At 60.0% G+C, this 115,343-nt stretch carries 97 protein-coding genes, 1 tRNA gene and 1 riboswitch (2 of these 99 cut by a window edge); of the genes, 56 read left to right on the forward strand and 42 right to left on the reverse strand.

Going from position 1 to position 115,343, the window contains the following annotated elements; genetic code table 11:
• Positions 1-57 carry the 3' end of a hypothetical protein gene (locus OKC27_RS00545; RefSeq protein ID WP_181221740.1) on the forward strand. 120 nt of this gene lie to the left of the window's left edge, so only the last 57 of its 177 coding nucleotides appear in the window; its start codon lies beyond the left edge, outside the window; its stop codon occupies positions 55-57.
• A gap of 75 nt (positions 58-132) precedes the next feature.
• On the opposite strand, the gene icd is transcribed toward OKC27_RS00545, so the two are convergent.
• Positions 133-1,386 (reverse strand): NADP-dependent isocitrate dehydrogenase, encoded by a 1,254-nt coding sequence (icd, locus tag OKC27_RS00550; protein WP_197930711.1) that lies wholly within the window; start codon positions 1,384-1,386, stop codon positions 133-135.
• A gap of 156 nt (positions 1,387-1,542) precedes the next feature.
• Positions 1,543-2,418, reverse strand: coding sequence for an AraC family transcriptional regulator (locus tag OKC27_RS00555; protein ID WP_058054070.1), 876 nt, complete (start codon positions 2,416-2,418; stop codon positions 1,543-1,545).
• 116 nt (positions 2,419-2,534) lie between these two features.
• On the opposite strand from OKC27_RS00555, the gene manA reads away from it, so the two are divergent.
• The 9 genes from manA to OKC27_RS00600 all read left to right on the forward strand — a co-directional run bounded on the left by manA (position 2,535) and on the right by OKC27_RS00600 (position 21,639).
• Positions 2,535-3,725, forward strand: coding sequence for a mannose-6-phosphate isomerase, class I (gene manA, locus OKC27_RS00560; RefSeq protein ID WP_270805789.1), 1,191 nt, complete (start codon positions 2,535-2,537; stop codon positions 3,723-3,725).
• Positions 3,726-4,363: 638 nt separating this feature from the next.
• Complete coding sequence (locus tag OKC27_RS00565; protein ID WP_270805791.1) at positions 4,364-7,060, forward strand: GH92 family glycosyl hydrolase; 2,697 nt, start codon at positions 4,364-4,366, stop codon at positions 7,058-7,060.
• Positions 7,061-7,115: 55 nt separating this feature from the next.
• Positions 7,116-9,518 (forward strand): GH92 family glycosyl hydrolase, encoded by a 2,403-nt coding sequence (locus tag OKC27_RS00570; RefSeq protein ID WP_270805792.1) that lies wholly within the window; start codon positions 7,116-7,118, stop codon positions 9,516-9,518.
• Positions 9,519-9,579: 61 nt separating this feature from the next.
• Complete coding sequence (locus OKC27_RS00575; protein ID WP_270805793.1) at positions 9,580-12,102, forward strand: GH92 family glycosyl hydrolase; 2,523 nt, start codon at positions 9,580-9,582, stop codon at positions 12,100-12,102.
• A 306-nt stretch (positions 12,103-12,408) separates the two neighbouring features.
• Positions 12,409-14,847 (forward strand): GH92 family glycosyl hydrolase, encoded by a 2,439-nt coding sequence (locus tag OKC27_RS00580; RefSeq protein WP_270805794.1) that lies wholly within the window; start codon positions 12,409-12,411, stop codon positions 14,845-14,847.
• 442 nt (positions 14,848-15,289) lie between these two features.
• Positions 15,290-17,182: a PTS fructose transporter subunit EIIC gene (locus tag OKC27_RS00585; protein ID WP_042657222.1), complete on the forward strand. Its 1,893-nt coding sequence runs from the start codon at positions 15,290-15,292 to the stop codon at positions 17,180-17,182.
• An 818-nt stretch (positions 17,183-18,000) separates the two neighbouring features.
• Positions 18,001-19,203 (forward strand): S1 family peptidase, encoded by a 1,203-nt coding sequence (locus OKC27_RS00590; RefSeq protein WP_270805851.1) that lies wholly within the window; start codon positions 18,001-18,003, stop codon positions 19,201-19,203.
• 245 nt (positions 19,204-19,448) lie between these two features.
• Entirely contained in the window at positions 19,449-20,201 is a 753-nt protein-coding gene (locus tag OKC27_RS00595; protein WP_270805795.1) for a DNA/RNA non-specific endonuclease, read from the forward strand.
• 334 nt (positions 20,202-20,535) lie between these two features.
• Entirely contained in the window at positions 20,536-21,639 is a 1,104-nt protein-coding gene (locus OKC27_RS00600) for an ElyC/SanA/YdcF family protein (protein ID WP_270805797.1), read from the forward strand.
• 82 nt (positions 21,640-21,721) lie between these two features.
• Here the strand turns inward: OKC27_RS00600 and OKC27_RS00605 are convergent, their stop codons facing one another.
• Positions 21,722-22,096 (reverse strand): DUF805 domain-containing protein, encoded by a 375-nt coding sequence (locus OKC27_RS00605; protein WP_075114395.1) that lies wholly within the window; start codon positions 22,094-22,096, stop codon positions 21,722-21,724.
• 368 nt (positions 22,097-22,464) lie between these two features.
• Here OKC27_RS00605 and OKC27_RS00610 point away from each other — a divergent pair, with 368 nt between their 5' ends.
• The gene (locus tag OKC27_RS00610; RefSeq protein WP_270805798.1) at positions 22,465-24,390 is read left to right on the forward strand and encodes an NAD(P)-binding protein; all 1,926 of its coding nucleotides are present in this window, start codon (positions 22,465-22,467) and stop codon (positions 24,388-24,390) included.
• Positions 24,387-25,592 carry a c-type cytochrome gene (locus OKC27_RS00615; RefSeq protein ID WP_270805799.1) on the forward strand — a complete coding sequence of 402 codons (1,206 nt, stop codon included), beginning with the start codon at positions 24,387-24,389 and terminating at the stop codon, positions 25,590-25,592. Before OKC27_RS00610 ends, OKC27_RS00615 begins: the two co-directional genes overlap by 4 nt.
• Before the next feature lie 97 nt (positions 25,593-25,689).
• Here OKC27_RS00615 and OKC27_RS00620 read toward each other — a convergent pair whose 3' ends face one another.
• From OKC27_RS00620 to OKC27_RS00630, 3 genes are all read right to left on the reverse strand, one after another.
• Positions 25,690-26,025 carry a DUF3634 family protein gene (locus OKC27_RS00620; RefSeq protein ID WP_042057852.1) on the reverse strand — a complete coding sequence of 112 codons (336 nt, stop codon included), beginning with the start codon at positions 26,023-26,025 and terminating at the stop codon, positions 25,690-25,692.
• Between the two features lie 106 nt (positions 26,026-26,131).
• Positions 26,132-27,100, reverse strand: a complete 969-nt coding sequence (locus tag OKC27_RS00625) for a nucleoside hydrolase (RefSeq protein WP_270805800.1) — start codon at positions 27,098-27,100, stop codon at positions 26,132-26,134.
• 223 nt (positions 27,101-27,323) lie between these two features.
• A complete protein-coding gene (locus OKC27_RS00630; protein WP_042656987.1) occupies positions 27,324-27,617 on the reverse strand; it encodes a hypothetical protein in 294 nt (97 codons plus the stop codon).
• 212 nt (positions 27,618-27,829) lie between these two features.
• On the opposite strand from OKC27_RS00630, the gene OKC27_RS00635 reads away from it, so the two are divergent.
• From OKC27_RS00635 to OKC27_RS00700, 14 genes are all read left to right on the forward strand, one after another.
• Positions 27,830-29,275 (forward strand): coniferyl aldehyde dehydrogenase, encoded by a 1,446-nt coding sequence (locus OKC27_RS00635; protein ID WP_270805801.1) that lies wholly within the window; start codon positions 27,830-27,832, stop codon positions 29,273-29,275.
• A gap of 11 nt (positions 29,276-29,286) precedes the next feature.
• Positions 29,287-29,907: a TetR/AcrR family transcriptional regulator gene (locus OKC27_RS00640; RefSeq protein ID WP_270805802.1), complete on the forward strand. Its 621-nt coding sequence runs from the start codon at positions 29,287-29,289 to the stop codon at positions 29,905-29,907.
• Positions 29,888-30,406 carry a hypothetical protein gene (locus OKC27_RS00645; RefSeq protein ID WP_042057858.1) on the forward strand — a complete coding sequence of 173 codons (519 nt, stop codon included), beginning with the start codon at positions 29,888-29,890 and terminating at the stop codon, positions 30,404-30,406. The genes OKC27_RS00640 and OKC27_RS00645 overlap by 20 nt, the downstream gene beginning before the upstream one ends.
• An 18-nt stretch (positions 30,407-30,424) precedes the next feature.
• Complete coding sequence (locus tag OKC27_RS00650) at positions 30,425-31,609, forward strand: iron-containing alcohol dehydrogenase (protein WP_270805803.1); 1,185 nt, start codon at positions 30,425-30,427, stop codon at positions 31,607-31,609.
• A gap of 216 nt (positions 31,610-31,825) precedes the next feature.
• Positions 31,826-32,086, forward strand: a complete 261-nt coding sequence (locus OKC27_RS00655; RefSeq protein WP_005337747.1) for a GNAT family N-acetyltransferase — start codon at positions 31,826-31,828, stop codon at positions 32,084-32,086.
• Positions 32,073-32,663 (forward strand): nucleotidyltransferase family protein, encoded by a 591-nt coding sequence (locus tag OKC27_RS00660; protein WP_270805804.1) that lies wholly within the window; start codon positions 32,073-32,075, stop codon positions 32,661-32,663. The genes OKC27_RS00655 and OKC27_RS00660 overlap by 14 nt, the downstream gene beginning before the upstream one ends.
• A gap of 71 nt (positions 32,664-32,734) precedes the next feature.
• Positions 32,735-34,558 (forward strand): SulP family inorganic anion transporter, encoded by a 1,824-nt coding sequence (locus OKC27_RS00665; protein WP_270805806.1) that lies wholly within the window; start codon positions 32,735-32,737, stop codon positions 34,556-34,558.
• 108 nt (positions 34,559-34,666) lie between these two features.
• Positions 34,667-36,028 carry an MATE family efflux transporter gene (locus OKC27_RS00670; RefSeq protein WP_005361670.1) on the forward strand — a complete coding sequence of 454 codons (1,362 nt, stop codon included), beginning with the start codon at positions 34,667-34,669 and terminating at the stop codon, positions 36,026-36,028.
• On the forward strand, positions 36,025-36,636 hold the full coding sequence (locus OKC27_RS00675; protein ID WP_270805807.1) for a hypothetical protein: 612 nt from the start codon (positions 36,025-36,027) through the stop codon (positions 36,634-36,636). Before OKC27_RS00670 ends, OKC27_RS00675 begins: the two co-directional genes overlap by 4 nt.
• 276 nt (positions 36,637-36,912) lie before the next feature.
• Positions 36,913-37,128 (forward strand): YdcH family protein, encoded by a 216-nt coding sequence (locus tag OKC27_RS00680; RefSeq protein ID WP_042057872.1) that lies wholly within the window; start codon positions 36,913-36,915, stop codon positions 37,126-37,128.
• 161 nt (positions 37,129-37,289) lie between these two features.
• Entirely contained in the window at positions 37,290-38,483 is a 1,194-nt protein-coding gene (locus OKC27_RS00685) for a sugar ABC transporter substrate-binding protein (RefSeq protein WP_270805808.1), read from the forward strand.
• The gene (locus tag OKC27_RS00690) at positions 38,480-40,618 is read left to right on the forward strand and encodes a GGDEF domain-containing protein (protein ID WP_270805809.1); all 2,139 of its coding nucleotides are present in this window, start codon (positions 38,480-38,482) and stop codon (positions 40,616-40,618) included. The genes OKC27_RS00685 and OKC27_RS00690 overlap by 4 nt, the downstream gene beginning before the upstream one ends.
• Before the next feature lie 138 nt (positions 40,619-40,756).
• Entirely contained in the window at positions 40,757-41,416 is a 660-nt protein-coding gene (locus OKC27_RS00695; RefSeq protein ID WP_042057879.1) for a YceH family protein, read from the forward strand.
• Positions 41,417-41,501: 85 nt separating this feature from the next.
• On the forward strand, positions 41,502-42,059 hold the full coding sequence (locus OKC27_RS00700; protein ID WP_075114407.1) for a HutD family protein: 558 nt from the start codon (positions 41,502-41,504) through the stop codon (positions 42,057-42,059).
• A gap of 115 nt (positions 42,060-42,174) precedes the next feature.
• Here OKC27_RS00700 and azu read toward each other — a convergent pair whose 3' ends face one another.
• Entirely contained in the window at positions 42,175-42,615 is a 441-nt protein-coding gene (azu, locus tag OKC27_RS00705) for an azurin (protein WP_042656977.1), read from the reverse strand.
• 337 nt (positions 42,616-42,952) lie between these two features.
• Here azu and OKC27_RS00710 point away from each other — a divergent pair, with 337 nt between their 5' ends.
• Positions 42,953-44,011, forward strand: a complete 1,059-nt coding sequence (locus tag OKC27_RS00710; protein WP_270805810.1) for an FAD:protein FMN transferase — start codon at positions 42,953-42,955, stop codon at positions 44,009-44,011.
• A gap of 51 nt (positions 44,012-44,062) precedes the next feature.
• Here OKC27_RS00710 and OKC27_RS00715 read toward each other — a convergent pair whose 3' ends face one another.
• A complete protein-coding gene (locus OKC27_RS00715; protein ID WP_270805811.1) occupies positions 44,063-44,488 on the reverse strand; it encodes an Hsp20/alpha crystallin family protein in 426 nt (141 codons plus the stop codon).
• A gap of 296 nt (positions 44,489-44,784) precedes the next feature.
• Here OKC27_RS00715 and OKC27_RS00720 point away from each other — a divergent pair, with 296 nt between their 5' ends.
• From OKC27_RS00720 to OKC27_RS00765, 10 genes are all read left to right on the forward strand, one after another.
• Positions 44,785-46,431, forward strand: coding sequence for a tetratricopeptide repeat-containing response regulator (locus tag OKC27_RS00720; RefSeq protein ID WP_270805812.1), 1,647 nt, complete (start codon positions 44,785-44,787; stop codon positions 46,429-46,431).
• A 66-nt stretch (positions 46,432-46,497) separates the two neighbouring features.
• Positions 46,498-47,460: an ion channel gene (locus OKC27_RS00725; protein WP_270805813.1), complete on the forward strand. Its 963-nt coding sequence runs from the start codon at positions 46,498-46,500 to the stop codon at positions 47,458-47,460.
• Between the two features lie 115 nt (positions 47,461-47,575).
• Positions 47,576-48,382, forward strand: coding sequence for an exodeoxyribonuclease III (xthA, locus tag OKC27_RS00730; protein ID WP_182937805.1), 807 nt, complete (start codon positions 47,576-47,578; stop codon positions 48,380-48,382).
• A gap of 144 nt (positions 48,383-48,526) precedes the next feature.
• Entirely contained in the window at positions 48,527-48,958 is a 432-nt protein-coding gene (locus OKC27_RS00735) for a PPC domain-containing DNA-binding protein (protein ID WP_270805814.1), read from the forward strand.
• 8 nt (positions 48,959-48,966) lie between these two features.
• Complete coding sequence (locus OKC27_RS00740; RefSeq protein ID WP_042018813.1) at positions 48,967-49,545, forward strand: ECF transporter S component; 579 nt, start codon at positions 48,967-48,969, stop codon at positions 49,543-49,545.
• Positions 49,545-50,246, forward strand: a complete 702-nt coding sequence (locus tag OKC27_RS00745) for an energy-coupling factor transporter transmembrane component T (protein WP_270805815.1) — start codon at positions 49,545-49,547, stop codon at positions 50,244-50,246. Before OKC27_RS00740 ends, OKC27_RS00745 begins: the two co-directional genes overlap by 1 nt.
• Positions 50,243-51,061 carry an energy-coupling factor ABC transporter ATP-binding protein gene (locus tag OKC27_RS00750; RefSeq protein WP_270805816.1) on the forward strand — a complete coding sequence of 273 codons (819 nt, stop codon included), beginning with the start codon at positions 50,243-50,245 and terminating at the stop codon, positions 51,059-51,061. Before OKC27_RS00745 ends, OKC27_RS00750 begins: the two co-directional genes overlap by 4 nt.
• Entirely contained in the window at positions 51,048-51,800 is a 753-nt protein-coding gene (locus OKC27_RS00755) for an energy-coupling factor ABC transporter ATP-binding protein (protein WP_197930772.1), read from the forward strand. The genes OKC27_RS00750 and OKC27_RS00755 overlap by 14 nt, the downstream gene beginning before the upstream one ends.
• 204 nt (positions 51,801-52,004) lie before the next feature.
• On the forward strand, positions 52,005-53,204 hold the full coding sequence (locus tag OKC27_RS00760) for an efflux RND transporter periplasmic adaptor subunit (RefSeq protein ID WP_111805791.1): 1,200 nt from the start codon (positions 52,005-52,007) through the stop codon (positions 53,202-53,204).
• Between the two features lie 9 nt (positions 53,205-53,213).
• Positions 53,214-56,318 carry an efflux RND transporter permease subunit gene (locus OKC27_RS00765; protein ID WP_270805817.1) on the forward strand — a complete coding sequence of 1,035 codons (3,105 nt, stop codon included), beginning with the start codon at positions 53,214-53,216 and terminating at the stop codon, positions 56,316-56,318.
• Positions 56,319-56,378: 60 nt separating this feature from the next.
• Here OKC27_RS00765 and OKC27_RS00770 read toward each other — a convergent pair whose 3' ends face one another.
• The 3 genes from OKC27_RS00770 to OKC27_RS00780 form a co-directional block, all read right to left on the reverse strand.
• Entirely contained in the window at positions 56,379-57,464 is a 1,086-nt protein-coding gene (locus OKC27_RS00770) for an HlyD family secretion protein (protein ID WP_042656971.1), read from the reverse strand.
• Positions 57,461-57,916 carry a hypothetical protein gene (locus OKC27_RS00775; protein ID WP_111805789.1) on the reverse strand — a complete coding sequence of 152 codons (456 nt, stop codon included), beginning with the start codon at positions 57,914-57,916 and terminating at the stop codon, positions 57,461-57,463. Before OKC27_RS00775 ends, OKC27_RS00770 begins: the two co-directional genes overlap by 4 nt.
• A gap of 148 nt (positions 57,917-58,064) precedes the next feature.
• Positions 58,065-59,252, reverse strand: coding sequence for an OmpP1/FadL family transporter (locus tag OKC27_RS00780; protein ID WP_182937810.1), 1,188 nt, complete (start codon positions 59,250-59,252; stop codon positions 58,065-58,067).
• A 522-nt stretch (positions 59,253-59,774) separates the two neighbouring features.
• On the opposite strand from OKC27_RS00780, the gene OKC27_RS00785 reads away from it, so the two are divergent.
• From OKC27_RS00785 to OKC27_RS00805, 5 genes are all read left to right on the forward strand, one after another.
• Positions 59,775-60,527 (forward strand): substrate-binding periplasmic protein, encoded by a 753-nt coding sequence (locus OKC27_RS00785; protein WP_213391646.1) that lies wholly within the window; start codon positions 59,775-59,777, stop codon positions 60,525-60,527.
• A gap of 48 nt (positions 60,528-60,575) precedes the next feature.
• Positions 60,576-61,079, forward strand: coding sequence for a hypothetical protein (locus OKC27_RS00790; RefSeq protein ID WP_270805852.1), 504 nt, complete (start codon positions 60,576-60,578; stop codon positions 61,077-61,079).
• Positions 61,080-61,364: 285 nt separating this feature from the next.
• Entirely contained in the window at positions 61,365-62,873 is a 1,509-nt protein-coding gene (locus OKC27_RS00795; protein ID WP_270805819.1) for an efflux RND transporter periplasmic adaptor subunit, read from the forward strand.
• Positions 62,874-62,949: 76 nt separating this feature from the next.
• On the forward strand, positions 62,950-66,090 hold the full coding sequence (locus OKC27_RS00800; RefSeq protein WP_270805820.1) for an efflux RND transporter permease subunit: 3,141 nt from the start codon (positions 62,950-62,952) through the stop codon (positions 66,088-66,090).
• 60 nt (positions 66,091-66,150) lie between these two features.
• A complete protein-coding gene (locus OKC27_RS00805; protein WP_058054108.1) occupies positions 66,151-66,513 on the forward strand; it encodes a copper-binding protein in 363 nt (120 codons plus the stop codon).
• Between the two features lie 104 nt (positions 66,514-66,617).
• Here OKC27_RS00805 and OKC27_RS00810 read toward each other — a convergent pair whose 3' ends face one another.
• From OKC27_RS00810 to OKC27_RS00835, 6 genes are all read right to left on the reverse strand, one after another.
• The gene (locus OKC27_RS00810; protein ID WP_270805855.1) at positions 66,618-67,535 is read right to left on the reverse strand and encodes an ABC transporter substrate-binding protein; all 918 of its coding nucleotides are present in this window, start codon (positions 67,533-67,535) and stop codon (positions 66,618-66,620) included.
• A gap of 84 nt (positions 67,536-67,619) precedes the next feature.
• Positions 67,620-68,423: an ABC transporter ATP-binding protein gene (locus OKC27_RS00815; protein WP_270805821.1), complete on the reverse strand. Its 804-nt coding sequence runs from the start codon at positions 68,421-68,423 to the stop codon at positions 67,620-67,622.
• Positions 68,423-69,460, reverse strand: a complete 1,038-nt coding sequence (locus OKC27_RS00820) for a FecCD family ABC transporter permease (RefSeq protein ID WP_270805822.1) — start codon at positions 69,458-69,460, stop codon at positions 68,423-68,425. Before OKC27_RS00820 ends, OKC27_RS00815 begins: the two co-directional genes overlap by 1 nt.
• A 7-nt stretch (positions 69,461-69,467) precedes the next feature.
• A complete protein-coding gene (locus OKC27_RS00825; RefSeq protein WP_270805823.1) occupies positions 69,468-70,484 on the reverse strand; it encodes a FecCD family ABC transporter permease in 1,017 nt (338 codons plus the stop codon).
• Between the two features lie 124 nt (positions 70,485-70,608).
• Positions 70,609-72,576, reverse strand: a complete 1,968-nt coding sequence (locus tag OKC27_RS00830; protein ID WP_333563334.1) for a TonB-dependent receptor domain-containing protein — start codon at positions 72,574-72,576, stop codon at positions 70,609-70,611.
• 280 nt (positions 72,577-72,856) lie between these two features.
• Positions 72,857-73,660: a siderophore-interacting protein gene (locus OKC27_RS00835; RefSeq protein WP_270805825.1), complete on the reverse strand. Its 804-nt coding sequence runs from the start codon at positions 73,658-73,660 to the stop codon at positions 72,857-72,859.
• 322 nt (positions 73,661-73,982) lie between these two features.
• On the opposite strand from OKC27_RS00835, the gene OKC27_RS00840 reads away from it, so the two are divergent.
• Positions 73,983-75,500, forward strand: a complete 1,518-nt coding sequence (locus tag OKC27_RS00840) for an HD domain-containing phosphohydrolase (protein WP_270805826.1) — start codon at positions 73,983-73,985, stop codon at positions 75,498-75,500.
• 93 nt (positions 75,501-75,593) lie between these two features.
• Here OKC27_RS00840 and OKC27_RS00845 read toward each other — a convergent pair whose 3' ends face one another.
• Complete coding sequence (locus OKC27_RS00845; protein WP_270805856.1) at positions 75,594-76,859, reverse strand: TIGR03503 family protein; 1,266 nt, start codon at positions 76,857-76,859, stop codon at positions 75,594-75,596.
• A complete protein-coding gene (gene dnaQ / locus OKC27_RS00850) occupies positions 76,856-77,590 on the reverse strand; it encodes a DNA polymerase III subunit epsilon (protein WP_042656957.1) in 735 nt (244 codons plus the stop codon). The genes OKC27_RS00845 and dnaQ overlap by 4 nt, the downstream gene beginning before the upstream one ends.
• A gap of 79 nt (positions 77,591-77,669) precedes the next feature.
• Between dnaQ and rnhA the strand changes: the two genes are divergently transcribed.
• Entirely contained in the window at positions 77,670-78,134 is a 465-nt protein-coding gene (rnhA, locus tag OKC27_RS00855; RefSeq protein ID WP_042656956.1) for a ribonuclease HI, read from the forward strand.
• Here rnhA and OKC27_RS00860 read toward each other — a convergent pair.
• Entirely contained in the window at positions 78,122-78,844 is a 723-nt protein-coding gene (locus tag OKC27_RS00860) for a methyltransferase domain-containing protein (protein WP_042656955.1), read from the reverse strand. The genes rnhA and OKC27_RS00860 overlap by 13 nt on opposite strands.
• Before the next feature lie 72 nt (positions 78,845-78,916).
• Between OKC27_RS00860 and gloB the strand changes: the two genes are divergently transcribed.
• Together gloB and OKC27_RS00870 are read left to right on the forward strand one after the other, a co-directional pair.
• Positions 78,917-79,681, forward strand: coding sequence for a hydroxyacylglutathione hydrolase (gene gloB, locus OKC27_RS00865; protein WP_182937843.1), 765 nt, complete (start codon positions 78,917-78,919; stop codon positions 79,679-79,681).
• 70 nt (positions 79,682-79,751) lie between these two features.
• Complete coding sequence (locus OKC27_RS00870; protein WP_058052090.1) at positions 79,752-81,302, forward strand: lytic transglycosylase; 1,551 nt, start codon at positions 79,752-79,754, stop codon at positions 81,300-81,302.
• A gap of 159 nt (positions 81,303-81,461) precedes the next feature.
• On the opposite strand, the gene astE is transcribed toward OKC27_RS00870, so the two are convergent.
• Both astE and OKC27_RS00880 read right to left on the reverse strand, forming a co-directional pair.
• Positions 81,462-82,487, reverse strand: coding sequence for a succinylglutamate desuccinylase (gene astE / locus OKC27_RS00875; protein WP_270805827.1), 1,026 nt, complete (start codon positions 82,485-82,487; stop codon positions 81,462-81,464).
• 295 nt (positions 82,488-82,782) lie between these two features.
• A complete protein-coding gene (locus OKC27_RS00880; RefSeq protein ID WP_234601725.1) occupies positions 82,783-82,992 on the reverse strand; it encodes a DUF1127 domain-containing protein in 210 nt (69 codons plus the stop codon).
• A 523-nt stretch (positions 82,993-83,515) separates the two neighbouring features.
• Here OKC27_RS00880 and OKC27_RS00885 point away from each other — a divergent pair.
• Positions 83,516-84,409: a DNA replication terminus site-binding protein gene (locus OKC27_RS00885; protein WP_270805828.1), complete on the forward strand. Its 894-nt coding sequence runs from the start codon at positions 83,516-83,518 to the stop codon at positions 84,407-84,409.
• Between the two features lie 154 nt (positions 84,410-84,563).
• On the opposite strand, the gene OKC27_RS00890 is transcribed toward OKC27_RS00885, so the two are convergent.
• From OKC27_RS00890 to OKC27_RS00900, 3 genes are all read right to left on the reverse strand, one after another.
• Positions 84,564-88,439: a DEAD/DEAH box helicase gene (locus OKC27_RS00890; protein WP_270805829.1), complete on the reverse strand. Its 3,876-nt coding sequence runs from the start codon at positions 88,437-88,439 to the stop codon at positions 84,564-84,566.
• Between the two features lie 518 nt (positions 88,440-88,957).
• Positions 88,958-89,047 (reverse strand) — tRNA-Ser (locus OKC27_RS00895).
• A gap of 287 nt (positions 89,048-89,334) precedes the next feature.
• On the reverse strand, positions 89,335-89,544 hold the full coding sequence (locus OKC27_RS00900) for a hypothetical protein (protein WP_270805830.1): 210 nt from the start codon (positions 89,542-89,544) through the stop codon (positions 89,335-89,337).
• A gap of 71 nt (positions 89,545-89,615) precedes the next feature.
• Between OKC27_RS00900 and OKC27_RS00905 the strand changes: the two genes are divergently transcribed.
• Both OKC27_RS00905 and OKC27_RS00910 read left to right on the forward strand, forming a co-directional pair.
• A complete protein-coding gene (locus OKC27_RS00905) occupies positions 89,616-90,539 on the forward strand; it encodes a L,D-transpeptidase family protein (protein WP_442866064.1) in 924 nt (307 codons plus the stop codon).
• A gap of 39 nt (positions 90,540-90,578) precedes the next feature.
• A complete protein-coding gene (locus OKC27_RS00910) occupies positions 90,579-91,565 on the forward strand; it encodes a DUF481 domain-containing protein (protein WP_270805832.1) in 987 nt (328 codons plus the stop codon).
• Positions 91,566-91,664: 99 nt separating this feature from the next.
• On the opposite strand, the gene OKC27_RS00915 is transcribed toward OKC27_RS00910, so the two are convergent.
• The 4 genes from OKC27_RS00915 to OKC27_RS00930 form a co-directional block, all read right to left on the reverse strand.
• Positions 91,665-93,080 carry an SLC13 family permease gene (locus OKC27_RS00915; RefSeq protein ID WP_234601710.1) on the reverse strand — a complete coding sequence of 472 codons (1,416 nt, stop codon included), beginning with the start codon at positions 93,078-93,080 and terminating at the stop codon, positions 91,665-91,667.
• A 245-nt stretch (positions 93,081-93,325) separates the two neighbouring features.
• Positions 93,326-94,051, reverse strand: coding sequence for a MaoC family dehydratase (locus tag OKC27_RS00920; protein ID WP_270805833.1), 726 nt, complete (start codon positions 94,049-94,051; stop codon positions 93,326-93,328).
• Between the two features lie 246 nt (positions 94,052-94,297).
• Positions 94,298-95,269, reverse strand: coding sequence for a 23S rRNA (adenine(1618)-N(6))-methyltransferase RlmF (gene rlmF, locus OKC27_RS00925; RefSeq protein ID WP_270805834.1), 972 nt, complete (start codon positions 95,267-95,269; stop codon positions 94,298-94,300).
• Positions 95,270-95,417: 148 nt separating this feature from the next.
• Complete coding sequence (locus OKC27_RS00930) at positions 95,418-95,906, reverse strand: C40 family peptidase (protein WP_042057977.1); 489 nt, start codon at positions 95,904-95,906, stop codon at positions 95,418-95,420.
• A 275-nt stretch (positions 95,907-96,181) separates the two neighbouring features.
• On the opposite strand from OKC27_RS00930, the gene OKC27_RS00935 reads away from it, so the two are divergent.
• Both OKC27_RS00935 and OKC27_RS00940 read left to right on the forward strand, forming a co-directional pair.
• A complete protein-coding gene (locus tag OKC27_RS00935) occupies positions 96,182-96,904 on the forward strand; it encodes a 4'-phosphopantetheinyl transferase family protein (protein WP_270805835.1) in 723 nt (240 codons plus the stop codon).
• Positions 96,901-97,749 carry a tetratricopeptide repeat protein gene (locus OKC27_RS00940; RefSeq protein WP_270805836.1) on the forward strand — a complete coding sequence of 283 codons (849 nt, stop codon included), beginning with the start codon at positions 96,901-96,903 and terminating at the stop codon, positions 97,747-97,749. Before OKC27_RS00935 ends, OKC27_RS00940 begins: the two co-directional genes overlap by 4 nt.
• Before the next feature lie 153 nt (positions 97,750-97,902).
• Here the strand turns inward: OKC27_RS00940 and OKC27_RS00945 are convergent, their stop codons facing one another.
• Entirely contained in the window at positions 97,903-98,145 is a 243-nt protein-coding gene (locus tag OKC27_RS00945) for an Lpp/OprI family alanine-zipper lipoprotein (protein WP_005334342.1), read from the reverse strand.
• Between the two features lie 225 nt (positions 98,146-98,370).
• Positions 98,371-99,024 (reverse strand): 3,4-dihydroxy-2-butanone-4-phosphate synthase, encoded by a 654-nt coding sequence (gene ribB, locus OKC27_RS00950; protein ID WP_270805837.1) that lies wholly within the window; start codon positions 99,022-99,024, stop codon positions 98,371-98,373.
• Between the two features lie 104 nt (positions 99,025-99,128).
• Positions 99,129-99,285: riboswitch (FMN riboswitch) on the reverse strand.
• Between the two features lie 257 nt (positions 99,286-99,542).
• On the opposite strand from ribB, the gene purU reads away from it, so the two are divergent.
• Entirely contained in the window at positions 99,543-100,379 is an 837-nt protein-coding gene (gene purU, locus OKC27_RS00955) for a formyltetrahydrofolate deformylase (protein ID WP_042655976.1), read from the forward strand.
• A 79-nt stretch (positions 100,380-100,458) separates the two neighbouring features.
• Here purU and OKC27_RS00960 read toward each other — a convergent pair whose 3' ends face one another.
• Positions 100,459-101,721, reverse strand: a complete 1,263-nt coding sequence (locus OKC27_RS00960) for a DUF945 family protein (protein ID WP_270805838.1) — start codon at positions 101,719-101,721, stop codon at positions 100,459-100,461.
• 106 nt (positions 101,722-101,827) lie between these two features.
• Positions 101,828-103,309, reverse strand: a complete 1,482-nt coding sequence (gene cls, locus OKC27_RS00965) for a cardiolipin synthase (RefSeq protein WP_270805839.1) — start codon at positions 103,307-103,309, stop codon at positions 101,828-101,830.
• 97 nt (positions 103,310-103,406) lie between these two features.
• Between cls and OKC27_RS00970 the strand changes: the two genes are divergently transcribed.
• Positions 103,407-103,949 carry a DUF1439 domain-containing protein gene (locus tag OKC27_RS00970; protein WP_058052102.1) on the forward strand — a complete coding sequence of 181 codons (543 nt, stop codon included), beginning with the start codon at positions 103,407-103,409 and terminating at the stop codon, positions 103,947-103,949.
• A gap of 5 nt (positions 103,950-103,954) precedes the next feature.
• Here the strand turns inward: OKC27_RS00970 and OKC27_RS00975 are convergent, their stop codons facing one another.
• Positions 103,955-104,395 carry a GNAT family N-acetyltransferase gene (locus OKC27_RS00975; protein ID WP_042656005.1) on the reverse strand — a complete coding sequence of 147 codons (441 nt, stop codon included), beginning with the start codon at positions 104,393-104,395 and terminating at the stop codon, positions 103,955-103,957.
• A gap of 328 nt (positions 104,396-104,723) precedes the next feature.
• Between OKC27_RS00975 and OKC27_RS00980 the strand changes: the two genes are divergently transcribed.
• On the forward strand, positions 104,724-105,473 hold the full coding sequence (locus OKC27_RS00980; protein ID WP_442866061.1) for a lytic transglycosylase domain-containing protein: 750 nt from the start codon (positions 104,724-104,726) through the stop codon (positions 105,471-105,473).
• A gap of 91 nt (positions 105,474-105,564) precedes the next feature.
• Here OKC27_RS00980 and aqpZ read toward each other — a convergent pair whose 3' ends face one another.
• Positions 105,565-106,254, reverse strand: coding sequence for an aquaporin Z (gene aqpZ, locus OKC27_RS00985; RefSeq protein ID WP_270805840.1), 690 nt, complete (start codon positions 106,252-106,254; stop codon positions 105,565-105,567).
• Positions 106,255-106,523: 269 nt separating this feature from the next.
• Positions 106,524-106,736 (reverse strand): DUF1653 domain-containing protein, encoded by a 213-nt coding sequence (locus OKC27_RS00990; protein WP_234601702.1) that lies wholly within the window; start codon positions 106,734-106,736, stop codon positions 106,524-106,526.
• 381 nt (positions 106,737-107,117) lie between these two features.
• On the opposite strand from OKC27_RS00990, the gene OKC27_RS00995 reads away from it, so the two are divergent.
• Entirely contained in the window at positions 107,118-108,332 is a 1,215-nt protein-coding gene (locus OKC27_RS00995) for a pyridoxal phosphate-dependent aminotransferase (RefSeq protein ID WP_042058000.1), read from the forward strand.
• A 65-nt stretch (positions 108,333-108,397) separates the two neighbouring features.
• Here the strand turns inward: OKC27_RS00995 and OKC27_RS01000 are convergent, their stop codons facing one another.
• From OKC27_RS01000 to OKC27_RS01025, 6 genes are all read right to left on the reverse strand, one after another.
• On the reverse strand, positions 108,398-109,873 hold the full coding sequence (locus tag OKC27_RS01000; protein WP_270805841.1) for a YfcC family protein: 1,476 nt from the start codon (positions 109,871-109,873) through the stop codon (positions 108,398-108,400).
• Positions 109,874-110,035: 162 nt separating this feature from the next.
• Positions 110,036-111,229, reverse strand: a complete 1,194-nt coding sequence (fabV, locus tag OKC27_RS01005) for an enoyl-ACP reductase FabV (RefSeq protein ID WP_270805842.1) — start codon at positions 111,227-111,229, stop codon at positions 110,036-110,038.
• 151 nt (positions 111,230-111,380) lie between these two features.
• Positions 111,381-111,968, reverse strand: coding sequence for a histidine phosphatase family protein (locus OKC27_RS01010; protein ID WP_270805843.1), 588 nt, complete (start codon positions 111,966-111,968; stop codon positions 111,381-111,383).
• A 153-nt stretch (positions 111,969-112,121) separates the two neighbouring features.
• The gene (locus tag OKC27_RS01015) at positions 112,122-112,775 is read right to left on the reverse strand and encodes a helix-turn-helix transcriptional regulator (RefSeq protein WP_040065159.1); all 654 of its coding nucleotides are present in this window, start codon (positions 112,773-112,775) and stop codon (positions 112,122-112,124) included.
• 65 nt (positions 112,776-112,840) lie between these two features.
• Positions 112,841-114,130: an L-cysteine desulfidase family protein gene (locus OKC27_RS01020; protein ID WP_270805844.1), complete on the reverse strand. Its 1,290-nt coding sequence runs from the start codon at positions 114,128-114,130 to the stop codon at positions 112,841-112,843.
• A gap of 22 nt (positions 114,131-114,152) precedes the next feature.
• Positions 114,153-114,536, reverse strand: a complete 384-nt coding sequence (locus OKC27_RS01025; RefSeq protein WP_075112586.1) for a Rid family detoxifying hydrolase — start codon at positions 114,534-114,536, stop codon at positions 114,153-114,155.
• 249 nt (positions 114,537-114,785) lie between these two features.
• Here OKC27_RS01025 and OKC27_RS01030 point away from each other — a divergent pair, with 249 nt between their 5' ends.
• Positions 114,786-115,343: the beginning of an amino acid permease gene (locus OKC27_RS01030; RefSeq protein WP_042655962.1), read on the forward strand. Its footprint extends 738 nt past the window's final position; the window shows 558 of its 1,296 coding nt (coding positions 1-558); its start codon is at positions 114,786-114,788; its stop codon lies beyond the right edge, outside the window.

The following is a 115,343-nucleotide window of genomic DNA, read 5'->3' on the forward strand; positions in this document are numbered from 1 at the left end:
GCAGAAACCAGCAAATGGCAGCAGCGCTATCAGCAACACGTAGAGCAGGCGCAATAAGTCCCTTCGCTCTTCACCGATAAAAAAACCGGCGCTCATGGCGCCGGTTTTGCGTTTCTGACCATCAACCGATCATTACATCTGGTCGATCATGTCCTGAGCAAACTGGGAGCAGGAGCGCAGGGTGGCACCTTCCATCAGACGCTCGAAGTCATAGGTGACGGTCTTGTTGGCGATGGCTGCTTCCATCCCCTTGATAATGAGATCGGCCGCTTCGACCCAGCCCATGTGGCGCAGCATCATCTCGGCAGAGAGGATCAGGGAGCCCGGGTTGACCTTGTCCTGACCGGCATATTTCGGTGCAGTACCGTGGGTAGCTTCGAACAGGGCCACACCGTCACCGATGTTGGCACCCGGCGCGATGCCGATGCCTCCCACCTGAGCGGCCAGCGCGTCGGAGATGTAGTCGCCATTGAGGTTCATACAGGCGATGACGTCATACTCGGCCGGACGCAGCAGGATCTGCTGCAGGAAGGCGTCGGCGATGACATCCTTGACCACGATAGTCTTGCCGGTTTTCGGGTTCTTGAAGGAGCACCAGGGGCCGCCGTCAATCAGCTGGGCACCGTACTCGCTTTGGGCCAGAGCATAACCCCAATCCTTGAAGGCACCTTCGGTGAACTTCATGATGTTGCCCTTGTGCACCAGGGTCACGGAGTCGCGATCGTTGTCGATGGCATACTCGATGGCGGCACGCACCAGACGCTCGGTACCGGCCTTGGACATCGGCTTGATGCCGATACCGCAGGACTCGGGGAAGCGAATCTTCTTCACGCCCATCTCGTTTTGCAGGAAGGCGATCACCTTGTTCGCTTCGGCGCTGTCGGCCTTCCACTCGATACCGGCGTAGATGTCTTCGGCGTTCTCGCGGAAGATCACCATGTCAGTCAGATCCGGACGCTTGACCGGGCTCGGGGTCCCTTCGTAGTAACGAACCGGGCGCAGGCAGATGTAGAGATCCAGCTCCTGACGCAGGGCCACGTTGAGGGAGCGAATACCGCCACCGACCGGCGTGGTCAGCGGGCCCTTGATGGCCACGCAATATTCACGAATGAAATCCAGGGTTTCGGCCGGCAGCCAGGCACCTTCGCCATAGATATGAGTCGATTTCTCGCCGGTATAGATCTCCATCCAGGCGATCTTGCGCTCGCCCTTGTAGGCTTTCTCGACCGCAGCATTCACCACATTCAACATGGCCGGGGTTACATCAACACCGATGCCATCCCCTTCGATAAACGGAATGATCGGATGGTTGGGAACCTGCAGCTTGCCGTTGGCATCGACTGTGATTTTCTGACCCTGGGTCGGGATTACTACTTTGCTTTCCATCGGCATCTCCTAACTTCCGTTTGTTATCAACTTGTTTGTTGCGCGCGGCCATCTTAGCCCATTCATTTTCATAATAAAACGACAAGAAAGCATGTCAGACCAAAGAGGTAGCCACCCGCCAGTGCGCCGTCACCATACCTCCCCGACCCCGCCCCGCTATCCCTCCAGCTCGCTGGCCGCCGCCTGTGGCTGACTCAGGGAGCGGTACTGGGAAGGGGTCAGGCCGGTCTTCTGTTTGAACACCCGGCAGAAGTAGTTCACGTCGGTAAACCCGCAGCGATTGGCGACCTCTTCGAGGCGGAAGCGATACTTCTTGAGCATGAACTTGGCCCGTTCCAACCGTACCCAGCTGATGTAGTCCGCCAGCCGCATGTGCCCCTGCTGGCGGAACAAACGGGAGAGGTGACTGGGGGAGAGATTGAAGCGGGCGGCGATGCATTCGCGACTGATGGGGCGGTGAAAGTTTTCCTGAATGTAGATGCAGATGCCGTGAAAGAGATCGGAGCCGCGAGGACGACCGCTCTCCGACTCCACCAGCAACTGCCGTGAGTAACTGAGCAGCGCTTGCAGCAGGTGATTGTCCATCGGCGCCCTTATCGGCTCCTGCGCCAGGGTATTAAGAGAAAGCAGGATATGATCGAGCGCCCGTCCGGCACCGGCCTGAATACTGTGCTTCTGCACATCGAAGAAGCCGGTGTCCCCCTTGTGCTTGCTCACCAGACTAAAGCCTATCTGACGTTTGCCGAACAACAGGCTGAGCACGGAGCAGTCGTTGTCCCAATCCGGCTTGTTCCAGCCGTTGGGGGGAATGTACATCGCCTCCCGCTGACCCATCTGGACCGACTGCACATCCCCTTCCGGGGACCAGATCTGGTTGAGATAGTGGCCGCTGAAGACCAGCTCGAGACGCGGGAAGTTGACCTGATAACTGAAGCAGGGTGGTACCCCTTTGTCAGAGGCAAACAACACCTTCTCAAAGCCTTCCCCCTCACTTAGAAAGCCATCCAACAGCTGGGTAAAGATGATACTCATGAATGATCCTGATCAAGATGCAGAGAGCAACCGATTGCGGTGCGCTGCCCCTGCCATGCTATAGTCCGCGCCAGACTGAAATTCCCAAAAAATCGTTCTGATACAAGGAGCCATCCATGAGCTACCCGCCGTTTTTTCTAATGTGCAACCCGATCCAGGATTATGTCTGGGGCAGTCGTGACTCCCTGACCACGCTGTTTGGCATCAAAAATCCCGAAGGCAAACCACAAGCTGAACTGTGGATGGGCGCTCACCCCAATGGCTGCTCCGAAGTGACGCTGGCGGGCGAGAGCGTGAAGCTTTCCAGCCTGATTGAAGCCAACCCCGTCGCCATGCTGGGCGAAGCCACCCAGGCGCGCTTCGGCTCACTCCCCTTCCTGTTCAAGGTGCTCTGCGCCGAGCAAGCGCTCTCCATTCAGGTACACCCGAGCAAGGCACAGGCAGAGGCCGGTTTTGCCAGAGAAGAGGCCGCAGGCATCGATATCAAGGCGAGCAACCGCAACTACAAGGATCCGAACCACAAGCCGGAGCTGGTCTTTGCCCTCACCCGCTATCAGGCGATGAACGGCTTTCGCGCCATCCCGGCCATCCTGGCCCTGTTCGCTCACATGGCGCTGCCCGCGCTGGCCGACCTGACCGCGGCGCTGCGTCAGTCACAAAATGAAGCGGGCCTGCAGCACTTCTTCCACCAACTGCTGATCCTCAGCGGTGAGCGCAAGGACGAGGCGCTGGCTGGCCTGCTGACCTATGCCGCCGCCCATCAGGATGAAGAGACCTTCGCCACCATCAGCAATCTGGCCAACCAGTACCCGGGGGATGTGGGACTCTTCTCACCGCTGCTGCTCAACGTGGTGACGCTTGAGCCGGGTCAGGCGATGTTCCTCGATGCCCAGACCCCCCACGCCTACATTCACGGCACTGGCCTCGAGATCATGGCCAACTCCGACAACGTGCTGCGTGCCGGTCTGACCCCCAAATACATGGATGTGCCGGAGCTGCTGGCCTGCACCCGCTGCGTCGCCAAACCGGACGACCAGATCCTGCTCAGCCCCCGCATGGAAGGCACAGTACAGCACTTCGACGTACCGGTACCGGACTTCACCTTCAGCGTGTATGGCGCAGGGGAACATGCCCTCACCACCGGCAATGCCGAGATCCTGTTCGCCATCGATGGGCCCATCACCCTGATTGGCCAGGATGGCGAGCGTCTGACACTGACCATCGGGCAATCTGCTTTTGTGCCCGCCAGCACCGGCGATTATCGCGTGACGGCTGAAGGGCGTTTTGCCCGCGCCAGCAACCGCTGATCCTGCTGAGCCATCGGCTCACTACCGTCTGTTCAAAGGGCCCTTCAGGGCCCTTTTTTCCAGCTCATCTGACCACGTGGGGGTGGGTGCGACTCACAAAATCGGTCATTTAACCCAATGCCGAAGAATAACACGTTGACTTATAATGATTAATATCATTTAGCCTCCGTGGTCACGCCACCCTGCGGTTATGCGAGCCAGCTCACACCCTTCCCTACACGTCATAAAAATCCAGTTAATGCCATTTTTTTCCTCTGTCCCCGGATATTAATCAAAGAAATAATAGAAACCGTTAATTTACAGGCAACAGGAAAAACATTTAAGAGCATTTATATATTCCAGATGTAACACAGCTCAGCCACTTATTTCATAAATGTAAGGGGCGATTTTTAAATCAGGCTATGGCTGCCTGTTATTTTCCTGCGCTTTTATTTTTCTGCCTGTATGGCCAGATCGTTTTCACTATCCATGTTATCTGGCTGATATTTCCCCCTGTCACTCTGACTATCCAGTGACAGCCGGGATAATACATGCAGATGGCCCTCTCATCCGGCAGATATTCATTGGCTGATCCGGCGACTGCATTATCGGTTTTTATACGTTCGATACCCTACTTTCATTAACCTGTGGCGACAAATATGAAACTGAAACGTTCCTTACTTGCGTGTGCCGTACTGGCTGGTCTGGTTGGTATATCCGGCTGTCAAAATGACTCGGATACCGCGGTCGATAACAATAAAGAGACCAGCGTCTCCCGTTACGTCAATCCGTTTATTGGCACAGGAAATCTGGGTAACACCTATCCCGGCGCCACCACCCCGCATGGCATGGTGCAGCTTTCGCCCAACAACGGTGCCAACGGCTGGGAATATATCTCCGGCTATTACTACCACGACAATCGCCTCGCCGGATTTTCTCATACCCACCTCTCGGGGGCCGGAGCCGGAGATCTCAACGATATTCTGGTGATGCCGATCAACTCCCGCTCCAATTTCATGCTGAACGAGGGGTCTGCCTCCCTGAATCTGGAGGCCTCCCGTTACAGCCACAAGGATGAAGAGGCAACCGCGGGCTACTACAAGGTCGATCTGAAGGATTACGGCATCAAGGCCGAGCTGACCGCCTCGGATCGGGTGGGTGTTCATCGCTACACCTTCCCGCAGGATAAAAAGTCGGAAATCGTGGTCAACCTCGGCTTCAAGGTCAACTGGGACTACACCTCCGACTCCTATCTGAAATGGGACAAAACCAACAACCGGATCGAAGGCCACCGCTTCTCCGACGGCTGGGCCCCCAGCCAGAAAGAGTTCTTCGTGATGGAGTTCGACCAGCCCATCAAAAACATCCGCTTCGCCTACTTCGACAAAGACCAAAACCGCTATCTGGATCTGCCGGAAGGCACCACCGAGATCGGCAACGAGACCCGAGGCAAATATCAGTACGCTCGCGCCTATGTGGAATTTGATACCGCAGATAAGGGCCTGGCCGTCGAGGCCAAGGTGGCCCTCTCCAACGTCGAGATCGGCCGGGATGGCAACGCTGGCGCCTCCCTCAACATGACCGAAGTGGCCAACATGTCGTTTGACGATGTGCGTCAGGCAGCCACCCAAAAATGGGAAGAGGAGCTGGGCAAGATCCGGGTCAGTGGGGATGAGGAGTACAAACAGACCTTCTATACCGCGCTCTACCACACCTATCTGGGCCAGACCATCCACTCCGATCTGGACGGACGTTACCGCCAGGTCCATCAGGGACGCAATGCCTACCCGGATGGCAACACGCCGTGGGGCGAGCAGATCGACACCCTCAAGGAGTCGGTACGCACCGCCGATGCCAACCGGGATGGCAAAGCGGACTTTACCCGTTACGACACCTTCTCCCTGTGGGACACCTACCGCGCAGTACAACCCCTCTCGTCACTGCTGGAGCCGGATCGCCTCGCCGATGTGGTGCTCTCCATGCTCTCCTACGCCGAGGAGGAGTGGATGGACGATCAAGGTAACCTGCGCAAGGGCAGATTGCCGGAGTGGACCTTCAAGGGTAACGAGACCGGCATGATGATGGGCATGCACTCCACCCCGGTGATCCACGATGTGCTCTCCAAAGGCTCGCTGGACCGACGGATGATCGCGCTGGGCTTCAGCGATACGGAACGTCAGGAGATCAAGGAGCGACTGGTGACGGCCATGATCACCGATGCCCGCGCATCCACCAGCCAGGGGGTCGCCTGGATCAAGGAGTACGAGCAGCAGGGCTATGTGCCTGCCCAGTTGCACGACACGCCGCCGACCAACGACTGGGAATCACACTCTCCCTTCAAGGATGCCTGGACCTCCTCCTACTCGCTGGAGTACTCCATGGATGACTGGGCGATCGCCCAATCGATTAAGGCGGTGTTTGGCGAAAGTGATCCCCGCTATCAGGAGTTTGCCGATCGCTCCAAGAACTGGCAGGCGCAGTTTGACTTTGGCGGCAAGCAGTACAAAGGGTGGTTCAAGGCCCGCGACTACGATGGCAACTTCATCGATGCCGGTTGGGTCGATCCGAAAACCGGCCGGGCGGTGGGCAAGGATTGGCGCCCGGACATGTTCAACTGGTCATTCGCCGAATCCAACGGCTGGCAATACGCCTTCAGCGTGCAGCATGACATCCACGGTCTGGTCGATCTGATGACCCGTTTCGATCAGACCCGGAATCCTCAGGCCAAACGTGGCGAACTGTTTGCCAAGCGACTGGACGAGTACTGGACCACCTACCCTGATCGCAACGCTGGCGACAACCAGTTCCCGGTATTCAACACCGGTAACGTGGGTCAGCACGTGCAGGGCAACGAGCCGGATATCCATGTGCCCTACCTCTACAACTACGTAGGGCAACCCTGGAAGGGACAGGCCGCCATCGCGGCAGCCACCAACGTCTGCTACAAAAACACCCCTGACGGCATCTGTGGCAACGATGACTTTGGCACTCTCTCTGCCTGGTTCGTGTTCCGGGCGCTGGGCTTCTTCCCGGTCAATGCATCCTCCGGCATCTACGAGATTGGCACCCCCATGTTCGACACCGCCTCGCTCGATGTGGGCGCTGGCAAGCAGTTCACCGTCACGGCTCAGAACGTCAGCCGCGACAACATCTACATCCAGTCTGCTCGCCTCAATGGCAGCGAGTTCAATCGCAGCTACCTCACCCATGAGGAAATCCTCAGTGGCGGCAAGCTTGAATTCGTGATGGGCGATAGCCCCAACCAGAACTGGGCCAGCCAGCCGGAAGATCTGCCGCCTTCGCAAGGTATCGGCACCTTCCTGCACGAAGGCGACCTGCCAGCCGGTTCCCGTTAATCACCTGTTCGGGGGAGGGTTCCCTCCCCCATCACCACTCAAAAATGGAATGACCATGTTCAAGTGCAATCTGCTTTCTCTTGCGGTGATTGCCGCGCTGACCGGTGGCATCGCCGGTTGCAACAGTGAGAGCGAGTCTACCGCTATCGAGAAACCGGTGACTCCGGTTGTCGATCTGTCGCTACTGAAATACGTTGACCCCATGATAGGCACCGCCGCCTCCGGCCACACCTTCCCAGGTGCCACCCGCCCTGCCGGCATGGTGCAGCTCTCGCCGGATACCTTTATTGGCTCCAGCACCGATCATGAGAGTGGGCTCAACCCCTGGCACTCCGCCTCCGGCTACTGGGACTCCTCCAATTACCTCACGGGCGAGATCATCGCGACCGATGTGCCGCTCTACGGTTTCTCCCATACCCATCTCTCCGGTACCGGTGCCACCGATCTGGGCGATATTCTGGTACTGCCCTACGCCGAGATAGCTGACGCCCAGCTCAACGCCTTTGACAAAACCAACGAGCACGCCAGCGCCGGTTATTACCAAACCAGGCTGAACAAGGGGGGGATTGAGGTTGAGCTGACCACCACCAAACGGGTCGGTTTGCACCGCTACACCTTTGCCAAGGGGGCGGATCGCAATGTGAAATTCGATCTGGGCCATACCCTGCTCAACAACAACGGCCAGTCGCTCAAAAACAAAATCGAAGTGGTGGATGAGTACACTATTCGCGGCCGTAAAACCTCCACGGGTTGGTTCCAGGGCCAAAACCATCAGGGCCAGAACATCTTCTTCTACGCCAAATTCAACCAACCTGTGGCCAGGGCCATGCTGGGCGAGCAGGACAAGATGCCGACCCGGGAGATGCGCCCCAACAGCGTCTATCAAGGGGATGACCTGACCGCCTACCTCAATTTTGGCCAGGGTGACCAACCGCTCGAGATCCGGGTCGGTATCTCGGCGGTGAGCTGGCAAGGAGCACAGAAGAATCTGGAAGCGGAAGCCCCCACCTTTGATTTTGCCAAGGTGAAATCAGACGCCGAATACGCGTGGGCCGAAAAGCTGGCAACACTCAAAACCGAAGGGGGGACGGAGACCGAGAAGACCAATTTCTACACCGCTCTCTACCACATGATGATCGCCCCTATCGAGCTCTACGATGTGGATGGCAAGTATCTTGATATGCAGGGCACCCTGCGCACCCTGCAACCTGGCGATACCCCCAACTACTCCATCTACTCGACCTGGGATACCTTCCGCGCCGTTCACCCGATGTGGACCATTATGGACCCGCCACAGGCGACTCTCTACGCCAAGGATCTGATCCGCAAATCCAACGTGGAGTTCGGCCTGCTGCCCAAATGGGAAGGTCACGGCTCGGAAACCGGCACCATGATTGGCTACCCCTCGGCGGCCATCCTTGCCGATGCGGTGACCAAGGGGCTGATCGATGCCGAGGAGGCGCTGCAAGCCTCGGTCAAATCGGCCCACTACCGGCCTGCCGATTACCCGCAGATCCATGACGACATTCTGAGCTCGCTGATGGCCGGTCAGCTCAGCTATCACGAAAAAGAGCAGTGCGTCCGTTATCCCAACTGGAACTCGGTCTCCTACTCGCTGGAGTTCTCTTTCTACGACTGGACCATCGCCGAGATGGCGAAAGCTGCGGGCGACATGACCACCTATCAGGAGTTCAAGACGCGCTCCTACAACTCGCTCAAGCATTGGGATCCCCAGGCTGGCAATGCCGATGGCAAGGGCTTCTTCGTGCCGACCGAGCTGAAAAATGGCGACCCGTGCGCCCTGAAATACGCGCCAGCCGATTTCGATCCCTACAAGTCAGATGCCTTCTACTACACCGAGGGCAACGCCTGGCAGTGGCAGTGGTCATTCATGCAGGATCTCGACAAGCTGACCGAGATCATGGGCGGCCAGCAGGGGCTGAACGACAAGCTCGACAACCTGTTCAACGCCGACCCCAACGGGGGCGAAGCACATCAGGACATGACGGGTTATATCGGGCAGTACATCCACGGCAACGAGCCCTCCCACCACGTCATCTATCTCTACAACCGCACCGCCCAGCCCTGGAAAGCGCAGGAGTACCTCGACCGGGTCTACAAGGAGTTCTACAAAAACAGCCCGGATGGCCTGATCGGCAATGAAGACGTCGGGCAGATGTCGGCCTGGTACATCATGAGCGCCATGGGCTTTTATCAAATCTCCCCGGGCGACCCGACCTACACCATAGGTCGTCCCATCTTTGACAAGGTCACCATCAATCTGCCCGACGGCCAGTTCAAGGTGGTGGCACAGAACAACAGCCCGGACAACCTCTATGTCAAAGAGGTCACCATCAATGGCAAGCCACTCAACCAGTACAACACCTTCGCCCACAGCGAGATCCGTCCCGGTGGTGAACTGCGCTTTGTGATGACCAACCAGCAAGCGACCCCGTAACTCTACAAGCGGCAAGCCACCCGGCTTGCCGCGTTTTCATATCCGGAATTGAGGAACAACGATGTTCAAACCCCACAAGCTGGCCATCATGGTGACCGCCCTGCTTGGCCTCTATGGCTGCAACACAAACGATGAGACCACCGACGATGGCCGCCCCGACAATGCCCTGCAGGTGCTGCAATATGTCGATCCGCTGATCGGCACCGATGGGCTGGGCAATGTCAATCCGGCCCCCGTCATGCCGGAGGGGATGATCCAGCCGGGCCCGGATAGCTGGAACCAAGCCAACTGGAATGGCAAGGGCACCCCTTCCGACTATCACCACCAGCTGGCCAAGCTTTCGGGCTTCAGCAGCACCCATATCTCGGGGGCGGGCAAGGGCGATTTCAATGATTTCGCCTTCCTGCCCTTCACCGGCAGCAATACCGACCCGGTCACCATCAACAAGCCGAGCGAGCTGTCGGAGGTGGGCTATTACAAGGCGGATCTGATAGAGACCGGCATCAAGGCCGAACTCACCGCCACCCAGCGGGTCGCCTTCCACCGTTACAGCTATCCGGCGGGTGAAGATCGCAAAGTCCAGCTCGATCTGCAGCACGAGCTGCTGGAGCAGTACGGCAACCACTCCCGCAACATTTACTTCAAGCGGGTCAGCGACAACGCCATTGCCGGAGCAAGAACCAGCAACGAGTGGGGGCAGTGGCAAACGGTCTTTTTCTACGCCGAATTTTCCGAACCCTTCGTGGAGCAGACCCTCTATGTCGATGGCAAATTGAGCAGCGACACCGAGGTGGGGCTGGCCGATTACATCGGGTATGGCGAAACCAGACCTCGGGTGCGAGATGTGGTGACCCGGCTCAACTTTGCCAAAGGGGAGCAGCCCATCACCATGAAGATGGCGATCTCGGGCACCGGCATAGAGGGGGCCATGGCCAACCTGCGCGCCGATGAACATGGCTACCGCTTCGATCAGGTGGTGCAGGAGAACAAACTGGCATGGGCGAAAGTGCTCAATAAGTTCACCCTGGAAGGTGGCAGCGATGCCGACAAGACGATGTTTTATACCTCGCTCTATCGCACCTACATTGCCCCCTTCGTCTATCAGGATGTGGATGGTCAATATCGCGGAATGGATGGCAAGGTGCATCAGGCCAAGCCGGGCTTTACCAACTATTCGGTCTACTCCATGTGGGACACCTTCCGCGCCGCCCACCCGCTGAAGACCATCATCGAAAAAGAGCGCGCCATCGACTATGTGCACGATCTGCTCAACAAATATAAAACCGGCGGCATCATGCCCAAATGGGAGCTGCACTCCGACTATACCGGCGAGATGGTCGGCTATCCGGCGGTCTCCATCATCGCCGATGTCATCGTCAAATACCCGGATGCATTCACGCCGGAAGAGATAAAGCTGGCATTGCAGGCGGCCAACGTTTCCGCCAACTTTGACCTCGAGCTGACCAAAAGCTGGGTGCCCTATCAGGATCCCTGGAACGGTGACAAGCGCTTCACCGTGATGACCCGTCACGGCCAGTATGCCGAGCAGCACGGCTATGTACCGGCCAACGTCAAATACAAGCCGGAAGAGGGGGGCATGGCGCAGGACAAGTACGATGAGCTGGTCAACGAGTCCGTCTCGTACGGCGTCGAGAATGCCTACTATGACTGGTGTATCGCCCAGCTGGCCCGCCTGGCGGGCGACAAGTCTGCCGAGAACCGCTATCTGACCCGGGCCACCACCTGGCGCGCCTATTTTGACTACAACCCAACGGAATATGGCAAATATGGCGCGACCGGCTTTATGCGCCCCAAAAATTACGATGGCAGCTGGGTCAACAACTACCCCTCCTGCGCTATCGATAAAAACGGCAACCCGGTCACGCCCCCACCAGGTTGCGACATCAACGACAGCAGCCGTTATGACACCTTCTGGCCCTATCGTGCCGAGCACCGGGGGCAGGACTTTACCGAAGGCAACACCTGGCAGTGGAGCTGGTTTGTTCCCCACGATATCGAGGGGCTCAAAGAGGTAATGGGTGGCGAGGAGAAATTCAGGAAGAATCTGGATGCCCTCTTCACCGCCAACTCCAACGCCGATACATCACAAGGGGATATGACCGGCTATATCGGGCAGTTCGTGATGGGGAACGAACCGGATCACCATGTTCCCTACCTCTATAACTGGACCAGGGAGCCGTGGAAAACCCAGGAGTATGTGGATCAGGCGGTGCGTAGCTTCTTCCATCCGACCACCACAGGGCTGATTGGCAATGAGGACGTGGGGCAAATGTCCGCCTGGTACATCATGAGTGCGCTTGGCTTCTATCAGGTCACGCCGGGAGTCCCGGTCTACACCATAGGTCGGCCGCTGTTTGACAAGGTGACGATGGATATCGATGGCGGAAAATTCACCGTGATCGCCGAAAACAATGGCCCCCAAAATATCTATGTGGAATCCGTCACCATCAACGGCAAACCGCTGGGGGAAAACCTGACCTTCAACCACAGCGATATTCGGGCAGGCGGTGAGTTGAAATTTATCATGACGGCGCAAAAACCGACCGGCTCAGATAATAAATAACCATCACTTATTGCCAATATATGTTCAGGCCCAAAGCTTCCTTTGGGCCTCTTTTTTGGTCGATTCACAAGAACACTCAAAAAATATGATGTGCTGCATCACATGATACGCGGATCACAAACAGACAGCCTTGTCACAAAAATCTAGTGAATGACACTTTTTTACTCTGTCGATGAAACAGGAGCCATGGGAATAATAACGCTCGCCGGGATTGACAGCGCCGCTCCTTGATATTGCGCAGGCACCACTCCGGCATCAAAAAATAAATTCTGACTGCTCACCCCCTACCCGATGGAGCCGTTCTATATGTTCAAGAAAAATATTCTGGCCATTACCCTGACCAGCACCCTGGCCATGTTATCCGGCTGCGATTCAGATAACAGCAACACCGATAACGACGATCAAAAGCCAACGCCAACCAATGTGTTGCAATACGTGAATCCATTTGTTGGCACTGGCTTTAACGGTCACACTTTTCCCGGCCCCGTGGTACCAGAAGGCATGGTGCAACTCTCGCCGGATACCGAACTGATAGGGTGGCACTCCTCCTCCGGCTATCACTTCGACAAAGACACCCTGTTCGGTTTTTCCCACACCCATCTCTCCGGCACCGGCATGGGGGGGCTCGGGGATATTCTGTTCCTGCCCTTTACCGAAGATAAGGCCAAATACATCGAGCCGAACAATGATTACCGCAAGGCCATCTCGGTCAAAATGGACAAAAAATCCGAGCAGGCCGAGCCTGGCTACTATGCGGTGCGTATCGCCGAAAATGGCATCAAGGCCGAGTTGACTGCCTCCGAGCGGGTGGGCTTTCACCGCTACACCTATCCGCAGGGCCAACCCCAACGGTTGAAGATCGACTTGAACTCGATCCTCAACAGCGACTGGGGCTCAAGTTCGCTGCGCAACAAACTCACCATCAGCGAAGATGGCTACACCATCACCGGCGAGCGGGATGCCACCCACTTCTCCGGCTGGGCGAAAAACCAGAAGATCTTCTTCCATGCGACCTTCGACAAGAAGATCAAAGGGGTCTACCTCCTCGCCGGGGGTGTACCGGTAGAGGGCTTGAGCGCCGAGCACAAGGCCAAGTCCAACGCCGATGTCACCGCCTACGTCGAGTTTGAAGAGGGCGGTTCTGCCCAGCTCAATGCCAAAGTTGCCCTCTCGGCGGTTGATGCCACCGGCGCACGGAAAAACTACCAGGCCGAAGGGGATGTATCGTTTGACGAGGCCCGCACCAATGCCCGCGACAAGTGGGCCAACGCCCTCAACTTCACCATTGAGGGGGGCAGCAAGAAGCAAAGCGAGATCTTCTACACCGCCCTCTATCACACCAAGATCGCCCCCATCGTCCATCAGGATGTGGATGGCAACTACCGCGGCATGGGCAAAGGGGCGCAGGCCAAGGGGGAAGGCAGCTACTCGATCTACTATGGTCAGGCGAGCGAAGAGCAGCCCAACTTCTCGGTCTACTCCCTGTGGGACACCCAGCGGGCGCTGCACCCGCTCAAGACCATCACCGAACCTACCCGCGCCGTGCAATATGCCAAGAACCTGATCCAGAAGTATCTGGAGAGCGGCCTGCTGCCCAAGTGGGAGCATCTGGGGGATGAGACAGGCACCATGGTGGGCTATCCGGCGGTGGTGGTGATTGCCGATGCCATCACCAAATACCCCGAGGCCTTCACCGCGCAGGAGAAAAATCTGGCGCTCAAGGCCGCCATCGACAGCTCCACCTATACCAACTACCCCATGCTGGCGACCGAGTGGGACAAGGCGGTGCTGGACAAGACCCTGACCAACCACATCGATTACATCGAGAAGAACGGCTTTGCGCCGGCGGTGCAGCGGATCGATGGTCAGCCCGTGTTCGCTGACTACACCCTCGAGTCAGTCTCCTACGGTCTGGAAAACGCCTTCTATGACTGGGCCATCGCCCGGATCGCCAAGGCGGCCGGCAACAAGGCCGCAGAGGCGCGCTATCTGGCCCGCTCGAACGGCTACCAGCGCTACTTCGACCACAATGCGGCCGAATACGCCCAGTACGGGGTGACCGGTTTCATGCGTCCGGTGATGATCGATGGCTCCTTCATGACGCCGTTTGATCCCTATGGCACCGAACATGAAACCGGCAACTATACCGAAGGTAACGCCTGGCAGTGGACCTGGTTTGTGCCCCATGACATCAAGGGGCTGAAAACCGCGATGGGCGGAGAAGAGGCCTTCAAGCAGAATCTGGATGCCACCTTCGCCGCCGAGAGTCAGGGGTCGGAGACCGCTGACATGACCGGGATGATGGGTCAGGTGGCCTTCGGCAATGAGCCTTCCCACCATATCCCCTACCTCTACAACTGGACCTCGGAGCCGTGGAAAACTCAGGAGACGGTCGACTACATCCTCGACACCATGTACTCGAACACCCCGGCAGGCATCATCGGCAACGAGGACGTGGGCTCCATGTCTGCCTGGTACGTCATGTCAGCACTCGGCTTCTATCAGGTGAATGCGGCAGACCCCGTCTACACCATCGGCCGCCCGCTGTTTGCCAAAGCGACCATCCCGGTCAAGGGGGGAACCTTCACCATCATCGCCGATAACAACAGCGCCAAGAACCGCTATGTCCAGTCGGTCACCATCAATGGCAAACCGCTCAAGGATGGCCTCTTCTTCGAGCACAAGGAGTTTGTACCCGGTGGCAACCTCCACTTCGTGATGGGCAATACCCCGCCACAGAAGTAACGAGCCATAGCATTGAAGTGACATTCAGCACGCACCCCATAAATGTCACTTTGTGATACCCGACGGCCCACGCCAGATGGATTGATAAAATCCAATCAGCGCCGGGCCGTTCTATTTTCAGTGGAGAGCGTCGGTGCAGCCATCAACCCATTTTTTCTCAAATCCGCCTTAAATCGGGCAATTAACCGCAAAAAATGGCCTTAAATACCGTTGCAAGGGTTTTTCCGTCATACCTTGACCGCTGTCACATCCCGCCATGAATTAAACAAAAACAACTATTGAGTCAAAGCTCAACACTTTGCGAGCTGGATCACACCGGCAAAACCATGCAACAAAAATCCAGTTATTGCTACATTCATCGCCTGTCCAACCCCACCATAGAGGGCAATAATGAGCCCAATTCGCAACGCATGACTTAGCCCTGACGGGAAAGGAGAGTGAGATGTTACCCACCATGACCAACGGCAGACTCATCTGCCTGGAGTTGAAGGCCACCAGCAAGGAGGCCCTGTTCGACGAGATGGCACAGATGCTGGCGCGCGATGGCGCCGTGTCTGATCAACAGCAATTCGTCAAAGATGTCTGGGCCCGCGAGCAGCTGGACTGCACCGGCTTCGAGCAAGGTGTCGCCCTGCCCCACGCCAAGAGCAAGGCGGTCAGCCGCCCGGCCATTGCCATCGGTGTCAGCCGTCAAGGTATCGAGTACGGCGCCGAAGATGGCAAGCCGACCCAGCTGATCTTCATGATCGCCTCCCCGGATGGCGGTGCCAACCACCACATCGAAGTGCTGGCCGAACTCTCTACCCGTCTGCTGGAGCCGGGCTTTATCGAGCAGATGAAGGCGGCCACCACTGTCGAGCAAGCACTGACCCTGCTCAAGCAAGGCCCGAAAGTGGCAAAGCCTGCCCCTGCCGCCAAACCGGCTGCCACTGCACCGGCTGAGCCCGAAGAGCGCACCTTCAAGGATCGCCTCAATACCATGAAGCAGCACCTGCTGTTTGGTACTTCCCACATGATCCCCTTCATCGTGGCGGGCGGTGTATTGCTGTCGCTGTCGGTGATGATGAGCGGCAAGGGCGCGGTGCCGGAAGCGGGCTTCCTCAAAGACATGGCCACCATGGGTATCGCCGGTCTGACACTGTTTACCGCCGTGCTGGGTGGCTACATCGCCTACTCGCTGGCTGACAAACCGGGCCTGGCCCCGGGTATGATCGGCTCCTGGATTGCCGTTCAGCACTATCAAACCGGTTTCCTCGGCGCCATTCTGGTGGGCTTTATCGCCGGTTTCGTGGTCAATCAGCTCAAACGGATCAAGCTGCCTGACTCCATGACCTCGCTTGGTTCCATCTTCATCTATCCGCTGATCGGTACCTTCCTGGTGTGTGGCATCGTGATGTGGGGGATCGGTGCCCCGATCGCCGCCATGATGGAAGGGATGAACCATTGGCTCTCCAGCATGGCAGGCTCCGGTAAAGTGATGCTGGGTGCCATTCTGGGTGGTATGACTGCCTTCGATATGGGCGGCCCGGTCAACAAGGTTGCTACCCTGTTTGCCCAGACTCAGGTCAACACCCAGCCCTGGCTGATGGGCGGCGTCGGTATCGCCATCTGTGTGCCGCCGCTGGGTATGGCACTGGCCACCTTCATGTCTCCGAAGCGTTACAAGAAAGAAGAGCGTGAATCCGGCAAAGCGGCCGCCATCATGGGCATGATCGGTATCAGTGAAGGTGCCATCCCGTTTGCCGCCGCTGACCCCATGCGTGTTATCCCGGCCATCGTCGCAGGCGGTATCGTCGGCAACATCACCGGTTTCATGATGCATAGTATCAACCACGCCCCCTGGGGTGGCTGGATTGTCCTGCCGGTTGTTGAAGGCAAGATGGGTTACATCCTGGGTACCATCCTCGGCGCCCTGACCACTGCCGTCATCGTCAACCTGCTGAAGAAGCCGGTAAGCGAAGAAGATGACGTGACCACCACCCAAACCAGCTTCGAAGTCATTGAAGCTGAAGGGGAAGCGGACGTACTGGCCATCACTGCCTGCCCGTCTGGCGTGGCCCACACCTTCCTGGCCGCCAAGAGCCTGCAGAAGGCCGCTGCCCAGCAGGGGATCAAGATCAAGGTCGAGACCCAGGGCGCCAACGGCATCATCAACCGCATCACCGCCAAGGATGTCGCCAACGCACGCTGCGTCATCTTCGCCCACGATGTGGCCATCAAATACCGTGAGCGCTTCACCAATATCGAAGTCATCGATGTGAAGACCAAAGAGGCGATTCACAATCCGGAAGGTCTGCTGGCCCGCACTCTGGGCAACAAGGCAAACGCCGCCTGATAGCAGTCAGACTCCACCTATCACAAGGGGCCCATCACGGGCCCCTCTCTATTGCCAACACCCCCATCCTGTTCCAAAGCAGAATACCATTTCAACTAACTCACAGAGAACATTCCAGACCAGCGTCGGCCCAATGGCACCACGTTCATGAACATATTGGCTAACTCGGGCAAATCAGTGCCCACACAATATGCGAGAAACCTCACGCTTGGCTGTGAGGTAGCACTATGGTGCACCATCCATCATGATGGCCTTCCGGCTGAATCCATCACACCCCATTCGAGGTCATTCCATCTTGTTGTCAATATTTGTTACAAATTTTGCCAGATAACAAAAACAGCACGCCTCAACCGCAGCATCTCTGAATTTTTCACCTATCCACCACGCTGGTTCAATCAGAATCATGGATATCTAAAAAACCATAATGCATTGTTTATTAAGAATATTAATTGTAACCTCCAAAACCAACCCTGCCTACTCGCCCACCCCCTAGGCGCCTGTGTTCGACAGTATTTCGCGATACCGCGGCTCACATGATGCCATTACGTTGATGTTCATTTATCAAACAGCCTCATTCTCCAGCATTTGCTGCGATGGTATATTGCCCGCCATTTCCATTTTGAGGTAGACCACGCCATTGTGGGCCCCTGCATTGAACACAAAAAAGAGGTTTCGGAATATGTTGAAGGTGCGTGGTATTTCGCTACTGCTGATGTTTTTACCCTTGTTCGCCTCCGCTTCTTATGGAGAAAATTTGTACGGCGAGGAGGGTATCCCCCGTATTTTAGGGGGGGGGCACTGTGGCTGCGCCCGGATGGATGGTTGCGCTCGGAAGTGCAGACGGTCGCTATGTGATCCGTCCATGGAATTTTTCTTGCGGGGGTGTGCTGATTGACAAGCAGTGGGTGCTGACGGCCGCTCACTGTGTTCAAGAGAAGCTACTAGATGATTTGGAGGTCGCAATCGGGCTCAACGACGTGGGCACGGGGATGAGATTTGCCAGAACCAAAATCGATCAGGTGATCATGCATGAGGCGTATCGGCGACAAGTTCTGGGCAACCTCGGTCGCAAGCTTGGGGGGACAGATTATGACTTGGCTCTGCTACACCTCGAATCACCGAGCAAAAACACGCCCATCACTATGGGGAGTGAAGAGGATGCAGTGGAGCGCAGACAACTGACCGCGTGGGGATACGGATATGATGGGCAAACTGTCCAGCCCGGACAAGATCTCCCCCACCGGGGGTTGAAGCAACTCGCTATGAAGTCTGCCGGCGTTGTTGACCTCTGGTATAAACGTTCAATACACACTACTAACCTCTTTGCCGGCGGTGTCATGGGCGAAGATGTCTGCCCGGGGGACAGCGGCAGCCCCTTGACCGATGCCAACGGACGTCTACAAGGGATCGCCAGTTTTAGCTCAGACCCCTGCGGACAAAAAGGAGTACCTGCGGCTTTCAGCTTTGTACTCCAGCCAGAACTGGCCGCCTGGATCCAGCAACGACCAACTGATATCAGCATCAGCAACCATCAGCTGGTTTCACTCGAGCAGAATGAGCCTCGCTGGGTTGGGGTAAACCTGTTCAACCCAACAACTGAGTCAATAGATATAGATCTGGCGAATATCGACGCAGACACGCGCGAGGCCCCCCAAAATGAGTGTCCCCCCACACTGGCCCCAGGGACAAGCTGCCAAGTGAAAGTGCTGGTGGGCAACGTCACACCGGAGCAGCCCTATACCCAGTCTCACCTCAAGGTAACCGTCATCAAAAAAAATGGGATCAGTCAACGACTAGAAGCCACTGTGGTTGGCAAGCTGAAGGGCACTACCCCGATGATCACGCCACCCCCTGCCTCAACACCGACCGCAGGCTCGGACTCCAGCGGTGGCGGTAGTACAGGCGCCGGAGCCTTGATGGCACTGTTATCACTGCTGTGTATCAGACGATTGAGCCCTTGGTCTGTCGCTCAAGAGAGTCCCCACAAGGCGCTCCGGCCCGCACCTGAGACGAGAACATAACGTAGCCTGATAGCAGTCAGACTCCACCTATCACAAGGGGCCCATCGCGGGCCCCTTTTCGTTGCATGCCGAGCAACCGCATATCATCCCACCGACCAAGCCACTGATTTAAAACATATTAACCAGTCACATCACGGATCTTGGCGAGCCGTCACAGAACGGTGACGTGTAAAAAAACAGCAATTGAAGCGCTGGTCAGATCTCATGTCAAATGGCTCCGCCTACTAAACTGGAGCATCACAAAAATGATAAAAATCAATAAATTGGTTCTGGCTGTTGCCCTCACCCTCACTGCCACCCCCTTGCTGGCGGCCCACTGGGAGTGCGGCGAGCACGTGCGCTTCGGCCTCCCCTCTGAATCGGATCAGAAGCTCTGCCGTGAAGGGTATGCCGTCGGCTACAACTACGACTACAAGGTGGCGGACTGGGTCTCCTACAGGATAACCGCCCAGAGCGCACAGGGCACAGTGCCGCGCAAGGATGCCTTCGCCGAGGACAGGGAGATCCCGGTTGCCTACCGCGCCACCCTCTCCGACGACAAGGGCTCGGGCTACGACCGTGGCCATCAGGCTCCGGCGGGAGACATGAAATCGAACAAGAACACCATGAAAGAGAGCTTCCTGCTGAGCAACATGACACCGCAGATCGGGGTGCTCAACCAGAAGGCGTGGCGCGTGCTGGAGGACAAGGTGAACAAGTGGGCTGTCTCCCGCAAGGATGTGCAGGTGATCACCGGCCCCATCTTTACCGGCTCTGAAGAGTCTATCGGTCAGGGTGTGGCGATCCCGAGTGCCTACTACAAGATCGTGATGGACCCGGCCAAACTGCAGGCCATCGCCTTTATCATGCCGCAGCAAGAGGTGCCCATCAGCCAGATCGCCGACTACCGGGTCTCGGTGCGCGAGGTGGAGGAGCAGACCCAGCTCAACTTCTTCAGCGATATGCCCGAAGAGCAGCAAGAGACGCTGGAAGCCCGCGTCTCCCCGATGTGGAACTGAGCGCGAACACTCACCAGAAGATAGATTGACACCCCATCTATCTTGCATCGCGATAGAGGAAGGGGCCAGCGCCCCTCGCAGCAGGGGGAGGTTCGTTCCCCCTGCCCTTTTCAGATGGCTGCTGACCCTTTGCGGCCACTTTTGCGGCCATTTTTGCGGCCACTAGTGTGGCATCACCCGACGACCCGCCCCGACTCACAGTTTGCCGCGCCGTTAGCTGCTATATTGTCCCCTCTTTGGCACTAACAGACTGAATTGACGCACATTTGCCTCGTCGCATCGGCCCGCAAACCGCTGCGCCACAACGCGATTCAGCCCGACAGAGGACCTTTTGATGAAACAGACCCTTCTTGCCCTCACCCTCGGCGGCCTGCTGGCGCTCTCGCCCCTCACCCTGCAGGCAGCCGAGAGTTCGATGCAGATGGAGCGCGACCTCAATACCCTGGTCAGCAAACGGCAGGCGGTGGACATGCTGCTCGGCGAAGCGCTGCAGATCTACAAGTCGCCAGCCAAGATCTCCCACGCCGGTTTTACCGCCAAGATGCCGAGCAATATGGAGCTGGTGACCGAGCGGCTGCTGGCCGCCTACCAGCTTGAACCCTACCGCACCGACCTGCTGATCTCGGCGGCCAACGCCCAGATCTACAACGGCAACCTGAGCCGCGCCATCACCTTGCTGGAGCAGGCGCTAGCCGTCGCCCCCGATGATCTCGACATCAACAGCTATCTCGCCATCTGGCAGCTGGTGAAGGGCAACAAGGAGGCCTCCCGCAGCTATCTGGCGAAAGTGGCGGATCGCAACGGTGGCCGCGCCGCCGATCTGGAGGAGATCATCGCCCGGGTACAGCGGATCACCGCCGCCCCGCTGCAGACCGAACTGACCGGGGATCAGCTCAAGGCTACCCAAGAGGGCAAGCGCGCCATCGTCACTCTGGGCTACGCCCTCAATCCCGACGGCAGCATGGACAAGATCCTGCTTGGCCGCCTGCAAACCACTCTGGAGCTGGCCAAGGCCGACCCGGAGGCGCTGATCATCCTGACCGGCGGCGTGCCGCAGAACCGCCAGACCGAAGGCAAGCTGATGGCCGACTGGCTGGCCAATCACGGCATCGACCGCAGCCGCCTGATTGAAGAGAACTACGCCACCAACACAGTGGATAACGCCCTCTACAGCGCCTATGCCCTCGCCCGCCACCAGATTGACTATGCGGTGCTGGTGAGCTCCGTCAGCCATGTGCGCCGCGGTCAGGCGGTGCTGGAAATCGCCTGCGACCAGATTGGCCCGGCCAACATCAAGGTGGCGAGCGTCAGCTACCCCGACAAGCCCATCGAGGAGCTGGCCACCCCGAGCGAAAGCGAGCTGCTCGGCATCTACCGCGACGCCCTGCGCACCTACGGCATGTGGAGCTACCGATCTGCACCGCTGATTGAGCGTTGATCGGCCATCCACACGAAAAAGAGAGGGAGGCATCATGCCTCCCTCTCTTTTTATTGGCCGATGATTGGCCGAGCCGCGCTCGTTAACTGACGATAAAGCCCTGCGAGGGGGCCGCTTTGGGATCGTCACCGAAGCGGTTCGGCCCCTGCTGGCCGTTGCAAACCATAAAGTAGATGAGCACCAGGGTGCCGATAATGGGGATAAGCCCGAGCAGCAGCCACCAAGCGCTACGGTCGGTGTCGTGCAGGCGACGGGCCGCCACCGCCAGCGATGGCAGCAGCACCGCCAGCGAATAGATGGAGCTTATCAGCTCCTTGTCGCCGCCAATCAGCTTGTCCACCATGCCGAGCAGCAGCATGACGATGATGTTGCACAGCACGAACATCCAGTATTCGGTGCGGCGGGCCCGCCCGCTGAATACCGCATATTGCTTGAGGACCGAGATATACCAGTTCATTGCGCCTCCAGAGTGGCGGTTACGCCAGTGAGTAAAAAGAGAGTCGATAAAACAAGTAGTTAAGAGCTTAACGCGATCATCCCTCCGAGTCGACAAGGATGCCCGAACGCCTCCCAAACTAATCAGCTACGGCAATGATTGACCGGCCCGAGCCGGGGAGAGCTGCGCCCCTGCAACAGGGCAAATCCCCCCCATCAGCGCATCACTCTCGTCACAAGCAGGAAAATGGTGCTTAATAATCCATTAGCAATCGTATGGACTCAGCGTGAGGATAGCGGTAGATTCGGCGCCCAATCCTGAACAGGATCTGTGTCTCCCTCCCATAATGAATCCACTTATTCATTACTTCTCCTAACACAGGGATAGCCATGAGTATTACACGCAGAGATTTTCTCAACGGCGTTGCCATCACCATTGCGGCAGGCATCGCCCCCATCAATCTGCTCAAGGCTGCCGAAGGCGGCAGCACGCTGGCGGATAAAACCCTGGCCTACCCGCCCGCCCTCACCGGCCTGCGCGGCAACCACCCGGGCTCTTTCGAACCGGCCCACAGCATCGCCCGTGACGGCAAGCAGTATGATTTTGCCAATATTCCCCTTGAGGGGGAGTACGATCTGGTGATCGTCGGCGCCGGGATCAGCGGTCTGGCCGCCGCCTGCTTCTATCAGCAACTGCTCGGCGCGGATAAAAAGATCCTGCTGCTCGACAACCACGACGACTTTGGCGGCCACGCCAAGCGCAACGAGTTCACCACTCCCGATGGCCTGCGTCTGGGTTACGGCGGCAGTGAATCCCTGCAATCACCGCGTTCGGTCTACAGCCCGGTGGCGCTCGGCCTGCTCAAGGCGCTGGAGGTCAACATTGACGAACTGGCCAAAGGGTTCCAGCAGACCTTCTATCCGGATCTGGGACTGAGCCGCGGCGTCTATTTCGACGAGAAGCACTTTGGCGTCAACAAGATAGTGAACGGGGATCCGGGCCACAACGTAGCGGACGACATCCCCCGCGATCGCCTGAACGGCCGGCCGCTGGCAGAGTTTATCGGTGACTTCCCCCTCGATGATGCCGACAAGGCCGCCCTGTTGGCGCTGCACGAATCGAAGATCGACTACCTGAGCGGCATGACCCGCGAGCAGCAGGACGAGTGGGTGACTCGCAACAGCTACACCACTTTCCTGCGCGATAAAGTGGGCCTCAGCGAGCGGGCGATCACTTACTTCCAGCAGCGCACCAACGACTTCCAGGCGGTCGGTATCGACGCCACCGCCTGCGCCGATGCGCGCCTGTGCGCCTTGCCGGGTTTCGACGGCCTCAATCTGACGCCGCTGGATGCCGAGGAGCAGGCGGAGCTGGACGACCCCTACATCTTCCACTTCCCCGATGGCAACGCCGGTCTCACCCGCCTGATGGTGCGCAAGCTCATCCCGCAAGTGGCACCGGGTCACACCATGCAGGATGTGGTGCTGGCCAAGTTTGACTACGGCAAGCTCGACCTGCCGGAACACAAGGTGCAACTGCGCCTTGGCAGCACGGCGTTGCAGGCCAAAAACGTGCGCCTCGCCGACGGCAAGCTGGCGGTAGATGTCACCTACATCAAGGAGGGGAAACTGCATCGGGTACGGGCCAAGCAGTCAGTCATGGCGGGCTACAACATGATGATCCCCTACATGGTGCCCGAGATGCCGGAGCCCCAGAAGGAGGCGCTGCGCCAGAATGCCAAGGCGCCACTGGTCTACACCAAGGTGGTTATCAAAAACTGGCAAGCCTTCGTCAAGCTCGGGGTACACGAGGTCTACTCCCCCGCGGCCCCCTACAGCCGGGTCAAGCTCGACTATCCGGTCAGCATGGGTGGCTACGAGCATCCCAAGAGCCCGGATCAGCCGATGTGCCTGCACATGGTCTATGTACCGACCCTGCCGGGCAGCGGCCTCTCGGCCCGCGAACAGTCCCGCAAGGGGCGCGCCATGATCCTCGGCATGCCGTTCGAGCAGCATGAACAGATGATCCGCGAGCAGTTGCAGGGAATGCTCGGCAGCGCCGGTTTCAACCATGAGCAGGATATCCTCGCCATCACGGTCAACCGCTGGTCTCACGGCTACTCCTATGTCACCAACACCCTGTTTGATGACGAAGCGCAGTGCGAAAAATGGATTGAACTGGGCCGCCAGCCCATCGGCAACATCACCATCGCCAACTCGGATGCGGGCTGGAGCCCTTACGCCCACGCCGCCATCGACGAAGCGTGGCGCGCCGTCAACGAGCTGGTTGCCATGAGCAAGGGAGGTGCCCAATGAGCCGCGCCCTGTCACTGACGGCCAGCGCCCTGCTGCTGGCCCTGCCCGCCCTTGCCGCCAACGCAGCCCCCGCGATGTCGGCGGGTGAATACGTGGCCAAGCTCGGCGATTGCGCCGCCTGTCACACCAGCGAGACCAGCAAGCCGCTGGCGGGCGGCAAGGGTTTCCCGACCCCCATCGGCACCGTATTTGCCACCAACATCACCCCCGACAAGAGCCACGGTATCGGCAACTACAGCCTGCCGGAGTTCATCAAGGTGATGCGCGAAGGGGTGGCCCGCGATGGCCATCGCCTCTACCCGGCCATGCCCTACACCGCCTACGCCAAGATGAGCGATAAGGATCTCGAAGATCTCTATCACCATCTGATGAAAGAAGTGCAGCCGCAGGCCATCCCCAACAAGGAGAGCGACATCCCCTGGCCGCTCAACATGCGCTGGCCGCTGATGGGCTGGAACTGGCTCTACCACGATGACAGCCGCTTCACCCCGGTAGCCAGCAAGAGCGAAGAGTGGAATCGCGGCGCCTATCTGGTGCAGGGTGCCGGTCACTGTGGCAGTTGCCACACCCCGCGCGGATTGGGGATGCAGGAGAAAGCGCTGACCGAGGCGGATCCCGTCTACCTGAGCGGTGCGGCGCTGGATGGCTGGTATGCTCCCGACATTCGCGGCAGCCGTTACAGCAAGCAGGCGCTGATCGATCTGCTGAAAACTGGCCGCAGCCAGCATGAAGCGGTCGCAGGCCCCATGGGGGAAGTGATCACTCACAGCAGCCAGTATTTCAGCGACGCCGATCTGGCCAGCATCGCCACCTATCTGACCGACCTGAAAGATGAGCCGGTCGCTGAGAAAGGTGCCCGAGCCTATGCCAGTGCCAGCGGCAAGGCGGACTACGCCATGTACTGCTCCACCTGTCACGGGGTCAACGGCCAGGGCAATGATCACGTCATCCCCTCGCTGGTGAACAACCGCACCGTGCTGGCGGGCGATCCGTCGAGCCTGATCAATGTGCTGCTGCACGGCGCCGAGACCCCGGTCACCCGCGGTCATCTCGGCTACCACATGCCGGGTTATGGCTGGACCCTGGATGACGAGCGACTCGCCGAGCTGGTCAACACCCTGCGCGCCTCCTGGGGCAATGAAGGCACCGCCGTCAAGGCGGCGGCGGTAAAAGCCCAGCGCGAGCTGCACGGCAAGGAGTAAAACTCCGGCGCCAGTGCAGCACCATCGCTCACGCTGCAGCATAAAAACGGGCCTCCAGTGGAGGCCCGTTTGCTATTGGTGAACCGCTGGCAGGGGATCACCCCTTGCGCGGTTTGGTGCCCGGCAGCGGTGCCGCTGGCTGGCGGTAATCGCCATAGGGGAAGATATTGCGAAAACGCTGAGCCACCGGCTCGGGGATGGAGCGGGAGAAGATCAGCTTCACACCATCGCCATCACGCTGCCCCACAATGCGACCGCGCACCGTGTCATGGCGCAGGATCTGCTTGGCATGCTCAATAAAAGCGGGCGACACCTTGCCCTGCTTGACCACCACCTTACCGGGAGCAAGACGGATCTCGAACAGGGCGCCACGCCCCAGCTTCATCAACCACCAGATCAGCGCAATCGCTACGATCAAGGAAATCCAGGCCATCTCCATCCCTCCCAAGGTCTTGATATCAGGCAGTATAAGCGGCTGTGCGCCCCGATTGTTTGGCGCCGATCACAGCCCCCGCGTCAGCGCAATAGCACCTCTTTGCTCAGCAATCCTTGCCCCAGCCCACCAGCGTCTCGCGATAGAGCGCCAGCAGCGCGTCATCGCGCACCGCCACCCCGACCTGCTGCGGGCGATACTCAGCCCAGTCATCGTGGGAGTGGCGCTTGCCATCGAACTTTTGCAGGGTGTGGCCGATGGCCGGGCCGCTGGTGATGACCCGCACCGGCCCTTCCCGCAGGGTAAAGAGGGTCGGGTCGATGACATAGGCAATGGCGGACGGATCGTGGACATGGCAACCGGAGAGCCCCAGCTTCTCGGAGTAGAAGCGCAGGTAGAAGCGGCTCACATCCCACAGGAAGCGGCCCGGCTCCCCCGCCTTATCCCTGAGATCATCAAGATAAGCACTGCTGAAGAAGCTCTGCTGGGTCACATCCAGCCCGATGATCACCACCGGCCAGTCGGCGGTAAAGACCCGATCGGCGGCATCGGGATCGTCATGGATATTGGCCTCGGCATAGGGGGTGACGTTGCCGCGATGGCCGTTGACGCCAAAGGCGCCGCCCATCACCACCACCTGTTTTACCAGCGAGACAATCTCGGGCGCCTGTTGCAGCGCCAGCGCCAGATTGGTCAGCGGGCCGATAGTGACGAGGGTGATCTCCCCCGGCGCGGCTTTGACCGCCTCGACAATATATTGCCAGGCGGGGCGGGGATCCGGAGCGATAGTCACCTCCCCCGCCTCCATGTCACCAAAGCCGCTCGGGCCGTGGACTATGGTGGTGGGGCCGACCGGTTCGCGCAGCAGCGGGGCAGCGGCCCCCTTGGCCACATCCGCCTTCATGCCGTACTTCTGCTTGAGCCAGAGGGCGTTGCGGGTGCCATTGGCGATGGTGGCGTTGCCATAAACGGTGGTGATGGCGAGCAGCTCGATGGCGGGGTGGGCCTCGGCAAACAGGATGGCCATGGCATCGTCGATACCCGGGTCGGTATCCAGAATGATTTTATGGGTCATGAGAAATTCCTACGGTAACAAACCCTGCGACAAAGAGGAGAGTCTACCCGGCTGGCCGCCTCGTATCCCGGCATGGGATCACAGACCGGGCCTTTGCTCCCGGCTGCGGGGGCGCTGCTGGCGACAATCTGCACAAAAAACGGCGCGACCCTGTTGCCAGCGCCGCGCCACTCATCGTTGTTCGTTATCTGCTATCTGGCACTGATCTGCCTGACTGCGCCCCTCAGTGCTTGCGATGCCAGCGCGGTGAGGTCGCCTTCTCCCCCCAGGGGGTGACGCAGGGGAGCAGCGCTCCTTCAATCACCACCTCGCTGCCCGCCAGCGCCTCGGCGATCTTCTGGTGCAGCACCCGCAGCACCTTGCCCTCGTGCTCGGCCAGAGAGTGGCCCGCGGCAAAAAACTCCGGCTGATATTGCAGCGCCAGCTTCTGGGCAAACTCATAGGTGTTGAAGCAATCCGGCATCCGCTCAACCACATCTTCAAGCCGGGCCAACAAGCTGTTCAGTTCCCTGGTCATAGTGCTCTCTCCGTGTAGGTTAATAGCCAAAAACTACCCCTTATTGGATAAGTCACCAACGAGCAAACCCCAAAAGTGTGGGGAGGCACACAGTTCTCTCTTGCGTCCAGCTCGCGATGAGCGGGATAGAGCTTGCCAGCTTTACATTCCGGTAACAAACAGCTAAATTCAGACCGACTAATCAGTCGGTCATTTTTCATGCGGAGAACAACATGGGTGCGGCGCAGCTTCAACACACTCCTGAGGATATCCTCGCCATCAAGCTCTCCTTGCCGGATCAGCTGGCACGGCTCAAGCGGGCGAGTCTGGCTCACCCCATGCCCACCCTGGCAGAACGCCGGGCACAGCTGACCAAACTCAAGCAGGCGCTGCTCGCCCACAAGGGAGAGCTGTGCAAGGCGCTGGCAGCGGATTATGGCCAGCGCAGCAACTACGACAGCCTGATCGCCGATGTGCTGCCCTGCATCATGCAGATCAACTACACCCAGAAGCGGCTCAAGCGCTGGATGCAGCCCCACCGCCGCCACACCGGCCTGCTGCTGGCCCCCGCCCGGGTCGAGGTGCACTTCCAGCCACTCGGGGTGGTCGGCATCATAGTGCCGTGGAACTTTCCGGTGATGCTGAGCCTTGGCCCCCTCATCACCGCCATCGCGGCGGGCAACCGGGCGATGCTGAAACTCTCCGAATTCACTCCTCATACCAACGCCGTGCTGCGCACCATGCTCACCAGCGTGTTTGACGAGCACGAGATCGCCATCATCGAGGGGGATGCCCAGATGGCGGCCGCGTTCAGCTCGCTCCCGTTCGATCACCTGCTCTTTACCGGCTCGACCATGGTGGGCAAGCTGGTGATGGCCGCGGCGGCGCCCCAGCTCACCTCGCTGACACTGGAGCTGGGTGGCAAGAGCCCCTGCCTCATCGCCCCCGACATGCCGGTGGCCACCGCGGTCGAGCGGATGATCTTCGGCAAGAGCCTCAACGCCGGGCAGATCTGCGTTGCCCCCGACTATGTGCTGTTGCCCCACAGCGAGGTGGGGAACTTTATCGCCGCCTATCGCAGCCACTTCAGCAAGCTCTACCCGCAGGGGCTCAATAGCGCTGACTACGGCGCCATCATCAACGATCGCCAGTATCAGCGCCTCGTCAGCTGGCTGGATGAGGCCGAGCAGGCGGGTGCCGAGCTCCACCCCTGTGGCAACCCTGCCCGCGACGACCAGCGTCGCCTGCTGGTGCCCCACCTGCTGACCGGGGTGCCCCATCATTGTCAGGTGATGCAGCAGGAGATCTTCGGCCCGCTGCTGCCGCTGATCCCCTACGACACGCTGGAAGAGGCGCTCGCCTATGTGGCCGAGCGGCCCCGCCCGCTGGCCCTCTATCTGATGAGCTTCGACCCCCAGTTGCAGGCGCGGGTGACCCGGGAGACCCACTCCGGCGGCATGGCGATCAACGAGAGCCTGTTTCAGGTGGCCGCCGACGATGTGCCGTTTGGCGGCATCGGCGCCTCCGGCATGGGCCACTACCACGGCCACGAAGGGTTCCTCACCTTCTCCAAGGCGAAAACCGTGCTGACCCGCGGCAAGTTCACCACCGGCTCCCTGATCCACCCGCCCTACCACAGCTGGATCCAGAAGCTGATGATGGCCTTTTTCCTGCGCTGATGGAGATGACCATGAACCAGGCCACCCCACCGCCATCAGCCATGACCGACAAGCGCCGCCAGATCCTGGATGCTGCCCTCGCCCTCTGCGCCGAAGATGGCCTGCAGGGTGCCGCCACCGCCCGTATCGCCAAGGCGGCCGGGGTGGCCAACGGCACCCTGTTCCACCACTTTCCGAGCAAGGAGGCGCTGATCCTCCAGCTCTATCAGGATGTGAAAACCCGGATGGGGGCCGCCATCCATGAAGCAGACCCCACCCTGCCGCTGTACGACCAGACCCGCCACTACTGGCAACTGGCGATGGAGTGGATGCAGGCTAACCCCAATGAACTCAAATTCGTGCTGGGCTTCTTTCACTCTCCGCTGCTGGCCAGACCGGCCCGCAGCCAGATCCTGAACGATGCCTTGCGTTTTCTGCCCGCCCTGCTGGCAAAGGGGCAGGCCAGCGGCGAGCTGATGCAGGCTCCCGCGCCACTGTTGCTGGAGGTGTGTCAGGGCCAGTTCCTCGCCTGCGCATCACTGTTTGTCGATCAACCGGAGCTGGGAGAGGACGACTACTGGCAAGCCAGTGCGTTCGCTCTCTTCTGGTCAGCCATCTCAGGAGCCAATCCCCATGCAAACAAGGATGTTTGAATCTGCGGCCGCCCTTGGCCGCCACCTCTGGATCATCACCCTGCTCTGGGTGGTGGGTCGCACCCTCTGCCGCGCCGCCCGCACCGACGAGGCGGTGCGCCGCGAATTGGCGCCGTTGCCGGACGGGCTGGCGATCCGCCTCGAAGTGGGCGGCATCGGCTACGCCATGAACATGCACAAGCAGGGTGGCCGCTGGTATCCCGGCGCGCCGGTCGCCCCTCATGCCACCATTCATCCACTGCGGGTGCGCTTCAAGCACCCCAATATCGCTTTTCGCACCCTGAGCTTTCGGCTCGGGGTCAATCAGGCGTTTGGTGAAAACCGGCTGCTGGTGGAGGGGGATCTGACCGTCGCCATGCAACTGGTGCGGGGGCTTGAGCAGATGCAGTCCCTGATCCTTCCCGCCTTTATCGCGCGGCCGCTGCTGCGCCACTATCCCGTCCCGACCAACAAATTCGGCCGGGCCTGCAACATCTATCTGGGTCTGGTGACCGGCTAACGCGCAAGGAGCCTTGAAATGAGCCGCTATTACGATTTCTTCTGCCCGGTCAAACTGCTGGCCGGTGAACAGGCGCTGGAGCAGCTGGCCAGCGAGCTGGCCAGCCTCGGGGCGCGTCGCCCGCTGCTGCTGACCGACAAGGGGGTCAATGCCACCGGTCTTGCCACCCTGCTGGCCAATGTGCTGGCCGAGGGGGATCTGCCGGTTGCCGCCATTTGGGACGAGATCCCGGCCGACTCCTCCACCGCTGTGGTAGAGCGGATCGCCAAACGCTATCGCGAGCTCGACTGCGACAGTCTGGTGGCGTTGGGGGGCGGCTCGGTGATCGACACCGCCAAGGCGGTGAACATTCTCACCTCCATGGGTGGCGAACATCTGCTCGACTACTCGGGCGCCGGTTGCCTGACTCGTCCCCTCAAGCCGCTGGCGGTGGTGCCCACCACGGCGGGCACAGGATCAGAAGTCACCTTGGTGGCGGTGATCAAGGATGAGGCGAGCGGCCGCAAGGTGCCCTTCACCTCCCCCTTCCTGCTGCCCCAGCTGGCGGTGCTCGACCCGCGCCTGACCCAGGGGCTGCCCCTCAATATCACCGCCGCCACCGCCATGGATGCCATGACCCATGCCATCGAGGCTTTTATCGGCACCGCCAAGAATCCGGTGAGCGATGCGCTGGCCCTGATGGCGGTGGAGAAAATCGCCAGCGCCCTGCCGCAAATCATCCACGATCCGCAGAACAAACAGCTGCGGCTGCAACTGGCAGAAGGCTCCACCCTGGCTGGCATGGCTTTCTCCAACTCCATGGTGGGGCTGGTACACGCCCTCGGCCACAGTCTGGGGGCCCGCTGCCATCTGCCCCACGGCCTGTGCATGAACCTCTTTTTGCCGACCGTGCTCGACTACAACCGCCCCGAGGTCGATAGCGAGCTGGCCCGGCTGCTGTTGCCGCTGGTGGGGGCCGAGCGCTTTGCCGCCACTCCGGCCCACCAGCGGGCGGAGGCGACCATCACCGCCATTCGCACCCTGCGCGATACCTTGTGGCAGGCGGTCAAGCTGCCGCGCACCATGAGCGAAGCGGGGGTGAGCGATCGCTCGCTACTGACCGAGATACGCGATCTGGCGATCAACGACGGCGCCATGCTGTTCAATCGCAAGGACGCCGACCGTGAGCAGTTACTTACCCTGCTGGAGCGGGCCTGGGCCTGATCCTGCCCCCTTGCCAGCACTCTTTAGCCAACACTCTTGGCTGACACTAACGCGGTGCCCGACTAGCAATCGGGCATCTTGATCTACCTCGCGATATTCACCTCACACCATGCCAAAGCACATGATATTGGCCACGGGCTCTCATTATCTGTTCTATACCTTGGCTAACAGTTATGTTGTGCCGAGAGACCCAACTTTATGCCAGAGGTGCCCACCATGAGCGACATCATTCATCAGGCCAACCAGCAGCAGTTCATCTGTATGGTGGAGGGGAAGGAGTCGAGACTGCGCTACCGGCGACTCGATGCCAAGACCATCGATGCCTACAGCACCTTCGTGCCGCCCGAGCTGCGGGTACAGGGGATTGCCGATCAGCTGGCGCGCGCCTTCTTCAACTGGACTCAGGCGGAGGGGCTCACTATAGTGCCGAGCTGCCGTTACATTGATGTCTGGTTACGCCGCAATGCCAACAACTGAACCTCTGAATACCGCCCTCGAACAGCAATGCCAAGCCAAAACCGAAGCCCTGCTGCGGGCTGATCCGCAGCGGATGGCCTGCCTGCAAGCCGCCGCCGAGCTCAATCTGCCCGATTGGGCGCTGGGAGCCGGCTTTATCCGCAACCTCATCTGGGATCACCTTCACCACAAGGCGGTGCCCACCCCGCTCAACGATATCGACCTTATCTATCTCGATAAAAACGATCCGCAAGGATTGGCCGAGGCGGAACACGAAGCCTGGCTGGCCAAACGGCTGCCGGGTCAGCAGTGGGAGGTGCGCAATCAGGCCCGTATGCACACGCGGCAGCTGGTAGCACCGTTTGCCAGCAGTCTGGAGGCGCTGAGCCACTGGGTCGAAGTGCCGACCTGCATCGGCGTGCGCCTCACCCGGGATGGCGAGTTCGAGTGGCTCGCCCCCTACGGCTTTGCCATCAACTGGTCGCTGCAAGTGAGTGCCAACCCCAGATGTCGCCAGGACAAACAGATTTTTACCCAGCGCATCAAGGAGAAACGCTGGCAGGCTATCTGGCCTGACCTTCAGGTAAACTGGCCATAACCTGATTGCAATCTTTCGATAACCTTGGGCACACTAGGGGAAAAGCTGGTTGTAACTCAATGGGTTAAATAATGCGCGACTTCTTCTCTCTCGAACGCTGGCTACCGGGCCTCGCTGCCCTGCTGCAATACCAGCGCGCCTGGTTGATGCCAGACCTTCGCGCCGGACTCTCGGTGGCGGCCGTGGCGCTGCCTGTCGCCATCGCCTATGCCGAACTCGCCGGGGTGGGCGCCATCGTCGGCCTCTACTCCTGCATCCTGCCCATGCTGGTCTACGCCCTGTTTGGCACCTCCCGCCAGCTGATTGTCGGCCCCGATGCGGCCACCTGCGCGGTCATTGCCGCCGTGGTGACACCGCTGGCCGCCGGTGACCCGACCCGCCACTGGCAACTGGTGATGACCATGACCGCCATGACCGGCTTCTGGTGCCTGATTGCCAGCCGCTTCAAGCTGGGAGTGCTGGCGGACTTCCTCTCCCGCCCGATCCTGATGGGGCTGCTCAACGGGGTGGCCATCACCATCATGGTGGGCCAGCTCTCCAAAATCTTCGGCTTCACCTTTAGCGAACGTTACCTCATCGAGCGGATCGCCAGCGGGGCCACCTATATTACCCAGACCCATCTACCGACCCTGGCCATGAGTCTGGTGGCCCTGCTTACCCTGCTGCTGGCCAAGCGCTACAAACCGGCATGGCCCTCCTCCATGGTGGCCATGGTGGTGACCGCTGCGCTGGTGTGGGGCTTCAATCTCGGCCAGTTTGATATCGCCACCCTGGGGGCGGTGGGCTCCGGCCTTCCCGCGTTCCAGATGCCGGAATTTCCTCCCGGCCTGATGCGGGAGCTGGTGCTGCCGGCCCTTAACCTGGCCATGGTGAGCTTCGTCTCCATGATGCTGACCGCCCGCAGCTTTGCCGCCAAGAACGGTTACGAGATAGACGCAGACAAGGAGTTCCGGGCCCTTGGCATGGCGAACCTCGCCTCCGCGGTCTCGCAGGGCTTTGCCATCAGCGGGGCAGATTCACGCACCGCAGTCAACGATGCCAACGGTGGCAAGAGCCAGCTGGTCTCCATCATCGCCGCGGCGGTGATCGCCCTCATCACCTTCTATCTGACGGCGCCGCTCAAATACATTCCCACCGCCGCCCTCGGGGTGGTGCTGGTGATGGCCTCCCTGTCGCTCACCGATTTTCGCGGTCTCTGGGCGCTGCGCAACTCCGATCGCTCCGCGTTCTGGCTGGCACTGGTCACCTTTATCAGTGTGCTCACCATGGGGGTGATCCCGGGGATCACCCTCGCCGTGCTGCTGGGGCTGTTCCAGTTCCTGCGCAATGTGATGCGCCCCACCGATCAGCTGCTCGGCATGGATGACGAGGGGGTAGTACGCACCCTGGGAGACAACGAACAAGCCAAGGCGATCCCGGGCATTCTGGTCTATCGCTTCAACTCGCCGCTGACCTACTTCAACGCCCCCTACTTCAAGCGGCGGGTGCTGGCCTTGCTGGTGCAGGATCCCCACAATCCCAAGTGTCTGGTGATCGATGCGGTCGCCTGCTTCACCCATCAGGACATCAGCGTGATGAGCATGGTGGGAGAGCTGCACAAAGAGCTGAAACGGCGCGGCATCCATATGGTGATGGCGGGTCGCCACGGCCAGATGACCCACTGGCTAAAGCAGGCTGGCGTGCGGGTGGGCGACGAGGGGATCATCCTCTGCCCCGATATGTATCAGGCTCTGCGCCTGACCCGCTGCTACCGCGAGCCGGTGTTCAAGGATGATGCGGTGGTGGAGAGCACCACTGATGCCATCCGCTCCAACTGGCCGCAGGATGATGCCCTGCCCGACTCGGCTCGCCTCACCTTGCCAAGCGAACAGGAGGCGGGCGCCACGCCTGCCTGATCCCTTGGCCGATGCAATCCTGCACAAGGATTGCACCAGCCTTGGCCTTGGTGTTAAATGCGCCCCCAGAGGGCACTCCCCCGTGCCTTCCCAGCTGTTGGACATGCCATGCAATCTCAATCCCACGCAGGCCCGGGCACCCTCTTTGCGCTGACCTGGCCGCTCTTTATCGATCTCGCCCTGCACTTTCTGACCGGCGCCCTCAACACCTTCATGGTGGGTCATGTCTCCTATCAGGGAGTGGCGGCGCTGGCGGTCGGCAATCAGGTGTTCGATCTCGCCATCACATTGTTCAGCTTCGTCAGCATCGGTACCAGCGTGGTGATCACCCAGTATCTGGGGGCCGGCGATCGGGAGAAGAGTCGGGTGGTGATCCACACCGCTATCGGCTTCAACCTGCTGATCGGTCTGGTGGCCGCCATCGGCGTGATGGCAGGCGCCAGCACCATGCTGGCGCTGATGAACCTGCCCGCCAACCTGATGAGCGACGGGACGCTTTACTTGCAGATCATCGGTCTCTGCCTGTTACCGGAGGCCGCAGCCCTCTGTCTGGCAGCCACCCTGCGCGCTCACGGCCACACCCGTCAGGCGATGTATGTGACCCTCATCGTCAACCTCATCACCTTCGTCGGCAACCTGCTGCTGCTCTACGGCTGGTTCGGCCTGCCCCAGCTTGGTGTCGCCGGTGTCGCCATCAGCACGGTCGCGGGCCGACTGGTGGGCGTGGTGCTGCTGGTGTGGCTGGTGGCCCGCAAGACCGGCATTCGACTGGTGGTGCGCGATATCGTCCACCCCAGCCGGGAGATGCTGGGCAAGGTACTCCATATCGGCCTGCCGGCGGCAGGGGAGAACCTCTCCTGGATGCTGCAGTTTATGGTGGTGACAGCCTTTGTCGGACTGCTGGGGGACAAGGCGCTGGCGACCCAATCCTACTTCTTCCAGATCTGCCTGTTTATCCTGCTGTTTGGCCTCTCCATCGGCCTTGGCAACGAGATCATCATCGGTCATCTGGCGGGGGCCAGACAGTTCGATCGCGCCTATCAGCAGCTGCTCAAGAGCCTCAAGCTGGGGTTGGCAGTTACCTGCGTCATCGCCGTGGCGGCTGCCCTCAATGGCCGCACCATCATCAGCCTCTTTACCGATGATGCCGACATCATCACCCAGGTGGCGCAACTGTTTCTTATCAGCCTTATCCTCGAACCCGGCCGCACCTTCAATCTGGTGGTGATCAACGCCCTGCGGGCCACCGGGGATGCCCGTTTCCCCCTCTACATGGCGTTGCTCTCCATGTGGGGAATTGCCGTGCCACTCTCCTATTTCCTCGGTATCATGCAGGGTTATGGACTGGTCGGTATCTGGCTGGCGCTGGCCTGCGACGAGTGGGTGCGCGGTCTGGCCATGTTCTGGCGCTGGCGCAGTCGTCGCTGGCAAAACAAAATTCTTGTTGAAACAAAAGCGGAATCACAATGAAGAAGATAGGACTCTTGCTGGCTGCCATCCTGCTCAGCCCCCTGGCCATGGCGCAAACTGCCCCTGCCGCTCCCAAGGCTCAAGCCACCCAGACCTGGTATGTGGCCCCCATCGCCATCGATGAAACCAGCGACGCCCAGAAGGCGCTGACCAAGGACTTCATGGCCCAGATGATCAAGACCATCAAGATCAACGAGTACCAAACCGGCAAGGCGGTGGGCAACACCAAGAAGCCCAAGTGGCTGATCCGCACCAAGCTGATGCCCGCCAGCAACGAGCCGCTGGTCGGCAAGAAGCACCCTCAGGGTCTCACCTACGGCAAGGGCAACCCGACCCAGGAGATCGTCGGCGAGCTGCTGATGAACGACACCCTGGTGGCCCACATCGGTCAGGGCTGGCGTGAGCCAATCGTCCCGGGCACGCCGGTGGCTGACAAGCTGAGCATCGCCAACTATCGCTACGCCATCGGGGATCAGGCCAAGTCGGCGGATCTGGAAGAGCTGGCTGCCCAGATTGGCTTTGAAGCGGGCAAGGTGATCCACCGCGATGGCAAGCCGCTGCCCGAGAAGAAAAAGAAAAAAGAGCCGGCGGACGAAGAAAAACAGTAACGTCGCCAGCACCCAGACAAAGGGGCCACACGGCCCCTTTATTGATCCTGTCCTCTCACGCCAGCGCCGCCCCTGTTGTGACTTACCGCACAGTTTTGTGCACCATTCAGATTGATAAATCACTTATCTTGTTTTGATTCAACAAGTTATAAATATCCCGCCAAATACTCCAAATGATTGCCCCCAAATTCGATCAGGATCACATTTATCCCCGGCACTAAGGGGTAGCTTTGGTCTTACAGGCACAATCAAACGAAACCAAGGAGGTTCCATTACATGTTCCCAGAGTACAGAGAACTCATCTCGAAACTTAAGAGCAGTGATGTCCATTTCCAGAAGAAGTTTGACTTGCACAACGACCTGGATGCGGAGATTAGAAAGTTGGAAAAGCATCACGCCAGCGACTATAGCGCCGAGGTGAGAGATCTGAAAAAACAGAAACTCAAACTGAAAGAGGAGATATACGACATCCTCAAACAACATCCACACTAGATGCCTCGAAGAATACCCGGATAAGCAATTTATCCTCCAGCCCGGCCCAAGAGCCGGGCTTTTTGTCGTTTCAGTCAATTAGTTGGCGCCCGTGCCTACCGACATTGCCGGTTGTTTGTTACATTTCCCTTTGGAATTCAAGGTATAACGGTGATGGTAACATGAGCATAAAACGATCTTTTTATCATCTCTTGCTGCTTTGCCTGTTCGCATTGAGCCACCCTCTGCGGGCTCAGGAGCCTGAGCTGGAGCTGTGGCACTCCCAGCAGGCCGGTTACGTGATCGACGAGGTGATCGCCCGCTTCAATCAGGAAGGCAACCACAGCGTGCGGGTCACCCAGATCGAACCGGGCAAGATCAAGGCGGATCTCCTGCTGGCGGCGCAAGCCAGGGGGCTGCCCGATCTGATGCTGATCCCGTCCGACTTTATCGGTCTCTATCGCCAGATGGCCCTCGCCCCCCTCCCCGCCGAGTGGTTTTCCCCCACACTGATGGCCAGCGCCCTGCGTTATGTCACCCTCGACAGTCAACACTGGGGCATGCCCATGATGCAGGGCAACCACCTGATGCTGTTTTACAACAAGAAGCTGGTCTCGGCGCCGGTGACCCAATGGCAGCAACTGGCTGCCATCACTCCGGCCCTCAAGGCCAAGGGGGTCTACCCCGTCAGCTGGCCCTATCACGACATGTACTACTTCGCCGCCTTTTTGCACACCTTTGACGGCTCGCCGGTGACCGAAGGGCGCATCACCCTCGACACCCCGGCCATGGTGCAGGCGCTGGAGGCCTACCGCACCGTCGCCAGCGAACAGTGGATCGATCCCGACTGCGACTATGACGCCGCCCTCGCCCGCTTCAACGAGGGCAAGAGCGCCTACCTCATCAACGGAGACTGGGCTTTCAATGATCTGGTGAAAAACATGGGGGATCAGCTGGGGGTCGCCCTGCTGCCCCACTGGCAGACGCGCCCCATGCACTCCATGAGCGGCGCCTACGTGATGGGCGCCTCCCGCTGGGCGATGGACGATGAGGACCGGCAGCCCGTCATCAAGGCGCTGATGGCCTTTATCCAGCGTGAGGATATCCAGCAGTTCATCTATCGACAGGGGGCGCTACTGCCGGTCAATCAGCAGGCCTTTGTCGCCATCAGCCACAACCCCACGCCTCGGGAAAAAGTACTGCTGGAACAGTTCACCCTCACCACCCCCATGCCCTCCGACAGCGCCATGTCCATTGCCTGGCAAGCGATGGATAAAGGGTTCGAGCGCTTTAAAGAAGGGATCAGTGCCGCCGACACCGCCCACTACATGCAACAGCTGGCCGATCAGCAGTACCGGCAGGTCAAAGCACCATGAACCATCGCACCGTTCGGCTCGGCCCGACCCTCATCATCATTCTGTTCACTGTGGCCCTGCTGCCGGCGCTGCTGGCCAGCGTGGTGTTGCTGACCCGCCAGCACCAGATCATCGCCCAGAGCGAGCAGTCACAGCTGGAGCGGGCGCTCACCAGCATGACCCGCGAAGCCCGCTTTCGCAGCGAGATGATCGGCACCCAGATCAATCAGCTCAGTCAGGATCGGGTGCTCCATCAGGCCCTCGACAACTTCCTCTTCTCCAGCCATGCCCGGCTGGCACTGGCCGCCTTCATCAAGTCCAACAGCCTGCTCACCTCTGCCTACCTCATCAATGACAAGGGGCTGGTGGTGGAGTACATCAATGGCCAGGCCTCCCACCTCGAATCGAGCAATCTGATGCCGCAGCTGATGGCCTGGAGCAAGACCCGCGAGGCGAAACAGGGCAAGCATCTGCTGCTGCCCGTCGATGATCCCGTGCTGGTCGGCGATATGGAGCAGAACCGCAGCGGCGGGCTGGCACTGGTAGCCCCCATCTATCGCAATCACCAGCGTGCAGGGGTGATGCAGACCCCTTCCGGCTTCGTGATGGCCATCCTCCCCTGGCGACAGATGGCCCAACTGCTGGAGCCCTATCTCAAGGGGAGCGAATATCTGGTGATCTCCCAGGGCGAGAACCGTCTCTACGAAGGGGCTCACCAGAGCGCCAACGCGATGGATGACAGGGAGCCAAGCAAGATGGCGCACCCCCTGGTCATTGGCTGGCCCCAGTTGGAGCAGGAGATCACCCCCACCATCACCCTCTACAGCTACAGCGATGACAGGGTCAGCGAGCTCAACAAATCCCAGCAGCTGCTGACCGGCAGCATTGTCGGCATGTTGCTGCTGGTGGCCATCGGCTGCGTCTGGCTCACCCGCTGGCTCACCCGACCGCTGCGTTCACTGGCGGCGCTGGTGCGCAGCTATGGCCAGGGCAACTACCAGCAACAGCAAGCACCGCTGCGCTTTGTCGAGTACGACGAGGTACGCCAGTTGCTGCAGGAGATGGCCTACACCATCTCGGATCAGGTGCGGGCGCTCTACCAACAAAACGAACAGCTGCAGCGCGCCAATAGCGAGAAAGAGGCCTTCAACCAGCGGCTGCTCGGTTTCAACGACGAGCTGGAGCAAGAGGTGGCCTCGCAAACGACCGCCCTGCGCTCGGCCCTGAGCCGGGAGGAGCGCAGCCGCCATGTCCTGCAATCCTGGCTGCAGTTCGGCCTGCATCAGCAGCTCGATATCGATATTGCCGAGCTGGCCAGCTCTGCCCTGTTGCAGCTCTCCCAGCTCTATCCCGGCCACCGCTGGGGGCTGGTGATCCGCCGCGACGGAGAGCCTCACTACTCCCTGACCCAGGGGGTGGATGCCCCCCTGCGGGATGCCCTGCAGGAGAAGCTGGCCCAGCTGATAGATGAAGAGATCAGACACTCCGAATGCCAGTGGGATAACACGATCTGGAAGATCATGACCCTGCCCGGCAGCCAGAGCGGCGTGCTGTTTGGCTATCTGATGGTGAGCGCCGAAGGGTTGGAGTCCGAAGACAGGGCCATCTTGCGGCTGTTTGCCAAGCAGCTGGCGGTGGGCATCGAGGGGCGACTCTTTACCGATGAGCTGGCGCGGGTCGCCCGCACCGACAACCTCACCGGGCTGCCCAACCGGCAGGCGTTCGAAGAGGCCTTCCATCACTATCAGGCGGTGCTGGCGCGCCATCCCGAGCGTCACCTCGCCCTCTTCATGCTCGATCTCAACGGTCTCAAACGTACCAACGACCAGTATGGACACGAGGCGGGCGACGCCCTGCTGATCCAGATGGCTCGCCAGCTGCGCACCCTCTGCCGGCAGGATGAGAAGATCTTCCGCATCGGTGGCGACGAGTTCGTGCTGCTGGCGGAGGCGGATCACCTTGCCAGCCAGCGGCTGGCAGCACGACTGGAAGCAAGCCAGCACCACGCCACCGTGCAGCATGGGGAGCACAGCTTCCCGCTGCGTTTTGCCATCGGCTGGAGCAGCAGCGACCAGACCCCGTTGGCAGAGCTGAGCCGGGTAGCAGACGATGCCATGTATGCCGACAAGGCGCGCTTCTATCAGGAGCAGCAGTAAAACTGGATGCCTCCGGCGTTGGCGAGCCTTTCGCCAACCCCCTGATGACCTCGCAAAAATGGCGCGCAACGCTAGACGCGGCGCGGGCCATGACTAAGATAGGGGCTCTTGATGTTTCGATTCGGAAGGGAGTAGGAAATGGAGTTAGTACTTGGCCCGCTGGAGGCCCGCGTCATCGGCTGTCTGATTGAAAAAGAGATCTGCACCCCGGATCAATATCCCCTCTCCCTTAATGCGCTGGTCAACGCCTGCAACCAGAAGAGCAACCGCGAGCCGGTGCTGGAGCTCTCCGAGCTCGATATCCGCGCCGTGGTGGACGAGCTGATCCGCAAGCGGCTGGTGGTCAACACCGCCGGTTTCAACGCCCGGGTGCCCCGCTACCAACACAGATTCTGCAACACCGAATTTGGCGAGCTGAAATTCAGTGCCCAGGAGCTCGGCATCGTCTGCGAGCTGCTGCTGCGCGGCCCGCAAACCCCGGGGGAGCTGCGCTCGCGCACCAACCGCCTCTGCAGCTTCGATGATGTCACCGAAGTGGATGCGGTGCTCGGCGCCCTTATCGAACGTGGCCCCTACGTGGTCAAGCTGCCGCGCGAGCCGGGCAAGCGCGAATCCCGCTACGCCCATCTGTTCAGCGGCGAAGTGGATATTCAGGCGATGATGGATGCCGCTCCGGCAGCAGCCTACGCCTCTCCTGCCGCCGATCGCCTGAGCGAACTGGAGCAGGAGGTGAGCGAACTCAAGAGCCGTCTCGCCGCCATGGAAGCTCGGCTGGCGGCGCTGGATGGTCAGGGCTGATCGCCTTTACCATCGCCAATCTCTATCAGGGAGCCGGGGCTGATGTCCCCGGCTCCCTGCGTTTTTTCATCGTGAGGAAGTGCCCGTGATCACCCTGATTAAAGAGTCTGACCACCAGAAGATGCCCTGGAAAAACCAGCAGGGCACCACCAGCCAGATCCTCATCTCCCCCAAAGGGACGAGCCTTGCCAAACTCGACTTTGACTACCGGCTAAGCTCGGCCCCCATCAAGAGCGCGGGTCCCTTCTCCCCCTTTCCCGGCTATCAGCGTATTTTGCTGCCGGTGAGCGGGGCTGGCTTTGTGCTCAACGGCCACCCCTACGCCACCTTCGAGGCGGCGCACTTTAGCGGCGATGAGGAGACCCACTGCGAGCTGCTGAAAAAAGAGGTAACCGATCTGGGGCTTATCTACCATCCGGATCGCATCAGCGCCAACGTGCGGGTACTGAACCTCCCCTTCCCGCTGACCCTTACTCTCGAGCCAGAGAAGACCTACCTCTGCCACCTGCTGAGCGGCCAGCTGACCGTGCAGGGCAAAGAGGTGGCCATCAACGAGACGCTGGTGGTGACCGGGGAAGAGAGCATTCACTTCGAATGCCAGAAGAAGACCGCCATCGCCTTCTTTACCCTGCAGGCCAAATAGCGCGAAAGTCGGCGGTGTGCAGCCATGCCATGCCACACACAAGCAGCAGAGATGAAAAAGCCGGGTAATCCCGGCTTTTGCTATTGAGGCAACCGGCTCGATGCCGGTTATCGCCTTAGTTGACCTTGAAGGCGCCCTTCATCATGGCGAAGTGGCCGGGGAAGGAGCAGAAGAAGGTGAGATCCTTGCCCGCCAACCCGTCGGTCTTGAAGGTGACGCTGCTGCTCTCGCCGCCGCCGATCAGCTTGGTGTGAGCCAGTACACGGGGATCATCCTTGGGCAGGTAGTCATTCTCGGCCCCGGCGCTCATCCCGGCAGTCGCCACGGTCTGATAGTCGGCGGTGCTGGCCAGCACCCAGTTGTGGCCCATGGCGGTAGCAGGCAGCTTGCCGGTGTGGTTCAGGGTGACCGTCACCTCTTTGCAGGTGGCCGGTACGCTCATCTCTTTGAGGTTGTACTGCATGGCATCATTGCCTTCGATGACCAGTGCACACTCATCCGCCAGCACGGGGGCAGCCAGGGTACTCAGCAACAGCAGGGTAATCGCCTTTTTCATCATCTTCTCCTTTGATTGGCAATTGATGACAACGACTTGGCGGATGCGGTTAACGCTTCGCAAAGATGCCGTCTAAATCAACCTTCATTTTACTCAATTGTCTTCAATCGGCTATGGCTTTTGGCCAAAGCTGCGGGCCAGGTCACCAGATGGTGCTGCACTCGCCAAGATATCCCCTCACGGATGGACGATACGACCCGCTCCAGCCACAGGTTCAAAACTGTTTAATTTTTTTCTGCCTTTTTCCTTCCGATTGCCCCTATCAGGGCTCGCCCGGCGGGCGCCCCTTGGCTAAGCTAGCGCCCCGATATGAACCTTCTCCAGATGAGAGCGCCGGATGATTGCGATAACCCCCGTGGCGGCCCTGCGCGGCCTGCTGCTGACCCTGCTGCTGGCGCTGGCCGGCTGCCAGCCCACCCCGCCTGCCCAGACCCGCATTCAGGGCAAGACCATGGGCACCTACTATGTGGTGACCCTGAGCGATAGCTACCCCGGTGGGGAGTCCGCCCTCAAAAGCGACGTAGAAAGCTTGCTGGCTCGGATGAACAAGGAGATCTCTACCTACGATCCGGGCTCGCTCATCTCCCGTTTCAATCAGGGGCCCGCCAACACCCCGTTTGCCATCCCGCCCGCCATGGCCATCATCGTCCAGCAGGGCCTTGATGCCGGTCGGCTGACCGACGGCAAGCTGGATGTGACCGTGGGGCCTCTGGTCAATCTGTGGGGCTTTGGCCCCGACAAACGGCCGGTCAAGCGACCCGATGAGGCAGCTATCGCCGCCGCCCGCCAAAAGGTGGGCATCGACAAGCTGCTCCTGACCCCGCAGGGGGATCACTTCCTGCTCGAAAAAACGATCCCGGATCTCTATCTCGACCTCTCCACCCTCGGCGAAGGGGCAGCCTCCGACGAGATTGCCGCCCTGCTCGAGGGCAAGGGGGTACACAACTACCTGATCGAAGTAGCCGGCGCGGTGCGCAGCAAGGGCAACAACAGCAAGGGATCGCCGTGGAGAGTGGCCATCGTCGAACCCTCCGATCAGCCGGGGGCGTTTTCCGATATCGTCATCCCCAACGGCATGGCGCTCAGCACCGCAGGCAGCTATCGCAACTACTACGAGCTGGATGGCCAGCGTTACTCCCATATCATCGACCCCGCCACCGGTCAGCCGGTCACTCACAAGCTGGTCTCCGCCAGCGTGATCACCCCGACCGCGCTGGAGGCCGATGCCCTCGATACCGCCCTGATGGTGATGGGCCCCGAACAGGCGATGGAATTTGCCAGACAGCACCAGCTGGCGGTCTATCTCATCGTCAAAACCGAACAGGGATTCAAGGCCGAGTACACGCCGCAATTTGCCCCCTATCTAGCAGAGAAGCGGGCAGAAAAACACTCCTGAACATAAGGCCCCGAGAACGGGGCCTTATCATTAGGGGTCATTGATAACGGGTTATTCGATGGTCACCCGATGAGGTGCCGGGGTTTCCACCTGCTTGGGCAGTTGCAAGGTGAGGATGCCGTTCTCGAACCTGGCGCTGACCTTGTCCAGCGCCACCTCGACCGGCAGCTCCAGGGTGCGCGAGACACTGCCGAAGTAGCGTTCACTGCGCAGGGTTCGCTCATCCTTGTTCTCGCAGTCAAACTGGCGGATCTCCGCCTTCAGGGTCACCTGCTTGCCATGGATATCCACATGAATATCCTCCTTGGCGACGCCCGGCAGCTCGGCCTGCAACAGATAGTTGTCATCACTCTCTTTCAAATCCAGCCTGATCTGGCTCGGTAGCGGATCCCCGTGCAGGGGACGAATATAGAAGCCGGACGCCATATCGCGAAACAGGTCATCGAACAGACTGGTACGGCTCGGTAACAGACTCATTTTTGCTCCCTCCCTGATTGTTCCATGGACAGATGCTGGCCCTGATGCCTGCCTGATAGGGTCTACAGCTGACCGGAGCGTCTCTCCGGCCCCCTCTATCAGTCTAAAAAGCGCGCCGCAGGCTTCCACCCCATCTGAACTTTATTTGATATGGATCAACCACATGGCCCCGATAAATCCGGAAAAAACGTGACCCGTGAACAGAAAGCGAGGCGACAAAAGCACATTGATTGCCACTTCACGCGCTTTGGTGGCACACTTTCCCTCATCAGCCCGCAGCGCCTCGACCCAGACAGATGCAGACACCTGAACAAGAGCCAGAAAAAAAGAGCCCAGCCAAGCCCCAACGCATTCTGATGGTCAATGAGCAGCGCTCGTTTCAGGTGATGATGAAGGCGATGCTGATCAATCTGGGGATCAGCAACATCACCTACTCCAATACCGCCGAGGATGCGCGGCGCCGCTGCCAGAAGGGCAGTTTCGACATTTATCTCATCGATTACGATCTGGGGGTCGGCGAAAACGGTCGCCAGCTGCTCGAAAGCCTGCGCGACAAAGATCTGATCCCGCCCCAGAGCGTGGTGATCATGGTGAGTGGCGACAGCTCCCGCGCCATGGTGCTGAGCGCGCTGGAAGCCGAACCCGACGAATACCTGATGAAGCCCTTCTCCCAGGAGCAGTTCTCGTTTCGCCTCAAACGCGCCCTCGCCCGGCGCAACGCCCTGGCCAGTGTCTTTAGTGCGCTGGCCGATGACAATCTGGCGGCCCTCATTACCGCCTGCGCCGAGCGGGCCGATGCGGTGCCCCGTTTTGCCAACTACTGCCGCTGCCTGCAGGCCGATACCCACCTCAAGCTGGGTCAGGCACAAGAGGCGCGTGCCCTGATGCGCCAACTGCTGGCCGGGCAAGAAAACAGCTGGGCCCGCCTGACGCTGGGCAAGGCGTGCAACACCCTCGGGCTCCACGAGGAGGCAGTCAGCCATCTGCAGGCGACCCTCAAGAATACCCCGCTGATGGTGGAGGCCCACCTCTGGCTGGCAGAGTCCCTGCTGGCCCTCGGCCATGACGAGCAGGCGCAGCAGGAGCTCAGACGGGCGGTGGGTATCTCCCCCCAGTCGGTGCAACTCTCCCGCCGACTGGCGGAGGTGTGCCTGCAGCGCCACGACTACGCCCAGGCCAAGGATGTGCTGCTTGCCCTCATCGATCTGTCGCGCAACTCGATCCATCGCACCCCCCACTATCTGGGGGCCTATATCCAGACCCTGACCCTCTACGCCCTCAACAGCAACGACAGCTACCACATCGCCAACCTGCAAAAGCAGGTCAATTCGGCCCTGTCGCGCATCCGCGATTCGTTGATGATGTCGGAGTTCAACTACCCGGTGTTCGAGCAAATCTGTCAGGCCCGGGTGCAAATTGCGCTGGGGGAGCTGCTCAAAGGTAAGAAGATGCTCTATCGCGCCAACCAGAACTGGCTCGATGAACCGGCCACCATGCCCCCCGCCCTGCTCGGCGAGACCATCCTCGCCCTCTACCAACTCGGCGAGTTCGAATATGCCGAGAGCCTGCAGGGGCTGCTGGCGGAAGACGAAGACCGGCTGCTCACCACCTGCATTCAGGCAACCCGGGATGACAAGACGGTGCTGGAGCGGCGTCAGCGCTACCAGCAGCTCAACGATTTGGGGATCAAGGCCTATCAGAGCGGCGAGCTGGAGCAGGCCCTCGGCCATTTTCGCGAAGCCCTGCGCCGCGCCCCCGCCAATACCGGTGCGGCCCTCAACAAGATCCAGGTGCTGCTGCAACTGATGCAGAAAAACCGCAAGAGCCCGGAATTTGGCGCCGAGTGCAAAGACACCCTGGACGTGCTCGACGGCATTCCCCTCAACCCGGCCCAACAGGAGCGTTTTCGCAAGTTACGTCAGGAGTTCAACCAGTTCAGCTAAGACGCCGCCACGCCCCCTTTTCCCCGCCTATGCTGAAACCAGTCCGGCAATGCGAGGGAAACGAAGATGGCGATGTGTCGTTATCTGGTGGCCGATGGCCGCCACTGCAGTGAAGAGGCTGGCGAGCACGAGCTCTGCCACTGGCATGATCCCCACAGACCCCATCAGGAAGCCCACACCGCCGAGGCGCTCGAGCAGTACGTTCGCGCTGGCGGTCTCTGCCACGGCCTGCAGTTGTCACGGGCCAATCTGGCTGGCCTCAATCTGGTCAACAAGGAGTCCGATCAGGGATTTTTGCTGGAGCAGTGCAACCTCTATCGCGCCAACCTGCGCGGTGGCCACCTCTACGGCCTGCGCATGAAGGGCGGCAGCCTGATGAAGGCCGATCTCAGTGATGCCAACCTCCAGTGCGCCACCCTCGATGACGTCAACCTGCTCGGCATCCGCTGGCACAACACCCGGCTCGACAACATGCAGACCGGCAAACGGGTGATGCAGGATCGCAAGGGGCGGCGCGAACGGGATCCCAAACAGGCACGCATCTGGTTCAAGGAGGCGGAAGAGACCTACCGGGATCTGCGCAAAGCCTCCGAGGCGCAGGGGATCTTCACCATGTCCGGCAACTATATCCAGCAGGAGCTCACCATGCGCCGGCTGCAACTGCCGCTCTGGTCGAGCCAGCGCTTCACCTCCTGGGTGGTCGATCTGTTCTGCGGCTATGGCGAGGCCCCGATGCGGGTGGTGCTCTTCTCGTTGCTGCTCATCTTCATCTGCAGCATTTTCTACTTCTTCTGCGGCCTCAACTTCTCGGGCACCCACCTTATCTACCGACCGGATGCCCCCTTCGAGCAGAACGCCATCTTCCTGCTCGAATGTCTCTACTACAGCGTGGTCACCTTCACCACCCTGGGCTATGGCGACTTTACCCCGGTCGGCCTATCAAGGCTCTTCGCCGCCTTCGAGGCCTTTACCGGCAGCTTCACACTGGCGCTGTTTGTGGTGGTCTTTGTCAAAAAGATGACCCGCTGACGTCTCTCCCTGCCAAGCGGGCCGACCACTGGCACAGGCCCGCGCCCCGAACTTGCATCCACCGCCGATTCCTAGTCCAATAGCGACTTATAAAAATGACATGAGCATCCCGGACATGAAGATCATCTCTTTCAATATCAACGGCCTGCGCGCCCGTTTGCACCAACTGCAAGCCATCATCGACAAACACCAGCCCGATGTGATCGGCCTGCAGGAGATCAAGGTGCACGATGAAGCCTTCCCGCTGGCCGATGTGGAGGCCATGGGCTATCACGTGGAGTTTCACGGCCAGAAGGCCCACTACGGGGTCGCCATCATGAGCAAGCAGAAGCCGATCAAGGTGGAGAAAGGCTTCCCCACCGACGATGAAGAGGCTCAGCGCCGGATGATCATGGCCACCTTCGAGCGCGAAGACGGCTCCCTCATCAAGGTAATGAACGGCTACTTCCCGCAGGGTGAAAGTCAGGATCACGAGACCAAGTTCCCGGCCAAGCAGAAGTTCTACGAGGATCTGCAGCACTATCTCGAGACCAACCACACCCCGGACGACCAGCTGGTGCTGATCGGGGATATGAATATCTCCCCCACCGATCTCGACATCGGCATCGGCGAGGCAAACCGCAAGCGCTGGCTGCGGGATGGCAAGTGCTCCTTCCTGCCCATCGAGCGCGAATGGATGGAACGGCTGAAAGGGTTCGGCCTCACCGACACCTTCCGCGCCGCCAATCCCACCGAGTGCGAGCGCTTCTCCTGGTTTGACTACCGCTCCAGAGGCTTTGACGAGAACCGCGGCCTGCGCATCGACCTCATCATGGCCTCCGACGCCCTCAAGGACAGCGTGACCGAGACCGGCATCGACTATGAGCTGCGCGGCATCGAGAAACCCTCCGACCACGCCCCCATCTGGGCCTGCTTCGCCTGATGCGATGCACGGTTAACCGCTAAGCAGCGGCGCGTTCACCAATCTGTGAAGCGGCTCGCGGTTGCTTGCGATAAAAGGGCGTAAACAGCCTATCCAGACAAGGTGCCTCAGGGCACCTTCTTTTTGCAGCAAGGAGTGCCTGACGTGACTACCCCTCACCTTCCCCTCTCCCCCGCCCGTTTTCTGGCCCTGCGCCTGTTGCCGGGGGAGGACCTGATCGCCGGATTGCGCACGCACATGGCCCAACACGGCCTGCAGGCTGCCTGGATCGCCGGGGCGGTCGGCAGTCTGACCCACGCCCATCTGCGCTATGCCGCCCGGCCCGATGGCACCCTGCTGGAGGGGGCCTTCGAGGTGATCGCCCTCGGCGGCACCCTGGACCCGGAGTGCGAACACCTGCACCTCTCCCTCTCTGACGAGCAGGGATTGATGCGAGGTGGCCATGTGCTGCCCGGTTGCCGGGTCCGCACCACCCTCGAACTTGTGATTGGCGAGCTGGAGGCGTACCGTTTCACCCGAGCCCCCTGCCCCCACTCCGGCTATGAAGAGCTGCTCATTACCCCCAGAACCTTGTGAGGATCACTATGTCCGTCAGTAAACTCTCCAGCTACAACCTGGCCTTTATGGTCATCTGCATCGCCATCAACATGGTGGCGGGACAGGCGGTCTCCATGCTCAAGCTGCCTATCTTCCTCGACTCCATCGGGACTGTGCTCTGCGCCATTCTGGCGGGCCCCTGGATGGCAGTCGCCACCGGTCTGCTCACTAACCTGCTGTGGGGACTGCTCACCGGCCCCATCGCCGCAGCATTTGCCCCGGTCGCCATGATGATTGGCCTCAGTGCCGGTCTGATGGCGCGCGCGGGCTGGTTCAACAATCTGCCCAAGGTGGTGGTGAGCAGCGTGGTGATCACCCTGGCGCTCACCCTGGTGGCCATTCCCATCCGCTCCTACCTGTTTGGTGGCGCCACCGGCAGCGGTGCTGACTTTATGGTTGCCTACCTGCACGCCATGGGCAGCGATCTGCAGGAGTCGGTCGCCGTCACCGTGCTCGGCACCAACCTGCTGGACAAGCTGCTGACCGTGCTGATCGCTTGGGGGCTGGTACGCCGCCTGCCACAGCGCACCCTGCGCCACTTCCCGCAGATGGCCGCCGTGCGCTGATGCACCCGTTTACCTCCCTCACACTCTGGCTGTGGTTTTCGGTCACGGCCAGCGTGCTGCCGCCCCCCTGGCTCTGGGGCTGGAGCCTGCTGCCGCTGCTCGCGTTAATGGTGCTACCGGGAGCCCGCTCCCGGGTCAAACTAGTGCTGGCGGTGATGCTGCCGCTGGGATTGGGCCTCTATCTGGTTCACGGCCCCTGGTTGCGGATCCTGCTCGGCATGCCAGAGGCGCCTGTCAGCGAAACCTTCCCCATTCTGCCCCTCTGGTGTCGCCTGCTCGCCTGTCTCGCCAGCGCCCAGCTCTGGCTGTGGGCGGTCTCGACCGAGCGTTTTGTCCATGCGCTGTTTGCCAGCCGGCTGCCCATCGCCCTCTCCTACCTCTGCTGTGGCCCGCTGCTGCTCAAGGAGCAACTTGGCCACCAGCTGCGGGCGATAAAGGAGGCCCAGCTGGCCCGTGGCGTCCCCTTTGATGGCCATCCGTTGGCCCGGCTGCGCGCTACCATTCCGCTGCTCTCGCCGCTGGTCGGGCAGGCGTTGAGCGAGCTGGCGACCCGCAGCATGGCGCTGGATCTGCGCGGTTTTCGCAGCCAGCCGACCCGCACCCGCGTGGTCGAGATCCCGCAGCGGCGCCATGAGCCGCTGCTGCGCTATCTGTTGCTGGCACTGGTGCTGCTGGAGATTGTCTGGAGGGGGTGGCCATGATCTCGCTCCGTGGATTAACCATCGGCGATGCGGCCCATCCTGACCACTTCCAGCTGGGACCCCTCGACATTGAATTGGGTGCTGGCGAGTGGCTCACCATCCTCGGCGGCAACGGGGCGGGAAAATCCCTGCTGGCTCAACTGCTGGCGGGAGGCTGGTCACAGCTGCACCTCGATACCCTGGCCGGGACAGGTATCATCCTCGGTACTGCCCACGACGGGGGGCAGCTCAATGAACAGGCCGTCCAACGCCAATGGGTGCAGCAATCCCCTTATCTGCAATTTTCCGGCTGCTGCTTTTCGGTGGTCGATGAGGTGGCCTTCGGCCCCGCCAATCTGGCGCTGCCGGTAGCCGAGATCAGTCGGCGGGTGGCTGATGCCATGGCGTGCTGTCACTGCGAGGAATTGGCGACGCAACATCCGCTCTCCCTGTCGGGAGGGCAGGCCCAACGGGTGGTGCTGGCCTGTGCACTGGCGATGCAGCCCAAACTGTTGATCCTGGATCAGGCCTTCAGCCGCCTGACCCCGGAGGCGAGCCACACCCTGCTGCGCCAGATCCGCCGCTACAGCGGGCTGAGCGGCTGCAGCGTCATCTTGCTGGAGCAGCGGCTCTTTCCGGCCGCTCACTATTGCGAGCAGTTCGTACTGCTCGACCATGGCCGCCAGCTGGCCCGCGGCGAGCTCGGCGAGGTGCTGCCCCATCTGCCCGGGCGGGTGATCCTGCCGGACTCCCTGCGCGAGGCGTTGCAGGCGCGCGACCCGCACCATCATCCCTACCCTTTGGCCATTTTGCGGGAGTTTTATGCTGAACTTTGACCGCCTTTGTTTTTCGTGGGCGCCGGACAATCCCTGCCTGCACGACATCACATTGCAGATTGCCAGCGGGGAACAGGTAGCCATCGTCGGGGATAACGGCGCAGGCAAGTCGACCCTGCTGCGACTGGCGGCGGGCCTGCTGGCCCCCACCTCCGGCACGGTGAGCTGGCAACAACAGGATCTCTGCGAGCAGCGGGCACTGGCGCGCGCCAGTCAGATCGGTTTTCTGTTTCAGGAGTCGGAGCGCCAGCTGTTTCACAGCCGGGTCGACGATGAAATCGCCTTTGGCCTGCGCCTGCAAAAACAGCCGGGGGAAGAGATCCGGGAACGGGTGGCGGCGGCACTGGCGCAGTGCGAGCTGACCGCGTGGGCAGCATCCCACCCGCTGGATCTCGATGCCGGTCAGCGACGGATGGTGGCGGTGGCCTGCCTTCATGCCATGCAGCCCGAATTGCTGCTGCTCGATGAGCCGAGCCGGGATTTCGATCCCCATTGGCTGGCCATTCTGGAACGCTGGCTTGCCAGCGAACGGGCGAAGGGCACCACCATAGTGGCCATCAGTCACGACGCCGAATTTGTCAGGCGTAACTTCACCACCCTGATCGAGCTCAAAGCCGGGCGTCTGGTGGCCCACGGCCCCGCAGCCGAACGACTCTCTGCTCTCAATGGCTATCACCAAGACGAGAAGAGCAGTGCCCTGTTGTTGGCCACCCTCGCCCGAGCCGAACATCCCCGCTGAACCTCGCTACATCGGAAAAAGTCAGGCTTTTTTCGTCAATCGGCAACCTTGATTGCCACCTTGAGAAGGCTGGGTTCAGATTACAGACCTATCATCTCTCATTCCTCTCATAAAAAAGTTGTTTTTTTAATCATGAAGTTAATGATGTGTATGGAGTGTTTTGCTGAACGCAGCAACCGGGATCGATTGAACAGGAGTGTGATGATGAAGGTGCCCCTTGCCGGAAAAGAGATTTACAAACGTAGCTTGCTGACCCTGGCGCTGATTGGCGGATTGACCGCCTGCGGTGGCGAGACGACCCAGACGGCCCAGACCATGCCCGCCGTCCCCGTGGTGGTCGCCGAAGCCACCCCGACCGATGTACCATTGACCACCGAGATGGTGGGCGAGACCGCCGGTTTTCGCGAGATCGATGTGCGCTCCCGGGTCAATGGCATCCTGCTCAAGCGCACCTATGTGGAAGGCCAGCCGGTCACCGCCGGTCAGGAGCTGTTTCTAATTGATCCCGAACCCTACAAGGTGGCGCTGGAACAGGCCAAGGGGACCTTGGCTCAGGAGCAGGCGCGTCTGAACAAGGCCCGTGCCGATCGGGATCGCATCATTCCCCTGTTCAAACGTCAGGTGGTGAGCCGCCAAGACTATGACAACACCATCGCCAACTACGAAGCCGCCATCGCCAGCCATCAGGCGGCTCAGGCCATGGTAAAAGAGGCGGAGCTCAACCTCAGCTACACCCGGGTGACCGCGCCCATCAACGGCATGGCGAGCAAGAGCTCCCAATCCGAGGGTAGTCTTATCTCCACCAGCGGCGAAAATGGTCTGCTCACCACCATCACCCAATTTGATCCCCTCTACGTCAACTTCTCCTACTCGGAGCAGGATCGCCTCAATTTCGAGAACTCGGTAAAGAAAGGGATCATTGAAGCCAAGGACGCCACCACCTGGCGCACCCATATTCGCCTCGCCGATGGCTCCGTCTATCCGGAAGCGGGTAAGCTCAACTTCTCCGACAACCGGGTCGATCCGCAGACCGGTACCATCCGTGCCCGCGCCATCTTCGACAACAAGGACGGCGTGCTGCTGCCCGGTCAGTTTGTCCGCATGACCATCGATCTGGGCCTGCGCAAAAACGCCATCGTGGTGCCGCCGCGCGCCATCGTCCAGTCTCAGGCCGACCGCATGGTGATGGTGGTGGATGCCGACAACAAGGTGATCCCGCGTCCGGTCAAGCTGGGACCTGTGGTCACCGATGGTGTGCTGATCGACAGTGGCCTCAATGCCGGTGACCGTTACATTGTCGAAGGCCTGATGAAAGCTCGCCCCGGCGCGGTGGTCAAACCGGTCTCGGCCGATGAGATGAAGGCCATCACCACCAAGGTGGTCAGCCAGTCTGCGGCCAAGTAAGGAGCCCGTATGTTTTCCAAGTTCTTCATAGAACGCCCCATCTTCGCCAGCGTGATTTCGATCATTATCGTGCTAAGCGGGTTGGCGGCGATGCGTTCGCTCCCCATCGAGCAGTATCCCCAGATCACCCCGCCGGTGGTGTCGGTCACGGCGTTTTATCCGGGTGCCACCCCGGAGGTGATCTCCCAGACCGTGGCGGCGCCGCTGGAGCAGCAGATCAACGGCGTCGAGCGGATGATCTACATGCAATCGGGGTCGGCCTCCAATGGCCAGATGAACCTCAACGTCTACTTCGAGATCGGCACCGATCCGGATCAGGCCACCATCAACGTCAACAACCGGGTGTCGGCCGCCATGGCCCAGCTGCCGGAAGAGGTCAAGAAGCAGGGGGTCACGGTCAAGAAGAAATCGACCGCCATCCTGCAGGTGGTGACCCTGCAATCGCCGAACGGTTCGTTTGATACTACCTATCTGTCGAACTACGCCCTGCTCAACATCATCGACGAGCTCAAGCGGATTCCCGGCATCGGTGATACCACCCTGTTTGGCGGTACCGACTATGCGATGCGCATCTGGTTGCGGCCGGATCGGCTGGCCCAGCTCGAACTCACCCCGAGCGATGTGATCGGCGCCATTCGCGAGCAGAACACCCAGTTTGCGGCAGGCAAGATCGGCGCCCAACCCACCACGACCCCTATCGACTTCACCTACACGGTACAGACCAAGGGGCGCCTTGAGGATGTGAAGGAGTTCCAGGACATCATCGTCCGCTCCATGCCCGATGGCTCCAAGATCCGGGTGCGCGATGTCGCCAGGGTCGAGTTGGGCGGCAAGGATTATGATCTGGTCGCCCGCGCCAACGGCAAACCGGCCATCGGTATCGCGACCTATCTGCAACCGGGCGCCAACGCCGTGGCGGTCGCCGATGCGGTGCATGCCACCATGGAGCGCCTCAAGGAGCGCTTCCCGCAGGATATCGAATACCAGATCCCCTATGACACCACCGAGTTCGTGAAGATCTCCATCGAAGAGGTGGTCCACACCCTGTTCGAGGCGATCGTGCTGGTGTTCGTGGTGGTCTACCTGTTCCTGCAGAACTTCCGTGCCACCCTGATCCCCTGTATCGCGGTACCGGTATCGCTGATCGGTACCTTCGCCGGCATGCTGGTGCTCGGTTTCTCCATCAACCTGCTGACCCTGTTCGGCATGGTGCTCGCCATCGGTATCGTGGTGGATGACGCCATCGTGGTGCTGGAAAACGTCGAGCGGATCATGAGCGAGAAGAAGTGCTCGCCCAAAGAGGCCGCCATCCTCGCCATGCAGGAGGTCTCCGGTCCGGTGGTCGCCATCGTACTGGTGCTCTGCGCCGTGTTCCTGCCGGTCGCCTTTATGGGCGGCATGACGGGGGTGATGTACAAGCAGTTCGCCATCACGGTCGCGGTCTCGGTCGCCATCTCCGGTCTGGTGGCGCTGACCCTCTCCCCTGCCCTGTGTGCCTTGCTGCTGAAAGAAGGGCACCACAAACCGGCCCGTTTCTTCGTCTGGTTCAACAGCAGTTTTGACAAGCTGACCAACCGTTATGTGCGCGGTGTGGCCTTCCTCAACCGCCGGGTGGGTGTGGCCTTTGCCATCATCGCCGTGCTGCTGCTCTCCATCTACGGTCTGTTCCTGAAAGTGCCGGGCGAGCTGGTACCGAACGAAGATCAGGGCTACCTCATCTCCGCCGTCATGCTGCCGGATGCCGCCGCCATGAGCCGCACCCAGGAAGTGGCTGACAAGTTTGACCAGATTGCCATGGCCAACCCCCATGTGAAGGATGTCATCACCTTCTCGGGCTTTGACATTCTCTCCAACGCCGTCATCAGTAACAGCGGTCTCAGTTTTATTACCCTGACAGACTGGAGCGAGCGCCAGGGGGCCGGGCAAGACTCCTTCTCGCTGGCCAAGACCTTCCAGGGGATGAGCCTGATGGGACTGGCGGATGGCTTTGTCGCCTCCTTCAACCCGCCCCCCATTCAGGGGATGTCCACCACCGGCGGCCTCGAGGCCTATCTGCAAAATCGTGGCACCGGCAACGCCCAGGCGTTTTCTGGCGAAGTGGAGCGTTTCCTCGCCGCCGCCAAGGAGCGCCCGGAGTTTGCCAGCGTCACCTCCACCTACCGTGCCAACGTGCCACAGGTCTATCTGGACCTTGATCGCGAAAAGGCCAAGGCGCTGGGGCTGCCGATCAATGCGGTGTTTGACACCATGCAGGCCACCTTCGGTCAGGTCTATGTCAACGACTTCAACCAGTTCGGCCGTACCTACCGGGTGCAGTTGCAGTCCGAGGCAGACTACCGCGCCAAGAAGAGCGACATCCGCAATGTCTATGTCCGCTCCGACAAGGGAGAGATGATCCCGCTCAGCAGTCTGGTGACGGTGCGTGACGCCACCGGCCCCGAACTGGTGGAGCGCTTCAACATCTTCCAGGCTGCCAAGATCATGGCCCAGCCCGCCCCCGGCTACAGCTCGGGTCAGGCCATCGCTGCGCTGGAAGCGGTCGCCAACGATACGCTGGGCAACGATGCCAAGCTGGAGTGGACCGGTTCCGCCTATCAGGAGAAAGCGGCCGCAGGCAGCGCAGGCACCGCGTTCGGCTTCGGTATCGTGATGATCTTCCTCATTTTGGCCGCCCAGTATGAACGCTGGACCCTGCCGTTTGCGGTGATCACCGCCGTGCCGTTCGCCCTGTTCGGCGCCCTGCTGGCCACCTGGCTGGTGGGCCTGACCAACAACGTCTACTTCCAGATCGGGCTGGTGACGCTGGTCGGCCTTGCCGCCAAGAACGCCATCCTGATCGTGGAGTTCGCGGTGATGAAACACGAAGAGGGGATGAGCCTCATCGAGTCGGCACTGGAGGCGGCGCGCCTGCGTTTCCGCCCCATCGTGATGACCTCGCTCGCCTTCATCCTCGGCTGTGTGCCGCTGGTCACCTCCAGCGGTGCCGGTGCGGCAAGCCGTCACGCCCTCGGCTGGCCGGTGATCGGCGGCATGCTGGCGGCCACCTTTATCGCCATCTTCTTTATCCCGCTCTTCTTCCGGCTCATCATGCGCCGCTCGGAGAAACAGGCCTGACCACTTCGGTCTCGCTCACCAAGCCCCTCCCTCATGGCGGGGCTTTTTTATGTCCGTGCGTTACATGGCAAACAGATAGGCCTTCATCGCCTTGAGACGCACAGTGGCAGCACCGATGATGTCGATAAAGCCGAGCAGCGGATGGGGTTTGTGTGCCGAGATCCAGGCCGAACCGGTCGCCCCGATGGGCAGCACGACCCCTTCCGGCTCCAGCATGTCTAGCACCACGGTACGGCCATGGCTGGACATGTTGTTGCCCACATGCTGGCGCACATGCTGATCACCCTGCATCGCGTTCAGCTGGGCCTCACCCGTGCCGGTACGCACCGAGTGAACCCGAGCCCGGAATACCCGCCCCGGATAGGCATCCACATAGAACTCGGCAAACTGGCCCGGTTCAATGGCGCGGTAGCTCTGATCCGGAATGCGAAACTCCAGAAACTTGCGCGAGGTATCGTAGAGGTGCATGTTGCCGGTGCGCGAGCCGTTGGCCAGATTGACCACCGACACCTGACCGTCGAACGGGGCACGGATCACCTTCTCTTCGTTCCGCCGTTGCTGTAACGCCAGCTCGCTCCCCAGATTCTGCACCTGGGCCTCGATCATCTTCACCTTGGCCTCGCTGGCACTCTGTTGCGCCAGATCACCATCGATCTGGGCCTGCAACTGATCGCGGCTCTGGATGCTGGAGAAACTACCCAGCTGGGTCAACCGCGCCAGCTCTTTGCGATTGAGGGTCAGCCGCGACAAAATGGCGCGCTGCTGGCTCAGCTCGGCGCTGATCTGGGCCTGCTGGGCGTCGATCTGGTGACTCAGAGCTTGTGCCTTGCCATCGCTCTCCCAGTTGGCGAGGGTGTAGATGGGCTGCCCCTTCTTCACCTGCTGGTTGTGGACGACATGGATCTCGTCGATCTGGTGGAACTGGTTGGTGCCCAGCAAGGGGCCCAGCACCGCATGAGGCGCCTTGACCGTGGCCGAATCGGTGAAGTCCACCGGCGCCAGATGGCGGGAGGTGGTCAGCAATCCGAGGGCCAACAAGGCCCCGATCGCGGTGCTCCAGAAACCGGTCTTGAGGTTCCAGGGCAGCACCTTCAGCTTGACCAGCAACCAGACGATCAGGATATAAGGCAGCAGGATCTCTTTCACGATGGCTCCCCTTGATGACGACCACGACGAATCCCATGGCCGATGATCTGGCTCATCCGCTCGGCCAGCACATCCCAGCGGGCAAAGGCGATGATGATGGCCAGCACCCACCAGGTCTTGTCGATAAACAGCCCACACAGGGAGAGGGCGAACACCAGGGTGATATGTACCGACTCGGACAATTTGGCACGATGCACGGCGATCTCGTGCAGTTGCCACAACAGATGGATCAGATAGAGCACGACATAGAGGGTAATGACGGTGATCACCCCCATAAAGATCTCGGAATCGAGCAGTACCATGATGGCTGGCAGGGGATGACTGAACTGAGCCGCATCAACCGGATAGATGCTGGCCCCTTTCGAGAAGAAGATAACCAGAGCGGCCGTGACCAGAATAAACGCCAGGCGCCAAAGCCACCGTGCTAACGCAGAGGCAGGTTGTGATGACATTCGCTGTTGCTCCTCGTGTAACGGGTGATCAAACGGGTGTCCCTCGAGGGTCACCCGGCTCATGCCCCGCGCCGGTTGGCAATGACCAGACCGGCTACGGGCAGGATGGAGAAGCCCCCAACCTGTGGGGGCTTGCTTGACTCACGCCTCAGAACTGGTGCTGCACACCGATATTGAAGAAGTTGAGATAGCTGTTGTTGTAGGTGCCGGAGATTTCCGGGCGAATAAGCCCGCCATCGTGATGAACCGACATATCCCCCAACCAGGCCAGGGTATAGCTGGCTTCCAGCTTGGTGGCCGGGCTCAGCTGGTAGCTGGCACCCAGACCCCAACGCCATCCCTCACCCATCGGCAAGTTGACGGTACGGTGGGCATCGTCCACGGCGCTGCTGTCATAAGCGATGCCACTGCTCAGACGCAGAGCGGGGGTAACGTCGAACTGGGTACCCAGGCTGAGGTGCCAGGTGTCCTTGTAGTGCATATCAACGGTGGTGCTATATGGCACAGAATTCACGTCAATGTCACCAAAGCGGGACCACTGCTGCCAGTTGGCGCTGGCCAGCAAGGCCCACTGGTCGTTGAGCTGGTGATAACCACTCAGGGTAACGGTCTGCGGGATCATCATATCGACGCCCAGACCGGCAAGATTGACCTGGGTAAACAGCTGATCTTCCAGCTTCCACTTCAGCTCGGAGAAGTAGCTCAGGCCGATACGGGAGTGTTGATCCAGCTCGTAGAGCACCCCGAAGGAGCCGCCATAGGCCCAATCGCTATCCGAGAACTCACGACCCGCGAAATGATTTGCCGTCATATCCAGCGAGGTATCCAGACTGCCGTGCATGGCGATCAGGCTGGCACCCACCGACCAGTTGGCGTCGATGCGGTAGGCCAGGCTAGGGGCAAAGGCGATGCCGGTCAGCTTGGCGGCTTGTACATAGCCGCTGCCCTTCCAGCCATCACCATAATCGATACCCAGACCATGGCTGCCAAACATGCCGAAACCGGCGACCCACTGGTCATTGATGGCATGGGTCAGATAGACGCTGCCGAGCGGCGCTGTCTGCAACGCATTGCCGCCGTTGTTGCCGCCATTGTCCAGATCCAGCTCGAGATCGCCGTATACCACACCGCCATTGACCTGCAGCTGGGTACCTTCCAGCTTGGTCATACCGGCCGGGTTGCTGGCGATGGTCTCTGCCCCCTGGGCACGGGCGGCTGCCCCTGCGTTGGCCAGCGCACTGTTGGCAGTGCTGGTTTCGTAGAGGGCAAGGCCGCCAGCCATTGCTGAAGGGCTCAGCAAAGCGGCAAGCATCAGCGACAGCAGTCGTTGCTGCATTTCGATACTCCTGAATAGTGAACAAGGGGGCACCCGAGAGGGTGTGCATCTCAACAAATGACATTTCTGTGTCTGGCAATCAGCATCCGGGAAGCCAACGGCTTTATATTGCACGTTCGTGGCGTCACGCTATTGAGGGGGCTGGCAAGCATGTTGTGAGGCCCGCTTCCCTGTTGCAACCGGCATCCGGACGCGGGAAACGCACCATCACTCAATAGTGGCGACTGACTGGCGCGCATCCTAACGGGATGAGCGGCAAGCTTCATTAGGGTTGGGCATACGCAATAGTTAAGTATTACTTAACTGTTTAGCCTCAACACCCCAGCCCTGTTACACAGAGCAGGTCCGGGCCCCTCTTCTGCCCGCAGGGAATGGCGGATAAGGCTCACCCTGAGCGGCGAGTGTAACCGTCTCTTCGACAGCCTGTTTTTCCCTTCCCGGTTTTCCCGTTTGCGGGATGCAGCGCAAAATGGCACCTCCATCCTCATCTAGAATCAGAGGACATCATCCGGGAGTGATTTCATGCTGATCGAATGGTGGCTCTCTGCCACCCTGGCAAGCTCGACCCTGACGGCCTGCGGCCACCATGACTATCCTCCGTGGAACTGGCACGCGGACGGCAAGATTGTGGGCGTCTGTGCCGAGGTGGTGAGCACTCTCTATCAACGGCTCGGCCTCAAGGTCGATCTCTCCTATGTGGGGCCATGGGCTCGCTGTCAGCAAAAGGTGGCAGCGGGCGAGGTGGACATCAACATCTGTGCCCTGCGCAACGAGGAGAGATCGCGCTACTCCCGTTTTACCCAGACCCCGATGGCGATCAACGACATGGCGGTGTTTGTGCGCCAGCCCAGCAACCGCTTGCTGCAACAACGGGAGGATCTGACCGGATTGCGGGGCGCCATGATGATAGGGGTCAGCCTCGGCAGCGAGCTGGATGGTTTTTTGCAAGACCATACCCGCATCCACAGGGTCAACTCCCTCAAACAGGTATTTGGCCTGCTGGCCAATGACAGGGTGGACTTCGTGCCGTATGGCCGCTCTTCCGGCCGATTGTTTCTGAGAGAAAATTACCCGGATAGCGGGCTGGCGGATCTGTTGTGGCCACTGCAGCGGGGCGAGCTCTATATTTCCGTCTCGCTCCGATCCCCCCATCTTGGCACCCTGGAGCAACTGGAACCCATGCTGCAGGCGCCGGGCATGAGCCAGTGGATAGACCAGTTGCTGGAAAAATACAGTGACCTCTACCTGCAGCAGCAGCGCCAGCAGAAGCCTTGACCTTCTCCTGTGAGCAAGGTTTAGAGTTTGGCAACTCGCCCCCGAAGGATGCCCGGATTGTCACTCACCCAGCTTGCTGCAAGATTGCCCTCAGTTGCTCTGGCCCGGCTATTGCTGGCACTGCTGCTCGTCTGCAATCTGACCCTCTGCATCAGCTGGCACGGGGCGCAACCAGCGCTCGACACCTCGCCCCGACAAATGGCCTCCCAGCCCCACAGCATGGTGATGGGTGGTAGTGAGATGGGTGAGCCGATGACGGTCATGGATCACCAATCCCCTACCGTGTCCCTCTCCTGCCATCAGGGGATGGGAGATGACGCGACCATGAACGGTGACTGTCAAATGCAGACCGGCGTCTCTGGCGCAGCCAGCGCCCTGCCGCTGTTTGGCATGCTGATCTCCCTCTTTATCTTGCCGCTGTTGCTGCTGCCCCCTGGAGCGGCGAGCAGCGGGCTGGACAACTGGCTACGCGACCCCTTCTTGCGATCCCGCGGTACTCACCCTCCCTCCTGGCCGCGCCGACACCTGATGCTGTCGGTGCTGCGTCACTAGAACGATCTTCTACTGCGTGCCTGCGGCAAGGTTGACCTTGCCCGTGTCTGCACGCCTTGCTTGACCCTGTGAACACTGGCCCCGCCAGCAGCAGGGAGCCGTGCGTCTGCTGACTCGTCAGCAACGCCCCGTTTGCCGCCAGCCCCTTGGGTAATGCCTTGCGCATCACCCGTCCGGCGGCCTGCACAAGAGAAGACGTATCATGTCACCAACCAACTTTTCCGCCTTTGCGGGCGCCTTATCCTCCTGCACTTTCTGGATGCAGATCCGCGCCGGAGGCCACTCATGAACAAGACCGTCCTGATGTCGGCCCTGTTGCTCGCCCTTGGCGCCGGTGGCGGCTACTGGGCCGCCAAACAGAGCACCGATAGCACCAGCGCCAAAGAGAAGACGCCCCTTTACTGGGTCAACCCCATGGATCCCCGCGACAAGCGCGACGGCCCCGCCAAGGACAACATGGGGATGGACTTTATCCCCGTCTATGAGGAGCAAAAAAACGGCTCGCCGGGCACCGTCACCATCAGCCCCGAGATCCAGCAGAACCTGGGGGTGCGGCTCGCCAAGGTGGAGAAGCTCCCCATCCACCAGCAGATCGAGACAGTCGGCTACGTCGGCTATGACGAGGACCGGCTGGAGGCGATCAACGCCCGCATGGCAGGCTGGATCCGCACCCTCGCCATCAAGAGCGAGGGGCAGCAGGTGACTAAAGACGCCCTGCTCTACGAGATCTACGCCCCGGATCTGGTCAACGCCCAGCACGAGTATCTGCTCGCCCTCAACACGGCTAACCCGCTGCTGCTGCGCGCCGCCGAGGGCAAGCTCAAGTCCCTGCAGGTACCGGCAGATCAGATTGCGGCCCTCAAACGCAGCCGTCAGGTGCGCGAAACCATTGGCATCTATGCCCCCAGCAGCGGCTATGCCTCCAAGCTCAAGGTGCGTGAAGGGCAGTATGTGGAGCCCGCAGCGGCCCTCTTTAACATCAGCGCCCTGCAGCAGGTGTGGGTCAGCGCCGAGGTGTTCGAGCGTCAGGCCGCCCAGCTCAAAGTGGGCGATCCGGTCACCATGACCCTCGACTACGCCCCCGGCCGCAGCTGGCAAGGTAAGGTGGATTACCTCTACCCAACCCTGGATGCCGCCACTCGCACCCTCAAGGTGCGGCTGCGCTTTGACAATCCGGACGAGTTTTTGAAACCCAATATGTTTGCCAAGGTGAGCATTCGCACCGGCAAGGGTGAGCCCCGGCTGGTGGTACCGAGCGAAGCGGTGATCCGCACCGGCAGTCAGGATCGGCTGGTACTGGCGCTGGGGGATGGCAACTTCAAGTCGGTGGCCGTCACACTCGGTCCCCAGTTTGGCGACAAGGTCGCCATCCAGGAGGGGGTTGAAGCGGGGGACAGCATCGTCAGCTCGGCCCAGTTCCTGCTCGATTCCGAATCGGCCATCACTTCGGACTTCCAGCGCATGACGGCGGTGCACCCCGCCCAGGTGTGGACTCAGGGCGAGGTTGAAAGCATCGATCTGGCCAACCGCACTCTGATGGTCTCCCACCAGCCCATCCCCGAGTGGCAGTGGCCCGCCATGGAGATGGAGTTCACCGTCGCCGACGGTGTGGACATCAGCAAGCTGGCCGAGGGGCAGACCCTGCACCTGCAAGTGATGCAGGAGGGGGATGAGTACCGCATCACCACCATCCATCAGGAGAAGGCACCCGATACTAACGGCGACGCCAAGCCTGCAACGGATGAGATGGAAGGGATGGACCATAGCCAGCACGATATGGGAGCCAAGTCATGATCCCGTCGAGCTCTTACCGTTTTACTAGCAACCATGTCCTGCCGTTCACGCCACGCCAAGAGGGAGGAGCCAGATCATGATCCCTTCCATCATTCGCTGGTCCGTGGGCAACCGCTTTCTGGTACTGCTGTTGACCCTCATGCTCACCGCCTGGGGGCTCTGGTCGGTCAAACAGACCCCGGTGGATGCCCTGCCGGATCTCTCCGACGTGCAGGTGATCATCAAGACGGCCTATCCGGGGCAGGCACCTCAGGTGGTGGAGGATCAGGTAACCTACCCGCTTACCACCGCCATGCTGGCGGTGCCGGGGGCGACCACGGTGCGCGGCTACTCCTTCTTCGGCGACTCCTTCGTCTATGTGCTGTTTGACGACAACACGGATCTCTACTGGGCCCGCGCCCGGGTGCTGGAGTATTTGAGCCAGGTCGCCCCCAACCTGCCCGCCTCCGCCCGTCCCCAGCTCGGCCCCGATGCCACCGGGGTGGGCTGGGTCTATCAGTACGCGTTGGTGGACAGAACCGGCAAGCATGACCTCAGCCAGCTCACCTCGCTGCAAAACTGGTTCCTCAAGTACGAGCTGCAGACGGTGGAGGGGGTCTCCGAGGTCGCCACCGTCGGCGGCATGGTGCGCCAGTATCAGGTGCGGGTCGACCCGGACAAGCTGCGCGCCTACGGCATCCCGCTCTCCCTAATCGAGACCGCTATCAAGCAGGGCAACCAGGAGACCGGCGCTTCCGTCATCGAGATGGCAGAAGCGGAGTACATGGTGCGTTCCAACGGCTATCTGAAAAGCGTGGAGGATCTGAAGCAGATCCCGCTCGGTACCAATGTGCGCGGCGCCCCGCTGCTGCTGGGTGACGTGGCGGATGTAGTCACCGGCCCCCAGAGCCGGCGCGGTCTGGCCGAGCTCAATGGCGAAGGGGAAGTGGTGGGCGGCATTATCGTCATGCGCTATGGCGAGAATGCCCAGCACACCATCGACGGGGTCAAGGCGCGGCTCGCCCAGCTGAAAAGCAGCCTGCCGGAGGGGGTGGAGATCGTCACCGTCTACGATCGCTCCGACCTTATCCAGCGCGCCATCGACAACCTCTCCGGCAAGCTGCTGGAGGAGTTCGCGGTGGTGGTGCTGGTCTGCCTCGCCTTCCTGTTCCACCTGCGCTCGTCGCTGGTGGTGGTCATCACCCTGCCCATCGCCATTCTGGTGGCCTTTATCGTGATGCACCTGCAGGGGATCAACGCCAACATCATGTCGCTGGGGGGCATCGCCATCGCCATCGGCGCCATGGTGGATGGTGCCATCGTGATGATCGAGAACGTCCATAAACACATGGAGCGGGAGGCGCTCACCGACAAGAACCGCTGGCGCATCATCACGGAGGCGAGTATCGAGGTGGGGCCCGCCATCTTCTTCTCCCTGCTGATCATCACCATCAGCTTCCTGCCGGTGTTCGCGCTGGAGGCGCAGGAGGGGCGGATGTTCCACCCGCTTGCCTACACCAAGACCTACGCCATGGCCGCCGCGGCTGGGCTCGCCATCACGCTGGTGCCGGTGATCATGGGTTACTTTATCCGTGGCAAAGTGCTGGCGGAGCAGGCCAATCCGCTGAACCGCTGGCTGAGTCAAGGCTATGTGCCGCTGCTCAAAGCCGTGCTGGCCCGTCCGAAAACCACTCTGGCTGTCGCCGCCGTGGTGACGGTGGCGGGCTTCTGGCCGCTCAAGTACCTCGGCTCCGAGTTTATTCCGCCGCTCGATGAGGGGGACATCATGTATATGCCCACTACCGCGGCCAATATCTCGGTGGGCAAGGCGCGGGAGATTTTGCAGCAGACTGACAAGCTCATTCGTACCGTGCCCGAGGTGCAGAACGTGTTCGGCAAGGCGGGGCGCGCCGAGACCGCCACAGACCCTGCGGACTTGGTGATGATGGAGACCAGCATCCAGCTCAAACCCCGCGATCAGTGGCGCCCCGGCATGACCCCAGAGAAGCTCAAAGAGGAGCTCGACTCCCTCATCCGCTTCCCCGGCCTCACCAACGCCTGGGTGCCCCCCATCAAGACCCGCATCGACATGCTGGCCACCGGCATCAAGACCCCGGTCGGCATCAAGATAGCGGGGCCGGATCTCAAGGTGATCCAGCAGCTCGGCCAACAGCTTGAGCAGATTGTTGGCAAGGTGGAGGGCGCCTCATCGGTCTACGCCGAGCGGGTGGCGGGTGGCCGCTATGTGAAGGTGGATATCGACCGGCTCAAAGCAGCCCGCTACGGCCTCAACATCGCCGACGTGCAGGCGGTGCTCGCCACTGCGGTGGGTGGCATGGAGGTGGGCCAGACCATAGAGGGGCGCGAGCGCTACCCCATCAACCTGCGCTACCCCCAGAGCTATCGCGACTCGGTGGCGAGCCTCGGGCTGCTGCCGGTAGTCACCCCGAGCGGCGCGCGCATCGCCCTGGCAGACGTGGCCCAGGTCTACATCAGCGACGAGGCACCGATGCTGCGCAGCGAGAATGCTCGCCTCAACGGCTGGGTCTACGTCGACATTCGCGGCCGCGATATCGGCTCCTTCGTCGATGAGGCCAAAGCCGAGGTGGGCAAGCAGCTGGTGCTGCCGGCGGGCTACGCCCTCACCTGGTCTGGCCAATACGAGTACATGGAGCGGGCCAAGGCGCGCCTCGCCTACGTGGTGCCACTCACCGTCGCCATTATCGTGCTGCTGCTCTATCTGGCGTTTCGCCGCGTTCAGGAGGTACTGCTCATTCTCACCACCTTGCCGCTGGCTGTGGTGGGGGGGATCTGGACCCTCTGGCTGCTCGACTTCAATCTCTCGGTGGCAGTCGGTGTGGGCTTTATCGCCCTGGCTGGCGTCGCGGTGGAGACCGGCGTCTTGATGCTGGTCTACCTCAACCACGCCTGGGATGACCTCGTCGCCAGCGGCAAACCGGATCAAGCCGGTCTGCACCGTGCTGTGGTCCACGGCGCCGCCCTGCGCCTGCGCCCCAAGATGATGACGGTGGTGACCATCATTGCCGGCCTGTTGCCCATCATGTGGAGCCACGGCACCGGCTCCGAGGTGATGCAGCGCATCGCCGCGCCGATGATCGGCGGCATGGTGAGCGCGCTGGTACTGACCCTCTTGGTGCTGCCCGCCGCCTACTACCTGTGGCGCAGTCGTTCCCTGCAACAGCTGACCACCGCGGATCAGCAGGAGTCATCACACTGATGAACAGAACATTTTCAACTAGACAAACAGCAACCCCATAAACCAGACAAGGAAACCAGGATGAACTACAAGACGCTGACACTGACCCTGCTGATGGGCCTCGCTACCCACACCAGCCTGCAGGCTGCCGAGATGATGAACCATCAGGGCCACGACATGAGCCAGATGGGGCAAATGGAGGGCATGAGCGAGATGGGCGACATGATGATGACCAAGGGGGTCATCACCCGTATCGATGCATCCAACGGCAAGGTCGGCATCAAACACGAGGCGATCGACAACCTCAAGATGCCCCCTATGACCATGGTGTTTCGGGTGGCTGATCCGGCCCTGCTCAAGGATCTGAAGGTAGGGGATGCGGTGCGCTTTCACGCCGAGAACCCGGGTGGCAAGCTCACCATCACCCAAATCCAACCTCAGTAAATGCCCGGCTCGCTCCGGGCCGAACGGATAAGCAAAGAGGGAGGCATCAGCCTCCCTCTTCTCTTGGTTAACTTTTTGGTCAACCCCAGCTGTGCAATGGCAGCTCAGCTGCGGGTTGCCAGCAACTGCTCCACATCCTCAATCACTTTGAGGGCCGCCTGCGGGCCGCCGCTGGAGGTCCAGAGCGACCCGTCCACGGCACCAAAGCGCTTGGCCTTGATCACCGGCAACTGCTGGAACGCCGGGGTCTGCTCCGCCTGACGCATGGCATCCACCGCATCACCGGTGGCGCTCAGGGTACCGACCACCAGCCAGTCGGCATCCAGCAGGTTGAGGGACTCCAGACTCAGCGCCGGTGAGTGGGGGGCGCCAGTCCCCTGTTGCTTGTCCGGACGCACCAGCCCAATCGACTCCACTACGCTGCTGGCAAAGGTGCCCTGATACATAAAGCTCGGCCCCTTGGGGTTCCAGCGCACTATACTGATGCTCTCCCCCTGATGCTTGGCCAGCTTGCTGTGGGCCTGAGTCAACCGCTCGTCATACTGCAGCAAGAAAGTATCAGCTTGCTGGTCGCGGTTAAGGGTGTGAGCGGTGCGGCGGAAGCTATCCTGCCACGGCTCCCCCCACTTGCTGGTCACCACGGTCGGCGCGATCTCCCCCAGCAAGGTCAGCAGCTCGGGACGGGTCTGGCCGGTCAGGATAAGGTCGGGCTCCAGCGCAATCAGCGACTCCAGATTGGGGCTATCGAGATCGCCGATCACCTGGATACCCATGCCCGCCTTGTTCAGCAAATAGCGGGGCAAGGTAGGTTGACCACGGCCATTGACGGCGCCGATGGGGGTCAGCCCCAGGGTCAGGGTGCTGTCGAGTTCGAGCTCGCTCAGCACCACCACCCGTTTGGGCTGGACTGGCACCTGCACCTGCTGGCCAAACGCATCGGTCACTTCACGCATCTCCTGCGCCTGAACCAGCGGCGCGGCCAGCATCAGGATGGCTGCTGCCAGGGCGGCAAAACGCTTCATCATCTCACTCCTTCTCGTTGCTCGGCCCGGATAATCGGCCGCGTGGATACACTCGGTGGGCCCACCAGAGCAGGCCCATATGACTCAACTCACCGAACGCAGGGCGCGGCCATGTTCGTGGCGACGGGGCACGATAATGGGCGCCCCGTCGCCGGGGGCATGCAAAATGTCGACACTGGTCTGGTAGAGCTGGTCGATTAGATCCTTGGTCACCACCTCCCGGGCCGGGCCCATGGCGGCAATGGTCCCCTCGCCGATGGCGATCAGCTCATCGCAGTAGCGGGCCGCCATCGCCAGATCGTGGATCACCAGCAGCACGGTTTTGCCCTCGGCGGTGATGCGGTGAATAGCCTCCATCACCTCGGTCTGGTGGCCGATATCGAGGGCACTGGTGGGCTCGTCGAGCAGCACCATGTCGCTGTCCTGCGCCAGGATCATCGCCAGCCACACCCGCTGTGCCTGCCCACCGGAGAGCGACGCAGCGCTCTGCTGCCAGATGCTTCCAAGCTGCATCCGCTCGCAGGCGCTGCGCACCATGCGGGCATCCTCCTCGCCCCACTGATTGAACCAGCCCTGATGAGGGTGGCGACCATACTGCACCAGCTGCTCCACCAGAATGCCGGCAGGCAGGGTCGGCCGCTGGGGCAGGTAGGCAAGCTCCCGCGCCAACCCCTTCATGGGGTAGCTGGCGAGCGGCTTGCCCTTGAGCAGGATCTCGCCGCGTTGGGCTTTCATCTGGCCGGAGAGCAGCTTGAGCAGGGTCGATTTGCCGCAGCCGTTGGGGCCGACGATCCCCACCAACTTGCCCCTCGGCACGCTGAAGGAGATATCCCGCAGGATGGGGGTCTGCTGATAGGCGAAGTGGAGGCGATTTACGGTGAGCGTCATCAGTCAGCCCTCTGGCGATCGTTAACAAGAAGAAACAGCAGCAACAGGCCGCCAAGAATGCGGGTCATGATGCCGGTGGCCACCTCATGGGGGCTGGCCAGCACCCGGACCAGGGTATCGCTGGCGAGCAGCAGCAGGGCGCCGCTGAGTGCCGCCAGCCAGAGCGGCACCACCCGGTCTTTCACCAGCCAGGAGGCAAGAATGGGGGCCGCCATGGCGATAAAGACCACGGGGCCGCCGATGGCGGTGCCGAGCGCCGCCACCAGAATGGCCTGCGCCAGAATGCCCAGTTGCACCCGATCGCCGTTGACGCCAAGCCCTCTGGCCATCTCGGGGCCAAAGCGCAGCACCGCCAGCGAGCGGGAGAGATAGACGATCCAGGGGCAGAGCAGCAGCAACAGGATGACGATGGGGGTGATGGTGCTGTACCCCACGGCGATAAAGCTGCCCATGTTCCACAAATAGAGAGAGCTCAGGTGCAGCAGGGCCTGGGTGGACATCACGAACTGGCCGAGCGCCTCGAACAGTTCGGAGAGGCCGATACCGATCACCACGAACAGATAGCCCTGCTCACCCGGTTTGCGGCAGAGGGCATAGAGCACCAGCGCCGCGAAGATGGCGCCGATAGGGGCCGCCCACCAGGGCCAGCTCCCCACGGTCAGGTAGAGAGAGAAGACGATGATGGCAAGGGAGGCACCGTTGTTGACCCCCACCATGTCGGGGGTGGCCAGCCGGTTGCGGATCAGGGTCTGCACCAGACAGCCGGAGAGCCCCATGGCGGCCCCCGCCACCACGACCCCAAGGATGCGCGGCAGCCGGATCTTGAACAGGGTAAGCTGCTCAAGCCGCGTCCCCTCCCCCAGCAGGGTGTTGACCACCCCGGCAAAGCCGAGCTTGCCGCTGCCAACGCTCAGGGCCAGCAGAGCCAGCGCCAGCAGCGCCACGGCCAGCAGTGCCAGCCAGCGCCAACTTGGCAGATGGATCAGCAAAGAGCGGTTGCCGGCCCGCAGACAGATCATATCGGTAGGTGTACGCATCAGCCCCTCACTTGACGGTCAGCAGGGTACGAAAGCCCCCGCGATGAACGATGGCGATCAGCACTGGTGCGCCGATCAGGGCCAGAATGACGCCGTTGGGCAACTCGAACGGCTGGATCAGCCAGCGCGCCAGAATGTCCGCCAACAATAGAAACAGCATGCCGAACAGGGCGGAGAAACAGACCTGCACCGACAGCTTCACCGGCTCCACCAGTCGGCCACAGTAGGCGGCCAGAAAGCCGACAAAACCGATGGGGCCGGCGATGGCGATGGCACTGGCGGTAAACAGGGTAACGGCCAGCAGCACGCCAATTCGCACCCGATTGGGGCGGATCCCGAGCGCCTGGGCCTGGCTGTCCCCCATCTGCATCAGGGTCAGCTGGCGACAGAGCAGCAGGGTGATGACAAACGCCGCCAGCACGAAGGGCAGCACGGCAATGATGGCATCAAGATTGGCCGCCGACAGGGAGCCGAGGTTCCAGAAGCGGTACTGCTCCAGCACCATCTTGTTGGAGAGCAGCAGAAAGCTGGAGAGACCGCCGAAGGTGGCGGAGAGCGCCACCCCGACCAGAATGAGCTTGAGCGGGTTGGAGCGGCCAATCATCATGCCGAGCCCCAGCACAATCACGTTGCCGAGCAGCGCGCCGAGCCCAGCCCAGAGCAGATAGCCGTAGGCAGACTCCACCCCGAACCAGGTGAGCCCCACGACTAATGCAAAAACGGCCCCGGCGTTGACCCCGAGCAGGCCGGGCTCCGCCAGCGGGTTGCGGGTCGCGCTCTGCAACAAGGAGGCAGCCAGAGATAAAGAGGCGCCGACTACCATGGCGCAGAGGGTGCGCGGCAGTCGCAAGGTATTGAGCACCATGGCGAGCTTCTCGTCGCCAGCCCAGCGGGCATCCCCCATCAGGTAGCCGAGTACCTCGCGGGCACCATAGACGCCCGCACCGGTGGCGAGCGAGAGAGAAAGCAGTATGAACAGGAGGAACAATCCCAGCCAGAACAGCGAGGTCTGGTCTCTAAACACCCTTTAACTCCTTATGGTGGCAATGCGCATGTTGTTGACATACATGTGGTTGAAATAAAAGCCATCACCCGAGGTGATGCGGTGGCAACAATGGAAGCCCGCCAGTGCGGGCTCCCGTCAGCCATTACAGCTTGTAGGCCACACCGGCATAGACAGTGCGCCCGTCGAGGATCTGATCGGCCTCGGTGGCAACCCAGTCACGCTTGGTATTGGTCAGGTTGTTGAGTCCGAACTTCAGATCCAGTGCCCGGGTAGCGTTCCAGACTGCCCCGACATCCAGGGTGTGGAATCCTGCTGTCGTCTCATAGGTGGTGCCGCTCATGCGCGGAACTGGGAGGATCTGGCTGCCGGTGTAGTTCCAGCCGAGCTGGGTACTCAGGCTCTCGATGACCTGCCACTCCAGTTTGGCGTTGGCAGTATGCTCCGGCGTCCGATAGAGATCCTTGCCGCTGGTCTTGTCCTCCCCGTCGATCAGGGTGACGTTGCTGGAGAGGGTCAGGTTATCGGTGAGATCAAACCAGCCGCTCAGCTCCACCCCCTTGATACGGGCCTTGCTGACGTTCTGATAGGTCATTACCGCTGGACGCCAGGTGGCAGTCCATGCCTCGCTCTGGATCTTGTCCTTGATATCGTTGTGGAAGGCAGTAACCCCGGCGCCCCAGAACGAACCATCGTAGGCGGTGCCCAGCTCGTAGCTGACGGCGGTTTCCGGCTTCAGATCCGGGTTGCCCACCACGGCGCAGCGACCGCGACAGGCGGCTACCGCATAGTCCGGGTTGGACTGGGCAATGGTCGGCGCCTTGAATGCCTTGCCAATGCCGCCCTTGACCACCCAGTTGTCCGTCAGGCTGTAGAGGGCATAACCACGGGGGCTGAACTCGGTGCCATAGGTCTCGTGGTGATCGACCCGGCCACTCAGGGTCAACGCCAGATCGCCAAAGCCAAACTCATCCTGCAGATAGAGCGCGCTCTGGTTGACGCTGACATCGCCCCCCTTGAGGTTGACGTTGTGCTTGAGTTCGGTGATGCGGTACTCGGCACCGCTGGTCAGCAGGTGGCTGCCCAGATTGCCGCTCAGCTGGCCATCGAAGGTGTGGTTGGTCTGGCTCACATCGCCGCTGGTCTTGCTCAGCGCCGTCATCAGTTCGGAGTCATCAAAGAGATCAACCTGCTCGAAGGCATAGCCGACCCGACTGTCGAACTGATCCCAACGGCCGACGTGGGTGGCATTGAGTCCCAACCGTTCCATCTGCTGGATATTGCGCGGCGTCTGGCCGTAGTTGTTCCAGTGGGCCTCGCGATCATCTTTGGCGTAGTTCATCCCCACATCCAGATCCTGACGATCATCGATCAGCCATTTGACGTTGGAGAGGATCCCCAGCTTTTCACGCTGCTCGATGGCATCGGCCTTGGGATTGATGCTCTGCTCGCTCTGCCAGGCGTCCCGGTGGTTCCCTTCCACCACCAGGTTGGCCAGCAGTTTGTTGTCGATCAGCGCCCCGCCCACATAGGCACTCGCCTTGTTGATATCCCCGCCATGACCGTCGGTGGGGTCGCTGAAGGTATAGGTGGCCGCAGCCTCGGTCTTCTCCCCAGGTTGGCGCAAGATGACGTTGACCACCCCACCCAGCGCATCTGCACCGTAGAGGGAGGAGATGGGGCCGCGGATCACTTCGATACGCTCGATGGCCGCCATGGGGATGGCGGAGAGATCGAAATCATTGCCATAACCGGAGGTAAGGGCGTCGCGGGAGCTGATACGCCGGCCATTGACCAGCAACAGGGTGTAATCCCCCTCCAGCCCGCGCAACTTGATCTCGCTGCGGCCGTAGCTGGTAGCAGGGCTGATATTGACCCCCGGCAACTGTTTCAGGGCGCCGGTCAGATCATTGATATTGAGCTTGTCGAGCTCGGCCCGGGTCACCACAGAGACGCTGGCCGGGGCGGTCAGCTCGCTATGCCGGGTTTTGGTCGCCGTCACCACCATGGTTTCATGAGCGGCGGCAGGCGCAGTCCCCTGGGCCAGAGCTGGCAGGGCAAAAAGGGACAACACCAGAGGATGCACTGCAAATCGTCGGGATGATGTACGCATCATCAACACTCCACATAAAACAACCAAGGCCAACACCACCGACATCCCTGTCTGACCTCGCCAGACCCGGTGCAAAGTGATGGAGTTAATTGGCATGAACTTGTCGTCCATGTCCTATCACTCCCGAACATCAGTGCATTACGGCAGGGCCTGCGTTGTGCTATGCCACTCGCAGCCATCAATAACAAAAACGCCGTGCCGACTGACATCGGGACGGCGCAATACTAAATGCAAATCATTTTTATTTGCAAGCGAGAATCAGGTATTCTTTCGCATCCGCTTAATTATCCATCACATCGTGACGGGCCTGGTGATAGGCCTCTTCACTCTTGCCCCGCCGCCAGTACGGCACGGCGTAGAGCGACTGGCGATCCACCTCGAGCACAGACCGAAAATGGCGGCGCAGCGGCAACACCAGCGCCTCTTCCCCACCCAGCCAGAAGAAGCCGCCATCGCTCACCAACGGCAGAGCAATCACATGCTCCAGCAGGCCGCTGGGCTCGGGCTCGCCGACAAACCAGTGACAGCGCACCCCGACCGGCAGCGTCAACGGCTGAGCATCCGCCTGATCCGACACCAGAATCGCAATTTCCCCTCTGGCCTCGGCAGGCATCACTTCACACATCGCCATGATGGCAGGCAAGGCGGTGAGATCCCCCACCAGACAGTAGTGATCGGCCGGTTGCAGCATGGGGTTGGGGCCACCCGGCCCGGAGAGGATCACCTTATCTCCCGGCTTGGCATGGGTGGCAAAGGCACTGGCGGGCCCGCCGTCACCGTGCAGCACGAAGTCGATGTCAATTTCCTGCTCATCACGGCGAAACGCGCGGATGGTGTAGGTGCGGATCACCGGCTTGTCTGCAGGATTGCTCCAGCGCGGGCCGCTCGGGGTCATGGCAGGCAGCACCGGCTCAACCTGATGGGGCTGGGCCAGCATCACCTTGATATGGGCCCCACCGCAGGTAAAGGGATAGTCAGCCAGTTCGCTGCCAGCAAAAGTGATGCGACGCAAATGGGGGGTGATCCGGGTAACGGCCTTGACGGTCAGCAGACGGGGGCGATTGGGAGGCAGAGATGGGGACACGATGGGGCTCCTCGTTGAGTGTGTCACCCATGCTACACGCAAATAGGAATCACTATCAAATAGGATTCCTTCTCGTCGGCCCCGGCGGGAGGGATGTGCAAGAGCCATGCGATGTGGTGCGGCAATCGAGAGCTCGAGTGACGTGGGTGCAATCCAGCCTCATGATTGTGCGAAGAAAGCCCTCACCAACGGTCACCGGAAGTGGAGGTTCCATTTGCTTATTCGACCATTGTTTTTCGAGATCAAATTTTATTTCTCAATAAGTTTCCTATCCTTAGTGAAGCAGTTAATGTAAGCACAGGATGCCAAACAGGATTGTATGATGGATGACCAAATCCTGATTATTGATGATGATGATCTCGCCCTTCCCGACACGCAACAAGCGGGCTGGAAGGTGATGATTGTTGACGATGAGCCCGAAGTGCATCGCATCACCAAAATCACCTTGAACAAATTCGAGTTTGACAATCGCCCCATTGACTTTCTGCATGCCTATTCCGCTGCAGAGGCAAAGAAGCTGCTGGCCATCACCCCTGATGTCGCGCTGCTGCTGCTGGACGTGGTGATGGAGGTCGACCACGCGGGCCTCGATGTCGTCAAATATGTCCGTGAAGAGCTGCAAAACAAGATGGTGCGCATCGTGCTGCGTACCGGCCAACCCGGCCAGGCGCCGGAAGATGACGTGGTCACCAACTACGACATCAACGACTACAAGGATAAAACCGAGCTCACCTCCCAGAAGCTGCGCACCCTGCTGCGGGCCAGCCTGCGCTCCTATCGGGATATCCGCACCCTGGAGAGCAACCGTCAGGGGCTGGAAAAAGTCATCGAAGCCTCCAAGGGGATCTTTGAGAAGCGGGCCCTGCGCCAGTTTGTCGAAGGTGCCCAGGAGCAGCTCAGTGCCCTGCTCCACCTGGGCGAGACCCAGATATACGACGTCAGGCAATATGCCTACGAGGTAAAGGATCAACTGCTGGAGCCATTGCTACCCGGTTACCCGGCCATTCGTCTCACCGAGGCGCCGGAGATCCTGCGCCAGGCCATGGGCAAACGCAGCAATGTATACGGCACCAATCAGATGGTGCTCTACTGCCAGAACCAGCGCCACCACCTGCTGTTCCATATCGAGACCACTCGTCAACTCAGTCAGATCGATACCAGTCTGCTGACCCTGTTTACCGAAAACATCATAGTGGCGCTGGAAAATATCCGGCTGAACGAGGTGATTGCCGACAATCAGCGGGAGATCATCTACCGCATCGGCGAGCTGGTCGAAACCCGCTCGAAAGAGTCGGGGCTGCACGTCAAGCGGGTCGCGCTCTATACCGAGCAGTTCTGCCTGCTGCTGGGGATGAGTGAAGAGCAGAGCGAGCTGATCAAAAGAGCCTCACCACTGCACGACATTGGTAAGGTCGGTATTCCCGATGCCATCCTGCACAAGCCGGGCAAGCTGACCCCGGAAGAGTGGGAGATCATGAAAACCCACGCCCAGCTGGGGCAAGATATGCTCTCAGGCAGCGATCTGGCGCTGTTCCAGATTGGTGCCACCATCGCCGGCAATCACCATGAGAAGTGGAATGGCAGTGGCTATCCTCGTGGCCTGAAGGGAATGGATATTCCGCTGGAGGGACGGATCGTGGCACTGGCTGACGTGTTCGATGCCCTCGGCTCGGATCGCTGTTACAAGAAGGCGTGGCCACTGGACAAGGTGCTGGCGCTGATTGAGGAGGAGAAGGGTCAGCACTTCGACCCCCAGCTGGTCGAGCTGATGCTGGCCAATCTGGACAAGTTCCTCGAGATCCGCGAGCAGAACAAGGATGTCTATATCGGCGAACACTGATATCCGGTTTGTTCCGTTTATGAACTCAAAAAAACCGCCCTGCTTATCAGGGCGGTTTTTTATATCTGGCATCACGCCACTGCAGAGCGACGGTTACTGCTCCGGCAGGTTGAGATCCAGCTTGGCTGCCGGCTGCCCGGACTGCTGACTTTCGGCCTGTGCCGCCGCCAATGCGCGTTTGAAGGCTCGCCGTTTTTGCATCACCACAAAGCCGACACCACCCAGCATCACCAGCAGCACACCACCACCCGCCAATACCCAGATCAGCCAGCCCATCTCCTCCTCTGCCGGAGCCTCATGGGTTGACTCGGCACTGGATGCCGGTGCGGCAGCCGATACCACCTCTACGGGAGGGGGAGGCGGCGGGAAGATATTGAAGGTTTTGACCGGCAACTCGATTTTCAGCTCGCGGCCGAGGCGAGTGGTGCCATAGAGGGTTGCTTTCACCACATGCTGACCGACCTCCTTGATGATGGAGAGATCAATATCAAGCTTGGGCTCACTGGCGGTCTCGCTGAACTCGTAGAGGCCGCCCACATTGCTGGTCACACTCCCCTTGATCACCACGGAGGCGGGATCCAGCTCATCACGGTCGATCAGCAGCGACAACTTGGCACCCAGCTCTTCCGAAGGCGGCGCCAGGTTATAACTGAACGGATAGGGGTAGAGCAGTACATCCTGATAACGGGCGCGGACAAACACCTGATTACCGGTACTGAACATGGCGCGGTACTTGCCACCGGGTATATCTTGCAGTGTCACTTCCGCGGTCATGATACCGTCACCCGGCACTTCGTCGAGACCCTTGCCGTCATCGTGATAGTGGCCGAGCACCTGATCCAGCACGACCTTTTGCTGGCTGGCATCGCTAAAGGATTGCAGCTTGACGGTCATGCCAAGGTCAGAGAGATAGTATTTATCTTTCGGCGGCTGGCCATTGATCAGCAACCACGCCTTGAGCTTGACCACCTCCCCCTGATAGAGCTGCATCGGCAGGGCGGCGATATCGAGCCGGATATCGGAGAGGATGCGCACCCGGTTGTCGGGGTCCACTTCGCCAATCGCCTGCCAGGGGCCCGGCATGGGATTGCGCAGGGTAATGAGATCGTGCTCCGGCAGTGCCAGCCAACCCACCTCGGCGGGTTTGACCTTGCCCACGTAGAGCTTGCTGCCATCGGGACGAACCAGGATCACCGACGGGGTGCCCGGCTTGCGCTTGACGATGAAGGTGATCTCCTTCACCCCGTAATCGATGCGAAAGCGGTTATCCAGCAGCGGGATATCGGAGGGAGCAAACACCTCGGTCGCCGACGCGCCCAGCGAGAGCAACAACAGCAGACCGGCACACCACTTGCTCATTGCCGCCACAGACAACTTCCTCCCTTCTTCTGCACCAGATCCAGCCTCGCCTCGTGCAGGGCCTCTACCTCTGCGCTGGCGCGCACTACCTTGAGGGCGGGCCGATTGCTCTCCAGCCGGCGAATGCTGGTGTCCTGATTGCTTTCGTTTTCGTTGCTTTCACTGGCCAGATTGAGTTTGGTCTGGCCACCGGTCATCAGCAGGTAGACATCTGCCAGGATCTCCGCATCGAGCAAGGCCCCGTGCAGGGTACGGTGGGAGTTGTCTATGCCGTAACGATCGCAGAGCACATCCAGGTTGTTGCGCTTGCCCGGGAAGAGATCCCGCGCCATCGCCAAGGTATCGGTGATGGAGCAGATATCGGCGGTCTTGAAGCCGAGACCGAGCTTGCTGAACTCGTAGTCCATGAAGCTCACGTCAAACGGCGCGTTGTGGGCGATCAGTTCGGCACCGCGGATGAATTCGATGAACTCGTCGGCGATCTGGCTGAACGATGGCTTGTCGCGCAGGAACTCGTCGGTGATACCGTGCACCTGGATCGCTTCCGGGTCGACCAGACGATCAGGCTTGATATAGACGTGATAGTGGTTACCGGTCAGCTTGCGGTTGATCACCTCCACACAGCCGATTTCGATAATGCGGTGACCCAGATAGACAGGGCCGCCTGCCGTATTCATACCTGTGGTTTCAGTATCCAGAATGATCTGGCGATTCAGTTGGGGTGTGTTCATGATCCAATCTATGTCAAACTTCGGCTTTACTTACTCGCTAGTTTACCCCAAGCCTCATGCTAAAACAGATTGATTGCTCATGTTAAAACAGATTGATGTCTATACCGACGGCTCCTGCCTCGGCAATCCGGGCCCGGGTGGTTACGGAGCCGTGATGGTCTACGGCACCCACCGCAAAGAGATTTCCGCCGGATTCAAGTTGACCACCAATAACCGGATGGAGCTGATGGCCGCCATCATGGGCCTGCGCACCCTCAACGAACCGTGCAAGGTGCGCCTCACTACCGACAGCCAGTATGTCCGTCAGGGGATCACCCAGTGGATCATCGGCTGGAAGAAGAAAGGGTGGATGACCGCCAACCGTCAGCCGGTCAAGAACGTCGATCTCTGGAAGGAGCTGGATGCGGAAGTGGCTCGCCATCAGATTGAGTGGCTCTGGGTGAAGGGTCACTCCGGCCATCCGGAGAACGAACGGTGCGACGAACTGGCCAGAGATGCCGCCTGCGGCAAGGATCTGGCCGAGGATACCGGCTACCAGCCCTGACGGGCCATTCCCGGTGTGGCGAGGGATTTGGGCAGTTGCCAGCGCCGCCGCACCGGGATCAGTGGAAAGCGCCGTTTACGGGCCGCAATCACATACACCGACGCAAACACCCTGCAGTAATCCCGCCCGATGCTTTCCTGCCACCAGCTGTGCCAGCTCTGTTTCCCCATAAACGAGTAGCCAAAGCGCTCGTCGAACATCACTTCGCATCCCAGCAGATGCAGCCAGTCCGTCACCCTCCCCGGGGTAAACATCCGTGCCGACCAGGGCATCCTGCGCCGCAAGAACGGCACACAATGACCGATCCCGACCAGGCTCAAGGGGTTGTAGCCGCTGATGATCAGCCAGCCATCGTCGGTCAGCACCCTTTCGGCCTCGCGCAGCACCTGATGGGGATCGGCAGAGAAATCGAGGCAGTGAGCCAGCAGGCAGGCATCGACGCTGCCGGTGCGTACCGGCAGATCGAGGGGATCGCCATACATGTCGAGCAGCCGTCCACCGGGGGCAACCCCGATCTGGTGACGGATGGAGGAGCGTTTGCAGGAGAGTTCGGCGCTCAGGGCGCCAATTTTCAGCAGATGATAGCCAAACAGATTGGGGCACCAGTTGTCGAGCCGCTCCTGGATCTCGGCCGCCACCCAGTCCCCCATAGGCAATGCAGACCAGCTGGTCGGGATCTCGATTTGTTGTTCGGTACGTGCCACCTGCATAATAGGGCTCAACTCGGGGTTTCGAACGCCATCCTGTTATATAAGATACCCTCCCTAAAGAGAAGCAGACTCATGTATCCAGTGATCACAGTTCCAGCCTTTAATGACAACTACATCTGGTTGATCCGCCACGAAAATCATTGTCTGGTGGTCGATCCTGGCGATGCCGCCCCCGTGCTGGAGCGGCTCGAGGCATTGGGGCTGGTGCTCGACGCCATCCTGCTGACCCATCACCATCACGACCATGTCGGGGGCGTCACCGACCTGCTCAGCCACTTCCCCCATGCCCGGCTATATGGCCCCAAACTTGACCCGATGCCGGATCACCACGGTCAGTGGCTGGAAGATGGCGATCAGATCAACTGGCACGGCCTCGCCCTCGAGGTGATCCATGTGCCCGGCCACACCCGCGGCCACATCGCCTACCATGGCAACGGCATGCTGTTTTGTGGCGATACCCTCTTCTCGGCCGGTTGTGGCCGCCTGTTTGAAGGGACGCCGGAACAGATGTACCACTCGCTGCAACGACTCGCCGCCCTGCCCGATGAGACCCTCATTTATTGTGCCCACGAGTACACCCTCTCCAACCTGCGCTTTGCCTATGCGGTCGAGCCGGACAACCCGGCGATCCGCCGCCAGATCGGGCTGATCAGCAAACTGCGGCAACAAGGGCTGCCAAGCCTGCCAACCCGGTTGGGGGATGAACGCACTTTCAACATTTTTCTGCGCTGCGAGCAGGATTCAGTGAAATTTTCTGCTGAAAATCACGGACTAAAATGCGTGGAAAATCCGGTAGATACCTTCACCATCCTGCGCCAGTGGAAGGACGTTTTTTGAACAAACCTTGATCAGGGGGCCATTGCCCCTTATGATGCGGGCTGTTTTTCCTAAAAATGACCGGAACGAGATGAAGGTACGAACGGCCTTATTGGCAGCGCTGTTGCTCAGCGGCTGCCAAAACCTGAGCCATCAGGATGACCGGGCGCTAACGGCAATCGAGCCGATCAAGTCCCCCCAGGTCAAGAAAAAAGCGCATAAAAAACACTCTTCCCATTTCCTGTTTGGCGATGAACAGCTGGACGAAATGGAAGATACGGACAATCTGTGGGTGCGCATCAGCGATGATATGCAGCTGGAAACCCCGGATAATGCCCGCATCCGCCAACAACGAGAGTGGCTGTTGCGTAATGATAAGCATCTGGCGACCATTGCCAGCCGGGCTGAACCCTACCTCTATCTGATGGTAGAGGAGATAGAACGGCGTGAGCTGCCAATGGAGCTTATTACTGTCCCGATGATCGAGAGCATGTTTGATCCTCATGCCCGATCCCGCAGCAATGCGGTTGGACTCTGGCAGTTTGTCCCTGCCACAGGCAAGAACTTCGGTCTGCGCCACGACAACTGGTATGACGGACGGCGCGATGTGCTGGCCTCCACCAATGCGGCGCTCGATTATCTGGAGTACCTGAACCGCTTCTTTGACGGCGACTGGCTGCAAACGCTGGCCGCCTACAATGCAGGTGAAGGTCGGGTGCGCAACGCTATCCAGCGCAACCAGCGTGCCGGCAAACCGACTGACTACTGGTCGCTCGATCTGCCCCGCGAAACCCGGATGTATGTACCGAAGATCCTCGCCATGGCGGACATGATCAGCAATGCGGACAAATACAATGTCACGCTGCCGGTGCTCGCCAACGAGCCCAAGCTGCGGGTGGTAGAGACCGGCAGCCAGCTCGATCTGAACGTGGCCGCCCAACTGGCGGGACTGCGCACATCAGAGCTCAAGGAGGTCAATCCGGCCCTGAGCCGTGGTGTGATGTCACCCCGTGGCCCTTACCGCCTGCTGGTACCGATCGAGTATGCCGATACCCTGGAGCTGGCACTGACCGATCTGCCCAAGCGCGAACGTATTCGTACCCGCTCCTATCAGGTCACCAGTGGCGATACCCTGTCGCGCATCGCCCAGAATCACGGCGTCAGCGTGAGCGAGCTGAAGCTGGCCAACAATCTGCGCAGCAACAGCCTGCGTCGCGGTCAGCAGCTGGTGATCCCGACCCATGGTCAGGTCAGCAGCAAGGCAAGTACCGCCAGCAAGCCGCAGCAGCTGGCCAGCCGTGGCAGCCAGAAGGCCAAGGTCAGTTACAAGGTGCGCTCGGGTGATAACCTGTGGAGCATCAGCCAGGCGCACGGCGTCTCCCATGCCGAGCTGGCCAAGTGGAACGGTCTGAATGCCAAGTCGGCGCTCAAGCCGGGCATGAAGCTGGTGGTCTATCCCAAGCAAGGGAAGAAGAACGACAAATCGATGGTGTATCAGGTTCGCCGTGGCGACTCCATCTCCTCCATCGCAGCTCGCTTCCAGGTAGCCATCAACGATGTGATGCGCTGGAACCAGCTGGATAAAGGGGATTACCTCAAGCCCGGTCAGGAGCTGACCCTGTTTGTGAAGAACAACAGCTAAGCATCACCGCTTGAACCCGATACAAAACGGGGCCAGTCAAATGACTGGCCCCGTTTTTTTATTACTGCGGCTAACCGCTGTATCCGAGCCACCCACTCAAACAATGGCTTGGCACCGCCTGCGAATGCCTCGCCGCGCTGCGGGCAAAGCGCTCAAGCGCTATTCCCAGAGCCTTGTCGGCACCACCAGCAACACGGTGCGCTGGCCAATCGCCACGTTGGCATTGGGGAAGACCACCGCCTCACGCGGCTGCTCGACGGTGTAGCGCAGTTCGCCATCCTCAGCCAGCACGAACCCTTGCGGGAATTCGGTGAAGTTGTCCACATCGCTGGCAAACAGGAAGCGAAACTGCTCCGATTTTTTGGTGATCGCCCGATCGATGGCAAACAGGGTGAAATCATCCGCCCGCCACGGCTCCAGCGCCACCTCATCCTGAGTGACCAGCTCCTGCAGTGCCTGCCGGGTCTCGATAAAGCGGGTCATGTCGTTCTCACCAAATGGCCGTACCTTGCCCAGCTCCACCGTGAAGGCGTGAGCCCCATGCTGGCGCGAGCTGTAATAGCTGAAGGTAGTAGTCGGGCTGGCGGAGAGCAGAATGGTGCGCACCCCGCAGGCGCCGAGGAACTGCACCTGCTCGCGGCAGTGGGGCCGCTCATGGGGGAAGGGGTAGACGGCAAACTTCTCGTGGCGCGAACCGCGAATGGCGGTGTGCAGGTCGTAGTGGTAGCGGGGACGAGCCGGATCGGCAAAGAAGCGGCTCACATACTGCTCGAGACGCATGGCACGGATCCGCTCCCGATTGCAGAGCCCCTCCCCCTTGCTGTGGGCACCGGAGAAGAGCCGGTTCATGTTCTCTTCTACCTCTCGCAGCCCCAGATTCATCGCCGCCGGATTGCCAAACAGGAACAGCACCCGATGGCGGGCACTCAGCTCGCCAGCGAGCAGACGGCTCAGCAGCTGGTTGCAGATCTCGATGGGTGCGGTCTCGTTGCCATGAATGCCGCAGGAGAGGACGATATCCTTGTATCCCCCGGGCTGAGTGCCCGCGCCTCTGGCAGGCTCCAGGCAGAGCACGCCGGTATCCCAGACGCTGACTCGCGCACCATCGGGCAGGGCAAATTCAAAGGGCTCAAGCTGCCATTCATGGCTGCGGGTCAGGGCCAAAAAATCGTGCTGGGGAATCATCCGTCTCACCCTCTTGCGCTGGAACACTATGGCCGGATTATACGCAAGGCATCGCGGCTTAAAATCGTTTTTTAAACAAATTCAAACATTAACAACACAATGGTGATAACAATCGAGCGACGACAGCGAGGCGCTATAGCAATGTGAAATAAAGAGGAGAGGAAAGAGGATCAACGCACAACAGGGGAAAAGCGGGGGGAGATAAAACAGACTATCGCCCGCCTGATGGCCGGGCGCCACAGGGGCAAAGCAGCAAACGGATCAGCAGAAAAACGAGGCATCCATGCCCGACTGATCAACCACGCCAGAACGGCTTGGTGGTCTCTTGATAACGGTCAGCTTCGTTCAGGCCGATGTCTTTGAGCAGGTACTCGGGCAGCTCGGAGAGCTGGCGACGGCTACGGCTGCGCTCCAGCCAGGCCAGAACGGTCATTTTAACGCGAGCAACCAGATTCAATTGGCTGGAATGCTGGTAACCGGCTTCGGTATAAGTCATGTTGGCCATGATGTGGCTCCTCGGAATATGTGTTTACGCACTGGGCTTTATTTGATGCGCAAAGCTTAGTCAGGGAGCAGGTCCGACTCAATTGACGAATTTTGATACGTTACATTAGTAAAACTAATAGAAAAAAACTGACTAATACAATTTTAATGCTTTGATTTATAAAGAATAATTAAATCACCGTTCGACCATCCACTGCCCACAGCATATTGTGCTGCATGGCACCATCTTACATATGCAATTTACCGCGTTGCCTATGCACTCGCCAATGGACGCGCCATGGCTGGCAACCCCGCCATCACATTCAATTGTTAATTCAGTGATCTCTTGGCGATCCGCAATTAACACCATGAAACATAAAATAAACTTACTTTTCTTCCCTCGTCGCTCTCTCGATGACGACCCTCACACGCGCCTCTTGGCGTGCAACCGGCATACTGGTATGGTTATTTATACAGTAGTTTACTCCCCTGCCCTGACGCCATAGCTTATGCCGTCAACGGCGGATGAAACCACAGGATCATCGATGGATACCTTTACCCCGACCGCCGCCCTGCGTCAACAGATGGCCGCCATTGAGGCCTCCCTCAACCAGCTGGCCGATCTGCTCGGCCAGCTCGAGCTGCAGGAGGCCCATGTCTATCCCCTGCCCCCGGTGCCACAGGGAGAGGAGCACGACCCGATCGCGCAGATTGAGGTGGGTTATCTCAACGGTGAAGCCGCACTGGCGGCCACCCTTGCCGCCTATCGGGACCACAGCGCCCGTCCCGGCTGCTCCACCAAGGCGACTCACCGGCTGCCCGGCTGGCTGCGCTTTCCTGCCGCCGCAGCCCCCTTGCTGCAACCGCTGATCGACCAAATCAACCAGCACAAGCTCGATTTCAAGGCACTGGTGCAGCAGGCGGGCGGGCGGGACGAGAAGTTCGAGCTGGTACATACCGCCCTGCCCGGGGTGATCACCCTGCAGGTCTACCGCAAATTGACCCTGTTGGCGGGGGAGCTGCAATCCCTCGGCTTTACCTGGGCCGACAAGCAGACCATCAATCGCCTCAGTCGCGAGCAGGTGCTGGAGATGCTGGAGCGCAGCCGCCGCTACATACCGGCCCTCTCCAACAACGAGGAGTGGAGCAAGATGGTGGATCAGGAGGTGTACGACATTCGCCGTCTGCCGGCCGATGCCGAGCTGCGGATCCGTCGCCCGGTCAAGACCCACCCGATGATCAACCTGCTCTGGCTGGAGCGCACCCCGCGCAAGCAGCAGATCAAGGCGAGCCTGCCGCTGTTGCTCTGCTCCGATACCCCGCCTGCGGTCACTCATCTGGGCAACTATCCCCCCAAGAGCCGACAGGCGCGGCGGGATCGCAAGATTGGCGGCGAGCCCATCATCGAGCGGCTGCACCTTTATCTCTATCAGGGGTGACTGGATCAGGGATAGCTGGCTCAGGAATAATCGGGCCGCCTTGCCGCGATAAACGGCGCATCCCACATCAGCCCCAAATAAGAAAGGGGAGAACATCTCTTGATGTTCTCCCCTTTTCTGTATCGATAGGCGTTATGAAAGGTGGCGTCGCCAATCAGCCCATCAGCAGGGCCCGCAGGCTCTCCACATCCAGCCCGCGCACCTCGGACTGGCCGCTCAGCAGGCCATCGGCCAACGCCCGCTTCTCGTCATGCAGGGCGACGATCTTCTCCTCCACCGTCTGCTCGCACACCAGACGATAAACGGTCACCGGCTGGGTCTGCCCCATCCGGTGGGCCCGATCGCTCGCCTGATCCTCCACCGCCGGGTTCCACCAGGGATCGAGGTGCAGCACAGTATCGGCCTGGGTCAGGTTGAGGCCGGTGCCCCCCGCCTTGAGGCTGATGAGGAACAGCGGCACCGCTTCATGACGAAACCGCAGGATGGAGTCCTGACGGGACTTGGCGGAGCAGCCGCCATCCAGATAGCAGTAATCCCAGGATTTCTGCTCGATGCGGGCACGCAGCAGGCTCAGCAGATCGACGAACTGACTGAACACCAGCACCCGATGACCACCGTCGATCGCCTCTTCCAGCAGCGCCATCGCCTCGTCCAGCTTGCTGCTGGTCTGCGACCACTCTGGCATCACCAGCTCCGGCGAGCAGCAGAGGCGGCGCAGCCGGGTCAGGCCACTCAGCACATGCATCAGAGCGCGGCCATCGGCGCTTTGCACCTGCTGCACCACTTCGCGCCGGGTCGCCTCGTAGAGCTGGCGCTCTTCGGGGGAGAGGCTGATGTGGTGGATGATCTCGGTCTTGTCCGGCAGCTCGGTCAACACCTGCTGCTTGAGACGCCGCAGGATGAAGGGGCTGATCACCGCCCGCAGCAGCGCCATGTGCTGGGGATCCTTGACCGCCTTGCCAAAGCGGCGCTTGAACTCGCCAAGGCTGCCAAGCAGCCCCGGGTTGATAAAGGTAAACAGGCTCCACAACTCACCCAGATGGTTCTCGATGGGGGTACCGGAGAGGGCGAGACGAAAATCGCCGTCCAGCTGGAACAGCAGCTTGGCGCGCTGGGTGCCGGCGTTTTTGATCTGCTGCGCCTCATCGAGCACCATGGAGGACCAGCGGCGGGACTTGAGCGCCTCCGCCAGACTGCCGAGCATGCCGTAGTTGATGAGGATCACCTGACCGGCCTTGGCCTCGCGAATGATCCCCTCCCGCTCGGCCGGGTTCTCGAACACCACCACATCCAGTTCGGGGGCGAAACGGGCCACCTCCTCCTGCCAGTTGGTGACCACTGACTTGGGCACCACCACCAGCGCCGGGCCAAGGTGCTGGCGCATCCGCAGCACGATGAGCGCCTGCAGCGTCTTGCCCAGACCCATGTCATCGGCCAGACAGGCGCCAAAACCGTGATGGGCCAAGGTAGCCAGCCAGCGCACCCCCTCTTTCTGATAGTCCCGCAGGCCGGTAAGCAACTCATCCGGACACTCGACCTCCTGCTGCCACTCCTGCTGCAGGGATTGCCACGCCGCGTCCCCTTCGGTGGTAATGACCGAGAGCAGACGGGTGAGCGGATAGGCCAGCTTGTTGTTGATGCGCTGCTCTTCATCGAGCATGGCCCCCAGCATGGTGAGCCGCTCCACCAGCTTGTCGCTCAGCATCAGGCTGGTCTTCTCATCGAGCTGCACGGTGCGCTGGCCAGGAGTCATCTGGCGCAGAATAAGGCGCAGGTCGAGGATCTGGTGCTCATCGAGCGCCAGCGCCCCTTCGACCTGAAACCAGTCCTGCCGCCGCTCGATGCGCAGGCTCAGGGCCGCTTCATCAAGGCTCTTGAGGCGGGCGCTGTCCTGATGCCAGTGAATGACCACGCCGGCATCCACCAGCTCGGGCAGGGCATTGACCAGCGCCAGCGCCTGTTCCCCCTGCAGCAGCCACTCGCTGCCGGGCAGGCCGATGGGCAATTGATTGCGCAGCAGTTGGGCCTGCAGCTTCTCGGCCGCCAGATCCCGTTGCCAGTAGTGGTACGCCTTGATCCCCTGCCGCACGATAGGCTCACCCTTGCCAAGGGGCTGGGGCGGCAGATCGTCAAAGCGGGTCACCAGCTTGACCGACAGCTGACCATCCTGCCAATCCAGTTGCACCGAAGGAATGCCCGGCCAGGGAGCCAGTTCGGCGTTGCCGCTAAGCCCCGCAACCTGACTGTGCCAGGGCAGCTCGGGAATGGCATCCAGCGTGCGTTGCAGCTCGGCCAACCCCTCGGCGGGCAGCAGCGGGATGGATTCGAGCGCTGGCAAGCGGTCGAGCAGCGGCTGCGGGGTGAGGATCAGCTGCCACAGATCCTGCGCCAGCGGCATGATATGGGCCCCGCGGGCGGCCGCATCGGGGCAGAGCTGCGCACTCATCCCCTGTTCGGTGGCGACCACCTGCAGCAGGGGGGCGCTGATGGCCAGTTGTAGCTTCTGCCCCTTGGAGTTGAACAAGCGGGGGTGATCGGCCAGCGGTGCCCAGACATCCCGCGGCAACCGCCCCATCACCCGTGGCAGAGTGCGGACCAGCGCCCAGTCATGCTCGTCGAGCATGGCGGCATACTGGGTGGAGAGCAGGGCCGGATCGACCCGGCGACCGGCAGTCCACTCCCCCTTGGTGCTGAGCTTCTGGATCTTGCACTCCAGCTCGGGGCCCTCGGCATGCAGCAGCCACACCAGCCGCTCCTGCGGCTTGCGCACGCCGCTGGAACGTCCCAACCCCTGCAACCAGTTGAGCCAGCTGGCAGAGGCCGCGGTTTTATCCTCGTCCCCGTCATCATCCTGCTCGTCACTGCTCTCCGGGGCACTCTCCTCACTGCTGCGCAGCTGGCAAAGGGGCGCCCCTTTGGCCGCCTCCCCCAACAAGAGGCGCAGCAGATCCTGACAAAACGCCATCAGGCGATGATGAGGCTCGGCATCGAGCAGATGGGAGAGATCCCACTTGTGCAGCATGGCCACCTGCGGGCTCTGGGCACCGTGACGGGCCAGCGCACAGAGGTCAAGCCAGAGGTAGCCCCAGTGGAGCTCCTCCACCGGCAGTTGCAGGGTATCGAACAGGCCGACCGCCTGACCGTGGCGATCGCCCGCCCACTGGCTGAGCAGATCGGCAAGCAGGGGGAACTGGCCAGTCAGGCTGCGCTGCCACTTCTTGCGCTGTTCGCTGGCAATGACGGGATCGGCCTGCTGCAACCAGCCAAGCCAGAGCAGGGCGCTGAACGAACGGGGCCACTGGCCCGCCTCACCCTCATCGGCTGCCTGCCACTGGCCCAGCGCGGTGAGCAGTCGCTCGCCGAGCGGGCCGCTCTGGCTCTGCAGGGCCAGCGCCTGCAGGGCTGGCCAGCCGGGCACGGCGTCGTTGCCCTCGCCGGTTGGCGACGTGCTCTCGCCATCCCCGCAGAGCCAGCGCCACTCCGCCTCAAACGCTTTGGCCCGGGCCTGCACCTCGGGGGCGCAGCGCACCAGCGCATTGGCCAGCGGCCAGCGCTCTTCATAGGGGGCATCGAGCAGCAGTTGCAGCGAGAAGTGCTCCAGCAGCAGTTGCTGCCAAGCGGGGCTGGAGCCCGCCAGCAACTGGTGAGCATCCGGGGTATCGAGCAGGGTCAACAGATCGCTGGCCGAGAAATAGGTGGGGATCTCCCCCGCCTTGCCGCGGCAGAGCTCGCGCACCACCGCGTGGGTAAGATCCTGCCCGGTCAATGAGGGCACCCGGCTCCAGTCCGGCTCCGGGCAGAGACCGGCACGCACCCCCAGGATCAGCGCAAGCGTCCCCTCGGCGGTCAGGCTCCACTGCTGCTCCCCGCGCAATCTGACCAGCCCCGCATCCTGCAGTCGGGTCAGTTTATCGATCAGGGCATGGCCCATCGCCAGTTGATCTTGCAGCAAACGGGTACTGGCGACGCGCTGCAATTGCAGGGTGGCGAGCAGGGCATAACTATCCGAAGAGAGGGTGGACGCAGACATCAAGACTCACGGGCAAGTGCAAAAGCGGAATTTTAACGGTAAAGCGTCAGCGGCTCGACCCTTTACCGTGAAATAACTCAAAAAAAAAACGGCCATCCATGATGACCGTCGAAAGTAACGAAGGAAATAGCCGGATCATCCGGTTACCTCCCACAGCGGGAAAATCGGGAGCGCAAGCCCCTAATTCGTGGAGCCAATGCTAGAGGTTGGCGCCCGAAAAAGCTTTGAAGCGGATCACAGTTGAAAAGGATTTCTGAAAACGGTTTCAATTTTTGACGGCAAAAAACCATGCTTTAAGCGCCAAATAAGCCATCCTCAACCACCCTGCTCACCCGGAACAGGCCGCAATAATGGATACCCGCTCCAGGTATCAGGTGAACATGTCACTTCGCGTCAGGTGGCCACCTATCTCCTGCCACGACACGGTAAACAGGTAATGGCATCTATACCGTGGTTACATAAAGAAGAAGGTGCATAAAGAAAAAGCCCAACCTGTTGAACAGGTTGGGCTTGGTATGTGGCGGAGAGACAGGGATTCGAACCCTGGGTGGCATTGCTGCCACAATTGATTTCGAGTCAATCCCGTTCGGCCACTCCGGCATCTCTCCGTGGGGAGAGAGTTTTACCCAAGCAGGGCCGAGGATGCAATAAAAATTTGTTATATATCAAATGGCTGAATCAGATATCTGGGAGCAGGCTCACATTGCGGCACCAGTTGCTCACTGTGACAGAATGCTTGGAACAGACAAGCTCGCCCTTCCCATACGCCGGGCGTGCGTTCTCATACAACGGTGATCATTGCAAACCGCATTCAGGGAGGCCTTGCCTCACATAGAGCCCTTGCATCGACCCCATTCGTCCAGTCGTCAAGTCGCAAGTCGCAAGTCGCAAGTCGTCAAGCATCCACCCGACGCAGGGCCCGATCACATACCGGGCCATGCTCCCTGTCGTGATACTCGCACACCTCCATGTTGCGCCGTTCTCCCGCTTGGCGGTCAAACATAGGGGAGAGGCCGATTTTGGCCGGTTTCCTATGTATCCCCACACCGTTGCGGGTACGCGGCAAGCTGGTAATCATGGGCTGATTGAGGAACAATCGCGCCATCCTGGCGGCACTGTTGATGATGCGCCGCCCCGATTGAACTGATGGATCTCCTTATGCGATTGCCGAAACTCATGCCCCTCTCCTTAACGCCCGCCCTCTCCCTGCTGCTGGCTGCGACCCTGCTCTGCACCGCGCCCGTGCAGGCCAAGCGCTACCCGCTGCCGCCGGCCGAAAGCCGCCTCATTGGCGAGCTGGAGGATTACATCATCCAGCAGGATGAGCATCTGGAGCTGGTTGGCAAACATACCCAGATTGGTTTTTTGGCGCTGCTTGAGGCAAATCCCGGTGTAGACCCCTATTTACCCAAGCCGGGCACCCGCTTGACACTGCCCACCCAGATGCTGCTGCCTGATGTGCCGCGCGAGGGGATCGTCATCAATCTGCCGGAGCTGCGCCTCTACTACTTCCCCAAAGGCAAGAGCGAGGTGATTGTGCTGCCTATCGGGATTGGTGACATCGGCCGTGAAACGCCGGAGATGACCACCACCGTCATCGAGAAGAATCCGGACCCGACCTGGGTGCCCGGTCCCATGGTGCGCAAATCCTGGCTGGAGCAAAAAGGGATCACCCTGCCCGCCGTGGTGCCTCCCGGCCCGGACAACCCCCTCGGCAAGTTCGCCATGCGCCTCGGTTATGGCAAGCGCGACTATCTGATCCACGGCACCAACAAGGATTTTGGCGTTGGCCTGCGGGTGAGTGCTGGCTGCATCCGGCTGCGACCGGACGATATCGAGGCCCTGTTCAAGATTGTGCCGATCGGTACGCCGGTGCGGGTCATCAATCAGCCGGTCAAGGTGGCCATCGAGCCGGATGGTCGCCGCTGGCTGGAGGTGCACTCCCCGCTCTCCCGCACCGAAGAGGAGCTTGAAAATGGCGCCCCGCTGGTGCTGTCACCGGCCATAGAGAGCTTTATCAGGGCAGCTGACGTGATGCAGGATGAGGTGACCGCGGCGCTGGAGAGCAAAAATGGCCTGCCTCGCCCCATCAGCAGTTAACTCATCAGCACCTGCACCATACCGGAGTTGCCTTACGTCATGAAATACCTGCTTCTCATGCTCATGGTGGTCTGCCACCCCCTGTGGGCAAAAGACATTCTCTGGATGAACAATGGCGATCGCCTGACCGGCACTATTGAAGAGATCGGCGATGAGTCGGTGCGCATCGCCCTGCCCTATACCGGCGCCGTGACCGTCCAGCGGGATGCCATCAAGCGCTGGCGTCTGGAGAAGCAGGATAAACCCAAGGCAACCGCCAAAGGGGGTATCACCCTGTTCAAGGATGAGCAGAATGAGCGCAATGCCTGGCTCTGGAGCGGCAGCGGCGATCTCAACGTCAAGCTCAAGCACAAGGATAAACGCACCAACAACGTCAACTTCAAGGGAGTGACCGAACTGGCCAATCTGGATTGGCGTTACAGCCTATCCGGGGAATATACCTACGAAACATCCGACAGCGTCACCGATAGCCATGACTACAAGCTGAACCCGACCCTTGACTACTTCTTTGACCAGCACTGGTTTGTACGCAACTCGCTCGAAGCGGAGTATGACATGCTGGCTGACAACTATCTCAAGCTGAACGTTGGCTCGGGGCCGGGTTATCGCTTCTGGAATGACAAGCACAAACGGCTGGAACTGATTTCACAGGGCGGCATTCAGCGCGCCTACTTTCGCAGTGACAGCTGGCCAGGACTGGTCTTTTTCGATTCCAGGATCATCAGCTACCCCATCGGTAGCCTGAGCTGGGACTACCGCCAACCACTGTCATTCTGGCAACAGCGATTTGAGTTGTTCAGTAAAGGCACCTATCTGAAGTACCTGTCGCAACCGTCCCCTTACCTCACACTGGATCAGGACATCACCGGCAGCATCGGCCTGCGCTACTACTTTAACGATCATCTGCGTCTCTCCTGGTCGAGCGAGATGGAGTGGCAAAATGGCGCCCTGCACTATCCCGGGGTGGATGTCGAAATATCTGATCGCGAGTGGCGCCACTTGCTTAGTCTGGGGGCAAGCTTTTGAGTCGCGAGCAGATCAACAAGAGGAGCCAATTTGGCTCCTCTTTCTATTGCAGTAATAGCGATGCGAGTGATGCAAACTCACGACTCGTCGACATCACACTCAGATCAATCCCCAGGCAGCAATCTGGTAGATCCACACCATCGCCAGCAGGGTACCGACCAACCCCATGATGACGCCGATCCGCACCATCTGGTGGCTCTCCACCAGACCGGTGGCGTGGGCCAGCGCATTGGGCGGGGTACTGATGGGCAGCGACATCCCGAGCGAGACCGAGATGGTGACCGCCAGGATCAGGGTGTGGCTGCCGCCCCACTCGGCCAGCTCCGGCATGCTGACCGCCAGCGCCGCCACCAGTGGCAACAACAGATTGGCGGTCGCGGTGTTGGACATGAAGTTGGCCATCACCACCGCCAGCAGACAGGCCCCGACCAGCACCGCCAAGGTGGAGTACTCGTGGAACGGAATGTGGGTGATGAGCCGCTCGGCCAACCCGGAGTCCTCCAGCGCCAGCCCCAGCGCGATACCGCCCGATACCAGCCAGAGCACGTCGAGGGAGATCTTGTGCAGATCGTCCTTGGTGATGATGCCGGTGGTCAGGAACACCGCCACCGGGATCATGGCGACCACGTAGGAGCTCATGCCATGCAGATCCCCCAGCAGCCAGAGCACTATGGTGGTGATAAAGGTGAGGTAGACCACCCAGGCGCGAGGGGTCTGCATAAAGCGCCCCTCAATCTTGAGATCCATCCGCTTGAGGGTGCTCGGGAAGAAGCGCCCCAGCAGGAACCAGCCGAGCAGCAACAGCAGCACCACGAAGGGCACCGCAAATCCCATCCATTGCCCGAACGAGATGGCATGCTCGCCGGTCAGGTATTTGAGCGCCACCGCGTTAGGCGGGGTGCCGATGGGGGTGCCGATCCCGCCGAGGTTGGCCGCCAGCGGAATCGCCAGCACGAAGCCGATTTTGGCCGGGTCCTTGTCGGGAAACGCCGCCAGCACCGGAGTGAGGATGGCCAGCATCATGGCGGTGGTGGCGGTATTGCTCATGAACATGGAGAAGGTGGCGGTGATCAGCATCAGCCCCAGCATGACGATCCGGGGATCCTGACCGAACGGGCGCAGCAGCACCCGCGCCAGATTGACGTCCAGATGGTATTTGGTCGCCGCAATGGCGAGGAAAAAACCCCCGAGAAACAGCATGATAACCGGCGAGGCAAAGGTCGCCATCACCTCGGTCGACTTGAGCAGCTCACCAAAGCCCGGCTCTGCCTTGTCGGCGGTCATGAACCAGAGCCCCTTGTCGGAAAGCAGCAGCAGCTCCAGCACGATGATCAGCACCGAGGTGGCGAAGATGGGGATGGGCTCCAGGATCCAGCAGAGGGCAGCCAGCACGAAAATGGCCACGACTCGCTGCTCGACCACAGTGATCCCCTCCAGCGGGATCCAGTGGGTCGGGATCAGCAGGATGGCGAGGCTCAGCAGTAGCGGCAGAATAATCTTGTGATTGATGGGCACTATTGTCTCCAGGATCGGGAGTAAGAAGCCAATAGTGGCATAACATGCTATCGCCTCACGCAGCTATCTCGCCAAAATGAGAGCTGGCTAACTGCAGCCACTCCGGTTTTGTGAGTCATATCAAGCTGGAGTCAGCGCGCCATGGCTGACGCCTCACAGTTGGCAACAAACAGGCAAAAAAACGGGCCCGCTGTTCGTTGAACACGACAGCGGGCCCGTTTCACCATTTATGCCGATGAGGCGGCTCAGAAGTAGATGCGGGTCACCGACTCGATGACGCAACCCGGGCGACGGATCCCTTCGATCTCCACCTTGATCTCTTTGAGCAACTCCAGCCCGCCCTTGATGGGAGTGACCCGGGCCAGCTTGGTGCGGGCGCGGATGTTGCTGTCCACCTTGATGGGGTACGGGAAACGCACCTGATCCAGCCCGAAGTTCACCACCATGCGGGCGGTCGGGAACTCGGGGGTGGCCTCATCGACCGAGCCGGTCAACTGCGGCAGCAGCGCCAGGGTCAGGAAGCCGTGAGCGATGGTGGTCTTGAAGGGCGACTCGGCGGCCGCACGCTCCGGATTGGTGTGGATCCACTGATGATCCCCGGTCACCGCCGCAAATTGATCGATCATCTGCTGACTGACATGGAGCCATTCGCCCACGTGGGTCTCTTCACCGATGCGGGCCTGCAGGGTGGCATAGAGCTCGGCAGCCTCGGCCCCCAGCTCCACAGCGGGCTCCTGAGCCACGACGGGGCGACCGTTGGCCACCTGTGCCACGGTTGCTGCATCCTGTTGCTGTTCGTCCTGAGACTCGGCTTGCAAGTCCAGCACACGTCCCAGCAAAGGATGAAAATGTGCCTTTTGCTGAAACTCACGCCAGTAGTCGCGGATCGCCGGAGAGAGCCAATCCTTGAGCTCAAAGGGGTGCTGCGCCAGAATTTCGCGCTTGCGCTTCAGAAAATCGACAACTTTCATCTACCGATCCCTATTTGATTCAATGCCTGTAAAGAGGTCTAACCAGTCCTATTTTATTAAAGTTTCAGCTGTAAGTGCAAAAAAATCTCGGCGTACACCTGTACCAAGGCAGAAGTCACTACTTGCAACATGCAAAACAGCACGATCTGCCAATGAGAAAAACGATTTCCGGATATGCGACCAGCAGGGGGAAATTCACCGGGGTCATCATGACAAAAGGCCCTCGTCGGGCCTTGTGATGGGGGTTCAGCGCGCGCTCGACCAGCCGCTACGCAATCCCTCTTCATCCAGGAAGGACCAGGCGAGGATCCGGCTCACCTTGTTGCCCTGCGCCATGTCGATCACCCGCACCTGACGGGCTCCCACCCGGCTCAGCGCCTTTTTCGCCCCCGGCAGGTTCTCTTTTTTCGACACCAGCGAGCTGAACCAGAGGCACTGGCTGGCAAACTCCTTGCTCTGGGCGATCATATTGGCCAGAAACGCTGCCTCGCCCCCTTCACACCACAGCTCAGCCTTCTGACCACCGAAGTTGAGCACGGGCGCCCCTGTCACCTCCTTGCCCAGATTGCGCAGCTTGCGCTCCGTCCCCTTGCTCGCCTCTTCCAGCGACGCATGGAACGGCGGATTGCACAGCGTCAGGGCAAAGCGCTCCTTCGGCCCTATGATGCCGCGAAACACATGGTTGGGGTTGCCCTGCAGACGGCACTCAATCTGATTGCCGAGCCCGTTGCTCCTGGCCAGCAGGGTGGCCGCCTTGACCGAGACCGGATCGATATCCGACCCGACAAAACGCCAGCCATATTCGCGGGCCCCCAGCAGCGGATAAATACAGTTTGCCCCCACCCCGATATCCAGCACCCTCACCCCCTTGCCGGTAGGGAGCTGGCCTGCGCTCTCGGCCAGCAGGTCGGCCGCCCAGTGCAGGTAGTCCACCCGTCCCGGGATGGGCGGACAGAGGTAACCGGCGGGCAAGTCCCAGTGAGCAATCCCGTAGTGATGGGCCAGCAGGGCGCGGTTGAGGGTCTTCACTGCATCGGGATTGGCAAAATCGATGGTGCGGGTGCCGTAGTCATTGATAAAGACGTGGGCAGCCAACTCGGGAGTTCGCAGGCAGAGCGCCTCAAAGTCATAACCCGCCTGATGGCGATTACGGGAGTGAAGTCCGGATTTGCGGTCGCCCGACTTGGGGCCACCGGCTGATGGGGTGCGGGGTTTCATGCTGAGCCTGCCGAAGAAAACGGGCCCACACTATAGTGATTTGACTCGGGAAAGTCTAAACGACGGCAATAAAAAACCGGGCTATCGAGCCCGGTTCAAGTGAGGTTGGAAAAACAGTCCGTACTGCGAGCCGTTTGTCCAGCCTGACTCAGATATCGATCCGGCGAGCTTGCCAGAACTTGCTGCGCCAGTATTGGCTGTCCAGCTTGGAGCGCGTCACACCGGCACGGGTCGAGGCGTGGATGAATTCGCCATTGCCGACATAGATACCAACGTGGTTGAGACGACGATTGATTTTGAAGAAGACCAGATCACCTTCGACCAGATCCTGCTTGGAAACGCGCGTCCCTTCGTGGACTTGGGAGCGGGTATCACGGGGTAATTCGACACCGACGGCATTGCGGAACACTTCACGGGCGAAGGCGGAACAATCGATACCACGCTGGCTACTGCCACCCATCCGGTACGGAACGCCACGCCACTCTTTATATACTGTCAGGATTTCATTCACATCGGGTGTCTGGGAAGCTTCCGGTTCGATTACAGGTTCAACCATGGAAACTTCGATCTTGCTCGCGACCTCGGGTTGGGGTGCCGAGGCACAACCCACCATTCCGAGCGCGACCAGCAGTAGCATCAGGTGGCGCAATCCTTTATCCCCGCTAAATAGTAAATCTTGTTAAAATACGGCCCCAAAGGGCAATTTATAAGGCAACAGCACCCGACTATATCCAAGAATTCTATCGAGGCAAGTGAAAATCCCTATCGAGCTCACATTTTTGCAAGTAAATGCACGATTTTTCATAATTAATGTGATCATGCCCAAACAATATACAATCGCAAAAAGGGCCTTGGGTCTCATAGATAACTGGCTTTTATCCCTGCTTCAGCACCTTTTTAAAGTGAAAAATCATGATCGAAACCGATCTTTTTTTGTTAAAACCGGCCAGGGTATGCCAGGAACTGCTCGCTCAATTGCCTGAAGGGCTGTCAACCGATGAGCAGCATATCTGGCAAACCATGACCCATCCTGAACGGCGTCAGGAATATCTGGTGAGCCGCGCCCTGCTGCGCCAGCTATTGGCCGAGCGGCTGCAGCAACCCGCCGCCAGCCTGCAATTTTGCAACGGCCCCCACGGCAAGCCACGACTGCATGATGATGCCTGGCATTTCAATCTGAGCCACAGTGGCAGCTGGCTGGTGTTGGCACTCTGCCCGCAGGGGCCGCTTGGGGTGGATATCGAACTGGGCAAACGGCGGCATCATCCCCTCCCCCTCGCCCGCCGCTTTTATGCACAGAGTGAATATGAGTGGCTCTGCGCGCGGCCCGCTCAAGAGCAGGAGAGCGCCTTCTACCGGCTCTGGTCGCGCAAGGAGGCGGTACTGAAGGCCCACGGCGGCGGCATAGCCGCCGGGCTCGAGAAGGTGCGCTTTGTCCCGGAGCAAGGGTGGCAACTCGACAACCGGCTCGATGACATCTCTTATCAGGTACAGGATTGGCCCTTTGCCAGCGGCTGGCTCAGTCTCGCGACAGCGGCAACCCCAGTGACGTTTTACCGGCTGGATGAGCGCTTGAATTGCCAGTCGCTCAACCCCATGTTACTCAACACCCTTTCTGAAGAGTCCAACTCATGATCGTCGACATTACTCCCCAGAATTTTCACGTTGAACTTATCGATGCGTCCATGAAGAAGCCGGTCGTCATCTATTTCCATGCTCCGCAGATGCCGGAGTGTCAGGGGATGACACCGCTGATCGAATCACTGGTTGGGCCCGCCAATGAGCAGGTCACCCTGGCCAGAGTGGATATGAACGATCCCCAGTTGCAACCGCTGGCCAGTCAGCTCGGCCTGCGCGCCCTGCCCGCGCTGGTGCTGTTCCATCAGGGTCGCCCTGACGAACAGGCGATCATCGAAGGGCCGCAGGATGAAGCCACCCTGCGCCAGTATTTCGCCGCCTTCGCCCCCAAAGAAGAGGAAGAACTGCTGGCCAAGGGGCAACAGGCACTGGCTGACGAGCAGCCCAGCATCGCCTATGCCCATCTGACCAAGGCACACCAGCTGGCCCCTGAACGTCACGACATCAGCCTGTGGCTCATTCAGGCCACGCTCGACCTCAATCTGCTGGAGGAAGCGCAGGAGCGCCTCGGCACCATCCCGATGGTGGCGCAGGATGGTCACTTCCATACCCTCAGCTCACGGCTGGCGCTGGCCCTGCAAGCGGCAGACAGCCCGGAGCTGCGCGCGCTGGAAGCCCGCCATGCAGAACAACCCGATGATTTTGCCCTGACTCAGGAGCTGGCGGTGCAATACAACCAGGCTGGCCGTCAGGAAGAGGCGTTGGGACTGCTGCTGGAGATCCTCAAGCGGGATTTGGCATTCGGCGATGCCAGAAAAACCTATCTCGATATTCTGGCGACCATGGGCAGCACGCCGGCGGCGCAGAGCTACCGTCGTAAACTCTATAGTCTGCTCTACTGATCAGCGTCGAACTGGCTGGTAATGATGGGGGAGTGCCGGGAGACCGGCATGACCTCATGGGTCAAGTGCGAAGAGCGTGTAATGGGGATATAGAAGCGGTGAATTTCAGGCAAAAAAAAATGGCGCAAAACTGCGCCATTTTTTTCGCATGGATTACTTCTTGTAAGAAGTAGCCATGTTGTCGATGCGCTGGTTAGCACGCATAGCTTCTTGCTTGGCTTCGGCAACATCAGCAGCGATTTTGGACTGATCAGCACGAACTGCGCTAACATCTTGAGCCAGTTGGTCAACTTTGTTAGACAGATTCTGAACGGAAGTTTCCAGTTCGCTGGTGTTTGCACAACCGCCCAGCAGAGCGGACAGACCAACAACACCTACCAACAACAATTTTTTCATTTTTAAAGCTCCCTTGAACTCGCCAGACGTTTAGCAAGCGGCGTGATTATGGCACAAAAAAATCATACTTTGCATAGTCCCCACCACAGATAAATGCATTAAAACCCTCATTTTTTTTTGAATGAACAGTTTTTGTCCAGATTCGTCTAAAAAATGAGTGCCGCGTGGTGAGGGCACGGACAAAGGTTAACCAAATTTTTGCCTTATTACAATTTCGTATGAGGCTCAGGCACTCTGTTCTGACAACAATTGACGATATTGCACCAGATCCTCGATGGTCAGCACCGGCATCCGGTGCTGCCGACCGAACGCAACCAGGTCTGGCAGACGTGCCATCGAGCCATCTTCCCTGGTCAATTCACACAGCACACCAAACGGTTTCAGACCGGCCAACTGCATCAGATCGACGGTCGCTTCGGTATGACCACGACGGGTAAGCACCCCACCGATACGCGCCCGCAGCGGGAACACATGACCCGGGCGATGCAGATCGCCCGGTTTGGCGCCATCGGCGATGGCTGCGCGGATGGTGGTGATGCGATCAGCCGCCGAGACACCGGTCGTAACCCCCTGCGCCGCTTCGATGGTCACGGTGAAGGCGGTCTGGTAGTGGCTGGAGTTGGCTTCCACCATCATCGGCAGTTCGAGCTGGCGAACCCGCTCGTCGGGCAGGCAGAGGCAGACGATGCCGGAACACTCGCGGATCATCAGCGCCATCTGTTCATTGGTCATGGATTGGGCGGCGAAAATGAGGTCGCCCTCGTTCTCCCGATCTTCATCGTCGGCCACCAGCACGCCGCCTCCGGCACGCAAGGCAGACAGGGCCGCTTCGACACGGGCAACGGGATCACCGAATTCACTGAGTAGAGACTGATTCATGGTAAAACTCCTAAACAAGACAAGGACCAGAATCAGGGCATGGAAAGGCAGACAGAGAGGAGCATGCAGCGGCCAGCCCATAAGGGCCAACGCGGCAAGGTCTGTCTTATCCTCTTTCATCCGGACTATGACCGTCGGCTCCGGCATCTCACCGGATCTGCTGACCCCGACCCGGCAATCAGCCGGGTCGGGCGCTCGCGGGCTCCCCGAGTCAATCGGGATACCGCCGGTGGGGAATTGCACCCCGCCCTGAGAATAAGCGCAGACAGCCTAAAGAAAAACGGTTGCAGATACCAGCCAAAATCCCCCGCTGACTGAAAAGCGTTTCAACATTGCGCCCGGGATCGCGCTCTGCGGCCCGCTCGCCAGCGCGAGAGGCCGTGACTGGCGAATTTCTTTATGGCGCGGATCGGTTTATGGCATAGTTCCGGAAACAAAAAACAGTGCCCGAAAAAGAGCCTGAATAACGCTGCCTGCGCAGACTGCGGCGCCAACACCACAAACGGAAAATGACAGAGATGGAAAAGAAAATACTGCTCACGGATTGCCCGGATGCCAAAGGGCTCATCGCCAAGATCACCAACATCTGCTACAAGCACCAGCTCAACATCATCAAGAACGATGAGTTTGTGGATCATGAGAATGGCCGCTTCTTTATGCGGACCGAGCTGGAGGGACGCTTCAACGACGAGACCCTGCTGGCGGATCTGGATGATGCCCTGCCCACCGGTGCCCAGCGTCGTCTGGTCAAGGCGGGCAAGAAGCGTATCGTCATTCTGGTGACCAAGGAGACCCACTGCCTCGGTGACATTCTGATGAAGAACTACGCGGGCGCGCTGGATATGGATATCGTCGCGGTGATCGGCAACTACGACACCCTGGCCGAGCTCACCGGCAAGTTCAATATTCCGTTCCACACCGTCAGCCACGACGAGCTGAGCCGTACCGAGCATGAAGAGCAGGTACGCGCCATCATCGACAGCTATGAGCCTGACTATGTGATCCTGGCCAAGTACATGCGGGTGCTGACCCCGAGCTTCGTCGAGGCCTATCCGCGCAAGATCCTCAACATCCACCACTCCTTCCTGCCCGCCTTCATCGGTGCCCGCCCCTACCGGCAGGCGTTCGATCGCGGGGTCAAGCTGATCGGCGCCACCGCCCACTTCGTGACCGACGATCTGGATGAGGGCCCCATCGTCGAACAGGACGTGATCCACGTCGGTCACGCCTTCAGTGCGGACGACATGGCCAAGGCGGGCCGGGATGTGGAGAAATCGGTGCTGAGCCGCGCGCTGGAGCTGGTACTGAACGAGCGGGTGTTCGTCTACGGCAACAAGACGGTGGTCTTCAAGTAATTCGCCCACACGGCCCGTATGCAAACGCCAGAAACAACAACGGCTCCCGCGGGAGCCGTTGTTGTTTCTGCGCCAAATATCAGAGCGGCAGATCGTTTACCGTCACCGCACCCTTCTCCAGCTTCAGCTCGGAGGTCAGCGCTTGCTTGTCGGCCTTCAGATAACCCATCAGGGTCAGCTGATCGAGCATGGGGGCCAGTTGCGGCACCGCCTTGCCCAGCTTGTCGCTGAGGCTGGCATGCAGCACGCCGGAGAGGGCCTGCATTCCCGCGTCGCTGTTGAACAGTTGCTCCAGCGAGGTGGAGGCCAGCTTCACATCCCCCTTCATGGTCACCGCCTCACCATTGAGCCTGGCGCTGAGATCGGCCAGCTCCAGGGTCGCGCCACGTTTGAGCATCTTGTCCAGCGCCTGCTGGATGGCGGCATCTTCAACCCCCTTGCCACCGGCGGCCTGCAACCCCTGATACCCTTCCAGATCCAGACCGTTGAGGTTGAGCGCCAGCTTGCTGTCGGTGACCGCCAGGGTGTCGGTCTCGTTCTCCAGATCCAGCTTGGCAATCTTCATCTGATAGCTGCTGGAGAGGGTCTGGGCATCATCGCCGGTCAACTGGGTCTCGGTAGTCATCCCCTGCAGGGCGACCTTGACGCTGTCAGGCAGTTGCACCGTGAGGGCCGAGAGGGTCATCTCGCTCTGGGGCGAGAGGATCACACCGCTGATCTCGGCAATGTCGGCGCTCCCTTTCATATCGGCCAGCACCAAGTCCATCTTGCTCTGCTCTTCGTGGACCGTCATCCCTTGCCAGGCCATGGTGATGTGGCCATTCCCCTCCAGGTTGCCGTGAAACTCGCCGGAAAGCGGCAGGAAATGGAACTCGTCCAGCCCCTGTTTGACCTTGAATTCATTGGCCCAGAAGCGGCTGCTGTTGCCCTGGGTCCAGAGGCTGGTGACAGACTCCAGACCGAGTTCCCACTGCTCCATGCCCAGTGCGGTAAAGACCGGCGCCATAGTGCCATTATGGGTATCGAGCAGGAGGTGGCTCTTGATATAGAGCGGCAGGATCCGGCTCTTGACCACCAGTTGCAGCTCGATGGGCTGACTGCCCTCCAGTTCACTGTCGATGGTAGCCAGCTCCTCCGGCGTCACCACGATCTTCAGGATCCCGTCCCGGGTGAAGAGGTTGCTGCTGCCCGGCTGCCACTGCATATCGATGCCGGTCTCTTGCTCTACCTTGGCAATCTGCTCCGCCATGATGTTGTCAAAGCTGTTGCCCGTGTACCAGCACGCCGCCAGACCACCACCTACCAGTGCCGCACCCACGGCAAGGGCCACTATCTTTTTCATATATTCATGTGTCTCCAGGGAGTTGTCACTGCACTCTAGGGGCCTACTCGGGGCGAGGCAAGTGCAATCAGATGGCGCACCAACATTCTTGCGGTTCGCCACAACATCACAGCAAGGGACTGAAGAGATAGAAGATGTTCTCCATCGCCTTCTTGTACCAGGGGCGTGCCTGCCATTTGGCCAGGGTCATCGGGGTGGCTTCCGCCATATAGCCTTGCACCAACCGGGTCATCTGGGCCACGAACGAGGGGTTGTCCACCAGCAGGGTCACCTCGAAATTGAGCCAGAGGCTGCGCCGGTCCAGATTGACCGTCCCCACCAGCGCAAAGTCGTCATCCACCAGCACGCTCTTGGTATGGAGCAGACCGGCATCGTAGCGGTAGATCTCCACCCCGGCCGCCAGCAGCTCCTCCATGAACGCATTGCAGGCGTAATTGGCCATGATGGAGTCGTTGCGCGCCGGCAATACCAGTTGCACCTGCACGCCGCGTGCGGCCGCCGAGCTGAGCGCGGCCGCCAGCGGATCGTCGGGCACAAAGTAGGGGGTCGTCAGCACCAGATGGCTGCGCGCCTGATAGATGGCGAGCAGCAGGCTCTGCTGGATGCAGTCGCCACCGACGAAGGGGCCGGACGGAATAAGCTGGGCACGGTAGTTGGTCTGGGGCCAGGCTTCGGGATCGTGTTGCAGGCTGTCGAGCAGCCGCTCGCCGGTCTCCATCTCCCAATCCCAGACGAAGATCGACCACATCAGTGGCACCATGGGCCCCTGCACCCGGATCATGATATCGACCCACTGGCCAACCCCGGCATCTTGCTTGAAGAAACGGGGATCCACCATGTTCATGGAGCCGGTGTAACCCACCCTGTCATCGATCACCACCAGCTTGCGGTGCATCCGCAGATCTTGACGCTGGAACACAATGCGCCACGCGCCCACCGGCAGCACCTCCACCAGTTTGACCCCCGCCTTGCGCAGCTTTTTCGGCCAGTGAGAGCGGAAGAACTGTTTGCTGCCCACCGAATCGAGCAACAAGCGACAATCCACGCCGCGTTGCGCCACTTCAATCAGCGCCTCGCACACCTCGTCAGCATCGCCGCCCGGGTACCAGATGTAGAACTCCAGATAGCAGGAGAGGGTCGAGCGGCGGATATCCTGCGCAATCTCGCGCAAGATCCAGTCCGGCTTGTTGAGCAGGGTCATGCGGTTGCCGGAAAGCATCGGCATGGCGAGCCGCCCCTGGATCAGATCGTGCAGCGGTTGCGCCTTGGCGCCCACTTCGCAGCAGTGCTGAGGGAACAGACGCGCCAGCTGACGGATCCAGATGGCGTAAGGACGGTACATGGCTTGGGCGCGCTCGGCGCGGCGGCGCCCCAGCTTTATCTCACCAAACAGCACATAGAAGCCCACCCCGGCAAACGGAATGGCGTAGATCAGCGCCAGCCAGGCCAGCGATACACCGATGGGACGGCGTTTCATCACCACCCGAAATGACACACCGGTGACGATAACTGTGTGAAAAAGCAGTAGCAGCCAACCCAGAAAACGGGAAAACAGCAGTTGAAGATCATGTTCCAGACCGTTGAGCAACGGGGGCTCCTTCTCATCGACAAACAGTGCGGTGGGCAGACCCCAACCGGCCGCAATGGTATGCTGTAAGGCAAATCCATTCTATCAGGTCGCACGCATGATCCTGCAATCTATGCTGCTCAGCCTGGCCATGCTAGGCCAAGGCTCATATGACATCAATGAGCAACAGATAAATCAGTACCTGCAATCGCAGGTGCAAGTCGATAAACAGCTGGAACTGCCCGGCATCATCAAGGCTCATGTGAAACTTGAGCAGAGCGATGTCCAGATTGGTCGCCAGCGCCCCGACACGGCACGGGTCTATGGCAAGGGCAAGCTCAAAATCGCCCTGCCCGACAATACCGAATATGACGCCCGCCTGCAGATGACCTATGAGGCGAGGCCCCGCTATGACAAGGCCCAGAGCGCGCTGTTTCTGGATAACATGAAGCTGGTGGAGTACAAGCTGGAGCCGGAAGCGGCCGAGAAGAAGTTCGGGCTGATGCTCAACATGCTGCTGCAGAGTATGGAGAAACGGCTCGAGACCAAGCCGGTCTACAAACTCAATGACAAGGATCCGGATCAGGCCTGGCTGAAGGAAAATCTGCTGGGGCTGGAGCTGTCACCGGGCAAGATCCACCTGTTGACCAACCCCCGCTAAATAACTCAATTCAGGAGGGGCTGGGTGGAATCCCGTACCAGCAGCTCCACCTGATAACCCTGCTGCTGCTGCCGCTCGTAGAGTGAGAAGAGCGACCCGCTCAATTGGTTGAGAGGCATATCGGCAAAACCGGCCTTGAGATAGAAGGGCTTCTCGAACGGGAGCGCCTGACAGACCACCGGTTTGTCCGCCAGACCGTGGCAAGCGTGCTGCAACAGCCGTGACCCCAGTCCCAGCGACTGGTAGTGGGGTAACAGGCGAAAGCCGCACAGATGGTAAAACTCCTCCTCGTCCCGCAACCGTACCGCCCCCACCAGCCAGTGAGCATCACGCACGACAAAGATCCGCTCGGCCAGATCCGGCACATAGTGGGAAAACGTCGTTTCGTAATAGTCCCTGATAAGGGAGAGGTCGGCGTCGCAGTACTCTTCGAAGGTGAGTTCCATCGCCAGCTTGCTTGTCACAGACAAATCCTTTGGTAATCAATTATTAGTGCCAGATACGGTGATCTAATCCGACCAGCTGACGCCAGCACGATAGCATGCCTTTCGTCAACAAAAAAGCAGGCGTCATGGCGACGTTGCTGACCCGGTGGAAGAGACCATGACCCACGGCCTGACTGCCAACGCACGGCTTCACGATGACAACCCTTTATTGTGGTGGATACTTTGATCCCGGTCACCGAATCGGGTCATTTGCCCCCTGCTTGCCGCTTGTTCTGCCCTCGTCATGATGCTTTACTCAACATGGTCATCACAGGAAGGAGTATTACGGTTGAAAGCATGGATGCTGGCAGGCCCTATGTTGTTGATCCCCCTGAGTGGATGGAGCCAGACTCCCCCGCCCGCGGAGGTGGTCTTCCTGACTGCAGCCCCCTCCCCCCTGCGTCCGGTCAATGAGGCCGCACCCGCCCCGCAAACCGGGGCAACTCAAATGGCGGCAACCGCCGCTGGCGGCAACAAGCAGATCCAGGTCTATAAATCGGTACAGCAGAACGGGGTAGTACGCTACTCCGACATGGCGCCAGAACAGGGCCATTACGAGCTGCTGCTGTTCAACGACTGCTTCGCCTGCGATCCCAAATCCAATGTCAACTGGCAGACCACCGGGCTGTTTCTCTATGACTATGCCAGCACCATCAAGGCCGCCGCCAAAACCTATCAGGTTGAGCCTGCGCTGATCCGGGCGCTGATCCATGCCGAATCCGCCTTCAACCCGCTGGCGGTCTCCCGCAAGGGGGCGATGGGCCTGACCCAGCTGATGCCCGCCACGGCGCGGGAACTGGGCGTCGGCAATGCCTTGCTGGCGGAGCAGAATATCTTCGGCGGGGTGAAATATCTGGCGGGACTGCTCAAGCAGTATGACGGCAACGTGGCACTGGCGACTGCGGCCTACAACGCCGGAGCTGGCGCCGTACAAAAACATGGCGGCATCCCGCCCTATGCGGAAACTCGCGCCTATGTGGAGCGCGTCCAGCTGCTCCACCTGCGCTACAAGGAGATGCTGCAGGCCAAAGGGCTGTGACGCTCGGCCCGGCCCATTCTCTCTTTCCCCCCTCCAGAAACAAAAAACACGCCCGCAGGCGTGTCGATACCACACGTTGTTTCGCCAATGATTACTTCTGCTCAGTCGCCACCAGGCGATAAGCCAGCGCACCCAGAATGGCACCGACAATCGGGGCAACCCAGAACAGCCACAGCTGGCTGACCGCCCAGTCACCGACAAACAACGCCACGCCGGTACTGCGGGCCGGGTTGACCGAGGTATTGGTCACCGGAATGCTGACGAGGTGGATCAGGGTCAGGCACAAGCCGATGGCGATCGGGGCAAAACCGGCAGGCGCGCGGCTATCGGTGGTGCCCATGATGACGAACAGGAAGAAACCGGTCATCACCATTTCGCACACCAGTGCGGCGGTCAGGCTGTAACCACCCGGAGAGTGCTCGCCGTAGCCGTTGGAGGCAAAACCGGCGGAGAGATCAAAGCCGGCCTGACCGCTGGCAATCACGTAGAGCACGGCAGCGGCGGCTATGCCACCCAGCACTTGCGCCACGATATAAGGCAGCACACCGGATGCCGGAAAACGACCACCCGCCCACAGACCGACAGTGACGGCCGGATTGAGGTGACAACCGGAGATATGACCGATGGCAAATGCCATGGTCAGCACGGTCAGACCGAAGGCCAGCGAGACCCCCAGCAGACCAATCCCGACATGAGGGAAGGCTGCAGCCAGCACGGCACTGCCGCACCCGCCCAATACCAGCCAGAAAGTGCCCATAAACTCGGCAGCAACAGGTTTCACAATATTTCTCCCATTTGAGATAACACCGAACAGACCCGAGAAGGGCCCATGCTTGAACAAGCGCAGCATTATGGGAGTGTGAGTCCAGATTGCGAACCCTGCCGACAAGGTTCATTGAATGTGACATTCATCACAATTTATTGATTGGATAAGAGATTTATCATTAAGGAAGCTGGCGGCACATCTCATACCCAAGGGCGTCATGCGACAACTTGTGACACCGTTTCGCTCGACTGCTCATCTGTTGAACGATCAAAACGGAGAGGTGGTCAGTTCCCTACCGGTGTAAAGCGGCTGACAACCTGCCCCTGATGCTCAATCCACTCCATGAACATGGCGACAGGGCGGGCATAGACCTGACCATCCTGTTCGGATTGATAGATCACCAGCTGCTCCTGGGTTTCGGTGTGCAGGGCCAGGGCAAGCACTTGATAGTAACCCCCCTTGAAGTGGCGATAGCGGCCGGGAACGGGTGCATGCATGGGAAAACCTCGCAGGAATAGACACCGATGAGCGGATCACATAACGATGACACCGTCGGTGCCATTCAACTCATCGCAAAGGGGGACGAAGACGATTTTTTACACAAGCCAATCGTGCCACAGGATCCTGATATTGCAACACAGTCGGGCAGCTTTGTTAATTCGTTCCCCATGTTTCACTGGTGAACCTCGGTTAGCACAAACGATCGTGCTAAATTTAACGTTCTAGCAACCCTGTTTCAGGGCTAAAAATCAGGGAATTCTTCTAAAAAGAGGATTGTTCTAGCATTCAATTCTGTGAAGAATAGGGGAAAAGAAATTTGATACTAAAAATCGCCTTTTTCGCCAACGCGTCCCCATGGGGAAGGAATCACACTCACCATGTTCACTATCGACAAGTCGCACAAGCTCGACGATGTCTGCTATGACATCCGCGGCCCGGTGCACAAAGAAGCCCGCCGTCTCGAAGACGAAGGCCACCGCATTCTCAAGCTCAACATCGGCAACCCTGCCCCGTTTGGTTTCGATGCGCCGGAAGAGATCATCAAGGATGTGATCCTCAACATGCCGCTGAGCCAGGGCTACTGCGACTCCAAGGGGCTGTTCTCGGCCCGTAAAGCGGTGATGCAGTACTACCAGCAAAAAGGGATGCGCAAGGTCGATATCGACGACATCTACATCGGCAATGGCGCCAGCGAACTGATCGTGATGGCGATGCAGGCGCTGCTCAACAACGGCGACGAGATGCTGGTGCCCTCCCCCGACTACCCGCTGTGGACTGCCGCCGTCACCCTCTCCGGTGGCCATGCGGTGCACTACCGCTGCGACGAAGGGGCTGACTGGTATCCGGATCTCGATGACATCCGTGCCCGCATCACCCCGCGCACTCGCGGCCTGGTGCTGATCAACCCCAACAACCCGACCGGCGCCGTCTACGGCAGCGAGTTCCTGCTGGAGGTGATCGAGATCGCCCGCCAGCACAACCTCATCATTTTCGCCGACGAGATCTACGACAAGATCCTCTACGACGACATCTCCCACACCAGCGTCTGTACCCTGTGCGACGATGTCATGGTAGTGACCTTCAACGGCCTTTCCAAGGCCTACCGCGCCTGCGGCTTCCGTCAGGGCTGGATGGTCATCACCGGCCCCAAAGGCCGTGCTCGCGGTTACATTGAAGGGCTGGAGATGCTGGCCTCCATGCGGCTGTGTGCCAACGTGCCGATGCAGCACGCCATCCAGACCGCGCTTGGTGGCTATCAGAGCATCAACGAGCTGATCCTGCCGGGTGGTCGCCTGCGCAAGCAGCGGGACAAGGCATGGGAGCTCTTGAACGAGATCCCCGGCGTCTCCTGCGTCAAACCAAGGGGGGCGCTCTATATGTTCCCGCGCCTCGACCCCAAGGTGTACGACATCCGCGACGACCAGAAGATGGTGTTCGACCTGCTGCAGCAAGAGAAGCTGCTGCTGGTACAGGGCACCGGCTTCAACTGGCCGGCACCGGATCACTTCCGGCTGGTGTTCCTGCCCCGCGAAGAGGAGCTGGAGGATGCCATCGGTCGCCTCGCCCGCTTCCTCAAAGGCTACAAGCAGTAAACAAAGCCAATGAAAAAAAGGCTCCTTACGGAGCCTTTTTGTTGTCTGTGGTTTTATCCGTGCCATCAGCCGTGCAACAGGGCGCCGGCCACCAGCACCGCCATGGTGATGAGGGCTACGCCGATGATGAAAGGCAGCACCCAGCGCACGAAGCGATCGTAGGGGATCTTGGCGAGCGCCAGACCGGCTACCAGATGAGCGGCTGTGGGGGCAAACAGGTTGATCCAGCCGGAGGCGGACTGATAGGCGGTGATCACCAGATCCCGCGAGATACCGGAGAAGTCCGCCAGCGGCCCCATCAGCGGCATGGAGACGGTCGCCAGCCCCGAGGTGGAGGGGATAAAGAAGCTCAGGATGATGTGCACCAGATAGGCCATCAGGATGAACACCGACGAGGAGAGTCCGGTCACCAGCCCTTCGGCCCAGTGCAAAATGGTGTCGATGATGACGCCCTGCTCCATCACCACATAGATGCCGCGCGCCACCGCCACTACCAGCGCCACCCCGATCAGATCCCGCGCTCCGTTGAGGAAGGTCGCTACATAGTTGGATTCCGGCATCCGGTTGATCAGCGCAATCAGGATGGAGGCGCTGAAGAACAGGGTGGAGAGCTCGTCAAACCACCAACCAAAGGTGGGCAGCAGATCGATCCCCAAATCCGACCAGGGCACCACCGCATAGATCATCAGCAGGAAGGTGCCGAAGAAGACCAGCATGGTGAGCTTCTGCTTGCCGGTGAAGGCGAGGTTGCCGCTCTTCATCTGGGAGAACTCGTCGTCATAGGTGATGTCGGCCAGCACGGAGCGGGACTTGTCCTGCTGTACCTGCTTGGCGTAACGCATCACGAACCAGGAGGCGAAGATCACCAGCAGCAGCCACTGGATGACCCGCAGGCCAATCCCCTCACCGATGGGGATACCGGCAAAACCGGAGGCGATGCCGGTGGCAAACGGGTTAACGGTGGAGGCGAGCACCCCGACCCCGGAACCGAGCAGAATGATCCCCGCCGCCACCATGCGATCGAAGCCCGCCGCCATCATGACCGGCACAATGAGTGCCCAGAAGGCCACCGTCTCCTCCGCCATGCCGAACGTAGAGCCACCGAGGGCAAACAGGGCGATCAGCACCGGGATAAGCAACCGCTCACGCCCGGCAAAGCCGCGAACAATGGCCCCTACTCCGGCATCGAGCGCACCGCTTTGCATGGTCACCGCCAGAAAGCCGCCGATGATGAGCACGAACAGTGCCACGTCGGCCGCCTTGTGAAAGCCCTGGATCGGCGCCTTGAGCACCTCGAACACCCCTTGCGGGTGGGCGGGTAACTCGGTGTAGCTGCCGGGCACCGGCAACAGCCGCTCGTCGCCGCTGTAATCAGCCACGGCCGCTGCCGCAACCGGCTGCTGGGTCTTGGCAGTGACATAGTCATATTTGCCCGCTGGCAGCACCCAGGTGAGGGCGGCCATCAGGGCGATGATGATAAAAAGCAGGGTATAGACAGTGGGGAGTTGGCGCTTCTTGGGCGCCTCGTTTGGAGTGGTCATAGCTTCCGTTCCTCGGCAATGCCGTCTGTGATCCGATCAGCGCAAGACTAGCGGGTTTGATATGGGAAAAAGGTGATCGCTGATAATAAAATTCCGCAAATTAGCGGAATGTTTGCCAAAAAAACAGGGCCCCGCAGGGCCCTGTTTTCACTTGAGTCAGACTCAGAGTTCGACCACGTCGAATTTCACATCCGGATTCACATCCGCATCGTAATCGACCTCGTCCAGGCCGAAACCGAACAGGCGCAGGAACTCCTGCTTGTAGCCGGTGTAATCAGTCAACTCGGAGAGGTTCTCGCTGGTAATGGAAGGCCACAGGTCGCGGCAGGTCTGCTGCACGTCTTCGCGCAGTTCCCAGTCATCCATGCGGATGCGGGCCTGCTCGTCCAGCGCCATGTCGGACGCGTAGAGACGGGTGCGCATCATGCGATCCACCTGCTCCATGCAACCCTCGTGAATCCCCTTCTCCTTCATGATCTTGAAGGCCATGGAGATATAGAGCGGCATCACCGGAATGGCGGAGGAGGCCTGGGTCACCACGGATTTCAGCACAGCCACATGAGCGGTGCCACCCTTGGCAGCCAGATCGCCACGGATGGCGGCAGCGGCGCGGTCCAGATCTTCCTTGGCGCGGCCCAGAGTACCGTGCCAGTAGATGGGCCAAGTCAGATCGGTACCGATGTAGGAGTAAGCCACGGACTTGGCGCCGTCAGCCAGCACGCCAGCATCACGCAGGGCGGCCATCCACAGCTCCCAGTCCTGACCGCCCATCACGGTGATGGTGTTCTGGATCTCTTCCTCGTTCGCCGGCTCGACGGTGGCGGTGATGATCTGATCCTTGTTGGTGTCGATCGCGGTGGTGGTGTAGACCTCACCAATCGGTTTCAGGGCAGAGCGCACCACTTCGCCGGAGTCCGGCATCTTGCGCACCGGAGAGGCTAGGGAGTAGACCACCAGATCGATTTGACCCAGATCCTGCTTGATAAGCTCGATCACCTTGGCGCGGCACTCGTTGGAGAAAGCATCGCCGTTGACGCTCTTGGCGTAGAGACCCGCCTCTTTGGCTGCCTTGTCGAAGGCGGCGGAGTTGTACCAGCCAGCGGTACCGGTTTTGGACTCGGTGCCCGCTTTTTCAAAGAAGACGCCGAGGGTGGCGGCGCCGCTACCGAAGGCAGCCGCAATCCGGGAGGCCAGGCCATAACCGGTGGAAGCGCCGATCACCAGCACCTTCTTGGGACCATTCTCGATGGTGCCCTTGGCTTTGGTATAAGCAATCTGGCGACGAACATTGGCTTCACAACCGACCGGATGAGTGGTGGTGCAGATAAAGCCGCGAACCTTGGGTTTGATGATCATATGGAGTCTCGGATCCGTTTAATGGATGAAATCGGGGCATAAGATACCTCATCTTGCCGCGATAAGGTGCTCTGATGTGTTGAACGGCGGCAAAAATGGGCATCCGAAGGTGGCCATCATAGTCCATGCCATGATGCCCACCTCACGGCAACTAGCAGGCAATGCGGGTGATATGACCATCCTGCAGCTTATAGAAGGCATCTTGCGGCAACTCCTGTGCCCAGGTCGCCTCATAGTCGAGATCGGCATAGACGCCGCGTAGCATGGCACCGAGCAGACCGTGGGAGATGACGATGGCCCGCTCGGCGATGGCTGGATCCTGCAACCACTGGTGTGCCCGGCGCTGAATGCTCTCGAAACTCTCCGCCCCCGGTGCTTGCAGATACCAATCCCCCTTGCCGGTATCGAGTTCGGGGTGGGCAAGCCGCAGCACCGGGATCTGGCAGCTCTCCCACTCCCCCATGCCCAGCTCCATTAACCGATCGTCCCAGACGATGCGATCCGCCGCCAACCCCAGCTGCTCGCACACCAGCAGCGCAGTCTGACGAGCACGGCCGAGCGGGCTGGCGTAGACGGTCCAGCGGGCGGGATCTGCCAGTTCGTCGGCAAGCCGCCGCCCCATGGCGATGGCTTGCACCTCGCCCTTGTCGGTCAGATCGGAGTTGCAACGCCCCTGCAGACGCTGCTCGGCATTGAATCGGGTCTGGCCGTGGCGCAGCAGATAGATGAGTCGGAACATGATTTCTCCAGCACGTTCAGATAGATAGAAAAATAAGGGGGACGATGATAGCAGATGAGCCCGGGGGATGGCCCAAACAGACGTGTAAACGCAGGCGTAAAAAACGGGTCAGTGCCGACCCGTTTGCTGTCAATTTGGCCAGAGTGAACCGGCTCAGCCCTTCTTGATCTCCCGCAGATAGCGGTAGATGGAGTGGACCGAGATGCCGAGCTGGCGCGCGGCGATCTGGGCACTGTCTTTCAGTTCGAAGATCCCCATGTCGTGCAACTGGTTGACGATGACCCGGGTCTTCTGGGACGGGGGCACCGCCTCGTTGCCGCGCACCTCGGCACTGACGGTGTCGATGGTGCTGTTGAGCGCCTCGTCGATGTTGCGGGCGAACACCTCCGGGGTGGCATGACTCTCGTGGGGATGCATGCACTCCGGCATCATGGTGCGCAGCACGGATTGCAACGGGGCATCCATGTCGCTGTTGATGCAGAGCAGTCCGATGGCCCTGTGCTCCCCGTTCCGGATCACGGTGGTGATGGAGCGCAGGGTCTTGCCGGTGGCGCACTTGGTCATGTAGGGGCTGGAGATATCCTGCCCGCTCTTGAGCTTCATCATCGCCAGATTGGTGATGGGAGCGCCGACACTGCGGCCGGTGATATGGCCGTTGGCAATCTTGACGATCGAGGGATTGCGCACATCCAGGCTGTGGAGCAGCACCTCGGTGTGCTGGCCATACATGGCGGCGATGCCGTCCACTATGTTCTCCATCGACTTGAGGATCTCAAAATCGCTCGGACTCAACTCTTGCAGCTTCACAATGGGACCTTCTTGCAAGGGTTGCTGCACGCGGGGGGATGGCAGTACAGCAACCGACAGGGACATCAGGCGGACATGATATCAATAATGGTGGTGTCTGTGGCAGACATGCCTTCCTTCACCATCTGACCGACGTTGCGGATGGTCTGATCCACGTTGCCTGCAACGATCCCCTGACCCGACACCGAGTGGCTGTTGAGGGCCATCAGGAAGCCGCGTACCGCCGCGCCGGAGGAGGTACTCACCTTCATGGCGCAGGAGGCTTTCGCCCCGTCGCACACCATGCCGGCACTGTCGCTCAGCACGTTCTGGATGGCGAAGCAGGATTGCTCGAAGCTGCCGCCCGCCAGATAGACCATGGCCATGGAGGCGGCCGCGCTGGTCACGGTATTGCCACAGAACGCCGACAGCGGCGGATAGTGGGACTTGATATAAATGGCGCCCAGATGGCTCATGATGAGGGCGCGAGCCAGCTGCTCTTCGCTGGCCGCAAAGCGCTCGGCAATCACCATCACCGGAATGGTGGCAGCGATGCCCTGGTTGCCGCTGCCGAAGTTGCTCATGGCAGGCAGGGTGGCGCCCCCCATGCGGGCATCGGAGGCAGCCGCCGTCATCATCACGATGCGGTTCATCACATCCTCGCCGATGAGGCCGGCATTGATGTTCTGCTGCATGGTGCGGCCGATCTCCAGGCCATAGGGGTTGTTCATCCCCTCGGCAGAGAGCTTGCCGTTGAGTTCGGAGGCTTTGAGGATGAACTTGATCTGCTCGAACTCCACCTGGGTGGCGAACTCGTAGATGGTGGCGATGCTGATATCGACGCCATCGCAGATGGAACCGGTGGCACCGCTCTGGCTCTGATCGGCGGTGAAGGTCACCTCGCCATTGCGGCGCTGCTCGACGATGCGGGTATGGCCGCCACACAGGGTCACTTCGGCGCTGTGCTCTTCACCATGTTCATCCGTGCCATAAACGGTCACGCGGCAGAAGATAAACTCGGGGGCAGCGGTACGGCTCACCTGCACGTTGCCTGCATCGATCAGCCCCTGGGCAGTGATTACTTGCCCGGGCTGAATGGCGGCCAGCACCTCCAGTCCGGCATCGGCGTTACCGCCGATAGCACCGGCGGCAGCCGCAATGGCCAGACCGATCTTGCCGGTGCCCGGTACATAGACACCCATCGAGTTTTTGTAGAGATTATCCGACACCGCGACCTCGAGGCGGCGGGGCTCACAGCCCAACTGCCGGGCGGCGACAGCCGCGGCATAGGCGGCGGCGATTGGCTCGGTACAACCCAGCGCTGGTTTGACAACCTGTTGAATAATCTGCAGATACTGCTGCCACGCTTGTTTCATCACTTGAACCTTTTTATCAGCATTAACGAGCGATATGGGCGATCGCTTCCACTTCAACCTTGACGCCCATCGGCAGATCTTTCACTGCAAAGCAGCTGCGCGCCGGACAATCTTTCTGGAAATAGGCTTTATAGACCTCGTTGAACGCGGCAAAATCGCTGATCTCGGCGAGGTAGCAAGTGGTCTTGAGCACGGTATCCAGCGAGCCACCCGCGGCTTCCAGCACGGATTTCAGGTTCTCCAGTGACTGGCGGGTCTGGGCCGCAATGCCCCCTTCGACCACGCCGCCCAACTGTTTACAGACCGGCAGCTGACCTGAAGTGAAGATGAGATCGCCGTAGGCAGTGCCATGGCTGTAGGGACCGATAGCGTCAGGTGCCGCTGCTGCTGTGATGATGCTTTTCATATAGCCACTCCTATTTATGCAATTTTTTTTGCAATCACGAATCTCTTTTCGCTCAACATTATTTGCTTTTTATTTTATCCATTCAACAAAAAGATACAAAAAAGGTGTAAAAAGCATCTTTGGCCTCAATATAAACCGTGATCACGGTCCTGATTTGAACAAAAGTATCGTCTTGGGCATTGTTTGCAACGCATTCATTCAACTATATTTGCGCCGCTTTCCCACATCCCTACAAAAAAGAAGGTTTTAATGGACGCGCACAGCACTACTCTCACCAGCCCCGCGATAGGCACCCTGGAATGGAAAGAAGCGGTTCGCTTCGACAGCACCGACTGGGGCTGGATCATCATGAGCATCGGCATGGCCATCGGCGCAGGGATCGTCTTCCTGCCGGTACAGGTGGGTCTGATGGGCTTGTGGGTCTTTCTGCTCTCTGCGGTGATCGGCTACCCGGCCATGTACATGTTCCAGCGCCTCTTTATCAACACCCTGGCCACCTCGCCGGAGTGCAAGGATTACCCCAGCGTCATCACCGGTTACCTCGGCAAGAACTGGGGCATGCTGCTCGGCGCGCTCTACTTCGTGATGCTGGTGATCTGGGTCTTCGTCTACTCCACCGCCATCACCAATGACAGCGCCTCCTTCCTGCAGAGCTTCGGCGTCACCGACGGCCTGCTCTCCGAAAACCCGCTCTACGGTCTGGTGCTGATCTGCGGTCTGGTGGCACTGGCATCGCGCGGCGAGAACATGCTGTTCAAGATCTCCACCTTTATGGTGCTGACCAAGATCACCGTGGTGGCCGTGCTC

Source organism: Aeromonas sp. QDB62, assembly GCF_027705695.1.
GTDB lineage: Bacteria > Pseudomonadota > Gammaproteobacteria > Enterobacterales > Aeromonadaceae > Aeromonas > Aeromonas allosaccharophila.

What these genes read in the sequence shown, in the direction of transcription:
- OKC27_RS00725 (WP_270805813.1), top strand. Translation starts at nt 46,498, where the DNA reads ATGGCGATGTGTCGTTATCTGGTGGCCGATGGCCGCCACTGCAGTGAA.
- OKC27_RS00640 (WP_270805802.1), top strand. Translation starts at nt 29,287, where the DNA reads ATGAACCAGGCCACCCCACCGCCATCAGCCATGACCGACAAGCGCCGC.
- OKC27_RS00575 (WP_270805793.1), top strand. Translation starts at nt 9,580, where the DNA reads ATGTTCAAACCCCACAAGCTGGCCATCATGGTGACCGCCCTGCTTGGC.
- OKC27_RS00610 (WP_270805798.1), top strand. Translation starts at nt 22,465, where the DNA reads ATGAGTATTACACGCAGAGATTTTCTCAACGGCGTTGCCATCACCATT.
- OKC27_RS00845 (WP_270805856.1), bottom strand. Translation starts at nt 76,859, where the DNA reads ATGAGCAAGTGGTGTGCCGGTCTGCTGTTGTTGCTCTCGCTGGGCGCG.
- OKC27_RS00840 (WP_270805826.1), top strand. Translation starts at nt 73,983, where the DNA reads ATGGATGACCAAATCCTGATTATTGATGATGATGATCTCGCCCTTCCC.
- OKC27_RS00820 (WP_270805822.1), bottom strand. Translation starts at nt 69,460, where the DNA reads ATGCGTACACCTACCGATATGATCTGTCTGCGGGCCGGCAACCGCTCT.
- OKC27_RS00795 (WP_270805819.1), top strand. Translation starts at nt 61,365, where the DNA reads ATGAACAAGACCGTCCTGATGTCGGCCCTGTTGCTCGCCCTTGGCGCC.
- OKC27_RS00815 (WP_270805821.1), bottom strand. Translation starts at nt 68,423, where the DNA reads ATGACGCTCACCGTAAATCGCCTCCACTTCGCCTATCAGCAGACCCCC.
- OKC27_RS00690 (WP_270805809.1), top strand. Translation starts at nt 38,480, where the DNA reads ATGAACCATCGCACCGTTCGGCTCGGCCCGACCCTCATCATCATTCTG.
- OKC27_RS00740 (WP_042018813.1), top strand. Translation starts at nt 48,967, where the DNA reads ATGTCCGTCAGTAAACTCTCCAGCTACAACCTGGCCTTTATGGTCATC.
- OKC27_RS00790 (WP_270805852.1), top strand. Translation starts at nt 60,576, where the DNA reads ATGCCCGGATTGTCACTCACCCAGCTTGCTGCAAGATTGCCCTCAGTT.
- OKC27_RS00670 (WP_005361670.1), top strand. Translation starts at nt 34,667, where the DNA reads ATGCAATCTCAATCCCACGCAGGCCCGGGCACCCTCTTTGCGCTGACC.
- icd (WP_197930711.1), bottom strand. Translation starts at nt 1,386, where the DNA reads ATGGAAAGCAAAGTAGTAATCCCGACCCAGGGTCAGAAAATCACAGTC.
- OKC27_RS00620 (WP_042057852.1), bottom strand. Translation starts at nt 26,025, where the DNA reads ATGGCCTGGATTTCCTTGATCGTAGCGATTGCGCTGATCTGGTGGTTG.
- xthA (WP_182937805.1), top strand. Translation starts at nt 47,576, where the DNA reads ATGAAGATCATCTCTTTCAATATCAACGGCCTGCGCGCCCGTTTGCAC.
- OKC27_RS00665 (WP_270805806.1), top strand. Translation starts at nt 32,735, where the DNA reads ATGCGCGACTTCTTCTCTCTCGAACGCTGGCTACCGGGCCTCGCTGCC.
- OKC27_RS00760 (WP_111805791.1), top strand. Translation starts at nt 52,005, where the DNA reads ATGAAGGTGCCCCTTGCCGGAAAAGAGATTTACAAACGTAGCTTGCTG.
- OKC27_RS00555 (WP_058054070.1), bottom strand. Translation starts at nt 2,418, where the DNA reads ATGAGTATCATCTTTACCCAGCTGTTGGATGGCTTTCTAAGTGAGGGG.
- OKC27_RS00995 (WP_042058000.1), top strand. Translation starts at nt 107,118, where the DNA reads ATGTTCACTATCGACAAGTCGCACAAGCTCGACGATGTCTGCTATGAC.
- OKC27_RS00580 (WP_270805794.1), top strand. Translation starts at nt 12,409, where the DNA reads ATGTTCAAGAAAAATATTCTGGCCATTACCCTGACCAGCACCCTGGCC.
- OKC27_RS01000 (WP_270805841.1), bottom strand. Translation starts at nt 109,873, where the DNA reads ATGACCACTCCAAACGAGGCGCCCAAGAAGCGCCAACTCCCCACTGTC.
- OKC27_RS00860 (WP_042656955.1), bottom strand. Translation starts at nt 78,844, where the DNA reads ATGCAGGTGGCACGTACCGAACAACAAATCGAGATCCCGACCAGCTGG.
- OKC27_RS00630 (WP_042656987.1), bottom strand. Translation starts at nt 27,617, where the DNA reads ATGACCAGGGAACTGAACAGCTTGTTGGCCCGGCTTGAAGATGTGGTT.
- OKC27_RS00945 (WP_005334342.1), bottom strand. Translation starts at nt 98,145, where the DNA reads ATGAAAAAATTGTTGTTGGTAGGTGTTGTTGGTCTGTCCGCTCTGCTG.
- OKC27_RS00615 (WP_270805799.1), top strand. Translation starts at nt 24,387, where the DNA reads ATGAGCCGCGCCCTGTCACTGACGGCCAGCGCCCTGCTGCTGGCCCTG.
- OKC27_RS00900 (WP_270805830.1), bottom strand. Translation starts at nt 89,544, where the DNA reads ATGGCGCGATTGTTCCTCAATCAGCCCATGATTACCAGCTTGCCGCGT.
- OKC27_RS00655 (WP_005337747.1), top strand. Translation starts at nt 31,826, where the DNA reads ATGAGCGACATCATTCATCAGGCCAACCAGCAGCAGTTCATCTGTATG.
- ribB (WP_270805837.1), bottom strand. Translation starts at nt 99,024, where the DNA reads ATGAATCAGTCTCTACTCAGTGAATTCGGTGATCCCGTTGCCCGTGTC.
- OKC27_RS00910 (WP_270805832.1), top strand. Translation starts at nt 90,579, where the DNA reads ATGAAATACCTGCTTCTCATGCTCATGGTGGTCTGCCACCCCCTGTGG.
- rlmF (WP_270805834.1), bottom strand. Translation starts at nt 95,269, where the DNA reads ATGAAACCCCGCACCCCATCAGCCGGTGGCCCCAAGTCGGGCGACCGC.
- astE (WP_270805827.1), bottom strand. Translation starts at nt 82,487, where the DNA reads ATGATTCCCCAGCACGATTTTTTGGCCCTGACCCGCAGCCATGAATGG.
- OKC27_RS00810 (WP_270805855.1), bottom strand. Translation starts at nt 67,535, where the DNA reads ATGAAGCGTTTTGCCGCCCTGGCAGCAGCCATCCTGATGCTGGCCGCG.
- OKC27_RS00800 (WP_270805820.1), top strand. Translation starts at nt 62,950, where the DNA reads ATGATCCCTTCCATCATTCGCTGGTCCGTGGGCAACCGCTTTCTGGTA.
- OKC27_RS01020 (WP_270805844.1), bottom strand. Translation starts at nt 114,130, where the DNA reads ATGAAACAAGCGTGGCAGCAGTATCTGCAGATTATTCAACAGGTTGTC.
- OKC27_RS00635 (WP_270805801.1), top strand. Translation starts at nt 27,830, where the DNA reads ATGGGTGCGGCGCAGCTTCAACACACTCCTGAGGATATCCTCGCCATC.
- dnaQ (WP_042656957.1), bottom strand. Translation starts at nt 77,590, where the DNA reads ATGAACACACCCCAACTGAATCGCCAGATCATTCTGGATACTGAAACC.
- OKC27_RS00645 (WP_042057858.1), top strand. Translation starts at nt 29,888, where the DNA reads ATGCAAACAAGGATGTTTGAATCTGCGGCCGCCCTTGGCCGCCACCTC.
- OKC27_RS00720 (WP_270805812.1), top strand. Translation starts at nt 44,785, where the DNA reads ATGCAGACACCTGAACAAGAGCCAGAAAAAAAGAGCCCAGCCAAGCCC.
- OKC27_RS00975 (WP_042656005.1), bottom strand. Translation starts at nt 104,395, where the DNA reads ATGGAACTCACCTTCGAAGAGTACTGCGACGCCGACCTCTCCCTTATC.
- OKC27_RS00870 (WP_058052090.1), top strand. Translation starts at nt 79,752, where the DNA reads ATGAAGGTACGAACGGCCTTATTGGCAGCGCTGTTGCTCAGCGGCTGC.
- OKC27_RS00680 (WP_042057872.1), top strand. Translation starts at nt 36,913, where the DNA reads ATGTTCCCAGAGTACAGAGAACTCATCTCGAAACTTAAGAGCAGTGAT.
- OKC27_RS00650 (WP_270805803.1), top strand. Translation starts at nt 30,425, where the DNA reads ATGAGCCGCTATTACGATTTCTTCTGCCCGGTCAAACTGCTGGCCGGT.
- OKC27_RS00590 (WP_270805851.1), top strand. Translation starts at nt 18,001, where the DNA reads ATGGTTGCGCTCGGAAGTGCAGACGGTCGCTATGTGATCCGTCCATGG.
- OKC27_RS00905 (WP_442866064.1), top strand. Translation starts at nt 89,616, where the DNA reads ATGCCCCTCTCCTTAACGCCCGCCCTCTCCCTGCTGCTGGCTGCGACC.
- OKC27_RS00695 (WP_042057879.1), top strand. Translation starts at nt 40,757, where the DNA reads ATGGAGTTAGTACTTGGCCCGCTGGAGGCCCGCGTCATCGGCTGTCTG.
- OKC27_RS00750 (WP_270805816.1), top strand. Translation starts at nt 50,243, where the DNA reads ATGATCTCGCTCCGTGGATTAACCATCGGCGATGCGGCCCATCCTGAC.
- azu (WP_042656977.1), bottom strand. Translation starts at nt 42,615, where the DNA reads ATGAAAAAGGCGATTACCCTGCTGTTGCTGAGTACCCTGGCTGCCCCC.
- OKC27_RS00765 (WP_270805817.1), top strand. Translation starts at nt 53,214, where the DNA reads ATGTTTTCCAAGTTCTTCATAGAACGCCCCATCTTCGCCAGCGTGATT.
- gloB (WP_182937843.1), top strand. Translation starts at nt 78,917, where the DNA reads ATGTATCCAGTGATCACAGTTCCAGCCTTTAATGACAACTACATCTGG.
- OKC27_RS00775 (WP_111805789.1), bottom strand. Translation starts at nt 57,916, where the DNA reads ATGTCATCACAACCTGCCTCTGCGTTAGCACGGTGGCTTTGGCGCCTG.
- OKC27_RS00570 (WP_270805792.1), top strand. Translation starts at nt 7,116, where the DNA reads ATGTTCAAGTGCAATCTGCTTTCTCTTGCGGTGATTGCCGCGCTGACC.
- OKC27_RS00935 (WP_270805835.1), top strand. Translation starts at nt 96,182, where the DNA reads ATGATCGAAACCGATCTTTTTTTGTTAAAACCGGCCAGGGTATGCCAG.
- OKC27_RS00715 (WP_270805811.1), bottom strand. Translation starts at nt 44,488, where the DNA reads ATGAGTCTGTTACCGAGCCGTACCAGTCTGTTCGATGACCTGTTTCGC.
- OKC27_RS00600 (WP_270805797.1), top strand. Translation starts at nt 20,536, where the DNA reads ATGAAACAGACCCTTCTTGCCCTCACCCTCGGCGGCCTGCTGGCGCTC.
- OKC27_RS00880 (WP_234601725.1), bottom strand. Translation starts at nt 82,992, where the DNA reads ATGGCCAACATGACTTATACCGAAGCCGGTTACCAGCATTCCAGCCAA.
- OKC27_RS00920 (WP_270805833.1), bottom strand. Translation starts at nt 94,051, where the DNA reads ATGAAAGTTGTCGATTTTCTGAAGCGCAAGCGCGAAATTCTGGCGCAG.
- OKC27_RS00565 (WP_270805791.1), top strand. Translation starts at nt 4,364, where the DNA reads ATGAAACTGAAACGTTCCTTACTTGCGTGTGCCGTACTGGCTGGTCTG.
- OKC27_RS01010 (WP_270805843.1), bottom strand. Translation starts at nt 111,968, where the DNA reads ATGTTCCGACTCATCTATCTGCTGCGCCACGGCCAGACCCGATTCAAT.
- fabV (WP_270805842.1), bottom strand. Translation starts at nt 111,229, where the DNA reads ATGATCATCAAACCCAAGGTTCGCGGCTTTATCTGCACCACCACTCAT.
- OKC27_RS00805 (WP_058054108.1), top strand. Translation starts at nt 66,151, where the DNA reads ATGAACTACAAGACGCTGACACTGACCCTGCTGATGGGCCTCGCTACC.
- OKC27_RS00830 (WP_333563334.1), bottom strand. Translation starts at nt 72,576, where the DNA reads ATGCGTACATCATCCCGACGATTTGCAGTGCATCCTCTGGTGTTGTCC.
- OKC27_RS00755 (WP_197930772.1), top strand. Translation starts at nt 51,048, where the DNA reads ATGCTGAACTTTGACCGCCTTTGTTTTTCGTGGGCGCCGGACAATCCC.
- OKC27_RS00930 (WP_042057977.1), bottom strand. Translation starts at nt 95,906, where the DNA reads ATGCTACTGCTGGTCGCGCTCGGAATGGTGGGTTGTGCCTCGGCACCC.
- OKC27_RS00710 (WP_270805810.1), top strand. Translation starts at nt 42,953, where the DNA reads ATGATTGCGATAACCCCCGTGGCGGCCCTGCGCGGCCTGCTGCTGACC.
- OKC27_RS00885 (WP_270805828.1), top strand. Translation starts at nt 83,516, where the DNA reads ATGGATACCTTTACCCCGACCGCCGCCCTGCGTCAACAGATGGCCGCC.
- rnhA (WP_042656956.1), top strand. Translation starts at nt 77,670, where the DNA reads ATGTTAAAACAGATTGATGTCTATACCGACGGCTCCTGCCTCGGCAAT.
- OKC27_RS00990 (WP_234601702.1), bottom strand. Translation starts at nt 106,736, where the DNA reads ATGCATGCACCCGTTCCCGGCCGCTATCGCCACTTCAAGGGGGGTTAC.
- OKC27_RS00785 (WP_213391646.1), top strand. Translation starts at nt 59,775, where the DNA reads ATGCTGATCGAATGGTGGCTCTCTGCCACCCTGGCAAGCTCGACCCTG.
- OKC27_RS00585 (WP_042657222.1), top strand. Translation starts at nt 15,290, where the DNA reads ATGTTACCCACCATGACCAACGGCAGACTCATCTGCCTGGAGTTGAAG.
- OKC27_RS00780 (WP_182937810.1), bottom strand. Translation starts at nt 59,252, where the DNA reads ATGCAGCAACGACTGCTGTCGCTGATGCTTGCCGCTTTGCTGAGCCCT.
- OKC27_RS00940 (WP_270805836.1), top strand. Translation starts at nt 96,901, where the DNA reads ATGATCGTCGACATTACTCCCCAGAATTTTCACGTTGAACTTATCGAT.
- OKC27_RS01025 (WP_075112586.1), bottom strand. Translation starts at nt 114,536, where the DNA reads ATGAAAAGCATCATCACAGCAGCAGCGGCACCTGACGCTATCGGTCCC.
- OKC27_RS00625 (WP_270805800.1), bottom strand. Translation starts at nt 27,100, where the DNA reads ATGACCCATAAAATCATTCTGGATACCGACCCGGGTATCGACGATGCC.
- OKC27_RS00890 (WP_270805829.1), bottom strand. Translation starts at nt 88,439, where the DNA reads ATGTCTGCGTCCACCCTCTCTTCGGATAGTTATGCCCTGCTCGCCACC.
- manA (WP_270805789.1), top strand. Translation starts at nt 2,535, where the DNA reads ATGAGCTACCCGCCGTTTTTTCTAATGTGCAACCCGATCCAGGATTAT.
- OKC27_RS00595 (WP_270805795.1), top strand. Translation starts at nt 19,449, where the DNA reads ATGATAAAAATCAATAAATTGGTTCTGGCTGTTGCCCTCACCCTCACT.
- OKC27_RS00960 (WP_270805838.1), bottom strand. Translation starts at nt 101,721, where the DNA reads ATGAAAAAGATAGTGGCCCTTGCCGTGGGTGCGGCACTGGTAGGTGGT.
- OKC27_RS00675 (WP_270805807.1), top strand. Translation starts at nt 36,025, where the DNA reads ATGAAGAAGATAGGACTCTTGCTGGCTGCCATCCTGCTCAGCCCCCTG.
- OKC27_RS00685 (WP_270805808.1), top strand. Translation starts at nt 37,290, where the DNA reads ATGAGCATAAAACGATCTTTTTATCATCTCTTGCTGCTTTGCCTGTTC.
- OKC27_RS00605 (WP_075114395.1), bottom strand. Translation starts at nt 22,096, where the DNA reads ATGAACTGGTATATCTCGGTCCTCAAGCAATATGCGGTATTCAGCGGG.
- OKC27_RS00745 (WP_270805815.1), top strand. Translation starts at nt 49,545, where the DNA reads ATGCACCCGTTTACCTCCCTCACACTCTGGCTGTGGTTTTCGGTCACG.
- OKC27_RS00970 (WP_058052102.1), top strand. Translation starts at nt 103,407, where the DNA reads ATGATCCTGCAATCTATGCTGCTCAGCCTGGCCATGCTAGGCCAAGGC.
- OKC27_RS00660 (WP_270805804.1), top strand. Translation starts at nt 32,073, where the DNA reads ATGCCAACAACTGAACCTCTGAATACCGCCCTCGAACAGCAATGCCAA.
- purU (WP_042655976.1), top strand. Translation starts at nt 99,543, where the DNA reads ATGGAAAAGAAAATACTGCTCACGGATTGCCCGGATGCCAAAGGGCTC.